The organism is Ruegeria sp. D7 (genome assembly GCF_056534355.1).
In genome coordinates, this window is the sequence record NZ_JBQFPG010000010.1 from 1 (window position 1) to 113,048 (window position 113,048).

Here is a 113,048-nt window from a genome sequence, read left to right on the forward strand (position 1 = left end):
CAATCTCTCCGACCTCGGCGTCACCAAAGCCGCCATCCCCGAACTGGTCCAAGGCGCAATCATCGACCCCTCATGCGGAGGGAATCCGATCCAACTCAACCAACAAAACATCACTGAGCTGTTTAATACGGCGATCTGACAGTGAGCGCTGAAATCGTTCTCATAATCCTTGCGGCCGCGTTACTGCATGCGATCTGGAACACGGTTGTAAAAACGGCCGCTGACCGAACGGTCACGCTGGGTCTGGTTGCACTGGGGCATGTTATCCCGGGGGCGCTGATGGTGGCGGTTCTGCCGCTCCCGAATGTCGAGAGCCTGCCATATCTGGCAGGTTCGACCGTTGTTCATTTCGGATATTTCTACATGCTGAATCAGGCCTACCGGCATGGTGATCTCAGTGTGGTGTACCCGATCGCGCGCGGTGTGGTTCCTGCGCTGGTCGCTCTTTGGGCCGTGATATTTGCGGGCGAACATCTGCCGACGCAGGCCTGGATTGGGATCGCGGTGATTGCCACCGGCATTCAACTGTCCAGCTGGTCGGTTTTGAGGCAAGGGGTCGGTAGGGCATCGCTTGTTTTCGCATTGGGAACGGGCTGCTTTATTTCCATCTACTCGCTTGTGGATGGCCTGGGCGTGCGGGTGTCAGGCAACATCCTGAGTTATTGGGCCTGGCATTCGGTTCTGCATATCTTTGTTGTGGGCTTTGTCGCGCTACGACGAGGCGCGCGTGTGCTTGATTTGCCTCTGCGCATCTGGGCGATTGGGATTGCAGGCGGAATGGTGTCGATGACGGCTTACGGCCTAGTGCTTTATGCCAAGAATTTCGCTCCGCTTGGCGTCGTGTCAGCCTTACGCGAAACTTCAGTGATCTTCGCGGCCCTGATCGGATTTCTGTTCCTGGGTGAAGGCAATCCCATGCGACGCCTTCTGGCAGCCGTGATGATGGCTGCAGGCGTGACGCTGATCGCATTGTCGTCATGAACACATGCTGGGATGAGTTGAATGATTCTTGCAAGAGATCTGAAATCCACCTGTCACGCCGCATGAAACTGCAGGTTTGCTGTGCCATGTTGACCGGAAAAGGCAAAAAAACCAAAATTGTCGCAAAAGATTTACATTTATTGTGGATTTTTGCGCGAAAATGTGACCGAGTCTGAAAATGGATGATGATAGCGTAACCATCCCACATCGTGGCCGAGAGCTGCTGGATGTCCTTGCGCGGCTGGGGGGGTCAGCGCGCAACACTCAGATCGCCCAGATCATGGACGTCTCTGAGGAAACTGTGCGTCGTTTGGTCAAGGCACTGGCGCGCGCGAACAAGGTTGAGCGTGTGCATGGCGGCACATTTCTGTCTCGGGCGCAGGATACACCGATGTTTTCGGGCGCGTTGGAGTATAATGCCGACGAGAAAACCAACATCGCCAAGCGGGTCTGCGGGTTGCTTGAGGACGAGATGGTGTTGTTCATCACCGTTGGCTCGACCATGACTCATGTGGCCGAGCAACTACGTGAGCTGCGGGGTTTGACCGTCGTTAGCAACTCTTTGTCAGTTGTCGCATCCCTGGCCGATCACAATGGCACGCGCGCCGTTCTGGCAGGGGGCGAAGTAATCCGGTCCGAGCGAGGCAGTTTTGGCCGTGCGGCTGAAGAACTGGCGTGTCAGTACAGCTATGACGCGGTGATCTGCGGCGCGGATGCACTGTCGCTGGTTGGAGGCGTATTGGCCTCGAACCCGCTGGAGGCGGATCTGACCCGTGCGCTGCAAGGGAACACGCATCGCATGATCGTTGCAGCGGACCACACTAAATTCGGTGCAAAGGCGGCCAACGTGTCTTGCCCGTTCGACAAGGTGACGGATCTGGTGACCGATATCGCGCCACCCGATGCGTTTGCACCCGTTCTCAAGCAAGCTGGGGTCCAAGTGCACATTGCATCGCAATACGATGTCAAATCCGGGCCAGATGAAATAGAGCCCCGGAAGCAAAAAAAGAACAAAGAAACCTCCGAAAGCAAAGCGGGCAAATCGGGCTCTCGGAAACGCAAAACGAAATAAACAAAACCTAGGGAGAAAACATGAAAAAGCTTCTTATGTCAGGTGTGGCCTTTGCCACAATCGGGGGCGCGGCCTGGGCCAATTGTCCTGCTGCAACCGTCGCGGATATGCAGGGCGTCGCAGCAGGTGCTTATCCTCAGCAGTTTGATCTGTCCGAGTTTCAATCAGCTGCAAACTGTACGCTCAGCTTTGCCGAAAACCCGGCTATTGGGGATCTGAACGGCATGATCCGTGGCAATGGCGATCTTGCGGCCGTGGCAGATCGTCTGCCGGCCGACCCGTTGGTCATCGTACCCTATGACTCGATAGGTCAGTATGGCGGTGTTCTGGACGCGCTCTCCAACGCCACAGAAAGCGGCACCTCGGACTTCCTTTCGGTGCGTCACGTCAACCTGTTCCGCTATTCCGACGACCTGCAGACCTTGGTGCCCAACGTGGCGAAATCCTGGGAATGGAACGATGACTTCACCGTGCTTACCGTGACCTTGCGCGAAGGTCACAAATGGTCGGACGGTGCACCGTTCACCTCAGCAGATGTTGTGTTCTGGTACGACAATCTGATGATGGACACCAATGTCATCGCCGAAGCGAAGGATTATGCGCTGGCGGGCGGTGAGCCCATGAAGGTCGAAGCGCTGGACGACACCACTGTCCGCTTTACCCTTGCCGCGCCCAAGCCTGGCCTGACTGAGACATTCTCGTTCACCTATGTGCAGCCCTACCAGCCCAAGCATTTCTTTGAAAAGTTCCACCCGGCGCTGGATGACAACGCCGACGCCAACGCGCAGGCGCTTGGTTATGAAAACGGGTACGAGCTGATCAAGGCCTATTATGGCAACTCGGACTGGATGGATACGCCATCTCCGATGCTGACAGCCGGTGACAAACTGGCGGGTCTTCCCACCGACACCATGCCGACACTGGAGAGCCATATCCTTGTGAAGGAGAGCACCGAGGGTCGTCACTACGTGGCCAACCCCTATTTCTTCCAGGTCGATACGCAGGGTAACCAGCTTCCCTACATTTCGGAAATGGATGAAACTTACGTTCCGGACGAAGAAGTTCGCACCCTTAAGTTGCTGAATGGTGAGGTCGATTACAAATCGCAAGGTGTTAACCTGACATCCGCTCCGGTGCTGCTCGAAGGTCAGGAGAACGGTAACTACACGGTCGAGGTGAAGCCTTCGATCGGCTATCCGGTTCTGACCTTCAACGTGACCGCAGAAGACGAGGCCAAGCGCGCGATCTTTAACGATATCCGGTTCAGAACTGCGATGTCTGTTGCTATGGATCGCAACCAGCTGAACGAGGTTGTGGCTTTTGGTCTGGGAACACCGACACAGTACATCGGCTTCTCGCCACGTCCCGATTTCATCGACGAAAAATGGTCGAACCATGAGATCGAATTCGACGCAGAGCGCGCCAATGCGCTGCTGGAAGAAGTAGGTCTTGTCGACAAGGACGGTGATGGCTTCCGCGACTTGCCGAATGGTGATCCGTTTGTTCTGGATTGGCAGTTCTCGACCCAGCCAGCTTCGGCGCAACTGGTGGAACTGATTGCTCAGAACTGGAAAGACGTTGGCGTCAACACCGCGATCAAAGAGGTGACATCCGACGAATTCCGCGCCGCACAAACGGCCAACTCGCTGGATATGGGCCTATGGCTGAAGAGCCAGCCAGCCGGGTCGATCCTCGGGGACAGCGAGATCTGGGTGCCTCCGTTTGATGGCTATTTCGACGTACGTACAGGTATGCTCTGGGCTGAATACATCAGCTCAAACGGTGAAAACGGTGTTGAACCGCCGGCTTGGGTCGCGGATCTGAAGGCTGCATTGGACACCTATCAGTCCAGTGCACCCGGCTCTGATGCGTCAGTATCCGCCGCGCAGAAGATGGTCGAGATCATGACCGGCGAGCTGCTGTTCCTGGGTACCGTGAATGCTCCTGCCCCGATCTATCACTCGAACAACCTGCAGAACTTTACCGAGTTCAAAACGCAGTCTTACGAGTTCTATCGGACCTATCCTTACCGCCCCGCCCAGTGGTGGCTGAGCGAATAAGGTTGATAAGATAAGAAGGTGGGCGCCCGCGCCCGCCTTCGCGCATCCCGCGGGGACAGATATGTTGCAATTCTGCAGATTTGCCGCCACCCGGGCGGTTATGGCGTTGGTCACTTTGGTCATCGTATCGCTGATTGTTTTTTCACTGATGGAACTGGTGCCCGGTGACTGTGCCGAGCGCTATTTGGCGTATAAAAACACCCAAGGGTCCGCGATCACCGTTGCTGACGTTGCAGCAGAACGCGCCCGACTGGGGTTGGATCAACCGTTCCTGACCCGATGGGCCACCTGGTTGTCAGGGGCGTTTCGTGGCGATTTCGGCGAAAGCTGCATCCTGCGGGTGAATATTGCACAGCTGCTGGGCGACAAGTTCTGGCTGTCGCTGTGGATCTGCCTTGGCGCTTTGACGCTGGCTTATGCCATTGCAATCCCTGTGGGCATCATTTCTGCCGCCTCGCGCAGTGCGGTACTGAACAACTCGCTGCGGATAGTCAGCTATCTGGGTTTGGCGATGCCGAACTTCCTGCTGGCCCTGATGGTGATGCTGGTTTCGACCGTCTATTTCGGCGAGACGCTAACGGGCTTGTTCTCGCCCGAGTACAAAGAAGCGCCATGGTCATGGGGCAAGTTTCTGGACTTGCTGAAACACGCTTGGCTGCCAATCTTCATTCTTGGCTGGTCGGCCACCGCCTTTGCGCTGCAAACCGTTCGCGCGTTGATGTCGGATGAGATCGGCAAGCTATACGTTACAGCCGCTGCCGCGCGAGGCATTTATGGCCGTCGCCTGCTGTGGCGCTATCCGGCCCGTCATGCGTTGGGGCCGATCGTCAACAGCCTTGGCTTTGACCTGAACCGGATTTTCAACGAACTCCCCATTGTGGCGCTGATCCTGACATTGACCGAAGCCGGGGCGCTGTTGTTGGAAGCGCTGGCACGGTCCAATGACCAGCAACTTGCAGGGGCCATCATCTTTCTGCTGACCGCTTCCATCGTGACGTTGAATTTCTTCACAGACATTCTGCTTGCGGCCATCGACCCGCGCGTCCGCAAGAGTATTCTCAGGTGACCAGATGAGCGTGACATCCACCAACCAAAAGGCGAAAGAAGCCTATTTCACCGCCTCGCAACGTCAGTTGATCTGGGCAAGGTTCAAGAAACAGCGCGCGGCAATGATTGCAGCCACTGTTCTGGTTGTGCTGATCCTGTCGGGTATCTTCGCCCCGTTCCTTTCGCCATATGATCCGACCGCGGCAGGGCGTGACAAAGACTATCTGAACGGTGCCCCGCAGATTCCAAAATTCTGCGACAAGAATGGCTGCTCGATCCGCCCGTTCCTGCACGGGGTAACCCGCGAACGCTCGTTGGCGACCAATTTCCGCTGGGTCGAGAAAGTGAACGAGGATGAACGCCGATATATCCAGTTCTTTGTTCGGGGCGATAAATACAAGCTGTTTGGCTTCATCCCCGGTGATATCCACCTGTTTGGCGCCGATGAGGGCTATGTTCATCTGTTCGGAACCGACAGTGCCGGCAAGGATATCTTCAGCCGCACGCTGCATGCTGTTTGGACGTCGCTGCAGGTTGGAACGCTTGGGGTCATGATCTCATTCGTACTGGCGCTCGCGATCGGGGGGGTCGCCGGATACTATGGCGGAATGGTCGATAGTGTGATCCAGATGATCACCGACGCGATCCGAACGGTTCCGGCCATACCCCTTTTCATGGCGATTGCTGCCTTCATCCCGCCGGAGTGGTCGGCCGAGACACGGTTTTTCGTGATAACGGCCATATTGGGACTGGTCGGCTGGCCGACGCTGGCGCGGCGGGTGCGTACCCATCTGCTAACGGAACGCAATCAGGAATACGTGCTTGCGGCGAAACTGTGCGGCGCGTCGCCGGGCCACATCATCCGGCGTCACCTGCTGCCCAGCTTCACCAGCTACATCATCGTCGATCTGGTGATCTCGTTCCCCTATATGGTCCTCAGCGAAACCGCGCTCAGCTTTATCGGGCTGGGGCTGAAAGATCCGGTCAACTCACTTGGCGTGATGTTGCAGAATGTGACCAAGGCGGATGTTCTGCTGAATTACCAATGGTATTTCATCCCGGTCATCTTCTTTGTCGTTCTCGTGATGTCTTTCGTGTTCGTTGGCGATGGCCTGCGCGATGCGGCTGATCCTTATTCGGAGACCCGCAAATGAGCCTGATCGATGTCGAAAACCTGTCCGTTCAGTTCAAAACCGATGAAGGGTTGATCACGGCGGTTGAGGATGTTTCGTTTTCACTCGCCCCAGGCGAGGTGCTCGGGCTGGTCGGCGAAAGTGGATCGGGAAAATCAGTGACGGCAAAGTCACTGATGAAACTAAATCCACCCAACGCGATCTATGCGCCGGAAAGCCGGATCGATCTGCATCTCGACAGCGGCCCGGTTGATATCATGGCGCTGAAGCGGCCCAGGGACATGGAGATTGTGCGCGGCGGGGCGATCAGTATGATCTTCCAAGAGCCGATGGCCAGCTTTGCCCCCGCGATCACTATCGGCAAGCAGATGGTTGAACAGTTGCTGATCCACACGGACCTCAGCAAAAAGCAGGCCAAAGAACTATCGATCGAAATGCTGGACCGAGTGGGTATCCTTGAACCAGCGGCCCGGTTCAACCAGTACGCTTTCGAATTGTCGGGCGGGATGCGTCAGCGGGCGATGATCGCCATGGCGCTTTCGACCAAGCCCAAACTGCTGATCGCGGATGAGCCGACAACGGCGCTGGACGTGACCATTCAGGCTCAGGTTTTGGATCTGATGAAGGATCTGGTGGCCGAGTTCGGCATGGGTATCGTCTTCATCACCCATGACCTAAGCGTCGTCGCCCAAACCGCCGACCGGGTTGCGGTGATGTATCTGGGTCGGATCATGGAAAGCGGACCTGTGCGTGAGGTGATCCGCCATCCGGCACATGCCTATACGCGTGGCCTGCTGAACGCGTTACCCAAACTCGATGATCTGGACGCACCGCTAACCCCGATCCCCGGCGATATCCCCTCACCTCTGGAGCGGCCATCAGGCTGCGTGTTCCATCCACGCAACCCGGAACTCAAACCCGGATCGCGATATGAAACGGAACGCCCACCCTTGACCGAGGTCAGCCCCGGCCATTTCGCAGCCATTTTCCCCGAAGACGTGCCAGGCCAGCCATGACAAATGCACTGATCAAAACCGAAAACCTGTCGGTCGAATTTCCCCTTGGTGGCGGGTTGTTTAATAAGCGCACGCTGAAGGCGGTCGACAACGTCTCGATCGAAATCCCGCGAGGGGCTTTTGTTGGGGTGGTCGGCGAGTCCGGCTCGGGCAAGACAACACTTGGCCGCGCATTGCTGAATGCGGTTCCAATCACCAGCGGTAGCGCAAGCTATGATGATGGTGAAGAGCAGTTCGATCTGACCAAAATGTCAGCAACCGATCTCAAGTCCTATCGCCGTCGGGCTCAGTTGATTTTTCAGGACCCTTACGCGGCGCTTAGTCCTCGGATGACCGTGCGTGATATCATAGCCGAACCGCTGGATGTGATGGGCCTGACCGCATCGCGTGAGGAAACCGATGCGCGGGTTCGCGAGATTGCGGGCAAATGCCGGTTGAACCTTGAACATCTGCGACGCTACCCGCACGCGTTTTCGGGCGGTCAGCGTCAGCGGATTTCTATCGCGCGGGCTCTGGCCTGCAACCCGCGTTTTGTAGTTGCCGATGAATGCGTGGCGGCGCTGGACGTGTCGATTCAGGCGGATATCCTGAACCTGCTGAAATCCCTTCAGCGAGATATGGGCCTGACCTTCATGTTCATCAGCCACGATCTGTCGGTTGTGGCCCATACCTGCGATTTTGTGGTCGTGATGTATCACGGCAAGATCGTTGAAAGCGCCCCGACGCGCGAACTGTTTGCCGCACCCAAGCAAGACTATACCAAGCGGTTGCTGGATGCGATCCCATCGCTGGACCCCGATCATCGAATGCGTGCCTGATCAGGGCGCGCTGACCTGCGCCTGCCCGGTCTCGGTCAGCACAATCTCGGTCGCGCCATCTGCGCTGCGCTCGCTGGGTGGGACAAGGACATCGATGCCAGGCCGGTCGGGGCCAAAGGTGTTGCTGACCCGGCGGACCGAACTGAGAATGGCCAGCAGCGCCGGAGACGTTGCCGCCACGAAATGAGATGATCCCGCATCGCTGTTGAATGCAGTCGTGTCGATCACGCTGATCGGATATTCGGCCAACGCGTCGACCGAACTGATATTACCCAACCTCTGACTGTCCGCGGTGCCGCGCAGCCGAGCCGACAGGTTCAGAATCTTGTCCTTCTGGGACACCATCACCACAAACGGATCGGGCGGGCTCTTGATGCTGTTCATCTGGGATCGGAACAGATCCACATCCAGATCAGGTGAGATCAGGATGACCCCCTCAAGATTGCGGCTTGCCCACCCCGGCTCGCGTAGTTCGGCTTGCCGCATCATCTCCATCGATAGGGCGCTGCCCATCGAATGCGCTATCAGTACAACCCGCTTTACGCCCATTGATTTGAGCAGTCTAATGGTCTGTTCCAGCCCGTCTCGGGCAAACAGCATACTGTCCAGATCATAGGCGTAACCGGTGCCGCGCGCCTTACTGGGCCAGGAATAAATCAGAATGGTTCCGGGGATACCGATATCATGGCTCAGCTGAGCGGCCCGAAATGCGGTCTCAGTCTGCGTGGCGTTATACCCGTGAACAAAGATGACCACGTCATCCACGCCACGCAGACGGGACTTCAGATCCTGCGGACCCGAGAACTCGGTAACATCCGCCACGACAAACTGTTTGTTCGGATTCGGGTTCGCGTATGAGAAATTGAGTTCACCCGGCGTGTGCGACGGCGGAATCGAGACGGTCATCTCAAGGTAACGCAATGCCTCGGCACGGTTAGCGCCGTAGCTGCCATCCGGCTCGCGCGCACGGGTAGTGGCGGCAAAGACCGTGGCGGGGGTGCCGACCCTAAGGGCTTCGGGTGTGATCTCTGTGATAGACCGATCCGCACAGGCGGTCAGCACAGACAGCGTCACAATGATGATGAAATAGCGCAGCACGCTCTGCCCCTGTGAAGTTACAGGGCTACGCTACCGTATTCCCGCCCCGCGTCCAGCCTAAGGGCAGGACTCATTGGCAAAATCCGGCTGGCACCTGTTACAAAACGTAACGGCTGAGGTCTGTGGATTTTGTCAGTTCGCCAAGATTGTCGTTCACGAAACCTGCATCGACGGTGATCTCAGCCCCTGCCTGATCCGGTGCGGTGAACGAAAGCTCTTCGAACACGCGCTCCATCACCGTGTAAAGCCGCCGCGCACCGATATTCTCGATGCTTTGGTTCACATCCGCCGCAATCCGGGCCAAGGCTGCGATCCCATCTTCGGTGAAACTGACCGTGACCTCTTCAGTGCCCATCAGGGCAGTATACTGCAGGGTCAGAGCGTTGTCGGTCTCGGTCAGGATACGTACGAAATCCTCTTCTGTCAGGGCGCGCAGTTCCACGCGTATCGGCAAGCGGCCCTGAAGTTCTGGCAGCAGGTCCGAGGGCTTGGCGATGTGAAACGCACCGGATGCGATGAAAAGGATATGGTCGGTTTTCACAGGGCCATGTTTGGTGCTGACAGTGGTGCCCTCGATCAGAGGCAGCAGGTCGCGCTGAACCCCTTCCCGGCTGACATCGCCTCCGCGCGCATCGGATCGGGCGCAGACTTTGTCGATCTCATCCAGAAACACGATGCCGTTCTGTTCGACCGATTCCAAAGCCACACGGTTGACGGTTTCATCATCCAGCAACTTGTCGGCCTCTTCCCCAATTAACGCCTCATAGCTTTCAGCGACAGTCATGCGTTTCTTGACGGTCCGTCCACCGAAGGCTTTGCCGAAGATATCACCCAGATTCATCATCCCCATCTGACCACCCGGCTGGCCCGGAATATCGAACATTGGCATCGGGTTCGTGGTATCGGACAGTTCCAACTCGATTTCGGTATCGTCCAGCTCACCCGCTTTCAGCTTCTTACGGAACATCTCGCGTGTCGCTTCGCGGGCGTCGGTTCCAGCAATCGCCTCGATCACGCGATCCTCGGCGGCCTGATGGGCGCGGGCTTTGACATCCTCGCGCATATACTCGCGGGTTTGCAGGATTGCGGCGTCAGCCAGATCACGCACGATCTGTTCAACGTCCCGACCGACATAGCCGACCTCGGTGAATTTGGTGGCTTCAACCTTGATGAAGGGTGCGCGGGCCAGTTTGGCCAGACGGCGGCTGATCTCGGTCTTGCCAACGCCGGTGGGTCCGATCATCAAAATGTTTTTTGGATAGACCTCATCGCGGATGTCATCTGGCAACTGCTTGCGCCGCCAGCGGTTGCGTAGCGCCACGGCGACGGCGCGTTTCGCGTCTTTCTGCCCGATAATAAAGCGGTCCAGTTCCGAGACAATCTCGCGCGGGGTCAGGTCGGTCATATGTGTTCTATCCGTATGTTTCGCAGCGGAACCTAATCATACGGCGCGAAAACACAAGCCGATCACGAGAAGATCACGGCAACTCACGGGCAGCACACGGAATTTCGTGGTGATGTGAATCGCCAGATGCACAGCGTCTGCGGCATAACCTTTCGCGACGGACTCTGCGTCCGTATGACATTAGGGAGATACCTCATCATGATGACTCGTCGTTCGCTTTTTGTGAAAGCTGCAGCTACCGGCGCGGCCCTGTCTCTGGTCGGCACCACCGCTGCCCTGGCCGGTGGCGCAAAAAAGAAAGGCACATTTGAAGGCCGCTCGAACCACGTCACTACCGGTTCGGTAAAACTGGTCAAAGATGGCGAGCGTTACATCGTTGAACTGGGCGACGACTTTTCGCTGGACAACGGCCCCGACCCGCGTGTCGCATTTGGCAAGGACGGCACATACGCCCCAGACAGCAAACTGGGCGCGCTGCTGCACCTGACCGGCAAGCAATCCTATGCCGTGCCACCAACCATGGATGTCTCGGGCTACAACGAAGTTTACATTTGGTGCGAGGTTGCCGGCGTCCCGCTGGGAGTTGCTTCGTTGAAGTAATCACACCCTTCAGGGGTCGGGCTTTCCGGCCTCTGACACGCCGTTAGGTGACAGGGCAACTGTCTGTTACACTCGCCCCAAGATATTGGAACTGGGGGCGTTTTCATGACCAAGATTGCCAAGATCACCCTGCTGTTTGTGGTCTTTGTTGACCTGATCGGACAAGGGCTGGTGTTTCCCATCATCAACTCCCTGATCATGGAAACGAAGTCCGGCTTCTTGCCGGAAAGCACGGCCATGGGCACAAGGCACTTTTATTATGGTCTGGTGATTGGCTGCTTCTTCCTGTCTTGGTTTCTGGGGGTGGTCTATGTCTCGAAAGTTTCTGACTCTATCGGGCGCAAGAATGCTCTTCTGGTCTGTTTGACCGGGGCGTTGGTCGGTTACGCCCTGACGATCGCCGCGCTTTATCTTAACAGCCTGCTATTGCTGATCATCGGCCGGTCGATCACCGGATTTACCGCCGGCAATCAGCCCATTGCGCAGGCGGCAATGATCGATGGCAGCACCGACGCTGCCGACCGCGACCGCAACATGGGTTATATTGTGACCGGTGTCAGCTTTGGCTTGGTCGGAGGACCGATCATAGGCGCGGTTCTGTCCGATGCAGCCTTATTGGGCAGCGCGGCGACATTGAAAACGCCTTTCTACGGGGCGTTTGTACTGGTCCTGATTGCAATCTTTCTTGTGACCGCGTTCTTCAAGGATACCAGAACCGAGCGCGAACCCTTCGTCTTCCGCCCCCGCGACATAACCGACAGCCTCATAGCTGTGCGCGAACACCCGCTGGTTCTAAAAATCATGCCAGTTTATGCCCTGTTCATGGTCGCCAACGTTACTTTCTATGTATTCGTCGACAACTTCCTGACCAGCGCGTGGGGTTATGGCGTAATAGGGGGCAGCATGGCGATGGTGGTCATTGGCGTTGCGCTGGCCTTTTCCAGCACCTTCCTTGTGAAACCAGCGCAAGAGAGGTTCAGCAAGCACCAGATCATCTACACCTCATTGGTCACCATGGTGATCTGTGGCTTTGCCTTCGCATTCAGCCCCAGCGGGGTGCTGAGCTATATTCCGGTCTTTTTCTTCTACTTCTTCTTCGGCGTTTCTTACCCGACGCTGCTAGGCCTGTTCTCATCCAGCGTTGCCGAAACGGATCAGGGCTGGGTCATGGGCGTGACCACAGCCGTGTTCTGCCTAGCAGGCGGTATCATGTCCCTGATCGGAGGCGGATTGATGAGCATCGACATCCGCGTCCCCTACTACATTGTCATCGTCACTGCCCTGATGGGCCTGATCGGGATGCATCTGAGGTGGAAGGGTAAAGAGATCAAAGCGCTATTGGCGTAAAGAGCAGCCGATAGAGCGGAGGGGGTCACCTACTCCTGCTCTTCCTCAATTTCTTCTTCGTCAAGTTTGCGCTGGCTTTCCTGTAATGGCGCGCGCTCTATCAGTGCCCAAATTTCCTTTTTGGTCTTCTTTGAAACAGCGCCTCTGGCTTCCAGCTCGATCAATAGCGAGCGTGTATGATCTTCGGTACAGCCAATTGTTCTGCTGAGCCGTTCCAGAGTTTTGAACTTGTATTTGGTATCCCTCAACATGGACTCAAGCAGCTTCTTGCGAGGCTCTTTCCATGTCTTGGCGTGCTTCCGGTTCCGATATTCCTCAAGCACAATCGGCCCAACAATACCGCCAATCAGCCCACCAAATATCGCTGCCAGAACCGCACTCATGACCCGATCGTCTCAACCGTCAGATTGCCGTTGGTATACACGCAGATATCCGCAGCAATTGCCATAGCTTCACGCGCCACATCCTCGGCTGGTTTGTCGCTATCCATCATCGCACGGGCCGCCGCCAGGGCAAAGTTGCCGCCCGACCCGATTGCAGCGACGTTGTGTTCCGGCTCAAGCACGTCCCCTGCCCCAGTGATCACGAGCAGATCCTTGCCGTCGGTCACAATCAGCATCGCCTCGAGCTTCTGCAGATACTTGTCGGTGCGCCAGTCCTTGGCCAGCTCGACCGAAGCACGCGCCAGTTGGCCGGGCGTCGCCTCAAGCTTGGCTTCCAGACGTTCCAGCAGCGTGAACGCATCCGCCGTAGATCCGGCGAATCCGGCGACCACTTCGAACCCGCCCGGTGTCAGGCGACGCACCTTTCGCGCAGTGCCCTTGATCACGGTTTGGCCCAGGCTGACCTGCCCGTCCCCGGCGATGACAACCTGCCCGCCCTTCTTGACGCCAATAATAGTGGTGCCGTGCCATCCGGGAAAATCGCTGTCTGCCATGAATGCCTCCGTTATCCGTGCTGCCATATATGGGCCGGGCACGGGTTCTGCGCAACCGGTTCTAAAAATGCCCAAAAGATATGCAGTAAACGCAAACCGGGGCTGTTGAGTCAGCATTTGTGAGACTCAGCCGCCGGAGTTACATGAGGCTTACAACCGACAACGGGTCGGCTGTTTCTGTTAAAAGGACTAAGCACATGGCAAACGCAATCGCAAAAACCCATGCGCCGCGCGGAGCAGTCACCATCCTGCACGCAGTGGACGCATTCTCTCATGCATTCGAAAACGTTGTCGAATGGTACAAATCATATCAGACACGCAACGAACTGTCGCAACTGAGCGACGAGCAGCTGGAAGACGTCGGGCTGACCCGCGCTGATATCTCCAAGTTCTGATCCAGGATTTGAACACTTATAAGATGAGCCGCTCGATTGAGCGGCTTTTTCTTTTTCAGCTTTCGACGAATTTACCTGCGAGATCAGGCAGATAAGCCTCAACTGCAGCAGTGGCTACGACATGCCGGGTACCCGCCTCGGCATCCTCGACATCCAGTCCCCCTTTGACCGCCCGAACCGAGGCGCGGCCCCGCGGCAGATCCGAGGCGACAAGATCACAATCAACCTTCTCAGGCTGTTGAACGCCAATCGTGACCTCAACGCGCATCTCCTCATGACTGATGCCCAGTTTGGAAAACAGCGTGATGGACGAGTGGTGCAGCGCGTCTTGAACAGCGCGGCGCGCGGCCTTGGTATAGTCCTGACCATACAGGTCGTTGCCGGTCCCCATCTCCAGAATGATGCGTTTTTCCGTCATCGGGCGGGCTCCATATCAAATGAGACAACGATCGCGGCGTTGGCGATCACCGTGCGACCTTCAGAATGGGGTTTGTCGATATCCAAGCCACCATGTGTGACCGTGATGTTGGGCTGGCCGTAAGGGAAAATGGCCTTCAACGCCTGCGAATCCACCCGGTCCGGTTGCTGTACACCGATTTCCGCGTCGATGATCATGGCCTCTTTCGGGAATCCGAACAATTCCGCCATATTGACCGAGTTATGCCAGAGCGCATCCTTGAGCGCGCGCAGCGCTGCTTCGGTATAGTCTTCGCGCCGAAGCGACGTACCCATACCGAATTCCACCAATACCCGAGTTTTGGGCATGTCGCCTCCTTATTCCTGATGACCCGACAATCTGCACGAGTTCTTGCGAATTGAAAGAACCAGTACAGTGAACTGCATCCGGCCAAACCACGAAACCCGAATGTTTGGTGTGTACCGCAGCTATCGACTAGAATTCTGTCTGTTTAAGCACACGATCTATGAAAGGTTTGATTCCATGACGTATTTTCGGCTCATGTCATCATTATTGTTGTTTGGACTTCTGGCGCCAAGCGTATCCGCTGAAGTCATAGAAAACAAAGCGAAATTTATGAACCTGATCGTTGATAAGAAGCTGGTTCAGGGCGAAACCTGGGTGACTATTCACAAGGACGGCACGGTTGAGGGCAAAGGCCCGAAAGGTGGCAGTATCAGCGGCACGTGGGAGTGGAAAGACAGGTATTACTGTCGGAGAATCGTGATCGTCGGTGAAGTGATGCCCCACGACTGTCAGGTGGTTTCAATCGCAGACGACACCGTTACATTTACCCACAAGGACGGCGCGGGAGTATCGGTGAGGTGGACCATCAAGTGAGTCTAAACTCTTGTCACGCAGTGGCTTTCACAAAAAAAGGCGCCCAATGCGGGGCGCCTTTTTGCGTTCGAACAGTAGCGAAGGTCAGATCGACTCGTCGATCCAGCTTTGCAGGGCCGCTTTCGGGGCCGCGCCAGCGCGGTTCGAAACCACCTGACCGTCTTTGAAAATGAACAGCGCCGGAATGCCGCGCACGCCCATGGCCGCGGCTGAGTTTGGGTTGCTGTCGACATCGACCTTGGCAATCTTCACCTTGCCACCATATTCGCTGGCCAGCTCTTCCAAGGCGGGGCCGATCTGCTTACAGGGGCCGCACCACTCGGCCCAGAAATCCACCACGACGGGGATATCGGAATTCTTGACTTCGGCGTCAAAGGTGTCGTCGGTAACGGCTACGGTCGACATGTCTGTCTCCTGACTGGGAATGCTTGGGCTCAGAACCTAGGTGCGGCACCGGGCAAGGTCAAGATATAGGGTTCGGTGTCAGGGCGTCCGTCACCATATCGTGTGGCAACCACATCAGGTGTGCGGTTCGCGTCCACAAGATAGCGGTGCGGATACTGTGATTGGGATAGATTTGCGACAGGGCATGGGCGTAGGCCGCCATCTGGCGCAACAGCCCTTCGGGGCAGGATTCTGGCCCGGTCGGAACAGTCGCATTGGATTTGAAATCAATCACATGCACCTCTGTTTCCGTGATAATCAGCCGGTCGATGACCCCATGCATTCGTGTGCCGTTCAGATCGGCAGAGACCGAAACCTCGGTCAGCGCATCCGAGCCAAAGACCGGTTTCAGATATTCGGCCGTCAGCACCGAAGTGGCCTCAGTCAGCAGATCTTGCCGCTCAACATCTTGCATATCGGCCAGAAGCCGTGCGCAAAGCTGCGGCCATTGATCCTGTGCGGCAGCAGGAAGATGTTCGAGCAACAGGTGCAGCTGCGATCCGCGTCGTTTCGCCGCCTCTTCATCCTGCCCCGCATCTCCGGGCAAGGCCTTCGCACCCCCTAGATCAGAGGGGCTGAGCGTTTCGGCTGGCGCGGGTAGATTTGGCGCGGGGTGGTCAAAAAATACAGGCAAATGCTGTTCGTTGTGCGGGATGCTGCCCTGTTCAACGGCAGGCAAAGCCTCCCAATCTCCATGCGCCAGTCGAAGGGTCTGGGTGCCGGGCACCTGAGTAGCCCCTGCCCGCGCCATCGCGGCCTCAACCATCTGATACCAACTGTTGCCATTCTTGCCTACATCCCCGGCGGCCGCCACTATTAGCCACTTTTCTGCCCGTGTTAGAGCCACATAGAGTAGCCTCAGCCGCTCATTCTCTTCGCGCGTTCTGGCTTCTTGGCGCGCAGCTGCGATCAATGCAGGTGAGGCATCAGAAGGCACTTTCCACAACGGAGTATCGCCCGCCATCATGATCTCGGCATCTCGTGGTGGCTGTCGTTTACCAGTGTCCGGCAGGATTACGATCGGTGATTCCAATCCCTTCGAGCCATGAACGGTCATCACCCGGATCATATTGCCGACTCCGCTCATCTGGCGCTTGATCTCCAGATCGTCGGTTTGCATCCAGACCAGAAAACCGGTGAGGCTTGGGATATCTGTCCGTTCATAGGCCAGCGCCTGCGACAGTAACGCGTTGATACCATCCTCAGCCTCGGCCCCAAGCCGACCCAGCAGTTTGCGTCGCCCGTCATGGCGCGTCAGGATACGTTCGATCAGATCATAAGGACGCAGAAAGTCGGTTTGACCGCGTAGGTCGTTCAGAATCGCAAGCGTTACCGGGAACTCCTCGGCACGATTGCGCAACGCTGCCCATAGATAAGTTTCCTCCCTGCGATGAGCCAGATCGAACAACTGTTGTTCCGTCCAGCCAAACAGTGGGGATTTCAGGACTGTCGCCAGTGACAAGCTGTCTTCGGGTGTGGCCAGAAAGCTAAGCAAAGCAGCCAGATCCTTGACCGCCAATTCCGCGCCCACCTTCAGGCGATCTGCCCCCGCGATGGGCAGGCCCTCGCTTTTGCAGGCGCGAATGATCTCGGCAAACAGGTCCGAGCGGCGTTGGACAAGGATCAGAAAGTCGCGGGGCAGCACTTTGCGCCGGACAAATGTCCCCGACGCATCGCCATCATCGGGAATGGTGGCGCCATCCCTGATCATATCCTTGATCGACCGGGCAACCTGTTCTGCCAGAATGACGGTGTGATGCCGTGCGCCAGGTCGATCAACGGGATCGGTCCAATCGCTGTCATCCTCGTCTTCAACCTTCTCGATCACCGGCCATAGGTCGACGCGCCCAGGAAGATCGGCCTTGAATGCCCGGTGCAAGGCATCCTTGTGGAACCCGGCCTCTACATGGTTTTCGAACAGTATATCGACCAGCCCAAGGATCGCGCTGGACGAGCGGAACGAATATTCCAGCGTTGAATCCCACAGTTTAGAGCCTGATTCTCGGAGTTTTCGTCCAAATTCGGCCTGCATCTGGTCAAAGGCTTGCGGGTCGGCACCTTGGAAGGAATAGATTGACTGTTTCTTGTCGCCGACCACAAAGATCGTGCGCTCAACCCCGGATCGGGCCCCTTCCCCGCTGGTGAATTCTTGTGCCAGCTTTTCGATCACGTCCCACTGATCTGGGCTGGTGTCCTGCGCTTCGTCCACCAGAATGTGATCGATGCCACCGTCGAGCCGGTACAGCACCCATTCCGCCACCGCTGGGTCGTTCAGCACCTGACGTGCGCGCAGGATCAGGTCATCAAAATCCAGCCAACCCCTCACCTGCTTGCACCGCTCGTATTCCGTAAGGAAGGCCGCGGCAAAGCGATGTAATACATGGGTTTTCTGGGCCGCAACCAGCGCCAGTCGTTGTTCCCGCGCGGCTTCGACCCGCAGCATCAGGGCCTCGAGCTGGGGCATCCGATCTGCCAGCACCCCTTCACGCAGCGCCTTGGTTGGAAAGCTGTTGAGTTTTGCGGCAAAGGGCTCTTTCGCGCCCTTACCCGTCAATAGGACGTTTTCAAGTATCGTCAGGTTGCTCAACCTGGCGTCGGTAAAACTGGAAAGCTTGTCGGCGGCCTTGGCATTGTTCCCTCCGCTTTCCGAAAGCGCGGGAAAAATGGACTGGATCAGGTCGACCTCACCACCCAGAAACACGCTGCGCAGCAAGACCTGTTCATCAAAACCTTCAGGCAGATCAAACCGTTGCAGAATGTCCGGCCATTGCAGAACATGCTCAAACTGATTGCGCTTCTGTGCGATGGCGGCGGTCAGTTTGTCAAAGCCGGTATCAGTGACAAACCGGGCAACGTCTTCGATCAATGCGGCTTGGGGGCCTTCGGCAAAGCTCTCAATGATCTCATCACGCAACAACGCCGCAGCCCGGTCTTCCATTTCGGAGAATTGAGGGCTGACCCCCGCCTCAAGCGGGAACCGTCGCAGCAGCGAAGCACAGAAGGAGTGGATCGTTTGGATTTTCAGGCCACCGGGCGTCTCAATAGCGCGGGCAAACAGGGTCCGCGCTTGCGCCAACCGGTCAGGATCGATCATGCCCGACACGCCGAGTTCAACCAACTCATCCTGAAGGGCGCTGTCGCCAAGCATTGCCCATTTGCCAAGACGTTTGAAAAGCCGGTTCTGCATCTCGCTGGCCGCGGCCTTGGTATAGGTCAGGCACAGAATGTGCTGAGGCTGTACGCCATCCAGCAACAAGCGCGCCACCCGGTCGGTCAGCACCCGGGTCTTACCCGAGCCCGCATTGGCCGCCAGCCAGGTCGAAGCGTCCGGGCGCGCGGCCTGAACCTGCCGTTCGGTGGCATCATTGCGGGGGCTCATGTCAGGTCCTCCGGTTCGGTTTCCGCCGAACGATCCCACTCACCAAACCGGGCCAGGTGATCATAGACCCCGATATCTGTGTCCTTGTGCAGCATCCGGCGCGATGAGAATCCCTGATCAGGCTCTAAATAGGCAGAAACAAGCTCTTTCAGCTCTACTAGCACCTTGTTGGTCGGCTCTTTTTGCAGCGGTGCGGGCACTTCTTTATAGGTGCCGCCCATGCCAATGAAGATCGCCTGTGCAACGGGAAGCGGATCGAATCCTTCGATACCGCCCTGCTCGGCCATTGCAGCTTCGATCAGCAGTTGTTTGTCGAATTTGGCTTGCTGACTTTCCGTCGGCGGAGTGCCCGTCTTGTAGTCGATGATACGCAAAGCCCCCTGCCCGCTTCGATCGATTCGGTCGGCACGTCCGGCAATGGTGAAGTCCAGCGGCGTCAACGCCAGGCGCATCCCAACCTCAAAAGCCACAGGCCCGCCATCGGCGCGGCGCTGAATCTCGGCGGATAGAAAGCTATCGGTAATCCGCTCTAGCCGCGCCAGCCACAGCTTTCGGGCAGTTGGCCAGGCAACGTGGTCGTCCAGCAAAGCTTTGGCGCGTTTCAGGAAATTTTCTCGGGTCAATAAAGCCGGATCCAGAACGCTGTCACGCACGAATTGTTCCATCACCTCGTGGATGACGATACCGCGTAGCAGGGCATCTGGCGCCTGAACCAGCGGGTCCAGTTGTCTCAATCGCAGGATATGCCGGGCATATATGGCGTACGGATCGCGGATCAGGCGTTTGATTTCGGTCACCGATAGCCGCCGTGGCCGCGCCGCGACGGGTGGTCGTGGCGACGGGCGGTGCGCGGGTGCGATTCGGGGTGCATGTTCCAGCATCTCTGCCCAATCCAGCCACCGTTGGCCCCGCGCTTGCATTGCTTCTAACGCCCTAGTTCCACCCTGTTCAGGTAGGCCTTGTAACAGGTTGGTCATGCGGTTCAGCCAACGGGATGGTACAGTTTCCGCATCATCCGAGCGGGTAGCGCGGGTCAAAACCACCTCTGCAGCACCTGCCGCCTGCTGGAAGTCATGCGCGGACAGACCGATCCTGCGTTCGGGCAGTAAAAGACCGGCCTCATTGCGCATCTGACGGTTCAGCCAGGGGTCGGGCGCAGCAGCCTCGGGCCAGCTTCCTTCGTTCAAGCCACCCAGAATTAGCAGATCCGCACCCTGAACGCGCGCTTCCAGGGTGCCCCAGATCATCAGATGCGGGTGAGGTGCATCACGGTCGCGGACTTCTTCACCTGCCAACAACGCGCCCAGAAGGTCGGCAAAGTCATGGGCGGTCATCGCACCGCCATGCTGTGCTTCGGCTTCCAAAGTGGAGATCACCGCAAGCGCCTTCTGGCCCGCGTTCTTGTCCCACAATGTGCCAGATTCACCGGTTGCACCTGCCGAGATCATCTCGGCCAGCGTGCGAAGCCGGGCGACCCAGTCCGGCAGTGGCTGTTCGGTGGGGTCGTATTGATCGCAAAATGTCTGGGTAACCCAGCGGACCCAGTCCTCGGGCGCTTCTGTACGAATGGCGAAAGCGGTCAGGCTGGCGCTGTCGGGAAAGGGCGGGCCATAGCGACGCAGGTCAAGCTCAAGATCGCGGGTATGCAGCAGGTGGCTGCCCCGGTCGCCCCCGTCATGGCACAGTGGGTGTTTGAGCAGCGTCAGCAGAGCCTCGCCATCCAGGCGGCGCGCGAACAGCCCGGCGACATGGCGCAGGAACCGCCCGGGCGGAGACAGCTGCAGTGGCAGGCCCGCGCTGTCATCGGGCAGGATATTCCACCGGTCCAGTGCGGCGCTGACCTGCCGGGTTAGCATCCGGTCGGGGGTGATTAGCGCGGCGGTCTGGCCGGTCTCGGCCGCTTGCCGTAGGCGTAGCGCAATGGCCAAGGCCTCGGCCCGGGGCGAGGGCGCCTCGATCAGCGTCACATCCTTGGTCGCACCGTTCAGGTCGGGCAGGAGCGGGCCTTCAGTCATCCATGCGTCGGTGACCGGGGCAGGGCGCAATGCAAGCGAAATCAGCTTGTTACGGGCAGGTGAAGGGGCCTGATCCGTGGTCCATGGCAGGATTTGATCCGGGCCAAGCCCTAGACCAAGCATCAGCTTGCGGAACCGGTATTGAGGATGATCCTCAGATGTCAGCGGGTTATCCAGATTGTGCCAAACATGTTCAGGCTGGTCGAAATCATAGCCAGGCAGCACCAGCGCCCCCTGAGGCAGACGCGCGACCGCCTGCATCAGCATCAGGGTGGTCCCGCGAGACCCGGTAGAGCCTGCCAGAATGACAGGATGTTCGGGCGGCGACGCCTCCCAGCGCGCGATCAGGTTCTCGACCACGCGCCGCTGTCGGGCCTGCGCATCCAGCGCCTCCGAACCGGATTCCATGAACTGATCAGCGATGCCTATAAAGGCCTGTGCCCGCGCCCAATGGCCGGACATGTCGCTGACATCGAGTTGCCTGATCGCATCGGGAGAGACACCTTCCCCCTGCATCTCGTCGATAAGCCCGGCCAGGCTGTCAGATAGATCGAACAGCGAGGACCGGGCCGCCAGATCGGGTTGCTGGTCTAGCAGTTTTGCGATCAGCTGCGTCAGCTCCAGCCTGCGACGCAGAGGCGGGATTGCGGGTGGGATCTGCGCCAGATCGGCGCTTTCGCCAAGATCGGTGACCAAAGAGAGGCGTGGCAAAAGGCAAGCGGGACCCTGATCAAACAGATCGCGCACCCGGCGCGCCATCCGGCGGGTGTTGATCACCAGTTGCACCCGGGCCAGCGCGTCGGGCGGCTGCCCCACAAACCGCTCATGTAGCCCGTCAACCAACACCTTGGGAAAATCCGCTCCCGGAGGAATGGCGAAGACCCGGGGCAAGGCGCTGGGCTCAAACATCGGCAATCAGCCCCTCGGCCAGATCAATACCCTCGGGACGCCCCACATCGCACCAGCGACCGGGGTAAGACAGTGCGAACAGGCGCTTTTGCTGCAGCATTCGATCCCACAATACGTTCAATGAAAACACGTCCTCAGCGATGTCATGTAGCCCTTCGGTTTTCAGAATTTGTACCCCGCCGTAAACAAGACCTGCACCGCGGACGATCCGCCCTGTGCTGTCCTGAGTGAAGTCACCAGGGCCTGTGTGGCCAAGGGTTTGCCCAACTGGAACGCACATCAGCAGCGCATCCATTTTATCCGGATTCCACTGATCCTTCAGCAAGTTCAGCGGGTTGGGCCCAGCCCAGATCGCGTCGCTGTTCAAGGTGAATACGGGATCGGATCCAAGCAGAGGTAGCGCTGCGCGCAGCCCACCACCAGTATCCAGAATGCGCGGTTCTTCCCGCGAAATCATAACGTCGCGGCCCGCCAGATGATCAGCCAACTGATCAGCGTGGTAGTGAAGGTTGGCAACAACCCGAAGCGGCCTGAGCGCATCGACCAGATCCAGTGCGTGATCAATCAGGGGCCGCCCGGCCACCTCGATCAGCGGTTTGGGCCGGTCTTTGGTCAGGGCACCCATGCGAGTACCAAAGCCCGCGGCAAACAGCATTGCAGCTTGGGGGGGGCCGGTCATTGCGCCCTCAGCTTTTCCAGGTTTTCGGGGCTTGGGGCGGGCAGAGCGCTGCGCAACAGGTCTGCCACCGGCACCAACCCGGGATGTTCGAGATCGCGCATCAAATGTGCCCACGCAGCCGGGATCAGGTCGACGTAGTGTGGCTTTCCATAATCGGTCGCCAGCCGTGCAAAACCGCCCAGAATGCGCAGGTTACGCTGAGCGCCCAGAACAGCATATGCGGTGCGGAAATCATGCCCATCGACGCCGGTTGCGGTGATATAGCGGTCGATCATCCGCATCTCGATCCCGGCGGGCACAGTCCGACGCACATCCTGTAGCAGTGACATCAGGTCATAGGCGGGATGCCCCAGCATCGCGCTTTGGAAATCCAGCAGACCGACGCGCGCCAGACCTTCGCGCTCGGGCAGCCAGATCAGGTTTTCTGCGTGGTAATCGCGTTGCACAACAACCCGCGTTCCGCCGGTTTCCCGGTGCAAGATATCCGCAAAGCGCAGCTCGAACCGGGCACGGGCCTCGTCGTCGTGCGATCCAAGAATGCCTTGTGCATATTTCGTGAACGACAGCGCCGCCAATTCGGTCATCATAGCGGGGTCGTAACTGTCGAGCGAAAGCGTCGGCGCCGCGTGAAGATGGACAAGTACATCGGTTGCGGCGTCATACAGCGTGCGCTCAAGCGTCGGATCGTCCCGCAAGACGCGTGCGAACAGATCGTCGCCCAAATCTTCGAGCAACAGAAACCCGTATTCGCAGTCCTCGGCGTAGATTTCCGGCGCACTCAACCCAATGGAACGCAGGTATTTCGACATACGCACGAAGGGTTCAACAGCTTCGCCCTTGTCGGGCGGAGCATCCATCAAAACGGCGGTCCGGCCGGTGGCAGGGTTGGTCAGACGCTCGTACCGGCGGTTCGAGGCATCACCCGCCAAAGGCGTATGCCGTGCGCCGTTCCATGGTGTCTGCGCGATCAAGGCTTCTGCCAGAATGGCCCGGTTCGTCATTGGATCCCCTCCAGCTTGGCGTTCCATTTCGGGTCTGTCCACGACATCTTAAGTTGTCGCGTATCTTGTTCGTTGGCGTCTGTGGTGAACCGGATCAGTAAGGCCGGCTCTGGCGTCAGAGGACCCAGCTTTTCAGGCCACTCGATCAGGCAAATGCCGGCGTCGAAGGCGTCGACCAGCCCCAGCTCTTCGATCTCTTCCACGGCAGAAAGACGATAGAGGTCTGAATGCCAGACCTCTCCAAGCTGCGTCTCGTAAACCTGAACCAGAGTAAAGGTCGGCGAAGGCACATCTTCGGGAGCGGACAGAAGAGATTGGATCAATGCGCGTGCGAAATGGGTTTTGCCGCTGCCGATGGTACCTTCAAGCAGGATAGTATCGCCAGACTGCAATGCGCCACCCAGTTTGGTGGCAACTTCAGCAGTGTCGAATGGGGATTTCGAGGTCAGAGTCAGCGGTGCGTTCATGGCGTCACAATGAACCTGCGCCGGGTCGGCTGCAACCGGTTCAGGCGCTGATTTTTTGTATTTCCGTGATGTTCCTGACCGGGTTGTCCGAGGCGAAACGGACAATTGTTGCCCCGTTTTGCATGGGGCTGACCGTGCAGTTCAAAGAGCCGCCGGATTTTAGGATCAGTTCAGCCGACCATTCGGCCCGATTCTCGCGCGCGGTGACGAATTCGCGGATCTCGCCAAGGATCGGCGTGGCGGTGCAGTGCTCCTGCCATTGGCGTGTGATTTCCAGCACCGTTGCTGGTTCGAATCCTACTTCGCCGCTGTCGCCCCACAACACCTGATAGGCGTAATTTGTGATCGCCAGCGAACCGTCATCCGAAAACACCGCGATGGCATCAGCCAGCTTGTCCAGAATGGATTGCATAAGGTCCGTTTCAGCGCGGAACCGTCGGGTCAGTGTGATTTCGGCGGTGATATCTTCGAACAGGAAAGCCACGGCCCCATCGGGATGCGGGCGACCACTGACGGAATAGACCGATCCTGATGGCAGCGACCAGGTTTCCTGATAGTTCCCGTCCTGTGCCGCCTCCAGAAGGTCGTTCATCTGGCGCCGCCAACTGCGATAGTTCTTAGGCTCGGGCATCATATGCTGGTCGCGAAGCCGGTCAAAAAAGCTGGACAGGCTTGGGCGCAGGCTCAGGAAGTCGGGTGGCAGGGTGGTCAGATCAATCAGCGCTGGATTGAACAGGGCCAGTTGCCGGTTGCGGTCAAAGATCGCTAGGCCAATGGAGAGCTGTGCGAAGGTTTTGGTCATGGTCTGCACAAACTTGCGCTGTGCTGTCTCGGCTTCGACAATCGCGTTGATATCGACCGCGTAACACAACTGATCCTGTTCGTGTGCGACCTGGGTCAGGTCAAACCAGAGCTTGGCATCGCTGTCCCTGACCGGAATCGAGACACGGGTTTTTCGACTCAGCTGCGCCTCGTCCCTGTGAGAAGGAAACAGAGGGTCCGTCAGATCGGCATCCGGTCCCGCGATCTTGCGAACCAACCGTACATAGGCCGCATTGCACCAGCCCACCTTGTCACGGTGATCTATCAGCCAAACAGGGTAGGGCGCCTGCTCCATCGCCAAACGAATTGGATCGCGCTGGTCACGGCGTGGCGCAGGGATGGTCCCCGTCAGATCACGTAATTGAACCCGAATGATACCATCGATCCATTCGCACAGAACCTCGCGCTCGACTGTGCAGTCGATGGCTGAAACGGCGATGTTGCCCCCGGACCGGACAATCTCGGGCGTTTCGGGGAAAGCGGGAAAATCACGTTGCAGCAAACGCCGCAGATCAGCCCAGTTGCTGACGGATTCGTAACCTGCCAGCGCAATATCGGAGTGGCTGATCAACCGGTCGCCATCGAACAGGAAGACAACATCGAACAGCGCTCCGGGCGCTGACAGCCCGAAATCTCTTGTTTTGGCCTGATGGCGTGGCAAGAGCCACAATATCGCAAAGCTGGCCGAAACCACACTGATTGCGGCCAGAACGATCCATTCGGCCATTGCTCCAACCCCCGGGTAAAACGTTTGAATCTATATGAACAACAATGGTTAACGGGGTCTTAACTCAGATCTGGAACGGTTGGTTGGCGCCCGAGGGAACAGGAGTGTCCCCGGTTTGCGCGTCGATCAGCTTGCGCGGCCAAACGACATTGACGATCGCCCCCCTGCGGTCCGGTTGGTCAGTCAGGGTCTGATAAGGGTCCGCGCCATTGGCGAAGCTCAGTTCGGCACCGCTGCGTTCCAGCAGGGTTTTGGCGATGAACAGACCCAGACCCATGCCTTCGTATTCCGGCCGACTACTGCGATCGGCGCGGCGGCGGCGCATGAACGGGTCACCAATCCGACCTATGATGTGGGAGGGGTAGCCGCGACCATCATCCATGATCGAAACGCTGATCCGGTCAGAGGTCCATTCAGCTTCGACCCAGACCGTCGACTGGGCAAAATCCACTGCGTTCTGGATCAGGTTGCGCAGCCCGTGAATGATCTCGGGCTTGCGCAGGATCGAGGGCTGCTGCACATCGCCATCCGCAACTGGTCCCTCGTCGAAATGCACCACTTTACCACGATTGATATGTGGCTCTGCCGCTTCATGGATCACGGTGGACAGAGGCGCCTGACGCAGATGCAAGTCATCTTTCCCAGCTCGGCCCATATCGCGCAGGATGTCGCGGCAGCGGTCAGCCTGTTCGCGGATCAAGGCTGCGTCCTCCATCAGCTCAGGCCGGTCGTCCAGCTCTTCGATCAGTTCTGAACTGGCCAGCTTTATCGTTGCCAGCGGCGTACCCAACTCATGCGCGGCTGCGGCCACCACGCCACCAAGATCAGTCAGCTTTTGCTCGCGCGCCAGCGCCATATGGGTGGCCGAGAGCGCTTCAGACATCGATTGAACTTCGGAACTGATGCGGTGCGAATAGGCGCCGATGAAAACGATGGCGATGATAATCGCCGCCCAGTTTCCGAACAACAAAATATCGGGGATATCCAGCACCAACCCCAGATTGGTTCTCAGCGGGAGGTGGAATTGCGCCAGCAACGTGGTCAGGATCACCGCAACGCTGCCGATGATCAGGGTCGAGCGGGTGCTCATTACATTTGCAGAAATCGTCACCGGGCCCAGCAACAGCAGCGCAAACGGGTTGTTTAGCCCCCCCGTCAGATACAAAAGGATCGACAGCTGCAGCAGATCGAACAGCACCATCAGGAAGTTCTCGAATTCCGACAAGCGCTTGTTTTCGGGAAACAACAGAATGGCCGTGAGGTTACCCATCACCGAAATGCCGATGACGAAATAACACAATGCCAGCTCAAGCTGAACGTCGTAATATTTCTGTGCAACCGTGATGGCCGTGAACTGGCCGATAATGGCGACCCATCGCAGCAGGATCAGCGTGCGCAGCCTGATCCAGGTACTGCGCTCCTGCCCACGCCAAAGACTGGTGTTGGAATTCGTCATCTGTCGATTATGTCCTATTGCGTCGGTCCGACATGTTGATAGGTGTCCCGGCAGAATCGATCAACATCCCCTTTCGTATCAGGATACGCGCCATGGTTCGTCTTTATGCTATTCTCGCAACTGTTGTTCTTGCAATTGGTCTTGGCGCCATGTGGCTGCTGACGCGGGGTGGTGCGGACGACAAATACGCGCAGTGCCGCTCGTCTCAGATTGCGGGTGGGAGCGCCGCAATCGGCGGACCGTTCGAACTGCTTAACGCCAATGGTGAGACGGTAACCGACAAGGATGTGATCACCGAGCCCACGCTTGTCTACTTCGGTTATACCTTCTGCCCGGATGTTTGCCCCTTTGACATGTCGCGCAATGTCGACACGATCGATTTGCTGGCCGAGCGCGGTCAGTCGGTGACGCCGTTGTTCATCTCGATAGACCCGGATCGCGATACCCCCGAGGTCGTGGGCGATTTCGCGTTCAACCTGCATGAACGCGTGATTGGCCTGACCGGATCGCCCGAGCAGATCAAGGCGGCCAGCAAGGCGTACAAGACCTATTACAAGGCCCAAGACAAAAGCGATGAGTATTATTTGGTCGACCACTCGACCTTTACCTATCTGATGACGCCCGAGGACGGGTTTCTGGAATTTTTCAAACGCGATGAAACGGCCGAGCAGATGGCGGACAAGATTGGCTGCTTCCTTGATCAGGCCTGATCCTCAACAGTCGGTTTGACCTTTGGAATGGCGCTGCTATTACTCATGTTTAAGCCAAGAGGCATGAAATAGCGGAAAGACCCACATATGGCAGACAGTTCCCAGCTTGAAATCGGCCCCGACAAATCGCTGCTGCTGGTAGATGATGACGAGCCGTTTCTGAGACGTCTGGCCAAGGCCATGGAAAAACGCGGATTCGAGGTTGAAACCGCGGGTTCCGTCGCCGCAGGCCGCGCCATTTCCACAGCCCGCCCACCTGCCTATGCCGTGGTCGATCTGCGACTTGAAGATGGCAATGGGCTGGACGTGGTTGAAGTGCTGCGCGAAAAACGCCCCGACAGCCGGGTTGTGGTTCTGACCGGTTATGGCGCCATCGCCACCGCCGTTGCGGCGGTCAAAATTGGTGCAACCGACTATCTGTCCAAACCCGCCGACGCCACTGACATCACCAACGCTCTGTTGGCCAAGGGCGACGAACTGCCCCCGCCGCCGGAAAACCCCATGAGCGCCGACCGCGTCCGCTGGGAACATATCCAGCGCGTCTATGAGCTGTGCGACCGGAACGTCTCGGAAACCGCGCGCCGGTTGAACATGCACCGCCGGACGTTGCAGCGGATTCTGGCGAAGCGTAGCCCAAGGTAGACCCGTAAACTTAATAGTGTGTTTTCCCGGGCCGTTCCAAACGACTTTCAGGGCGCGGGTTGAGCCTGAGTTTGGAGCCTCAGCGCGTAATTCTTAAGGCAGGCAGAGTGCGCGCACCCAACTTTAGGCAATAACAGCAACTCATCAACCTTTGCCTGTAGCTTGCCACCCATCGCCAGCATTCGATCATCCACAACGCTGTTCTGGTTGTACTTGTTCCAATACCTTTCACGAAACCGGCTGGACCGGTTGGGTGCATCTGTCGCTTTCGTGCCTTGCCCGCGCTGCCGCTTGAGCGCGAAACTGTCTCGCGTTTTCACCGGGTAGTGAATGACAGCAGCCCAATCGTGTGTAGACAGATGCTCGGGCGCGGCGCCCAGCGCATGTCTTCGTCGCAATCCCGAACGATACATGCGTTCGTGCATCGGCAGGCCCGCAGCATTTACAAATTGCGATCCATCGTTTCGAAAGTCCGGTCGCAAGTAGGGCCGGTGCAGGCCAAACCCCCGTATTTTATCGGACTTTCGAAAAAGCGTTTTGAAGTAGTGATGCAAGTTATGATCTGTATCGGCACGCTTTAGGAACCGTTGCGTGACCAGCCCCGGTTCCCACTTGTCGTTGCCCCCATTTCCAAAGATCAACCAATTCACCGCGACGCCTTCGGCGAAACCGGAACAGCATTCAATGAGACCTGCGACCTGATTTTCATCGTTTGCACAGAAAAGAAACTCATCGCTATCAAGCCACATCAGCCAATCGGCATCGTTAAGCGAAGGATGCGCATAGGCCGTTTCCGCCGCTGTATGCTGTGGTACTTGCCCGGGTTTCAGATCTTGCAGAACATGGGAAATAACCCCGTTTTTATCCAGCGCATCAAGCAGCTCGGCGGTGCCGTCTGTCGAGTCATTGCTGTAAATCAGAATAGGATCAAACCCGACCAGCAGATGATACGCGACCCACTCAAGAATAAACGGCCCCTCATCCTTGGCGCAGGAGAATAGCCCGACCTTCATATCGGCTTGGCCTGAGTGGGTTTGATCATGATCGCGGTTCTTCCTTGCACGGCCTATCTTCTGAAGATGATATTACGTTGAGTTTGAAAGGCATTTTCATAGCCACGATCAGAAAGTGAGGCAAACAGGCGTTCGGCGCTATCACCAAGATTCACGGTTTCCAGCTGTAGATATTGGGGAAGCGCTGCATCTTCTGCGCTTTCAAGAAAAGGCATAAGAATGTTCGGCTCGTGCCCTTCAACATCAAGCTTGGCAAAATCGGCATCATGCAGATGTGTAAGCTCAAGCAGTGTTTGGGTCTGCACCTCAATCGTATCGTATTTTGACAGCTCCAGATACGCTGGGTCGTTTGCCAAACGCGCCTGACCAAGATTGGTGGCCGTGTCGCCCCGCTTTTCAATAATAAGCGTCGCCTCACCAGTTTCGCCTGCGATCGCGAAAGTGTTCAGCTCCACGTTGCCAAATCCGTTCAGAGAGCAATTATTGCTAAGGCGTTCGGCCAGTATCGGATTAGGCTCAAACGCATGAATCCGGGAGTCCGGGCTAAGAATTGACGACAAGAAAAGTGAATACAGACCAAAATTTGCCCCGATATCCAAAACCTTGAGAGTCTTCCCCGCAAAGCTTTCTTTCAGCCAATTCAGCTCAAGCTCTTCCGGAGACCGGCCCTTCTGCCAGAGAGAGAATTCGCTGAAATTGTCATACGGGTGCAGGTGGATTCGAATGCCCCGGTAGGCGATCAACTGTGGCAGCAGTGACTTTCGGATCAGATTGCGCACCCGCCCTCGGCCGGTCAGATTGTACGCTTCACGTAAACACGCGTTGGCATATTCCATCTGCGCGTTCGTGACCGGTATCTGGCTGTCTGCGTCGCTCATCTGAACCTGCGTCCGATTATGGTCTTGTTTTAGCGGAAAATTAGCATAGCCCGAGCTGCTGATCTATTGGCGACCTAAATGCTGCCCAACAATTCCTGATGCCGCGCGGTATAGGCCTGCCGCACCTCAATCGGGGGACGCAGTTTGATCTGCAACCCCTCTAATATTGCCTTGTCCGGACGACCAAAGAACTTTGATGCTTCGGTATCAGAAAAACCCGCGATCTGCGTCGCCTCCATCCAGGCGCTGATCTTGTCCGCCTTCTTGATCTGGCGTTTCACTGTTTTTGGTACCACGGCGGGCAACCCGAAACGTATATGAATCGCAGCAGCCAGCCGGTCGTCTAAATCACCATAATCCGGGCCAACGGCGGATTTCACCGGAGAGATCATGTCACCAATCACATATTCGGGGGCATCGTGTAACAGTGCCGCCAACCGCCATTTCGTCGGTGCATTTGGTGCGATGCGGCCAAAAAGCTCTTCCACCAGCAAGGAATGCTCGGCCACGGAATAGGCAAAATCCCCGTCGGTCTGACCGTTCCACCGCGCCACAAAGGCCAGCCCGTGCGCGATATCTTCGATCTCGATATCCACGGGTGTCGGGTCCAGCAAATCCAGCCGACGGCCCGACAGCATTCTTTGCCACGCTCTGGGTTGTGTTGCCATTTTACCATGCCTTGTGAACTGGGACACGTTCAATTCGCGTTCTTGTGGTATGATGTATCTGTCTGGATCACATGCTGCCAACAATTTCTTGAGCATTCGTGCTTTGAACCTGCGCGATACGATCCCGACATCAAGGACTGAGGGGGGTGCAGACTCCTCCCAGTTGCGCCCTCTCGAAACGAAACTCGTATCGAAAGGAGCTTGCTATGTTCAAGCGTTTGTTTGCAATAACCCTGACCTTCGGAATGGCCGCAACCGCGCCACCCGCCTTTGCCCAGAACTGCGCAGAGCGCGAGCACGTGATTACCAAACTGCAAGACAATTACTCCGAGGAATTAACCTTTGGCGGTCTTCAGAAATCACGTGGCGGGCAGACGGTCATGGAGGTTTGGACCTCGAAGGAAACGGGAAGTTATACCGTTTTGGTGACCCAGGCGAACGGCATGAGTTGTATTGTCGCCGTTGGCACTGATTTTTTTGAAGCGATCCCCAAAATCAAGGCAGAGGGTACGCCAAGCTGATATTTTGTCACCAGACTTCCTGTTTCCGGCCATCCACATTGCCTCCTGTCCCAAGGAATGCTAGGGGCAGCCCGGACCAAGATTTACCGGAGTGGAGAGCCTGATGGCCGGGGACTATATCGTTAAGGACATTTCGCTGGCCGGGTTTGGCCGCAAGGAACTGGATATCGCTGAAACGGAAATGCCGGGCCTGATGGCCCTGCGCGCCGAATACGGTGAAAGCAAGCCGCTGTCTGGCGCGCGGATCGTCGGCTCACTGCATATGACCATCCAGACCGCCGTTCTGATCGAAACACTGGTGGCGCTGGGCGCTGATGTGCGCTGGGCGTCGTGCAACATCTTCTCAACGCAGGACCACGCGGCGGCGGCGATTGCCGAGGCTGATATTCCCGTTTTTGCCATCAAGGGCCAGACGCTGGAAGAGCATTGGGATTATCTGGACAAATCCTTCCTGTTCGACGAAGGCCCCAACATGATCCTGGACGATGGCGGCGACGCGACGCTATACATCCTGCTGGGTGCACGTGCCGAGGCAGGAGAGGACATTATCCCTGTTCCGGGTTCGGAAGAGGAAGAGGTGATCAAGAAGCAGATCGCCAAGCGCATGGCCGCGTCTCCGGGCTGGTTCACCAAAATGCGCGACCAGATCCAAGGCGTCTCTGAAGAAACCACCACCGGTGTAAACCGCCTGTATCAGCTGGTGAAAGATGGCCACCTGCCGTTCCCGGCGATCAACGTGAACGACTCGGTCACCAAGTCGAAGTTCGACAACAAATACGGCTGCAAGGAATCGCTGGTAGACGGTATTCGCCGCGCCACCGACACCATGATGGCCGGTAAGGTTGCCGTGGTCTGCGGCTATGGTGACGTGGGCAAAGGATCGGCGGCTTCGCTGCGTGGCGCAGGCGCCCGCGTGAAAGTGACCGAGGTCGACCCGATTTGCGCGCTGCAAGCGGCCATGGACGGGTTCGAAGTCACCCTGCTGGAAGACGAAGTCGCAAACGCGGATATCTTCATCACCACCACCGGCAACAAGGACGTGATCCGCATCGAGCATATGCGCGAGATGAAGGACATGGCGATCGTCGGCAACATCGGCCATTTCGACAACGAAATTCAGGTGGCCAGCCTGAAGAACCACAAATGGACCAACATCAAGGAACAGGTGGACATGATCGAGATGCCCTCGGGCAACCGCATTATCCTGCTGTCCGAAGGTCGCTTGCTGAACCTTGGCAACGCCACCGGTCACCCCTCGTTCGTGATGTCGGCCTCTTTCACCAACCAAGTCCTGGCCCAGATCGAGCTGTTCACCAAAGGCGATGAATACAAGAACGAAGTCTACATCCTGCCCAAGCATCTGGACGAAAAAGTTGCCCGTCTTCATCTGGACCGGATCGGCGTGAAGCTGACCCAGATGGACAGCGATCAGGCGGCCTATATCGGCGTAAAACCCGAAGGCCCCTACAAGCCGGAACACTACCGCTACTAAGTGCGAAAGACGCATGACCAAAGCTTCTAGACGCCGCCGAATCCTGCTTTCGGCGGCGTCTTTTCTTTTTGGCCTCTTAACGCTGTTGACCGTGTTGGGCGGCGGCGTTTGGTGGCTGCTTGCCCATCCCAATACGCCTGTACCCCCGCACTGGAACCCGCTGCGTGATCTGACCGTGACGGCCCCGGTCACCCCGGTCACCCCTTACCAGTTGAACCGCGCACTGGCGGATGACGCTTTATGCCGTGCAGCCTTGGCCGAGGCTGGAGCTCAGTTTGATCCGCTGGACGATCTGGTGGTGGACCAGAATTGCGGAATCGAGGGACGCGGCCGGTTGTTCGGTCTGGTGAACGCCCGCGTCACTGCAGTCGAGACCCGGTGTGCCACAACTTTGCGGCTTGTCATGTGGGAACACCATGTTGTGCAACCCGCTGCGCAGCAACTACTGGGGACTTCCGTCAGCAGAATGCGCCAGATCGGCAGCTATAACTGCCGCCGGATGCGGACCGCGCAAGGACAAGACAATGGTTGGAGCAGTCACGCCACTGCGGACGCGATCGACATCGTCGGAATGGATCTCTCGGACGGGCGCAGCTTGAACCTGCTGGCAGACTGGGACGCTGACGGGCCCGAGGCCGATTTTCTGCGCCAGATATGGCGCGGAGCCTGTGACTGGTTCCGCGTGGTGCTTGGCCCTGACTACAACCGCTTACATGCCGATCACTTCCACCTGCAGGGGCCCGGCTGGGGCTACTGCCGATAGTACCTCAGCGTAGAGACGGGATAAAATTGCCGCGGCCCTGTGGCGTGAAATCCAGAACATTCCACAGTGGCCAAGCCGCATCCACGTGCCGGGGATGCCAATCGCTGGGTTCAAAGAACAGCTCGGAACTCCAGAAGTGATGAATGCCATCAGGGAGCTGTTGAAAGACATTCAGGATGGGAAGCTGATCACCCCCGTCGGTCTCGGCCAGATAGTCACGTTGGTAATTCGTCCCTAATGCTGAGTAGAGCGGCAGCGCATTCCAACCCATCTCATCCTTGAGCGCCGAGAGTTTTTCGGGCGTATTCTGCGCCACTACGGCAACCGAGGCGTTCTGTATGAGATGGTGGATCTGAGAGTTCAGCCCATCCAGAAACGCCGAACACATAGGGCAGGGGCGTTCCGCGTCGGGTCCGTACATCAGCGAATAGATAATCAGCGTATCCTTATCGCCAAACAGCGACGACATAGGCGCACCCTCGCCTGCCAGATCTCGGAACGCATAATCGTTAGGGGTTTTGCCTCCGGTTGGAAGAGAACGGCGCAAGGCCGCGACCTCTTCAACCTTTGCTCTCAGGTCCCGCTCGGCGGATAGAAGTGCATTACGAGCTGACCGATATTCGGTGGTTTCATTCGGTAACGTTACGGGCATGGGGACCTCCGGGAATCATAATTAACAAAAATGTTAAATAATAAATCTGAAAAAATCAAATCACCGAGTCCCGCGAAGTTCAGCCTAGGGGGAAACCTTGTGATTTTTCCCTTTTGGGAATTCCGCCGACAAGGCTAGTCTCTCGTGCATCGGTAAAAAGTTCCGTGACAATGGATTAAGGAGATTGGGACATGGGCAAACGCGACGAATTGATCGCTAAATACGCTGAAGATCTAAAAGGCAAATGCGGGATGGACCCCGATATGGACCTGCTGACCAAGGTCACCATCGGTTGCGGTCCGGCGATCTATGACGCGGATGCGTCGACAGTGGCGGCCAGCCAGGAAGGCGAGCTTGAGACGGTCAAGAACAACTTCCTCATCAAAAAGCTGGGCCTGTCGGATGGTCCCGAACTGATGGAAGGGATCAACAAGGCCATGGAGACCTATGGCATGTCCGAGCGTAACAAGTACCGCGCTGTCGTCTATTACATGCTGACCAAGCATTTCGGCAAAGAATCGGTCTATAGCTGATCCAGCCAAGAACCATTTCAGCACCCGTCGGTCTTACCGGCGGGTGTTTTGTATTTGATTGAAACTCTAAATACTTGGCGTTTGAAGCGCGGTTCTGAAATCGGCTAAGGTCAGGATATGACCAGGACGGTCAGAACCAACAGATTTCCGTATGCGTGTGGTGAGCTTGGGAGCACGCGGGGTAGGGAAGGTTCTGAAGTCGTCAGGGCCTTCCCTTTTCATTCAATCCGCCTCTGTCTCGCCCAAAGCGCAGATCAACTGCCATTCTGTATCGCTGATCGGCTGCACTGACAGGCGTGAATTCTTGACCAGAACCATTTCATCCAACCGCTCATCCGCCTTGATCTGATCTAGTTTGACCGGAACTGTGAAAGACCGGACGGCTTTGATATCCACGCATTCCCAACGCTCATCATCGGTTGTGCTGTCGGGATGGGCCTCGGCGCAGACCTCGACAATGCCGACAATCGCCTTGTCCTTTTGCGAGTGGTAGAAAAACCCACGATCGCCAATCTGCATCTGACGCATGAAATTGCGGGCCTGGTAGTTGCGCACCCCATCCCATTCCTCGCCCGCGTCCCCCTTGCCGACCTGCTGATCCCAGCTCCAGGTCGAGGGTTCGGATTTGAACAGCCAATACGCCATCAGCCGATGACCTTTTTCCACGGGATCAATTCAACCGAGTCGAACAGGCCGGCCAGCGCGTAGGGGTCATTTGCGGCCCAGGCCTCAGCGGCGGCCAGATTCTCGACATCCAGAATGACCAGCGATCCGATCATCGCATCGCCGTCCAGTAACGGCCCGGCCTGCGCCACAACGCCGGTTTCTTCAATGTAAGCCAGATGGGCGGTGCGGTTGTCCAGCCGGGTCTGTAGGGCACCAGCTTTATCCCGGGCGATCAGGGCGATGAGCATATTATTCCTCCTTGAGTGGGCGACCCAGCAGGGCCTGAATCGCGTCGGTGACACTGTAGGCACCGCTGCTGAGTTTCGCCACCGTTGCGCTGATGGGCATGTCTAACCCTTCGCTCGCTGCGATTTCGGACATGGCCTGCGCAGTGGCGACACCTTCGACGGTTGTCGTGGTGTCAAATGGCTTGTTTAGACCCAAACAAAGGCCAAAACGATAGTTTCGCGACAATTCGGATGAGCAGGTCAGCACCAGATCACCCAGCCCCGATAACCCCATCAGCGTATCGGGCCGTGCCCCGCGCTGGGCGGCAAAGCGCTGCATCTCAGAAAATCCGCGTGTGATCAACGCAGCGCGGGCGCTGTCGCCAAGCCCGGCACCAATGGCCGCGCCGCAACCGATAGCCATCACATTCTTCAGCGCGCCACCCAACTCGGCCCCGATGGTATCGGCGGTTCGATAAAGACGCAGGTTGGCGGTTGTCAGCTCTTGCTGAAGCGCCTCGCCCAATTCGGCTTCAGCACAAGCCAGCGTTAGCGCCGTGGGCAGACCGCGCGCGATGTCGTCGGCAAAGCTGGGCCCGGTTAGCAGGGCCGGTTGTGCGTCTGGCACGGTTTGACGGATCACGGCGACGGGGCCCAGACCCGTGGACAGTTCGATCCCCTTGCAGCAAGCCACCAGAACCTTCCCGCTCAGCCGTGCTGCGTGAAGATTCAGGGCATCACGCAGTTTTTGCATTGGCACGGCAAGCAGCAATACGTCGGACCGCACCGCCTGTTCAATCTCGGCAGTCACCGTGATGTTGGCAGGCAGCGTGACGCCCGGCAGGCGATCGACATTCTCGCGCGATTGCTGCATTTGCTTTGCCTGCTCGGGATTCCGCGACCAAAGCGTAACGGGGCCATCTCCCGCCAATGATATGGCCAAAGCGGTTCCAAAGGCACCTGATCCAAGGACGGTCACGCTCATGCCTTGGCCCCTTTTTTGCCGCTACCCAGCATTGCAGGGCTGGTTTGATCCAAGGGCCAGCGGGGCCGCGCCGTCAGGTCCAACCCATCTCGTGCACCGGTGCGGAATCGTTCCATACCCGCATAGGCGATCATTGCGGCATTATCAGTGCACAAAGCCAGCGGAGGGGCAGTAAATCGGGCGCCCATTTCCGCGGAAACAGTCTCTAATCCTGAGCGAATAGCGGAATTTGCTGCGACACCTCCGGCAACGGCAATAACCGGTTCTGACGGTGATGTCTCAAGATACTGGGCAATCGCGCGGCGGGTTTTCTCAGCCAAGGTATCAACAATAGCCTGCTGAAAACCGGCACACAGATCAGCGCGATCTTGTCGGGTCAGCCCCCCTTTTTCGGCTACGACCTTATCCCTCATCCGCATCAGCGCGGTCTTGAGTCCCGAAAAAGACAGGTCACATCCGGGGCGATCCAGAAGGGGCCGGGGAAAGCGGAAACGTTTGGGATCGCCCGCGCGCGCCTCAGCCTCGACTGAGGGGCCACCGGGTTGCGGCAGGCCCAACAGCCGGGCGGTCTTGTCGAAGGCTTCACCGGGGGCATCATCTATCGTACCGCCCAGTCGGGTAAATTGCTCCGGACCATGCGCAATCAGGTATTGGCAGTGACCACCCGACACCAGCAGCATCAGGTAGGGAAAGGCAATCCCGTCGGTCAGGCGTGGCGTCAGCGCGTGCCCGGCCAGATGGTTCACCCCGATCAGCGGCAGCCCGGTCGCCGCGCTCAGACCCTTTGCGCACATCACACCGGACATCACGCCGCCAATCAGACCTGGCCCGGCGGTGACGGCGATTGCATCCAGATCATCTAAGCCCATATCGGCCTGTGTTAGAGCCTGTTTGATGCAAATATCCAGCTTTTCGGCATGTGCGCGCGCCGCGATCTCGGGCACGACACCTCCATAGGCGCTGTGCAACTCAGTCTGGCCATGCACCACGGATGACAGGATCTCGGCCCCTACGCCTGTGCCCTGCCGCACAACGGCGGCTGCGGTATCGTCGCAGCTGCTTTCCAGTCCAAGGACGGTAAGTGTTTGCACCATAGGCCTGATCCGTTGCATCATGATTGCCAAGCGGGGTATCACCCCGCGCGGATGCAAACAATCCCAAGGCCGAAGGCGCCGACCGTTGTATTTGTTGATGACCCGCCCTCGCGCCGCCTCGGACAGGTTCGTTGCGCAACTGCCGGACCACATTCGGTCGCAAGTCGCGGTTATCCATTCGCCCTTGTTAAAAATCGAACCGCTGGGTGTCATGGTTGAGTCCGATGATTCTGCTGGACTGATCTTTTCCTCGGCAAATGGCGTGAATGCCGCCGCCGTATTGAATGTGGAACGCAGCCTGCCCGCCTATTGCGTTGGTCCGGTGACCACGCAGGCAGCGCAGGCAGCAGGGTGGGAAGCGCAGATGCTGGGTGCGACGGCCGAAGGGCTGGTGGCCAATCTGCTCAAACTCAAGCCAAACAGCCCGCTGCTACATCTGCGCGGAGAACACAGCCGTGGCAACGTCGCCGCGCGTTTGACTGAATCCGGGCTGACCACCCGCGAACAGCCGATTTATCGGCAACAGCTTTTGCCGCTGAGTGATGAGGCTTCCCACGCCGCCGAGGGTGATCAGCCCATCATCGCCCCGCTATTTTCGCCCCGCACAGCGCGACAATTTGCCGATGTCTGGGCCGGATCCGCGCCTCTGTGGCTGGCCGCGATCAGCGAAGCCACAGCGGAACCCCTTAAAACACTGAGTTTCGAGCGGCTGAAGATCGCGGATGAACCGACCCCGGACAAAATGCAGAAAGCCGTGAAAAAACTCGTGAAACACGTGATGCGGGTTGAGAGCGCGCCGGGTGCAGATTAACTTGGGTTAGTCTGTTGTTCATGTGTTTTGGGAATCGATAAGGGGATTAACGCGGTGGCTGATAAGAAGAAACCCGATCAGGAACCGGTCGAAGACCCCAGCGTCGAAGAGGTGGTAGAAGCCGCCGAGACCGAAAGTGATGCAGTCTCGGATGAGAAATCCGTTGACGCGGATAACGCTGCGGACGAATTGACTTCCGAAGCCGAAGCCGAAGCCGAAGCCGAAGCCGAAGCCGAAGCCGAAGCCGAAGCCGAAGCCGAAGCCGAAGCCGAAGCCGAAGCCGAAGCCCTGAACAGGGCCGAGCCGACCGAAGAAAAGGTGATCGAACGCACAGTCGAAAAACGCGGTGGGTTTGTTCCGGCTTTGTTGGGCGGGGTTATTGCTGCAGGCCTCGGATTTGCTGCAGGCAACAGCGGGTTATTGTCTCAAGGAGCAGATAGCTCGGACGCAATTTCCGCACTCGAGTCGAAGCTGGCGGAACAATCCGATCAGATTGCCCAACTGACAAAAACTCTTGCTGAAGGCCCCGATGTCTCGGGCTTGTCAAATCAGATCAAGGCGTTGTCGGATAAGCTTGCTCCGGTCGAAAGCGATCTTACTGCCGTGAAGAGCAGTGTTGATGGCCTGACCGGTAAGGTCGACCCGCTTGAGGAACGCCTGACCGCGCTTGAGAAGCAGCCGCTTGAAGCAAATGTCTCGCCCGAGGCCACAGCCGCGTTCGAGGCAGAATTGAAGAAACTACAGGATTCTCTGGCCGCTCAGCGTAGCGAAGTGGAAAAGATGGTCTCAGACGCGCAGGCTTTAGAGGCTAAAGCTTCGGCCGAGGCGCGCGCGGCGACCAACGCCGCCATCCTGTCGCGTTTGCATGGTCAATTGGATGCCGGTCAACCCTATGAAGATTTGGTCTCTGAACTGAAAGCCGGTGGTGTCGATGTACCCGATGCCTTGGCTGCATCTTCGAAGGACGGAGTTGAGACCCTTTCGGCGCTGCGCAGCTCATTTGCCCCCGCAGCCCGCGCCGCACTGGCGGATGCCCGTGATGCCGATAAAGGCACCGGCTTGGTTGCTTTCTTGCAGCGCCAGACAGGCGCGCGGTCGGTGACCCCGCAAGAGGGCGAAGATCCGGACGCGGTCTTGTCACGCGCTCAAGCGGCGTTGGCGGATGGTGATGTCACTAAGGCGTTGACCGAACTGAAATCCTTGCCCGAAGCGGCGCAGACTGCATTGGCGGATTGGGAGCAGGCGGCGCAGACACGGGCCTCTGCCGTCGAGGCCGCAAATACGCTTGCTTCAAGCCTGAACTCGAACTGAAGGACCTGCCATGCTGTGGTCATTGTTTAAGATCCTTGTTTTTGTTGCGATTATCGGCCTGCTGGCCATGGGTGCTGGGTTCTTGATGGAATCATCCGGCGGCGTGCAGATCACCGTCGCCGGCACCGAATACACACTGGGCCCGCTGCAATCAGTGATCGCGCTGGGCGTGCTGGTGTTTGCGGTCTGGTTGTTCTTCAAGCTGCTTACGCTGCTGATCGCCACGCTGAAATTCCTAAACGGTGATGAAACCGCCCTTTCACGTTATTTCGATCGCAGTCGGGAAAAGCGGGGATATCAGGCGCTGGCGGACGGGTTGATGGCGCTGGCCTCGGGTGAGGGGCGCGTGGCGATGACCAAGGCCAATAAGGCCGAGAAGCTGCTGAACAATCCGGAACTGACCAATTTGCTGGTGGCGCAGGCAGCCGAGATGACCGGTGATACCAAGAAAGCGTCCGAGACTTACAAGAAGCTGGTCACCAACAACGCCACGCGATTTGTCGGTGTGCGCGGGATCATGAAGCAAAAGCTGGCCGAGGGCGATGATGAAACCGCGCGCAAGCTGGCCGAGAAGGCTCTGGCCCTCAAACCCCGGCATGAAGAAACGCAGGATGTGCTGTTGAACCTGCAGACCAAAGCGCAGGATTGGGCCGGTGCGCGGTCCACGTTGACCTCGAAGCTGAAGGCCGGGTATTTGCCGCGCGACGTGTTCAAACGGCGCGACGCAGTCCTGGCTTTGTCCGAGGCCAAAGTGCTGCTGGACGACACGGCGACGGTCGAACAGCAGGAACATGCGATTGAGGCAAACCGCCTTTCACCCGATCTTGTCCCGGCAGCCGCCATGGCCGCGCGCGCCTATATCGAAAAGGGCAAACCGCGTGCAGCCACCAAGATTCTGAAAAAGGCATGGGAAGTACAACCTCACCCCGATCTGGCCCATGCCTTTGCCGAGATTGTGCCAGACGAAACACCTGAACAGCGGATCAAGCGGTTCACCGCTTTGACCCGCATTCATTCAGATAATATGGAAACACGCCTGATTTTGGCCGAGCTGAACATCGTAGCCGAAGACTTCCCCGAAGCGCGACGCGCGCTGGGTGATGTTGTCGAAAAGCAGGGGGATGCACGGGCCTACACGCTGATGGCTGCGATTGAACGGGGCGAGGGCGCCTCGGACGCGGTGGTTCAGGGTTGGCTGGCCAAGGCGTTGAACGCACCGCGCGGGCCGCAATGGGTCTGCACCAATTGCCACGACATTCAGCCTGAATGGGGACCGGTGTGCCAGAACTGCGGCAGCTTCGATACGCTCAGTTGGCAGACGCCTCAGACGCCCGAGATTGCTAGTGTGACGGGTGTGCACATGCTGCCTCTGATCGTTGGCGCGCTTGAGGATCAATCAGAGGCTGAAGAGGCAGAGGAACCTGAAGAAAGTGCTGAAGAGTCACTTGAAGAGCCGGTCGAAGAGGACATGATCGAGGGAAAGGTCGAGCCGGTCACGGAGGAAGTCGCGCGACAGACCTAACGCGCGGTCTCGGCGTTGAAAGCGTCGTTCCGTAGCTTAAACAGCCCGGCCCACCGATTTTGATCAAGGGCGACCAAAGCCATTATGTGCTATCGGCTGTCGTCGGCGACACCGGCACACAAGACGACTAAACCGATCCCGGCGGGTTTTGCACGTCCAGATAACGTTCGGCCGGAATCCTCACGAGACCTTTGATCCCCAAGGCAGTACGGTCCGCGTCATCCAACTGCGCAGTTGCCCGTTCAACCGCTGTAAAAATCGCTTGCTGATCGTTACCCTCCGCAGTGATCAATGGCAGGCTAGGGGTCGGGTCCGTCCACTCCAACACCCGCAGAGATGCGGCAAACTCTTCATACTCAGCCATCAATCGCCAAGAAACCGCATCAAGGGCGGCGATATCTGCGTGACCCTCCGCAACGGACTGCGCCGACTTCAGGTGACCTTCGGTTTGCACACGGTGCTTGAACCAGAAGCCATGCGGCTCAAGATGCCAATAAGGCGCGGCGTAGCCAGATTGCGAAAATGTCTGGTTGTAAGCGAACACCGCTTCCCGAAACGCCATCAGATTTGTGCGTGGATCATCGGCGCGCACGACCAGAGCACTGCGGTAATAGCCGGGCGGGCACCCGTCGAGACCATAGTCTGGCGTGCCAACCAACGCGACCTTATCGTGTAGCCATGTCCGGTACGGCATGCCGCAAGTCTGGCTCAGCACCAGTTCCGGGTGCTGCCAGACCGAGAATTCCTCGACGTCCTGCGACAGATGCTCAGGGCTCTCGATCCCGGCGCGGTTCAGATTGTCACGGATGAGGCTCCAGTATCGCAGATGTGCCTCATCAAGCTGAGGGCGGGCATACATCATCAGGCTTGCGATCATTGCATCTGCCCGAACAGTTCATACAGCTCTATCGTGGTTTTCACCCCGACCTTCTGCTGGATGCGCCCGCGATGAATTTCTACCGTGCGGGGGCTGATACCCAAGGCAGTTGCGATCTCTTTGCTCGACGTGCGCGCGGGGTGGGTCAGAATATGTTGCAAGACCTGCTCCTCGCGGTCGGTCAAAAGTCTGCGCTTGTCCGCAAGCATCTGACGTCGCGATTTCTCGGCGCGCAGACGGTCGCCTATTTCAAACGCGGCCTGTATCCGTTCGATCAGCACCTGCAGGTCAAAGGGTTTTTCCAGAAAATCAATTGCACCTGCCTTGGTGGCCCGCACGGATTCCGGAATGCCGCCATGACCCGAGATGAAAATGACCGGTATGGTCGACTCGCGCCGGTTCAGATGTTCCTGCAATTCCAGCCCGTCCATGCCGGGCATGCCATAGTCCAGGATCAGGCAACCTTTTGCGTCCTCATGCACCTGATTCAGAAATGTCTGCGCATCGGCAAAATGCTCGACCCGTAGTCCGCGTTTGCTGAGCGACCGAGATAAGGCGATGCGCACATCTTCATCGTCATCGACGATATAGACGACCAGCTGTTCAAAGGTCATGCGTGATCCTCCTTGGGCTGATCGCGGCGCTGCAGGGTGAAACAGAAGCGCGCCCCGGACGTCTCAGTAGGCTCGTACCAAATGGCTCCGTCATTGGCTTTGACGATGGTCCGACAAATGGACAGGCCCAGCCCCATCCCGTCGGTCTTCTGGGTGTCAAACGAGTTGAACAAGGTGACACCATCGCTAATCCCGGGCCCGTTATCCTCAACCCGCACCTCGACCAGTTCATCGCTGGTCTTTGTAGTGATGGTGATTTTACCCTTGCCATCCGGATCCAGGGCCAGGGCATCGATCGCGTTGCGCAACAGGTTAACCAGAACCTGAGCGATCTGCGTCCGGTTTCCGATGACAAGAGGAAGGTCGGTTTCTTCATAAAGCAGCTTGATCTCGTGTAACTTCGCCTCGGCGTCCATCAGGCTGACGGTTTGCCGGATCAACCCGTTCAGTTCAAACGGAGTCTGACGTCCGCGATCCTTACGCACCACATCACGCAGGGCGCGGATGATGTCGCCCGCACGGCGCGACTGGCGGTCGATATCCGAAAGGATTTCTATCACCTCAGGATCGGGATCGCCGATTTCATCCAGCGTGATCTTCGCGGCGTCGACATTATAGGAAATCGCGCTTAGCGGTTGGTTCAGCTCATGCGCCAGCCCCGAGGCCATCTCGCCCATCAGGTTGACCCGTGCCACATGGGACAGATCGCGGCTGAGGCGGCTTACTTCATCCTCGGCCTGCTTTCGATCGCTGACGTTGTCGATAATGGCAACCGCATGATCAGGGGTCCCGCTTTCATCGCGGATGAGGATGGCATTGACCCGCAACCAGATGGGGGATCCGTCTTTTCGGATAAACTGGTTCTCGGCGATGAACTCGGAATCCTGCAGCAGGGTTTCGCGGAACTTGACCGCGATCTGCTGTTCGTCTTCCGGCAGGATGTCGGCCAGCGTCATCCTCTCCAATTCATCCGGCTGATATCCCATGATATCGCACAGCTGTTCGTTGGTCCGCAGAAACCGCCCCGTTTCGGGCGAGATCTGCGCCATCCCGCGCGAGGCCAGATCGAAGGTGCGGCCATAGGCGGTTTCGAACCGTTGCCGTTGTCGAACTTCCTGTGTCAGAGCCGCGCCGGTATCTTCCAGCTCGCGATAGGGGCTGTGCAGGCCTTCTTCGGTGGTGATCTCTCCGCTGCGCAATTGCTGGCTCTGGCTGGCGAAGGTGCGCACAGGGGCATAGATCCGGTCGGCCATGGCCAAACCAATTGCGCCCGTCAGAATGGCAATGGCAAGCGCGATCCAGACGCCTTGCGTCCGGTTCTTCTTGATCTCGCCAATAAAGTTGTCCTCGGCCGCATAAAGCCCGATCAACCAACGCAGCCCCGGCTCGGACACCTCGATCAGCATCGCCACATAGTCCTGACCGTTCAGCTGGAAATCGGTATGAACCGGTCCTTCCGTGTCGCTCAGACCGGTTTGCACGACATCTCCGAACGCCTTTTGCGCGATGGGGTCTGCGATTTGGTCCACACGCGTCAGCTCGGGCGCTTCCATATGTGCTTCCTGCCGGATCAGCACCAGCGTTGGATGCGCCAGCACCGCGCCATTTTCGTTCAGAACCAGCGCGGCACCGCGTCGTTCCGACCAGATGTCCAGCAGGAATCCCGACAGGGCGTCGATCTGGATATCGACACCCAAAATGGCACGGATAGCTCCGGTATCGTCCAATATGGGGACACTATAAGTGATCCCCGGCTGGCGCGTGGTGAAGAAGATATAAGGCTCTGTCCAGATCGGTGCTTTGGCTTCGGTCACCATTCTGAACCAAGGCCGGGTGCGCGCCTCATAGGTGTCAGTCTGGGTAGTGGCCGTTTCCAGCAATGTGAACTGATCGTTGCGCCATTGGAAATCGGCGGGATGTTCCGCGGTGCCGGGCAGGAATGGCGGAACGAACTTGGTGCGATAGCGTCCGGGCTCTTCCGCGCGCATGACGTAGACAAACCTGCCCGTCGCATCGGCCAGATACATCCCTGCGAGTTGAGGCGCGACCTGTAGCTGCTGAAAAAAATGGCTTTCCAATACGCCAGGATCGCTGATATCCAGTACGTCATTTTCAGCAAGTCGCCGAGTTGCATCCAAGGCCTGCCGGGCGGGGTTCAGAAAACTTTTGACTTGGCCGATGACATTGACACTGACTTCGTTCAGCGATGTTCGGGATTGCCGCAACAGCGCGTTCTCCGAGCTGACAAAGGTCGACAGGATCACCGAAAGGATGGCGATGAACTGCAGCCCGCCCAAACACAGCGCAAGCGTGGCGCGCAGCGATCTTCGCCTGCGGGCTGGCTCAGTGTGGTCCTGGCGTATTTCTTGTTGCCCTGCGTAGTTCAATTCTTGTCCAAACGACCTTCTGCACGGGTCGGTATCACAGTCACAGAATGTGATCAGTTACCCTCTTTCCCCTATATCTGAATCCAAGCCTATACGTAATCTACCGTATAGACACCTGCTGTTTGGTTTCGCTTTCCTCTTTATCATCGGGGGGCCTGATTCCAGTGCGATTTTTTCTGTTGTGTTCTGAAAGGTTTCAGGCACCCCACAGATCAAAAAAGACTGACAACAGGAGTGTCAAAGTGTTCAAGAAAACCTCAATCACCGCATTTGCCGCGGCGGCCCTGATGGCACCAGCGGCATATGCTGAAGAATTTATCACGATCGGAACTGGCGGCGTTACGGGTGTCTATTACCCGACGGGTGGCGCGATCTGCCGTCTGGTCAACAAGGGCCGGAAAGAGCACGGGGTCCGGTGTTCGGTGGAGTCGACTGGGGGGTCGGTTTACAACATCAACACCATTCGCGAAGGCGAGCTTGAGTTTGGGGTGGCGCAGTCGGACTGGCAGTACCACGCATTCAACGGCAGCTCGAAATTCGAAGAAGCCGGCCCGTTTGAGAACCTGCGTGCCGTGTTCTCGGTACACCCAGAGCCGTTCACGGTTGTGGCGCGTGCCGACGCGGGTATCTCGAATTTCGAAGACCTGAAGGGCAAACGCGTCAATATCGGCAATCCCGGTTCCGGTCAGCGTGGCACCATGGAAGTGCTGCTGGGCGAAATGGGTTGGACCACCGACGATTTCGAACTGGCGACCGAGCTGAAGGCGGCTGAACAGTCCGCTGCCCTGTGCGACAACCAGATCGACGCGATGGTTTACACCGTTGGTCACCCCTCGGGTTCGATCCAGGAAGCCACCACCGCGTGCGACTCGGTTCTGGTGAATGTCAGTGGTGACGCGGTTGACAAGCTGGTGGGCGACAACTCGTTCTACCGTACCGCGACCATCCCCGGTGGCATGTACCGCGGTTCGGATGGTGACACCTCGACCTTTGGTGTGGGCGCGACCTTCGTGACTTCGGCAGATGTGTCGGAAGACGCGGTTTACGCGGTTGTCAGCTCGGTCTTCGAGAACTTCGATGACTTCAAAAAGCTGCACCCGGCATTTGCCAACCTGAAACCGGAAGAAATGATTGCGGATGGCCTGTCGGCACCGCTGCATCCGGGCGCTGAGAAGTACTACAAAGAAAAAGGCTGGATTCAGTAACCAGACCTGACACGGGGCGCCTTTCGGGGCGCCCCGATTCATATCCGGGCTAAACCGGAGACAAGACGGCCGTAAAAACCAAGGCCGAAGGACAGGGAGATACCAACATGAGTTCCGACACACAGGGCAATCGCCCTCTTTCCGAAGAAGAGCTTCAGGAACTGGTTGCCTCATCAGACGCAGGCGCGCGTGATCCGGCGGGTAATGTCGGGCTGTTTCTGGCGATCGTTGCGGTCTTGTGGTCGGTGTTCCAGGTCGTTCTGGCCTCTCCCCTATCGAATTATCTGCTGCCGGGCAGTGTAGTGAACAACTCACGCCAGATTCATCTGGCCTTTGCGATGTTCCTGGCCTTTTCGGCCTATCCGGCACTGAAATCCAGCCCGCGGAACTACATCCCGATTCAGGATTGGATCATGGGGATCGTGGGCGCATTTCTGGCCCTCTATGGCTATTTCTTCTACCAAAAGATCGTCGATGCGGGCGGTCTCGCAGACGACACAGACAAGTGGTTCGCCCTTGTTGGCCTGCTGTTGTTGTTCGAGGCCGCGCGTCGCGCGCTTGGCCCGGCAATGGCGATCATCGCCACGATCTTTCTGGCCTACGTCTTCTTTGGTTCCTCCGAGTGGGTGCCCGAGGTGATCCGATGGAAAGGCGCCAGCCTGCAAAAGGCGATGAGCCATATGTGGATCACGTCCGAAGGCGTCTTTGGCATCGCGCTGGGCGTTTCAACCAAGTTCGTCTTCCTCTTCGTGCTGTTCGGCGCGCTGCTCGATAAGGCGGGCGCGGGCAACTACTTTATCAAGATGGCCTTTGGCGCGCTGGGGCACCTGCGCGGTGGCCCGGCCAAAGCGGCTGTTGTTGGTTCTGCGGCGACCGGCCTGATCTCGGGCTCGTCCATTGCGAACGTTGTCACGACCGGCACCTTCACTATCCCACTGATGAAGCGTGTGGGCTTTTCCAGCGAACAAGCGGGCTCGGTTGAGGTCGCCTCATCCGTGAACGGCCAGATCATGCCACCGGTGATGGGCGCTGCTGCCTTCCTGATGGTGGAATATGTAGGCATCTCATACGTTGAGGTGATCACCCACGCCTTCCTGCCCGCCGCGATTTCTTACATCGCGCTCGTCTACATCGTACACCTTGAAGCGGTGAAGCGGAACATGCCGACGCTGGGCGACCGCGTCGTTTCGATGGGGCGCACAATCGGTGGAATGGCGCTGTTCTTCGTGGGCTTTGCCGGGCTGTGCTATGGCATCCAGTACCCGATCAAAGCGATTGTCGCGCTCATGCCCGATGCGTCGGGTCTGGTCCTGTCGGCGCTGATCGTTTTGGCCTATCTGATCCTGCTTTGGCTGGCTTCCGGAGTAGAGGACTTGGTGCCTGACGATCCTAATGCCAAAGAGGTTGAACTGCCGGTAATTGCCGAAATCTACAAGGCCGGTCTGCATTACCTGCTACCGATCATCGTGTTGGTCTATTTCCTGATGATCGAACAGAAATCACCGGGCCTATCAGCCTTCTGGGCGACTTCGCTGTTGTTCGTGATCCTGCTGACGCAGAAACCGCTCAAGTCGATCTTCCGGGGTGAAAGTGACACAGCGAATGCCTTCAAGGCCGGTGTCGTCGACCTGTGGAACGGGCTGATCGACGGCGCGCGCAACATGATTGGTATCGCGCTGGCCACCGCCACTGCGGGTGTGATCGTGGGCACCGTGACGCTGACCGGCGTGGGCCAAGTGATGGCCGATCTGGTCGAGTTCCTGTCAGGCGGTAACCTGATCGCCATGCTGGCGTTGGTGGGTCTGCTCAGCCTGATCCTCGGGATGGGATTGCCGACCACGGCGAACTATATCGTGGTCAGCTCGCTGATGGCGGGTGTGGTCGTGGAATTGGGCGCGCAGGATGGGCTGATCGTGCCGCTGATCGCGGTGCACCTGTTCGTGTTCTACTTCGGTATCATGGCTGATGTGACACCGCCGGTTGGTCTGGCGAGCTTTGCCGCCGCCGCCGTTTCGGGCGGGGACGCGATCAAGACGGGCTTTACCGCCTTCTTCTACAGCTTGCGCACCGTGGCACTGCCTTTCGTGTTCATCTTCAACACTGACCTGTTGCTGATCGATGTGGGCTGGGTACAGGGAATCTTGGTGGCCGTCTCTGCGACCATCGCGATCCTGATCTTCACTGCCGGCACCATGGGCTGGTTCCTGACCAAGAACCGCATCTATGAAAGCGTGGCGCTGATTCTGATCGCCTTTGCGCTGTTCCGTCCGGATTTCTTCATGAACCGCATCGCACCGCCCTTTGCGCAGATCGAACCGGCACAGCTGACGCAGGCCGTGGGTGAGGCCGCACCGGGCAGCACCATGCGGATCGAGGTTGCAGGTCCTGACTTTGACACCGGCAATATGACCGAAACCACCGTGGTTCTGGACATTCCGGAAGGGGCCGACGGCACAGCGCGTGTCGACGCCCTAGGGCTGATGACGCTGGAAGAGGATGGTCTGGTCAAGCTCGACGAGCCGATGTTCGGTACGCCGGTCGCGGATGAGCTGGACATGTTCGACTATTATGCTGACGATGCCGTTCGCATCACCAGCATTCAGGCCCCGCAAAGCCAGCCCGCGAAAGAGTTGATCTTTATCCCGGCGCTGATCCTGTTGGGTCTTGTCGCCTTCCTCCAGCGTGGCCGTGCCGCAAAACAGGGAGAACCCGCATGACCCAAGCAATTCTGTGCGCCGTGGATATCAGCAATGGCGATCTTGATGTTGCTGTCCTTGAACGCGCCGCAGCGCTGGCCGAAATGGATGGCGCGCGGCTGGATGTCGTGACCGTGACACCCGACTATGGCGAAGGTTTCGTCAGCAGTTTTTTTGAGCCCCACCACCACGAAAAGGTGATTGAAGAGGCTCATGAAAAGCTGGTCGCCCTCTGCGCCGCCACGCTGGGGGAAGAGCGCAACGCCAAGGTCCGTCATGTGGTGGCAACTGGCAGCGCCTATCAGGAGATCCTCAAAACCGCGGAAGGCGCGGGCTCGGATTTGATCGTGATCGGCGCGCATAAGCCTGACTTGAAAGACTATTTGCTTGGTCCGAATGCGGCGCGCGTCGTGAGGCATTCGCACACGTCAGTATATGTTGTGCGGTAAATCGATCGGATTTAAGCTGAGAATCTGCCATTTGAAGCTTGTTACTCAGTAGCCAATCTCGCAGATCCTTACCGGGAGATTTCTATGATGAAGACATTCACGAAAACCGGCGCCGTTCTGGCGTTGGGTGTTGTCGCTTGCGCGGCCAATGCGCAGGACCCTGCGCCGGAATATGGCTATGGTTGGGAGGACAAAAACTCGGTGACTGGCACCGAGTTCATGGTCTCGGCCGCCAATCCCATTGCTGCCAAAGCCGGATATGATGTGCTGGCCGCAGGTGGCACAGCCGCAGATGCGATGATTGCCGTGCAGCTGATGCTCAATCTGGTTGAACCGCAATCATCGGGCATCGGCGGTGGTGCGTTCATGCTGTATTGGGACGCGTCGGCCAAGACACTGACCACCTTTGATGCGCGCGAAAAGGCCCCCGCGAAAGCCACGCCTGAACGGTTCCTGTTGCCGGACGGGGAAAAGATGCCGTGGCCCGAAGCTGTTGTAGGCGGACAATCTGTTGGCGTTCCGGGCATTCTGCGCCTGATGGAAGTGACCCATAACCTCTATGGCAAGAAAGACTGGGCCTCGCTGTTCCAGTCTACCATCGATCAGGCCGAGCAGGGGTTTGAGGTTTCGCCCCGCATGGCAAACTCGATCCAAAGCACGATTGAACGTGAGCGCTCAGTCGGTGTGTTCCCGGCGGGCAAAGCGTATTTCTTCAACGAAGATGACACGCCGCTGCAGGCTGGAACCTTACTACGGAACCCCGAGTTTGCCGAAACCCTGCGCATTCTGGCCGATCAGGGCGCAGGCGCCTTCTATAGCGGCCCCATCGCCGAAGATATCGTGGCGGCAGTGGATGCCACATCCAAGGTGGAAAACAATATCACGCTTGAGGATCTGGCCGACTACCGCGTCAAAATCCGCCCCGCCGTCTGCGCCGATTATCGCGGCTACGATGTCTGCGGAATGGGTCCGCCAACCTCCGGCGGCCTGACCGTAGGGCAGATTCTGGGGATACTCAGCAACTTCGACCTCGAAGGCACTGGGTGGAACGCTGAGATGGCGCATCTCTATGCCGAGGCCGCCAAGCTGGCCTATGCCGACCGCGCGCTTTACATGGCCGACGGCGATTTTATCGATGTACCGGTCAAGGGTCTTCTGGACGCGGACTATCTAAAGCTGCGCTCGGAGATGATCGACCCTGCTGCAGCCAGCGAGAAGCGTCAGGCAGGTGAGCCGCCACGTGATCACACCGCCCTGTTTGCGCCCTCGCAAAACCCGGGTCGTCCCGGCACCAGCCATATCGTGATCCGAGATCAGTACGGCAACGCGCTGTCGATGACGACCACTATTGAGACCGCCTTTGGCAGCCGGGTTTTTGTGCGGGGTTTCCTGCTGAACAACGAACTCACCGATTTCGACCGCGCACCAAAGGATGGCGACCGTCTGGTGGCCAACCGCGTTGAGGGTGGCAAACGCCCGCGCAGCTCGATGTCACCAACCATCGTGATGAAGGATGGTGAGCCCTATCTGCTGATCGGCTCACCCGGTGGTAGCCGCATCATCAACTATGTGGCCAAAACGATCATTGCGATCCTGGATTGGGAAATGGACCCGCAGGATGCCATCGAAGCCGGGCATTTCGTGCATCGCAACGGGTCTGCGATGGATCTGGAGCAGGGGACATCCGCTGCTGAATTCGCTGATGCTCTGACAGCCAAGGGGCATGAGGTCAAACAGGTCGATCTCAACAGTGGGCTTCACGCCATCCTGATCAAGGATGGCCAGCTGATCGGAGCGGCTGATCCGCGCCGCGAAGGCGTGGCACTAGGCCAATAAAGGCGAACTGCAAAAGGGCTGTTGGACAATTGTACCACGCAGCCCTTTTCTCTTGCTTTAACAGCATACTCGTCCGATAGGGCGGTATGTTCAAAAGCCGCGCAATAACCTTCATTCTGATCACACTGATGATCGATGCCATCGGTATTGGCATCGTGTTCCCGATCATGCCCGACCTGATGGATCGCGTCGGTGCGGGCAATACCGGACAAGGAGCTTTTTGGGGTGGGCTGCTGATGGCCGCCTATGCCGGGGCGCTGTTCCTGTGCGGACCTATTGTCGGCAGCATTTCAGATGCGGTCGGGCGCAGGCCGATCCTGATCGCGGCACTGACCATGTTGGCGCTGGATTATGTGATCATGGCGCTGGCCGAAACGTTTTGGCTGCTTCTTCTGGGACGGACGCTCGCGGGGCTTGCGGGGGCGACCTATATCACCGCAACGGCTTACATTGCTGACATATCATCACCGACCGAGAAGGCGGCGAATTTCGGTCTGATCGGGGCGGCCTTCGGGATTGGGTTTGTGCTTGGCCCGGCCATCGGCGGCATCGCTGCCGGGATCAGCATTACTGCGCCGTTCTGGATCGCTGCGGTCTTGTCCGCCGCCAACGCCCTGTTCGGAGTCTTCGTCCTGCCCGAGAGCCTGAAACCAGAAAAACGCCGCCCCTTTGGCAAGCGCGACCTGAACCCGTTCAAATCGATCTTTGACGCCTTCCGCTTTCCGGGGCTGGCAGTGCCGCTGCTGTGCATTTTCATCTTTGAATTTGCCAACATGGTCTACCCCACCCTCTGGGCCTTCTGGATACGAGAGGTGTTTGGCTGGTCCACGCTGTATATCGGCCTGTCGCTGGCCGCATACGGCGTGCTGTTGGCCTTCGTCCAAGCCGGACTGATGCCGGTCTTCATTCGCTGGATCGGCGATTACCGAACCCTGCTGCTGGGGATGGTATCGGCATTGGTCGGAATGATCGGCTTTGGGTTTACCGTAACGGTTACGGCCCTTGTCATCTTTATTCTGCTTGCCGCGCTGTCCGACCTCGTGCCTGCCTTGATCACGGCTATGGCCTCGAACCAGGCGGACGAAGACCGGCAGGGCGTGGTGCAGGGAGTCATCGCGTCACTGTCTTCTGTCGCTGCGGTTCTGTCGCCTTTGGTGATGACCGGCATCTTTCAGGCGTCGGTCGATGGCGAAGGCACTTATCTGCCCGGCGCACCGTTCTTTTTCTCGGCGGCTCTGGTCTTGGTGATGATGCCGTTGGTGTTCCGTCTGCGCGGGCACGCATCGGTCTGAAACGAAAAACGCACCCGCAGCGGACTGCGAGTGCGTTGAATTTTCAAGGCACGAGGCGCTTACTGAATTTCACCCATGCAGAGATATTTCATCTCAAGGAAATCCTCGATCCCGTATTTCGAACCCTCACGGCCTAGACCGGATTGTTTGACACCGCCGAACGGGGCGACTTCGGTCGAGATCAGGCCAGTGTTAATGCCCACCATGCCCGATTCCAGCGCCTCGGCCACACGCCAGACGCGCGCCAGATCGCGGCTGTAGAAATACGAGGCCAGGCCGAACTCGCTGTCATTGGCCATGCTGACGACGTCGTCTTCTTCCTCGAATTTGAACAGCGGAGCGACGGGGCCGAAGGTTTCGTCCTTTGCCACAACCATGTCGCGGGTTACGCCAGTCAGAACGGTGGGTTCAAAGAATGTCCCACCCAGATCCGAGCGTTTGCCGCCCAGCGTTACAGTCGCCCCTTTGGAAACCGCGTCCGAGATATGTTCTTCAACTTTGTCGACCGCCGCCTGATTGATCAGGGGACCTGTGGTGATGCCGTCGCCAAAGCCGTCGCCGACATTCAAAGATTTTGTCTTCTCGGCCAGCTTGGCAGCAAACTCGTCATAGACGCCCGCCTGCACATAGATGCGGTTGGCACAGACGCAGGTCTGGCCATTGTTGCGGAACTTCGCGATCATCGCGCCATCCACGGCGGCATCCACGTCGGCATCGTCAAAGACGATGAATGGTGCGTTACCGCCCAGTTCCAGCGACATCTTCTTGATGGTGCCCGCCGCCTGACGCATCAGGATCTGTCCTACACGGGTCGAGCCGGTGAAGGTGATCTTGGCGACCTTGTCGTTGGTGCAAAGCTCATTACCGACGCCTGAGCTGTCGGTGCCCGGGATCACGTTGAACACGCCCGCCGGTATACCTGCACGTTCACCCAAAACCGCCATCGCCGTCGCCGACAGCGGCGTCAGCGTCGCTGGGCGCGCCACAAAGGTACAGCCCACGGCCAGCGCCGGGCCAACTTTTCGCGCGATCATCGCGTTTGGGAAATTCCAAGGCGTGATTGATCCCACTACGCCCACGGGCTGCTTCAGCACCACGATACGCTTGTCGCGCTGGTGGCCGGGGATGACGTCGCCGTATACACGCTTGGCCTCTTCCGAGAACCACTCGATAAAGGACGCGCCATATAGGATTTCACCGCGCGCTTCGGGCCAGGGTTTTCCCATCTCGGCGGTCAGGATGGTCGCCAGATCGTCTGCGTTTTCGACCATCAGGTCGAACCATTTGCGCAGAATGGCGGCGCGTTCCTTGCCAGTCTGAGCAGCCCATTCCTTCTTCGCAGCGTAAGCTGCATCGATGGTCTGTGTTGTGCCTTCGATGCTGACATCTGTCACATTGGCGATCAGATCACCGGTTGCAGGGTTGTAGACAGGGAACGTTGCCTCTCCTTCGACCCATTCACCGTTGATATAGGCGCGGGGTTCCAGAAGGCTGGGATCTTTCAGCTCCAGCTTGGTCACTTTGGTATCCAGCATGTTCAGGCTCCTTTGGCAGCGTCGATCGAGGCTTCGAGGATATCCATGGCCTCGGCGAAGATTTCGTCCTGCACCGTCAACGGCGCGAGGAAACGAATTACGTTCCCATATACGCCACATGTCAGCAGGATCAATCCACGCTTCAATGCCTCGACCCGTATGGCGTTTGCCATATCGGGATTCGGGGCGCTGCCGTCGGTCGTGTTGAACTCGGCCGCAACCATAAGGCCCGGACCACGAATATCTACGATCTCGGGCGTGCGGGAACGGATCGATTCCAGACGCTGTTTCAAGCGCGAGCCCAGCTCATTGGCGCGCGTGCACAGGTCTTCTTCCTCGATCACATCCATCACAGCATGGGCGGCGGCGATCCCCAGCGGGTTGCCGCCATAGGTTCCGCCCAAACCACCCGGGTGCGCGGCGTCCATCAGCTCAGCACGACCGGTGACGGCGGCCAGCGGCAGACCACCGGCCAGACCTTTGGCCATAGTGGTGATATCAGCAGAGACGTCATAAGCGTCCATCGCGAACAGGTTGCCAGTGCGGGCAAAGCCGGTCTGTACCTCATCGGCAATCAGAACGATGCCATGTTCGTCGCAAAGCGCGCGCAGACCACGCATCAACTCAGCCGGAGCGGGGTAGAAGCCACCTTCGCCCTGAACCGGTTCGATGATGATCGCGGCCACCCGGCCCGGATCAAGATCGGCCTTGAACAGTTTAGTCAAAGCACCCAGCGAATCTTCGGTCGAGGTGCCATGCAGATCGATCGGGAACGGGACGTGATAGGTATCGGGCATCATCGCGCCGAAGCCCGCTTTATAGGGCTGAACCTTGCCGGTCAGTGACATGCCCATGAAGGTGCGGCCGTGAAAAGCGCCGCCAAAGGCCACTACAGCCGGGCGGCCAGTGGCAGCACGCGCGATCTTGACGGCATTCTCGACCGCCTCGGCACCTGTTGTGACAAAGACGGTTTTCTTAGTGAAGTCGCCGGGCACCTTCTCGTTCAGGCGCTCGGCCAGACGGATGTAATTCTCATAAGGCAGAACTTGATGGCAGGTATGGGTGAAGTTTGCGGCCTGTTTCTGAACAGCCTCCATCACCTTGGGGTGGCAATGCCCGGTGTTCACAACGGCGATGCCTGCGGCGAAATCGATATAGCGTTTGCCTTCGACATCCCAGACCTCGGAATTCACGGCACGGTCCACATAGACTTGCGTTTGCATCCCCACGCCCTGCGCGATCGAGGTATTCCGGCGTTCAGCAATCTGAGCGTTCAGCATCTTGCGTCCTTTCCCGTTTCCGGGCGCAGTGCCCGTATGTTTGACTGCGCGACTGTAGTATCTGCGCCTGCAAGCGAAAGCCTGTTTCTTGTGATTCATAAGCCATTGATTTACCGTCCCGGCAGGATCAAGTGTTGCGGATACTGAACATGAAGAACACCAGCCAAGAGGATTTGACCCTCGGATTGCGCCTGCGAACCTTGCGAGAGCGTGCAGGCTTATCTCAGCGGGCGCTGGCCAAGAAGTCGGATGTGCCGAACTCAACCATCTCGCTGATCGAGTCGGGCAAGATGAATCCATCGGTTGGTGCGTTACGGCGTATTCTGCAAGGCATACCGATTGGCATGTCCGATTTCTTTTCCTTCGAAATCGAATCTGAGCAGACCGTGTTTTACGCCTCAGAAGAACTTACTGAGATCGGAAAGGGTGGGCTGTCTCTGCGGCAGGTAGGATCAAACCTGCATGGTCGCGCGATGATGATCTTGCAGGAAACTTACGAGTTAGGGGCTGACACCGGTCGCGTGATGTACGGGCATGAGGCGGAAGAGGGCGGTATTGTCATCTCGGGTCGGGTGGAGGTGACCGTGGGCGATAAGCGCAAGGTACTGGGACCAGGCGATGCTTATTATTTCGACAGTCGCACCCCGCACCGGTTCAGGCAGGTCGGCCCCGAAGTTTGCCGGGTCATCAGCGCCTGTACTCCGCCTACATTCTAAGCATCACGGCAGAAATTTCAGCACTATGCATCATAGTGTTGCAGTATCTCCTGGTTTGATCCACAGTATGATGCATAGTGCGGGAAATTCCTGCAGATAATCCAGGGTGTCCGCCGCCCAATTCAGAGAGTACCGGAATGAAAAAGAAACCTGCCACTCTGCCACGTGGCTATCGCACCTGCACCGCATCGCTTGCCGTCGCCGACGTCGATGCCGCGCTAACTTTCTACGAAAGTGCCTTTGATGCGAAGATACAGGCCTATGACGCGGATGAGGCCCCCGGCTTTGCCTCGATCAAGATCGGCAACTCGATGCTGTTTGTCACCGCCGGATGGGGTGCGCACGGCCCCGCCATTCCGGGCACAGTCACTCCGATTGGGCATCATATGTATGTCGAAGATGTGGACACTGCCCTTGCAGCCGCGTTGGAAAGCGGTGCCAGCCTGATCGCTGAGGCGGCGGACACCTATTGGGGCGAACGCTGCGCCACGATTGCCGATCCGTTCGGTCATGTCTGGACGTTGGCGACCCGCGTCGAAAACCTGAAGCCAGCGGATATCAGTGAACGGCGCAAAGCGCTGCTGGACGCGGCGCAGATCGAGGCTGCATGAACGACGCCCCCCTTCCCACATTCACGATCCGTCAAAACGATCTGGCCATTCTCGCGGCTGAGGGTCGCATCGGCGACTATCCGGTCGCCGTTCGCACGGCGCGTGAGGTGATCAGCGGCGGCTTTGCCAACCACTCGGCGCATCCCAATACCTGGACTGTATACTTTCTGGTCGATGGCCAATGGGCGCTGGTCGAATCCACGCGCGGGCTGCGGCGGGAGTGGTCCAGCCTTGATCGGCTTGAGAAATGGCTGCGCAGTTGCGGATTCCGGTTCTTCTGGGTTCGCAACGACATCGATTTTGTGGAACCGCAGGCAGAAGATACCGCCGAGGAAGCCGCAGTATGAAGGCAGTCGCCTCGGAAAACCATAGCCTGAGGACAGCAGGCTTGCGTGACCACACGGTTTTATGTTCCGATGAAGAACGCCGGATCAAATCGGCGGTCGCAATCGGCAAGAAAATGAGAAGAAACGAAAAATGACCCCTTTTGCGATAACCGGAATCCAGATGCATGTCGGTGCGTTGCAGTCGAATGTCGACGCGATGCTGCACCGGATCGACATTATGATGGCACGGTTCCCCTGGACCCAGATGGCCCTGTTCAGCGAACTGGCGCCTCATGGTCCGCTCGACCGGTTTGCCCAGCCCTTTCCCAATGACGACCTGTCGCGCTTTCAGGATGCCGCTCGGCGTTATGGGATCTGGCTGATCCCCGGATCGATGTTCGAAAAGCACGAAGATGGACGGATTTTCAACACCTCGGTGGTGATCAACCCCGAAGGTGAGATCGTCTCAAAATACTCCAAGATGTTCCCGTTCAAACCTTATGAACAGAACATCGCCTCGGGTACCGAATTCTGCATCTTTGATGTGCCGGATGTGGGCCGGTTTGGCCTGTCGATCTGCTACGATATCTGGTTCCCCGAAACCACCCGCCACCTGACTAGCCAAGGGGTCGAGGTTCTGCTGCACCCGGTTCTGACCGGCACAACCGACCGCGAGGCCGAGCTGTCGATCGCCAAAGCGACCGCTGCGCAGTTCCAATGCTATGTGTTTGACGTGAACGGGCTGGCCGCCGGGGGCGTGGGCCGCTCACTGGTCGTTGATCCCTCGGCCACCGTGCTGCACCAGTCTGCGGGACAGGAGGATATCTTCCCTATCGAGATCGATCTTGATCAGGTCCGCCGCCAACGCGAGGTCGGACTGAAAGGTCTGGGGCAGGTTCTCAAAAGCTTCCGCGACCGCGAGGCGGAGTTCCCGGTCTATGACCGTACCAGCGGGGCGGATGCCTATCTGCACACGCTAGGCCCGCTGCGCATTCCGCAGAAAGGCGACGTTGCGGGCGTCGCTGCATCCGACCCCAGAACGGCGCTGGGATATACTGAAGACGCCGCGACCAAGCCCGACAATCTGTATCTCTACAAAGGGCGCTCTGGCACAGACTGATACCGGCCCAGCTTTTCGGTATCGGCAGAAAGGAAAAATTTCATGCACGGCATTTCCGATAGCGAAAAGCTCCACACCATCTCGGACTACTACAGCGCCTCGCAACTGAGGGCAGACCGATGGAGCGCGCTGCGGGAAACGGCCGAGTCTCTGGATCAGGGCGGTAACGAAAAAGATCGGGACCGGGCACGGCAGTTGCTGCAGGCGCTGGCCCCGATCGAGGTGTATTTCGCTTTTCCGGGCGGATCGGCGTTCGACTATCTGCGTCGTTTGCTGGACCATGGAAACTTTGGCGATTTCTCAACCGCCGTGCGCCGGGTGTCGCGGGCGCTGACCTCAGGGGCCTATCGTCGCCGCTCGATCCCGCTGATCGCGGATGAGACCGAGGTTGATGAGTTCGAGGACGAGTCCACCCAAAGCCATGAAGCCCGCGCGCTGGGCCGACCTTATTTCGAAGTGATGATCGTTGACAAGGTCAACGAACATCAGGAACGGTTCCTGCAAACCAGCCTGCAACGGATGCGCCGCAGCGAAGATCCGTTTATTTATGAAACCGTTGTCGTTCCCAGTGTCGAGGATGCGCTGATCGGGGTTCTGTTCAACCAGAATGTACAGGCGGTCATTGTTCGCCCGGGCCTTAGCCTGAAGTCCAAGAACGAAACCAATGTTTTGGGCCGCTATATCAGCCTCTATGGCGAGGGCGCCGATCTTGATGCGCTGTCCCCCTCGGAATACGGCCCTGAAACCTGCCGCAGGATCGGCATGCTGCGCCCCGAGCTGGACGCTTATCTAATCACCGACCGTTCGGCGGAAGATATTGCCGGTCTCGATCTGGGCCTGTGCCGGCGGGTCTTCTACAATCAGGAAGACTTTCTGGAATTGCACCTGAACATCCTGCGCGGGGTGCAGCGGCGCTATAAGACACCGTTCTTCACGGCGCTCAAGGAATACTCAAAACAGCCCACGGGCGTGTTCCACGCGATGCCGATCAGCCGGGGTAAATCGATTAGTCGCAGCCACTGGATTCAGGACATGGGGGCGTTCTACGGATCAAATATCTTCATGGCGGAAACTTCGGCCACGTCTGGCGGGCTGGATTCGCTGCTGGAGCCGAAGGGCCCGATAAAAGAGGCGCAAGAGGCTGCCGCACGCGCATTCGGCTCTAAACAGACGTTTTTTGCGACTAACGGCACCTCGACCTGCAACAAAATCGTTGTGCAAGCACTGGTACGGCCCGGAGATATCGTGCTGATCGACCGCGATTGCCACAAATCGCACCACTACGGCATGGTGCTGGCTGGGGCGAGCGTCGTCTATATGGACAGCTATCCGCTGCACGATTACTCGATGTATGGCGCGGTGCCAATCCGAGAGATCAAGCACAAACTGTTGGCCCTACGCGCTGCTGGGAAGCTTGATCGTGTGCGGATGGTGCTGCTGACCAACTGTACATTCGATGGCATCGTCTACAATGTGCAGCGGGTGATGCAGGAATGTCTCGCGATCAAGAAAGACCTGGTTTTCCTGTGGGATGAGGCGTGGTTCGCCTATGCAAGGTTTGCGCCCAATTCTCGTGTGCGCACGGCAATGCGGTCGGCCAATATCCTGCGCGAACAGTTCCGTTCGACGGAACATGCCGAGGCCTACGAGGCCCAACAGGCGGCTCTCGAAGGTGCAGATGACGAAACATTGCTAAACGCCCGCCTGATCGCGCCGCCTGACGCGCGGGTCCGGGTCTATGCGACGCAATCAACCCACAAGACGCTGACCTCATTGCGGCAGGGTTCGATGATCCATGTCAACGACCAGCAGTTCAAAGGCGCGGTGGAAGAGGCCTTTCACGAGGCCTATATGACCCACACCTCGACCTCGCCCAACTATCAGATCATCGCCTCGCTGGATGTGGGCCGCAGGCAGGTCGAGATCGAAGGGTACGAGTTCGTCCAGCGGCAGGTCGAAAGCGCGATGGCGATCCGCCGGGCCGTGACGACCCATCCGCTGCTCAGGAAGTATTTCAAGCTGGTCACAGCGGGTGACATGATCCCCGAGCAATATCGCGAAAGCGGCATGACCAGCTATTTCGATCCCGATCAGGGCTGGGCCGATGTCTGGGATTGCTGGGCGCGGGACGAATTTGTTCTGGATGCCACACGTATCACGCTGCATGTGGGCGCGACCGGTTGGGATGGCGATACCTTCAAGACCAAGATCCTGATGGATAAATACGGCATCCAGATCAACAAAACCTCGCGTAATACCGTGTTGTTCATGACCAATATCGGCACCACGCGCAGTTCGGTCGCCTATCTGATCGAGGTGCTGGTCGAGATCGCCAAGGAACTCGACGATCTGATGGACGATGCGTCCAAGATGGAGAAGCTGGCCTTCGAAAAGCGCGTCAGCAACCTGAGCGAACACGTCCCACCTCTGCCCGATTTTAGTCGGTTCCACGATGCGTTCCGCTGTGAGGCAGGTACCGAAGCCGGTGACATCCGTACGGCGTTTTTCCTGTCCTATGACGAAGACAATTGCGATTATGTCGAACCCGACAAGGAGATGTTGGAACGGCTCGAAGCCGGGGAAGAGATGGTCTCGGCCACCTTCGTGATTCCCTATCCGCCGGGCTTTCCCATTTTGGTACCGGGGCAGGTGATCAGCCCCGAAATCCTCAAATTCATGCAGGAACTGGACGTCTCGGAAATCCATGGATTCCGTGCCGATCTGGGCCTGCGCATTTTTACCGAAGACGCTTTGAAGTCAGTAAAGAACCCCTAAGGGGTCAGGGAGGACAACAATCATGCCAAAGAAGGTGCTGAAAAACATCTCGGAAATCCGCCGGTATTTCCATACCAACAAGGACCCGATCTATTTTGTATCGGCAACCAATTTCAACCTGTTGGGGCTGGATGAATGGGTGATGAACTTCACCTATATCTGCTACATGGATTGCTTTGACGGGCGACATCCGAACGTGTTTGTGCCTTCGGAAATGCCGCATGATGAGTTTCAGTCCATCGAAGACATCAACAATTATCTGCTGCAGCACAAAGAGGTCATCGACCTGGTCAAGCGGCGCGGCGGCAAGCCCAAGTTTGTCTTCCTGATGTTCGACGAGACGACCGAGAAGCTGGTCAAGGAGCTGGGCGGTCAGCTGTGGTTCCCCAAAGCCAAGCTGCGCACCAAATGTGACAACAAGATCGAAACTGTCCGTATCGGCAATAAGGCGGGTGTGCCTTCGGTGCCCAACACGCTGAGCGTTGTCAAAAGCTATGATCACCTGAAAAAGATCTGCGAAAAGGCCGGATTGGGGAATGATCTGGTGCTACAATCCGCCTTCGGCGACAGTGGCCATACGACGTTTTTCATCAAGTCCGAGGCCGATTTCAACAAGCACAAAGACGAGATCATCGGCGAAGGCGAGATCAAGATAATGAAGCGGATCGACTGTCGCGGGGCGGCGATCGAGGCTTGTGCGACCTCGGAGGGTACCATCGTTGGCCCGCTGATGACTGAGCTTGTGGGCTTCAAGGAACTTACCCCCTATCGCGGCGGCTGGTGCGGGAATGAGATTTTCTCAACCGCCTTTCCACCGAAAGCACGTGAACAGGCGCGGCAATTGACCTTCCAATTCGGGGAAGAGCTGCGCAAATCAGGCTATCGCGGCTATTTCGAACTCGACTTCCTGATCGATAAGAAAACCGACGAACTGTGGTTGGGCGAATTGAACCCCCGTATCACTGGCGCCAGCTCGATGACCAACCACGCGGCCTTTGCGCACGCAGATGCGCCACTGTTTCTGTTCCATCTACTTGAGTTTTCAAAGAAGCCCTTCGAGCTGGATGTCGAGGAACTGAATGCCCGCTGGGCGGATCCGGACATGATCGACAGCTGGTCGCAAATGGTAATCAAACACACCGATGACAGTGTCGACCGGATCACGCAGGCCCCACAATCGGGCATCTACAAGATGCTGGAAGATGGCCGCGTCGTGTTCGACCGGTTCGACTATCACCGCCGCGCGGTGGGCGAGAACGAAGCGTTCTTCCTGCGTATCTCGAATGTCGGTGATTACCGCTATGAGGGCGCTGATTTGGGTATCCTCGTGACTCGCGGGCGGTCAATGACCAAGGGCTTTAAACTGACGGACAAATCGAAGAAGTGGATTCATGGGATCACTTCGGCTTATACGGCTGAACCGCTGCCCGCGGCACAGCCGATGGAAGACCCCGCGTTCAAAATTATGTAGAAAGCCCTATGGCGCTTGTTTTTCGCTCAATTGACGAGGAACAGCCCGGTCCCAAGCTGGCCGGGCTGTTTGCCGAATACTGGCCCGCCTACCACAAATGGTGGGCGCAAGAGGGGTATTCGGCCCGCCCCACCTATCGCGAATGCCTCCGCGCGTTGCAAAAACACATGCCCGAGATTCTGCCGCTGTACGAAGAGATCGTCGAACTGGTCGGCGGCAGCGATAGCCAGGCACGGTTTCTCAGCTTTTACTGCCCGCCGAAATATCTTTCGGGCTGCAGCCAGGCGATTTGGCGTGGCAAGACACCGTTTCTGGTGCGCAATTACGACTACCATCCAAAAACCTTTGACGCTGCTCTGCTGAAAACCCAATGGGGCGGGCGCGGGATCATCGGGATGAGCGACGGCGTTCTGGGTCTGCTTGATGGCATCAACGATGCCGGTCTGACGGTCTCGCTCACCTTTGGCGGGCGGCGCGAGGTCGGCGACGGCTTTGGCGTGCCGCTGATCCTGCGCTATGTCCTTCAAACCTGCGAGACCACTGCGCAAGCGGTTGACTGCCTGTGCCGCATCCCTTGTCATATGAGCTATAACGTCACCGTTCTGGATGCGAAACACAATCACAGCACGGTGTACCTTGCCCCGGACCGGCACCCGCAAATCTCGGACCAACCAGTGGCGACAAACCATCAGGGCCATGTCGAATGGTCCACCCATGCGCGCTTTACGGCCACCGTGGAACGCGAAAGGTTCTTGCTCAACCGTCTCAACCAGCACCCGGAAAGCGAGAAGCGGTTTATCGATGCGTTCCTGCGTCCGCCGCTTTATTCAACGGCTTTCAGATCAGGTTTCGGCACGCTCTATACTGCGGTCTATCGGCCTGCGAAGAAGCAGTTGCAACTGCTTTGGCCCGGTGCCAGCTGGGACTTGTCCTTCGATGGCTTCAAAGAGGGTGAGCTGAGCCTGATGTTGCCCGACGAGGCCGAGCCTGCAGTCTGACAAGCGCGGTCGCCCTTCTAAACTTCTTGCTCTTGGACGGGCGACGCAATAATGGGAGCGCGACGCGCGGCAGTTTCAAACAAGGCCCGGCGGGATCAACACCACATATTTCTATGACGCGATAGGACCACGGAAAGCATGACCGGTACCTCCCCAAATTGGCTAAGATTGCTTCCTTACTTCGCCACCGCATTGGTGATGGTCCTGGTCTGGTCCTGGTATCTGACTGATCTGGGTGTTGGGAACATCTATCACTACGATGAATTCTACACTTATGACCGCAGTACAGGCTTTGCGCGCAATGGGGACTGGCTGGCGGTTTATTCCAACAACGAACCTAGCCTGAAAAAACCGCCCATGCAGTATTGGATGTCTGCACTGCTGATGGAGTTTGGCGTATCTGATATTCTGGCCTTGCGCCTGCCGTCGATGATCTTTGCGCTGGGCGCGCTGATGGCAACGGCCGTACTGGCGCGGGTGATGATCCCGGACAGCCCCTGGGCTATGCTGCCTTCGGTCCTGCTGGTGGCCACGTCGCTTCAGTTCTGGCAACACGCCACATCCGCGATGCTTGATACCGGTGCGGTTTTCTTTTCGACCCTTGGAATTGCAGCCCTGTTGGCAGCGTTGGAAAAGCCGAAATACTGGCCCTATTTCGGCGCAACTCTGGTGTTGGCCGCCTTGCAGAAAAGCCCAACCCCGCTGGCCTTTCTAGCGCTGGCACTACTGACGCTGAAGTTGACCAACAGATGGCAGACGGAACCGTTCAGCGAGATCTGGCAGAACAGAACGTTTCGCCGGACGCTCAAAATTGCGATCCCGCTGGCCTTCGCCTGGCCGATCCTGCAAGAGCTTCGGTTCCTCTTTGGCGACTCGCTTGATGGCAACATCAAAGGCGAGATGCTGGATCGTTTTCGCCCATCGCTCAGCGATCGCGGCTTCGGGAAGCTCTATGATCTGATCATCGCGGGCGAGCCGTGGTTGCGGCTGCTGGGTTTTGTCGGCATCTGCGCTCTGCCATTTCTGCAAAAGCGGCCCAGACTTCTTGCTGCAACAGGTATAGCCGCGTTCTTCATTATCATGATGTGGGCCGCAGCCGGCAAGGTTTATGCACGCTACACCCTGCTGATCCTGCCGATGCTGATGGTCGCCGCAACCGGTTTGTTGTTTTCGGTCGAGCGCCTGCGCTGGGCCGGGATGGTGGCCGCGCTGGGTCTGGTCTTTGTTGCAGGCGGCCTGTTCTATGACCGCGATGCCACCGATCTGGGCAAGGGTCGCGTGCGTTTGGGCGTGCCCGAGGCCGAGATTCTGACCCCTTTGGGTGCAATGCTGCAGCCGGATGAAACCCTGCTGCTCTGCGCCTATGACCGCAAGTTGCGCGTACCACCCGGGGCCGCATCGGTCTTTGCTTCCAACGGTAGGCGCTTTGTCTATCTGAGACGGCTGGAGCTGCACAAATACCTCGACAGGTTCGGCTATACCACCGGCCCGCTGCGAGGGCTCTGTTCGGAGGGTGAGTTGTCTGAGCTGGCACCTGACCTGATCGGGCTCGAGACGCAGCCAACTGCGGTTGAGGGTTTGGTCTATTGGTCGGCAACCGGTGTCACGCCCGCCCCTGAATAGGAGACACGGTGCAATCCGCCCCATCGCTGAACAATGCCCCAACAAGTTGCGCAGATGTTGGCCTGCGATGCGGTGGCCACTTGAATTTTCGCCGTTGATCCCGCAAAAGCCCTGAGACTGAAACAAGTAAAGCTACCCACCATGCATGCTGATCATGATGCCAACGCTGACAATCGACCCACTGTGTCGATCGTGATTCCCATGCATAACGAACAGGGGGCTGTTCCTGGTCTTATCCAGGGCATCTGCACTGCTGCGACCGAATTGCCCGCGTTCGAGATTGTCGCGGTTGATGACGGATCGACCGATGGCACTTTTGCGGCGCTGCAACAGATGCAGAAAGACTGTCCGCAACTGCGCATCCTGCAGCACAAAACGGCCGGTGGCCAAAGTGCTGCCGTGCATTCCGGCGTCAAGGAGGCACGCGCGGATATCTGCTGTACGCTGGATGGCGACGGACAGAACCCGCCGGAAGAGTTGCCAAAGATCTGGGCGCCGCTGGTGTCGGGTGGCGATGCCTCGATTGGCCTGGTGGCGGGGCAACGGGTTGGCCGGCAAGACACTGCGTCAAAGAAGCTTGCCTCGCGCTTTGCCAATGCACTGCGGGGCTGGATGCTGAAAGACGGCACCCGTGACACCGGCTGCGGTTTCAAGGCGTTCCGACGGCAGGCTTTCCTCGATCTGCCCTTTTTTAATCATATGCACCGTTATCTGCCCGCCCTGTTTAAGGCCTATGGCTGGAATATCGCGCTGGTGGATGTCGCGCATCAGCAGCGTTTGTCGGGCGAATCCAAATACACCAATTTCGGTCGGGCCATGGTCGGCATCTGGGATCTGTTCGGCGTCGTCTGGCTGACCCGCCGCGCCAAATCCGTTTCCGCAACCGAGGCGTCCCGGTCATGAAAGAAACCATTCTGGAAATCCTGCACGTCGACAGCCCGACCGAGGCGCTCTGGGTCTTTATCGGTCTGGCCGGTCAGCTGATGTTCAGCGCCCGGTTTATCGTGCAATGGATCACGTCCGAGCGCGCCAAGAAATCCGTTATCCCGATGGCGTTCTGGTACCTTTCGATCGGCGGCGGGCTTATCCTGCTGAGCTATGCGATCTATCGCCGTGACCCGGTCTTTATTCTGGGTCAGTCGATGGGCCTGTCCATCTACCTGCGCAACATCTTCCTTATTCGCGCTGAAAACCGCTGATTGATCGTAACGCTTCTTTACGACCTGCCACCCATTACAAGTTTGTCGGCTGCACCCGTTCAGCGGGTAGCGGCCTACAGCTGCGTTGTGTGAACAACCTCTTATTGTTTCTGAAATTTTCGTGCTAGTATCCCGCGAATAGATTTTCAGAATTGTACTCGGAGGATATTTTCTCTTGCCCGATAGCTCACCCCGGTTGTTCAGATTGCGCCCTCTGGAAAAGGCGGATCTGGGAACAGTTGCGCGCTGGTTTCAGGATATCCATGACCTGGCACTGTTCGACCGTACGTCGCGCATTCCTCAGAACCTGGTACAGACCGAACAATATTGGGAAGACGCGATAAACGCCTCAAAGGACTGCTGCAAATGCTGGTTCGCAATCGAATCTGACAGTGGTGATCTGGTGGGAATGACCGGGCTTGAAGCAATTTCCAGCGTCAACAGGGATGCGGTGGTTCCGGTTTTTGTCGACAAATCCATCCGTCGACATGGCGTGGCGGTGCGTTCGGTTGCGCTGATGCTGGATTTCGCATTCCGGCAATTGGGGCTGAACCGTATCACCTCGTATTACCGGGCCGACAATCACAGCAGCCGCGATCTGATCCAGCGAATCGGCTGCGAGATCGAGGGCACGATGCGTCAAGCCTGGTTCGCGGATGGGCAGTTCCATGACATGGTTGTCGTCGGCATGTTGCAGCAGGACTGGATCGCGCGTCGAGAGGTGCTCGCGCAGGAGTTAGGCGCCCAAACAGTGGTCAGTTTTGATGCCTCTGGGTGGTCTTGGCCCCCCGATTCCGGTGCAGATACCTAAAATGTTACGTATTCTGAGTCATTTTTTGCTAAAACAGTCCTGTCGGATTCGACATGACAACACAATTGAGTATTGCCAGTGAACACGACCGGTTCGGACGCATCAATAAAACAGAAACTAGGCGCGGTGCTTTTTGCCGACGTTGTCGGCTATTCCCGCCTGATGAGCGAGAACGAGATGGATACGTATAACGCGTTGAAGTCTTTGCTTTCGCAGCTTGAATCGGCTTGCTCAAAGTATCAGGGCAAAATCATCGAAGTGCGCGGTGACGGCATCCTTGCTTTATTCGACACGGCGACCAGTGCAGTAGAGTTCAGCATCGAACTGCATCGGATCGCTGCGGAACATAATCAAGCGCGCGATGATGAGCACAACATCAAATTCCGCGCTGGCGTTCACATGGGCGAAGTTCTGATGGACGAACGCGGCATCCATGGTGACAACGTCAATATCGCTGCCCGCCTGCAGGAGATTGCCGAGCCAGAACGGGTTTATGTCAGCGCAGCCGTCTATGAACAGATCCGTAACCGCCTGCGCTATGGCTATGAATTCCTCGGTCCCAAGCAGCTCAAGAACATTATGTCTCCGGTCGCGACCTACTGTGTCCGAACCGAGGTCGAGGGTGCAACAATGGCCGCAACCCTACGTCCTGAAATGCAGCTGGAAGTGCTTGAAAGGCCCGATAACCCGTCGGTTGCGGTGCTGCCCTTTACTAGCCAAGGCGGGGATGAAGATGACAGCTGGGTCGCCGAAGGGCTGACCGACGACATCATCATGAACCTGTCCAAGTTCCGGAACCTGTTCATCATTGCCCGGAATTCCTCGTTCTTCTTCAAGACCCAGTCGATGTCGCCGCAAGAGGCCGCTCGGCGTCTGAACGTGCGCTATATCGCGCGCGGCAGTGTGCGCCGCTCGTCCAGTCGTATCCGGATCACGGCCGAGCTAATCGACGCCAACACCGAACGCACCATCTGGGGTGAACGGTTCGACCGTAAGCTCGATGATATCTTCGACATCCTGGATGAGGTGACCGAGTGCATCGTTGCCGCCACCGCAGTCATGATCGAGTCGCATGAAAAGCTGCGCATGGTGCAGGCAATCCCGTCAGACCTGCGGGCTTATGGTTCGGTTCTGCAGGGGCAGCACCATATTTTCAAATACACCCGCAACGACAACCGCAAGGCGCAGCATTGCTACGAATCCGCGCTTGAGCGCGACGGCGGCTATGCTCGGGCTGCAGCAGCCCTGTCACGCACGCTCAACATCGATTGGCGCTATTCCTGGACCGAAGACCCAAACAGCGCGCTGGACAAGGCGCTGTCGCTGGCTCAGCGTGCGGTGGAGCTTGACCCCACAGACGCGCGCGGGTTTGGAGAGCTGGGCTATGTGCAGCTTTATCGTAAAGAGCATGACTCGGCGATCGAATCCTACAAACGCGCCCTGCAGCTTAACCCCAACGATGCGGACATGCATTCGGACTACGCCGATGCGCTGGCCCATTGGGGCGACAACGAAACCGCCATCAAACATCTGCAGCAGGCGATGCGCCTGAACCCCTATTTCCCCGATCAGTACCTGTGGCATCTGGGCGGGGCCTATTACAATCTCAAACGCTATGACGACGTGATCTCATGCGTGAACAAGATGAACAACCCGACCGAGGGGCAGCGCGTGCTGGCTGCCAGCTATGCCCATAAGGGCGAGCTGGAAATGGCCCGCCAGATCGCCGACAAACACCGCGCAGCGCATCCCAATTTCTCATTGTCGCGCTGGGCCAAGGTTCAGCCAGACCGCCTGTCCGACGACACGCAGCATTTTGTCGAGGGGCTCAAAAAGGCCGGGTTCTGAGCTGCTGCCCGATCTCGCCTATAAAAATCAACTCGCCTGTTCGCGGTCGAACTGCATGCGTAGTCGCCTGACTTCATCCATCTGCTCATGCGACCAGAAGACAAGCGGTTTCAGCATTTCAAGCAGGCTTCGGCCCAAAGGTGTCAATTCATAAGACACTGCCACTGGCGGTCCGGGATCGACGGTGCGGGTCAAATAGCCATCACGTTGCAATCCGCGCAGGTTTTCGGTCAACACACTTTGTGTGATGTCTCCGATACAGCGCTTGAGATCGCCAAAGCGTTTCGGCTCATCCTCCAGCGCAAGGATGATGATCATCCGCCATTTGCCCGTCACATTGGACAGTACGGAACGGATTGAGCAGTTGGAAGCTTCTGCCTTGTTGGCAACACCAATTGGTAGCATATCAATCTCTGGTATTGTTTCAAAACTTAATCGCACAATAGCGTCACGTTGGCCTCGGTACAACTCCCTGAAAATTCGGGCAGTAGCCTCAAGCATACCAGGTCATTTTAAAGTACGTAATTGAAATGTAGTATGGGTTTGCTACCACGTATCCAGTAGATACGAATCACAGGAAATCAACATGTCCCCCAAAGAACTTGTAATCGCACTTTTTACGGCTGCCTTTGCTGAACATGACCCGCAAGCAGCGCTACAGCTCGTTACCCCGGACTATATTCAGCACAACCCGCAAGTCCCGACCGGAGCCGAAGGCCTGGCCGGCCTGATCCCTTTGGTCGAACAATCCGGGATGACTGCAACTACCCTCCGGGTCATCGCCGAGGGCGATATGGTTGTATTGCACAGCACGTTCGACAACGCGGACGCTTTTGGTGCACCGACCCTCGCCGCCTTTGACATATTCCGCGTCGAGAATGGCAAAGTTGCTGAACATTGGGACAATTTGCAGCCCGTTCCCGAAACAACAGTGTCGGGCCGTGGCATGACAGATGGGCCGACCGAGATCACCGATCTTGAGAAAACAGAAGAAAACAAGGCGCTGGTTCTGGGGTTTGTGCGTGACGTTCTGGGCGGTGCCGCGCCTGAGAAAGCTCCGATGTATTCCGAGGTCTATATGCAGCACAATCCAATGCTTGCCGATGGGATCGATGGCCTGATCGAGGGCACCAAAGCCTGGGCAGAGCAGGGGAATGTGATCACCAAATTCGAGCCGCAGATTGTGGTGGCCGAAGGCAACTTTGTCTTTGTCGCCTCAGATGCCACCGTCAGCGGGAACCCTTGGGCCTTCTTCGACCTATGGCGCGTCGAAGATGGAAAGATCGTTGAACATTGGGACGTCGTTTCGCCTACGCCAGCCGAAATGGCGCACGAAAACGGCAAGTTCTGATCTTCGAAAGGGATGGCGGGTCAGGCATAAATGGCCCGCCAACCCAAAGCAGACGTTGGAATAAAACCAAACGTCAATCGGTCAGGATCATTTCAGCCTTCCTATTCACCACGTGCCTTTGCGCCGCTGACTTTGGCACCTGACACCTTAGCACCGGACACCTTGGCCCCGCTGACCTTCGCGCCCGAGACCTTGGCCCCGCTCACCTTGGCGCCCGAGACCTTGGCTCCGGACATCATCGGTGCGTCATACTCAAAGTAGACGTCCAGCAGCACGTCTTCGATCTGACCGGCTGCGATATCCATGCGGATGGTGTAATCGGCCTGATCGTAGTTCCAGACGCGGATGTCATTGGCCATCTGGTAATCCGCTGCCGCGACGCCCGAAACCGAGGGGTTCATCGGCGCGCGTGCGGCCTGTTGTGTGGTGTCCGGCGCGTTAGCGTCATTGCTGGTCTGCAGCTTGAAGCCATGGGGCAGGTTGCCACCCGTCGCGCTCTCGCCTTCGCCATGCACCAGAAAGATCGTGGGTTCTGGCATCTCGTAATAGGTGCCGTCATAGGCGAAGCCGTAAATCCGGGCCAGTCGTGCATCGCCTCCGAACTGGTCCCCGATGAAATTATTGACGCCGCGACCCCTCCGGCGGCCATCCTGTTCGATGAACAGCTGCTCCGAGTGACGGTTCGCGATCTGCTGCCAGTGGGTATGTTTGAACTGACGTCCGCGGCGTATATAGACAAACGAGTCGTGCGGAACCTTCTTCCGCTTGTCGAACTTGAACTTGTCGCCGTCCTTGATGACCTTGTAGATGCCGGACTTTTCGTTTGCCGCATCCCCGACCTGGACCAGAACACGATCGTCTTCCCGGACATGTACGCCGTCGATTTTGGTGAATTTCTTACTGAAGTCGTAGTCTTCCTCAACCTCTTCGGCCAACCGGACCGAGCGTTGTTTCAGTTTTAAATCACTTAACTCTCGCCCAAACAGTAATACCTCGGAAAAACTGAGTAAGGACTCAGACATATCACTTTCTCCCTATCGGGGGTCGACGCTGCCGATTGCCTCGCCTGTCCCGGTTTGCGCATTCAGTGCGCGTTGAATGTCACTATTATCACCCCGTGCGCGTAACCTGCCACAATAGCGGGGGAAAAACAAAGACTTTAAGGTTCATTCACCTCGGGTGACAGCGTACGAACCGACGCGGCATGGCTCGTCCCGTCGGGCTTGGTCAAACGGGGGCCGGGCGCTGTCAATCCGATGTGGCGCATGCGGAAATTGCCTTCGATAATCTGCCGGAATGCGCCGCCGGTGACCTCGTGATCGACCATGACCAAGGCGCGTTCAACGCCGAAGTAGCTCAGCATATCGGGGTCCAATTTCTCCCACGCATCTGCAAGATAGGACCCCAGCAAATCACGCGCTTCGATCAGGGCAACCCGAAAGCCTTCGGGGTCGGCTGCGTAATGTTCGTCGAACAGGTCCTGCATGATCGCATTGTATTCGTCGGTCCCTTCCAACTCGTCCGAGAGCTCCTCCATCTCCGGGTCGATCACGTCATGTGCTACCAGTCGTTCGTGGTAGATATCGACCAGAATATCGAACATCGCCCCGGTCAATGGTTCCGACAGGGCGTGTTCGCTGGACCATCCATGCGAGAATTCAGAAAGCGTCCGGTCATTGGCGGCGATCCGAATTTGCGAGTTCTGCGACAGCTCGGCAAAGCGGCTCAGCCGGTTATAGGTATAAAGGTTGCCGCGCGTGTTTTTCAGCAATTCATCCACGACCGAGCCGAAATGCAGCGACGCCAACAGCGCCACCATATCGGCCGCCGATTCATGGAACCCATAATATTCGCCGGTCGCATCCTCTTCGGATGGCATGCCGACCACGCTGTAGATGATGGCATGGCCGATCTCATGCGCGACCACATCGAAGTTCAGGCTATAGGGGCGGTATTCGTCACCGATATCGCGAGTGCCACCGGTTTCCAGAAATCCCCAACCGATATGCGCGTTATCTAGACTTGGCAGCAACGATAGCTCAAGCCGCTCGAAATCACGCGCGAAATGCCAGGGGATCGGGCGATTAAAATAGCCCTCCCACACATCCATGGTGAAATGGGCCGCTCCGAACAGATGGGCGGCTTCAAAGGCCGGGTCCTCGGGATCGATATGGATGAAATTGCCAAACTCATCGGGCTCGGGCGGCGGCAGGATATAGCCGTCCCATGCGGGCAGATACATCTCGGGGCCGTCTTCACCCTCGATCATCGCGCCATAGGGGGTCGTTTTGTCGACCGGGTACATCGCATACATGCGGGGGCCCGATGGGCCTGGGCCTATGGTCCCTTGCGGGGCCGATATTTCGACCAGTTCGGGCTTAGAATTCGGCTCTAAAAAGGGCGATTGCGGATATAGTAAGAACCGCGTGCCGGGGGGGTCATTCTCTGAATAGTCGGGCCAGATTGCCATTTTTCCCTCCCGTTATCCGCCTGCGCGCAGACCTGTTGCCAAGCCTGGCTCTTGATCAACCTGATCGCCGCTGGTGTGGCAAAACAGGAACTCGGCTTCAATCAGATCGACCAAGGCATCGCGCCCCTCAAGGCCATGCCCGATCGCGTAGGAGTCAAGATCATCCGGCACCCTCTGGTCAAGACGTGTTTCAAAATACCAGACCAAGGCACGCGTTCGAATTGCGGCGTTGCTCGGGTCCAGCGGCAGCGCCGCTTTGCGCTGGGCCCGGTCGCGCAACGCGCTGTAGTCGCCCGAGCGTCGAAGCTCGGCTAGCAAAGCGGCATCCATTGTCTCGGCCAGCGTTTGGATTGCGATATCGACACGGGATTTGTCGGCCAGCATCGCCTCGTACTGCACAAGGGTCAGGTCATTTTCTTCCAGCCATTCGAGCAAATCCGCATGGCGGGGTAGCCGGGCCTCCAGCCGATGTTCGGTCATCTGCTTGACCACGGCGTCTTTATCCGGGTCCAACCCCTGTCGGCGGGTCTCGTCCTTAGACAGCAAGCCTAACGCTGCGCGATCACGCAGATGCGCGTAGAGAACCGGATCAAGCCGCAGCTCATCCACTAGCGCCCGCGCCTCGCTATCCTGTTGTGCGGCTTCCCGATCCACACGAGCGCAGAGGTCACGCCAGACCAGCGTCCGTTCGGTGCGATGTGAGTCTGACACATTCGTTCCAGCATTCAGAAAGCGGGCCATCTCAGCCAGCATCGCGCGGGCGTCATCCCCTTTCGCATCCACCTGTCCCTCGGGCAACCATCGTTGAAAGGGTTGCGGGTCCGAAACGCCCTCAAGGATGCGATCCCAAACCCGGTCACGGTAGTGCAGGTCTTTCGCCTTTTGCTGCAACGCGTCGCCCGTCTCAGACGACAACACACCCGCTGTCTTGGCTTGCGCAATGGTGGCGCGGATCGAGACCATAGGCTCGCTCAGCGGTGGAAAGCCAAGCTCGGCAGGGCCGTGCAGCACCGCTACCTCGTCATCATCTTCGATGGCACCATTCAGGTAACCCTCAAAAATCTGGCCGATCCCGATCATCCCGAAATCCGCCAGCTCTGCCGCGCGCAGCGCACCCATGCTGGCACTACCAAAGACCGGTATACCTTGCTCCAAGGCCCACAGGATTTCCTTGTGCCAGACCGAGGGCACCCCGTCGAAATACCCGTCTATAATCCCGATCGCACGCGGCTTTTCCCGCACTGCCCGATACACATCGCCCTGCTGAACCGGGGGTAGAATAGTGGCGTTCAGATGTTCGCGTACGGCTTCGGCCCGTAGCGTCGGCCCGACAAAAACAACCACACTCATGACATCACCGCTCGCGCACGGGGGCCTGCGACAAAGTCGGGATCGTCATGGGGCGCTTCCAAGCCCGGTATCACCGCGCGCACCACTGCGATGTCAATTTCGGGTCGCGACAGATCAACAGTGACCACCTGATCTATGCCTGCCTCGGACAGGCGCGCCAGCAACAAAGACAGGTCATCCGTGAAAGATCCGGTCACGTAGGTTGGGCATTCGGTGAAATCACCGATGGGCGCCGAGCCATCGATCAGTTCGCGGATGTATCCGCTGCGCCAGTTCCGGGCAGTGTCTGAGAACTCTTCCGGGTCCAGATCATCGCGCGCCCCTGAGATATAGGTCAGCCGTGTTTGCGCCGCTTCGGTCAGCGCCCGCAGTAGGGCAATGGCGCGATCCGGGTGGCAGCCGTCGCCGATGCCGATATGGCCCGTCGTGCCTCCGCCCTCACAGATCGCGCAGCGAAAGCTGGCGATGCCGATGTCCGAGGTCGTGTCCCAGATTCCCAAATCAAGCCCCGCCGCAGAAATCTGTTCCATCGCCTGAAGGCAACGCGGGTCGTCCACTGTACGGGGATTAACACGCGGGGTTGCGCCCTGATGGTGCCACAGCGTTGTGGCGTCACGCTCGATCAACTCGCAGATCGCGTGGCAACTGGCTTCGGTCACGTTGTTACCGGACGCCAGCCCGTTTGTCGTTCGCGGAAACGCCCGCTGCCCAGCCACGGGCGAGGTGGTATAATCGGTGTCCACCATCTCATACGGCACCCAGCAGGGCTGGCCCGAGGGCAGATCGCGCCCCAGCACCCACAGTATCGCCTGATGAGGGTCGAACTGCCCGCCGGTGACGCTGGGCAGACGGTCGGCATCGACCACATACTCCACCGCCAGATCAGCAAAGCTGGACAGCCGTAGCGGCAGTTCGATCCGCTCTGCGTGCCAGGATTCAATCGCTTCCATCACGCCCGAAGCCCGGGCTGCGCTCAGCGACAGCCCCTTGCCCAGCGACACCGCGACCGAGCGCGAGTTTGGCCGCGTCACCATCACTGTCGGCAATCCAACCCGGTCCAGTCCCGTCAGGTTGGCGATCCGGGTTATGCCCATCTGCTTGAGGAATGGTTTGACGATGGCCAGGGTCTCTTCCGGGTCGCGCAGCCGGTGGGTGTCTAGCACATAAGACTTCTGCGAATTCCCGGACATCCAAATGACCTTGCCAAATATCTGATAAACCATCGTAACCCGCCGGGCGGATCATGTTGGCGTCAGGATGCGGGATGAATGCGTAGTGGTCAACCGCGCACCGGCCCGGCAATCCACGCTTGCATGACCCGCGCGCTGCCGTTAAACGAGCTTCCGCATCGCCTCAATAGCTCAGCTGGTAGAGCAGGTCCTTCGTAAGGACAAGGTCGGGGGTTCGAGTCCCTCTTGAGGCACCATCCTCTTGCGAAAAGTCTTACCCGCGCTCAGATACTCAGCTCGATACGCGCGCCCAGAAACCGCGATACCATCGCGTTTGTTTTGGCACGTGGGGTCAGGCATAGGGCGGTTGAGAGCCCGTCTGCCAATGCTGCCTGCGGGGCTGAGATTGATACAGCCTGATAGGTCGCACCCAACCCTTTCGGGTTCAGGATATGCCCCTGATCGCCCTGCAGCATGGTGCCTTCGGGGGCCGAGGTTGCGACGGCGCGGTCCTGCAGTGTGATCCGTTTGGCGACAGCACCGTCGGGCTTGGCCAGCCCGACGCGCCACGGCTCGCCATTGCTCCGCTGGCCAAGGGCGGCGACCTCGCCCATATCCACCAGCACATCGCGCAGATCGAAGGATCGCATCAAAGCGGCAATCCGGTCAGTGATCGCACCTTGAGCAATCCCGTTCAGGGTAATCGCCGAGCGTCCGGGTTGCGGCAGGCGGATCTCACCGGCGCTTACGTGAACCTTGTCCCAACCAATCGTCTGGCGCGCGTGTTCCACTTGCGACCCCGCCGCGCCACTGGCGAGCGCTAGCCACAGAGGCTGGATCGTCGGATCAAACACCCCGCCCGAAGCGTCGTGAAGCGTGGAACACAGGCTCAGCACCTCCAGCAGCTCAGGCGCCGGGGTGACCAGGTGGCCGATCCGGTTAAGCTGACTGATCTGCGAGTGCGTCCGGTAGAGGCTGAATATATCCTCCAGCCGATTCAGCTCTGCCTCGACCGCAGCAAAGATCGGCGCGGCCTGTGCGCCCGTCGAGCCTTCCAGCCTCAGGCTGGCGGGTGCGCCCAGCGCGATACCGCGCCATTGGGCGACGTTGCCAGCAGCAGCGGGTACGGCGGCGCAGGCGGCTGAGATGGCCAGGAAACGGCGGCGGGTCAGAATGGTCATGCGGGCGTCTCCAGCGCGAGGTTCAAATCGACGGGGCCCAGCACTTCGGCATCGGGAATATCAGACAGTGGCAGGGCGACGCCGCCATATTCGGCAATGAACGCCTCTGCCGCGGCGGGGTCGCCAAAGGGCACGATTTCGCGCGCACCCATGCCGCCGGCCACATCGGCGCCGACGACAAAGGTCGCACCATCGGCGGCGATCCAGTTGGAAATCCCCGGTTGCCGCCAGCTGGGCGCGACGCTCATGTCACTGACATAAACAGCGGTAATCTTCGCATCGCGTTCGGGGCTTTTCAGATAGGCCAGCATGTCGCGCACCTGCGCAAAAAACAAAGGCGCGGGATAGCCTTCCAGATGGATCTGCCCTTTGGGCCCGCCATGTTCCGCGATGTTCATCTGGCAGAAATAACTCAGCGCATCCGGGGTGAGATCAACCGGGTCGGGGGCCTCGGCCACCTCTTCTTTGCAGGCCGTCAACGCGACCAGAGCGATCAGGGCAAGGTATCTCATGGCTCAACTCTCCGAAATGCGAGACGCGCGAGGGCAAAGCCCAGCACCGGCCAGATCAGCAGCGAGGCAGGCGCGGCCCAGACCGGCAGGGCCTGCGCCGCCCCGGTCATGCCCGAGGCTATCGCGACGCCCTCGGTTGCGGCGATGTTCCACAAACGGAATGCGTCGGCCGGGTTGGCCACCATCACCCACGGAAAGACGGATTGGGTGAAGGTGCCGCCCTTGTCCATGACGACGGCCCCCAACAGGCCCAGATCATAGAGGACGACAAAAACCAGCCAGAGCCCGGCCGACAAACCTGCCGCCGCCGTGGCCCCCTTTGCCAGGGCGGACAGCAAGTATCCAAGCGCCAGAAAGACAGCGCCCAGCAGGATAGATGTGAGGATCAGGCGGACCAGAGCCATCAGGCTTTCCGGACCCGCGCCACCAAAGAAGGCGGCCACTGCGCCAGCGGTGCCGAAACCGATGGTCATGGCAAAGGCCAGCGCGGCCAGATGGGCGGTGAACTTGCCCAACAGGATTTCTCCGCGCCCGGCCGGGTAAGACAGCAGCAGTGACAGGCTGCCGCGATCCACGTCGCCCGCGATGGCGTCAAAGGCGATCATCAGCGCCAAGAGCGGTGCAAGATAGACCGAAAGCGTGGTCATCGAGGCCACCGAGACGGTCAGCATGTCGACTCCCAACGTGCCGGTTGGTGCGCTGCCCGCAAAGGTCAGCGCCAAGGCGAACAGAACCATGATCAGCGTGGCGACCAGCAGCCAGCGGTTGCGGCGCAGGATCAGCATTTCAGTGCGGGTGATGGCGAGGAAGCGGGTCATTGCAAATCCTCCTGTGCGTAGTGGCGATAGAGGTCTTCCAGCTTGGGCGGGGTCATTTCCACATCCGCCACCGCGTCGCCCAACCCGGCGATCCGGCGCAGCGCCTCCATCTTGTCTTCGGGTGCGCAGAGCAATTCAACGGATGCACCATTGATCCGGTTGCCACCCAGTTCGGCGGCCAGCACATCAGGATTGGCACTGGCGCGCACCTTCAGGCGGATCGGCAGACCGGCCAGAGCCGACAAATTGTTCAGGGTGTCATCAGCGACCATCCGGCCCTTGCGCATGATGGCGATGCGATCAGTACGGGCCTCGACCTCGGTCAGCGCATGGCTGGCGATTAGAACGGCGGTGCCTTGGGCAGCCAGCTCGTCGATGATGGCATAAAGGTCCTGCCGCGAGATCGGGTCCAGCCCGCTTGTCGGCTCATCCAGCAAAGCCACTTTCGGTTGACCCAACAGCACCTGCGCCAGACCCAGACGTTGCCGCATGCCTTTGGAATAGGTACCGATCCGGCGGTCCAATGCGTCGCTGAGACCAACGCGCTCCAACAGGCCAAGCACGTCGGCCTTTGCACCTGAAAGCTGCGCAAACAGGGTCAACTGCTCGCGCCCTGTCAAAGCGGGATGAAACGACACCGCTTCGGGCAGATAGGCCGTCTCGCGACGCGCCTGCGCGCTGCCGGGGGTGGCATCTCCGATCCGAATGGCTCCGCCATGGATCGGCGTCAGGCCGAGGATAGATTTGATCAGCGTCGACTTGCCCGCACCGTTATGGCCCAACAGCGCAACGCGCTGACCGGGGGCAAGAGACAGGGTGATATCGTCAAGAACGCGGTTTTTTCCACGGTCCTTGAGAACATGGTCGATTGACAGGGCCTTATCCGTCATGAGGCACCTTTTTCATAGCTGGGGGTTCAGGGGCTTGCATCAATGGGTTGCTGTCCATCACACCCCCCGGCAACAGCGCCGGGAAGGCCGATTGAGACCAGCGCACCAGCTGCACGGCAGGGGAGCCGAGCAACAATTTGGCTGAGGGTTGGGTCCACAGCACATGGTCCATACTGTCATTGGGGCGATAGGGGGCATCGGCAATGCCGTTGCCATCCACATCATAAGCGGCGAAATCGGACCAGTAGTTGCCGCGCCCGTCCTCGGACCACTCGACCCATTTGGTCGAGACATATTTCACCTGCGTCCGGTTCCCGATGAATGAATTGCCAACGATGCGGTTGCGCTCGCTGCCAGCGGTAAAGTGGATGCCGATGCCGCACCCCTCAAACCAGTTATCAGTGAACTCGTTCTTGTTCGAGTTATAGAGGAAGGTGCATTTTTCCTTGGCACCTTTCACTACGTTTCCGGTGATGGTGCTTTTGTTGGCATAGTTCAGCATGACGCCATGTTCGCGGTCGCCGATCGAGACGTTATCGGCCACGGTCACATTGGTCGTGAACATCACCGCGTAGCCCAGATCATTGCCGATCGAGACGTTGTCGCTGACCACCGAATTGTCGGCATACATGTAATGCACGGCAAAACGCAGATCGCGAAACAGGTTGCCGGTGAAGGTGTTCTTCTTCGACGAGTTTACAAAGATTCCGTCGCGGCCATAGCGGATATCGTTGTCCTCAACCACCGCACCCGGCGCGTTCCAGACATAGACGCCATTGCCACGCTCGTTCATGCGCTGGTCTTGCCGCCCTTCAATCCGGTTTCGCCGGACGATACTGTCCTTGGCCCCATGGATGTCGATGCCATAGAGATTGCCCAGCAGCACATTGTCTTCGACCACCGGCGCATGGGCCGTCTTGGTCAACTGGATGCCGCTGTCGATCCCGTCATGGTCCGAGCCCGATCCGATCACCGTCAGCCCGCGCACCGTCACACCCGGCCCGGTCACGGTGATGACGCTGCCTTCGCCTTGTCCGTCGATGGTGGCCTGTCCCAGCCCGTCAATCGTGACGGGCCGGTCCAGAACCAGCGTTTCTGTGTAAACGCCGGGGCTCAGGCGGAGGGTGTCCCCATCCGCCGCCTGCGCCAGTATCTCGTTGATGGCCCCTGCCCGGTTGGGCACATCCCAATCCGCCGCCCAAAGGGGCGAGCCGAGCAGGAGCGGTATGAGCAGGGACCAACGCATGGTTATGCGCTCCGCGGCTCAACGAACATCCGGCCGCGCATCTCCATATGCAGCGCGTGGCAGAACCACTGGCAATAGAACCAATGCACGCCCGGACGGTCGGCAATGAAGGTGACCGACGCGGTGGCTTGCGGCGCAACCTCCATCGCGATGCCGAAGTTCGACAGACACAACCCGTGGGTCACGTCATCCACGTCATCCAGGTTGGTGACATACAACGTTACCTCGTCACCCTGTTTGACGGTGAACTTCTCAAGGCTGAACACCGGCGCGGTCGAGGTCATGTAGACCCGCACCTTGTTGCCATCGCGGATCGGCTCCTCGGCACCCTCTTCCAGATCTACACCATCAGCCTCGGCCTGTTTGCGGGCATCTTCCCACATCGGGTCGTTGCGATCCCAGACATTGACCGGGTTCACTTTGGACCGGTGCACGAGGATCGAGTCATGCGGTTCCGCAAAGGTCGGCCCGTCATGGACCACCTTCATCTTATCACCCGAGATATCGATCAACTGCTCGTTTTCCGGCTTCAGCGGCCCGACGTTCAGGAAGCGGTCTTTCGAGAACTTGTTCATCGAAATCAGCCACTTGCCATCAGCCTCAGCCGTTTCGCCCATCGAGGTCGAATTGTGGCCCGGCTGATAATGCACATCCACTTTGTCGAGGATCGGATCAACATCCGCACCACCGTAGGCTTCGATGGCCTTGGCGATGTCCCACTTCACCACCTGGCTGTCCAGGAACAGGGTGGTGTAGGCGTTGCCTTTGCCATCAAACGCGGTGTGAAGCGGGCCAAGACCCAGCTGCGGTTCCGCCACGATGGCCGAGCGTGGATCGGCATTGTCGGCAAACAGCGCATCGACCTTTTCCACATCGATCACGGATACGGTCGGGGACAGCTTGCCGTTGATCATGATGTGTTTCTTGTCGGGTGCTGCGTTCACTCCGTGCGGCGAGTTCGGGATCGGGATGTAACGGGTCAGGTTACCGCCCGCCTCTTTGCGCCCGTCCACGACCTTGACGCCGTTCAGCTCCTGATAGTTGCCAGCAGCAATCGCGTCTTCGATGCCTTTCAGGTTGAACACGACCACGTGGTCCAGCTCATTCTCGGTCATCTCGGCCAGGTTCATACCCATTTCCGAGTTATACGAGGTCGAGAATGCGTATTTGCCCTGATAGTCGCAGTCAGTGTTGTCGAGGTTGCCCGACACCATCACCTGCCATGCGATCTCCATAGTATCACCGTCGATGGCGGTGAAGATGTTCACGTATTGCGACGGATCGTCGAGGATTTCGCCATCATTGACCAGCGGTGCCTCGTGTTCGCCATTGGCGAAGATATAGCCGGTGCGCGGGTATTTCTGCGGACGCAGACCGTGGATGTCATGCGCGTTCGGGATTTCGATGATCTTGTCGCATTTCATCACGTCGCAACGGATGCGCGCGACGCGTGTGTTGGCCTTGTCATTCATGAACAGATAGCGGCCATCATAGGTGCCATCGGTGAAGGACATGTGCGGGTGGTGCAGGTCGCCATTGTCATAGGTGACTTTGCCATTGGCGGCCAGGTACTGCTTGGTCTCGGGCAGCAGCCCTTCGGTCAGGATCTTCAGCGACTCGTTGGTCTGGCCCCAGCCGGTGGCCGAGCAGCGGTTGAATACCGGAATGCGCATCAACTCGCGCATCGACGGCACGCCGAGGATACGCACCTCGCCGGTCTGACCCGAGGACCAGAAGCCGTAATATTCGTCCAACTCGCCGGGCTCCAGCGCGGCATTGGCGGCGGCGCTGGCCTCTTTCGCGGTCATCAGGGTGCTGCCCAGACCGGTTCCGGCCAACACGGCGCCGGTTGCAGATGCACCCAGCAGTCCGCGGCGTGTGACGTTCAGTTTCTTATCGTGTTCCGACATGATCGTTCCTCCTTTTTAGGAAACGGTTTGCGGTTTGGCGTTCGGATGGTTCGCCGGTGGTTGTCCGAGGGGGGTTTTCGGTTGAACCGACCCTGTCTTGGCCCGCCGTTTCAACTGGCGGATAACGACGGGACATTTGTCCTCGGACTGGTAGAGCACCTGACAATGCAGGCAGGTGACGCACTCGTTCGGATTGATCTCACCGGTGGGGTGGATCGCCTGAACGGGGCATTCGTTGGCGCAGGTCTGACAGGGGGTGCCGCAATCCTTGTAGCGGCGCAGCCAGTCGAACATGCGGATACGGGCAGGGATCGCCAGCGCACCACCCAAGGGGCAGAGATAGCGGCAATAGAACCGTTCGATGAACAGCCCGATCCCCAGCAGGGTCAGCGCAAAGACTACGAAGGGCCAGTCGCGCATGAATTTCAGAATGATCGCGGTCTTGAACGGCTCGACCTCGGCATAGGTCTCAGCCAGCGGGATCGAGACAAAACTGATCCCGAACAACACGAGGAAGATCATGTATTTCGCAGGCCAGAGCCGCTCATTCAGGCCCCAGGGCAGTGTCCACTGCGGCACCTTGAAGGCCCGCGCGATCTTGTTGGTCAGTTCCTGCAGCGCGCCGAACGGGCACAGCCAGCCGCAATAAGCACCCCGACCCCAGAACAGCAGCGCGGCAGCGACAGCGAACCATTGGATGAAGACCAACGGGTCCAGCAAGAAGGCATCCCAGGAGAATCCCGTGCGCAAGCTGCCTGCCAGCGCCATCAGGTTCACCACGCTCAGCTGCGCATTGGCGTACCAGCCGATGAAGAACAGCGTCATGGTCAGGTATCCGATGCGGAACCAATAGAAGACGCGGGCGTTCATGGTGGCGTGGAACTGGAAGAAGAATGTCGCCGTCAGCACCAAAAGCATGACGCCCAGCACCCCGATCTCAACCGTGCGATCCTTCCAGATGCGTTTCCAAAGCGCGGCCTTGGCTGCTGCCTCGCCGGTGGCGTCATCGACGACTACAGGGGCCGTAACGGGCAGCAGATACTGCTCGGGCAGTTTGTAGCCCAGATCGAAGGTCAGAAAGGTCTTCTCAACCGCGCCCACAGCCCGCTGCGCCAACAGTTGCAGGCGGAAGGGCTCGGCCGGATCAAACTCGGCCTCAGCGGGGATCTTGAAGATGTCCAACTCGGTAAAGGTGGGCGCATCCGCTGCCGCAACCTTGCCCAACCGGCGCTGTTGCTTGTCAAAGAACCGGACCGAATTGTCGCCCTGGATCAGCTGTATCCGGTCAAAGATACCGCCCCGGACATAGCCCGAGCCCTTGAAGCTGTAGGCCCCACGCCCCAGCACCAGAATGGCCTGCTCGCCTTCGTCCAGCCAGTCGACCATGTTTTGATATTCGGCCTCACCCAGCAGCGACTTGCCGATCGACGGCACGGATACCAACGCCATATGCATATCAATATAGGTGTCATCGGGTTCGCCGGGTTCAGGGCGTTTGATGGCGCGCTGATCTCCGGTGGCTTCGAACGCAGCGTTGACCTGCCCGATATCCAGCGTTAGTCGCCGGACCGAGCCGTCGCCGGACAGGGTGGTCCAGTCGTATACCGCATCCTGCGCCAGATCGACTTCGCGTTTCGGCCCATCGGCCTGCAGCGGAGACAAACCGCCCAACCCCAGCGCCCGCGCCACCTTGATGCCACCGCGCACAAGACTGTCATCAATCACCATGATCGTGACGGTGGCCCCCGAGATGATATCGAGGTCATGCCCCTCACCGCCGGTTTCAGCCTCAACCTTCAAGTCCAGACCGGCATAGCCTTCGGTCAGCTCAACCATGCGCGCGTTGGGGATGCCAATCAGAACGATGGGCTCCGAGTGTTTGACCAGTTGCACACCGGTTAGCACCGCTTGATCATCGATGGCGGCGACCACATGGATCGGTTTGCCGGAATAGCCGGTGGTGCCAACGAAGTCAGAGGTTAGGAAGGCCCAGGCAACGGTCTCGCCGGCCTTCAGAACGGGTGCAACCGGAACGTCATCGCGGACCGGCCCAATGGCATCAGCACCGGGGGCCAGATCGGCGGGTTCAATCTCGGGCAGGAAGCTGGCGAGGCTGTCGGCATTGGCACTGATCGCCATCAGGCAGGACAGGGCAAGGGCCAGCATTATGTGGATTGCGCGACTTACGACCACGGCGCACCTCCGATACTTAGGGTGGACACCATGGTCGCGCGCAGGGCGCGTTCAGCAGTTTCTTGGGTCGGGCGCGGAGGTCCCCGGGTTTCGGGCCACAGCATATGCGACTTGTACAACATGGAAGATTTGCTGTTCTGAAGCTGTACAACACGGAAGTTTCCGATTTGCGGTACCTGCACCAGCTCGGGTGCAGGCGCTGCACTGGTGACAGCGCACAGCGCGCAATCGGCGCATTTTGGGCAGTACGCGGTCGGGTCTTCGGTATCCTCCTCAAGATCAACTTCAACCCAGACCGCGCCGCCTTCCGAGCAGATCTCCATCCAGACACTTTCACCGGGACTCGCCAGCGCCGGTCCAAAGGTCTGCAACAACAGAAGGAATATGCCTGCCAACCCACATGCCGCGCGAGTTGCGCGTACAGGGAGATTGTGCAGAGGGATCAGGGCAGGCATGGAGTCTCCGACTCGGAAAGCTATGCCTTTGGGGTATTGGATTCTACCGAGTCGCGACTTGACTTAGGTTAGGTGAAGCAAATTTCTGATTTTCTTTTTAAATCAATCGTCTGCCTCATCCATCAGGCCACGCACCCAGCGCCCTGCCAGCCATGAGGCGGGCACGCCCAAGGGGATGGACCATAAGATCGCAGGTACTGGTTCAATGGCACCAAACCCCGCGCTGTGCAGGATCAGTCCAGCCAGAAACAGGTTGATGGCCACGGTCAGAGCCGTGGCTGGGTAAAGCAGGATGGCCAGCTTCCAGACCGGCCATTCGCCTTCAGTGGCTGGTGCCTTCCGAGAAGGTGATTTTGTTCCAGACATTGTACTTCCCAGACGGTTTGCGCATCGGCAGGCGGCGGACCTCTTCCAGCGTTTGCGCGTCATAGACGATCACCGCGCCGTCATCTTCCCAGATCGAAACCAGCGCGTGACTGCCATCCTTGGTGAATTCTACATGCGCCACGGTTTTGCCCGGCGCGGGGCGCAAAGTTTTCACGATTTCAAGGCTTTGCTTGTCGATCACGTGCATGGCATCCTTGTTCGGGCCAAAGAACACATCGGCCCAGACGTAAGGCGAGTTCTCATGGCTGCGCATGAAAAATCCTGGCCCTTCGGTTTTGATCCGCTTGACGGTTTCCCATGTTCCCATGTCGATCACCGAGACCGTGCCATCGGTCAGATGCGGCGTAGCCATCACGGTGGTGTCGCCTTGCTGCCAGGTGATCCCCGAACCTAAGTGAGGCATACCCGGCAGGTCCAGATCTGCGATCTTATGACCGATCACCAGATCAATCACCTGCCCGCCCTTGCCATCACGCGAGGCGCCCATAACGTATTCATAACTTTGATCGAAAAAGAAATCGTCCAGATAATCAGGCGTGGTGATCTTGCGCACGGGGAACGGGTCGGGGTTCTTGAACTGCCCCTCGATGCGGAAATCGTGGCCTATACCGGATTGCGGCGGGTTGGCCCCGTAGAACACCTCCCAAATCTCGGGGACATCCTTCAGCGCCAGAACAAAGCTTTCGCGCGGCGGTGCCTGATAAACGGCGGAAACACGGCTGGGAACGCCCTTTTTGCTTTTGACTTCAATGACTTTCGCGACCGACAAGTCCTCTGTCGACAGCAGGGTCAGCGAGTTCGGTAAATAGTTCGCTACCGCCACCCATTTGCCGTCACCCGACATGGCGATGTTGCGGCTGTTTAACCCCGCGCGCACGCGGCCCACCTGTTTCAGCGCCCAGATATCATATTTCTGCACCCAGCCATCGCGCGACATGATGAAGACATAGCGCCCATCGGGGCTGAACTTCGGCCCACCATGCACGGCGAACGGGGTTTCGAACCGATCCAGAACCTCGAACGTATCGCCGTCCAGCACGCTGACATGATGATCGCCTGTTTCCACCACCAGCGTGATGTTCATCGGGTCGCTGTCCCAGACAGGCGCGTCAACCGATACGTACTCATCATCCAGAGTCCGGCTGGCCATGATATCGGCCTCGCCCCATTCGGGATCGGTCTCCAGCGGAGATTTCAACCATCCCGCCAGTTCCTCGATCTGCAACGCGTCCAACTCGTGCGAAAACGCAGGCATCTGGGTGGCCGTACGCCCTTCGGCAATCACCGCCGCCACGCGTGGCCCACGCATCCGTTTCAACGTCTCGGGGATCAGCGCCGGACCGACCCCACCCAGACGGTTTTCGCCATGACATGAGGCACAGAATTCAGCATAATCCGAAGGTGCATCAGCCCAAGCTGCGCCGGTCAGCAGCAGCGAGCAGAATGTGCCGATTTTCAAGGTGTCAAAAGAATTGATGCGCCGGATCATGGCTTTTCCCTCGGAACGGCGTGACCTGCAGACGCTCGCCTGCGCCCTGCACGCCGATTTCTTCGTTTGATAGATAGCAGGCCGGGTCCTCGGCCCACGGGTCGCCGGTCAGTTGCAGAGCACGGATGCGGGTGTTGCCGCCGCAGACATCCTTTAACTGACAGGCCCCGCAACGCCCCTTCAAAGGACGCGGACGGGTACGCAGCATCGCCAGCATCGGGTCATCGCTGGTCCACAGCTCGGAAAACGGTTTGGTCTTCACATTGCCGACCGTGTAATCGGACCAATAGGTGTCGGGATGCACGCGGCCCAGATTGTCGATATTGGCCACGCCCAGCCCGCTGGAGTTTCCACCCCACGCCGCCAGATGCTCTCGCACATGCGCTGCCTTATCGTCGTCGAAATGCGCCCGGACCCAGTTCAGGAAATACCCGGCATCGGCATCGTTATTGCCAGTCACGATATCCAGCGAACGACCGCCCGAGACGGCTTCCCACGCACGTTCCAACAACAAATCCAAACCCTTACGGGTGCGCAAATGCTCGGCATCCTCGCCTCGGTTCTTGTCACCGCGCCCGGCATAGACGAGGTGAGACAGGTAGAACTTGTCGACACCCTCGTCGTCGCACAGTTGCAGCAGGTCAGGCAGGTGGTGCTGTGTGCCCTCGGTCAGGCAGAAACGCAGACCCACTTTGATGCCGCGCTTCTTACATTCGCGAACACCGCGCAGGGCGTCGGCAAAGGCCCCTTCGACGCCCCGGAACCAGTCGTTTGTGGCCCCGATCCCGTCCAGCGAAATGCCGACATAGTTGAAGCCCACGTCGGCGATCATGTCGGCGGTTTCGTCGTAAATCCGCGTACCGTTGGTCGACAGTGCCAGCATCGGCACCAGATCGCGGGCGCGTTTGGCGATGTCGAAGAAATCGAACCGGTCCAGCGGTTCCCCACCCGAGAGGATCAGGGCCGGGATGCGGAATTGGCCCAGATCCTCAAGGGTTACCATGGCTTGCTCGTGACTGAGCTCACCGGGGAACGCGACATCTGCTGAAACGGTGTAACAGTGGCGGCATTTCAGATTGCAGCGCCGCGTCAGGTTCCAGATTACTACCGGCTTCACCGGGCCGGGACGGCGTCTGCGCACCGGTGTCGGTTTGACGAGCTGCTGCATGTATTCGGTCAGGCGGAACATGTCTCAGCCTTTCTTTTTCAACCGCAGCCCTGTCTTCTTCAGGATGCGCGTGGAATAGAGGATGTCCTTGGCCCGGCAGGCACCACCCAAAATTGCGGTGATCTCGGCGCGTTTTTCCTCGACCTCGTCCCGGTCAGAACCGTGGACCATGGCGAACAGGTTATATGGCCAATCGGGCAGGGCGCGGGGACGTTCGTAGCAGTGGGTGACAAAGGGCAGCCCCCCGATCTGAGTGCCCAATTCCGCAATCTGGCTGTCGTCTACATCCCAAACAGTCATCCCGTTTGCCGTCATCCCCAGCTTGTAGTGGTTCGGAGCGGCGGCGATGCGGCGGATAACACCATGGGATTTCAGCTCTGCCAGACGATACAAAAGGGCATCCTCGTCCAACCCAAGCGTTTCGGCAACGGCTGCGTAAGGCGCAGGCACAAGCGGCAGACCGCTTTGCAGCGCTTCGATAATCTCTCTATCCTGAACGTCGATCATGCTGCCACCCGGAAGCCGATGAAAAATTCCTGTAGTTTGGGGAAACGGAGAACTTCGATCTCCGTTTCCCGTTCGATCGCATCAGCGGCGGCTTCGATCCCCTCAGGCGTTTCGGTGGCCAGCACGAACCACATGTTCAGCCGGTGCGTACGCTCATAATTATGGGCAACCTCGGCGTGCGCATTGACTTTGGTCAGGACGGTATCGAATTCATCCTCTGGCACTGCCATGGCGCACAGGCAGAACGCTCCACCCATTGCAGCGGCGTCGATAAACGGGCCGAAACGTGTGATGATCCGCTGCTCTTTCATTCGTGCGAGACGGGTTAGGAGTTCGTCTTCGGCAATCCCAAGTTCCTTGGCTACACTGGCAAAGGGATGCGCGGTCAGCGGCAGGTCATCCTGCATCCGGTTCAGGATTGCGCGGTCGGTTGCGTCCATAATCATGCTGCGGCCTCTTTCGGTTGGATCAACGCGCCGGTCTGTTTGAAACAACGGGTCGAGAACAGCACTTTGTTCCGTGCGCCTGCCAGTTCGGGCAGAGCGGCGGCTGCGGCCAGAACCTCCATCGCTTCGGGGCGCGAGCGTGCATGGATCATGGAATAGAGGCGATAGGGCCAGACATCCTTGACCGGGTTGCGCTCATAGCACAGCGTCACGCCGGGATAGGCCGCCAGCGCCGGTCCAGCCGTGTCCACCTGTTCGGGCGGCATGTCCCAAACAACCATCGCATTGGCTGACCAGCCGAGCGCCCGGTGGCGCACGATAACCCCGAGACGAGAGATTATACCTGCTGTTTGCAGCGCTTCGATACGCCCCATTACGTCGGAATCATCTCTGCCCAGCGTTTGTGCCAATGCGGCATAAGGAATCTCAGTCAGGGTCAGGCCCGAGCTGAGCGCCTGCAGCAACTCGCGATCTCCGGTCTGCATGGCTGAGCGATCCACCTTACGAAGGCCAGGAACATTGCGTGTTTTTCCCGACATACGAAAGCCCAAATCGACGTTGAATGGACGTACGAGGCGCAGGTCCAGAACCCGCAGTCCGGAACGCTGCGATATCCGTGCAAGGGTGTCATCGACATGGGTGCGATCCGGGCCGGTTGCGACGAACCAGAGGTTCCAGTCATCCTCCCGCTGGTAGTTGTGGTTCACGCCCGGTTCGGCGTCGATCAGGGCTGCAATCTCTTCCAACCGATGTTCGGGGGCCGCAACAGCGGCCAAGGTGCTGGCCGAAACCGCGCCCGGAGCGATGGTGGCACCCACGCGTGTAATCCGCCCGGTGGCCTGCATGCGAGTAAGGCGATCAATCACCTCGGCTTCGTCCAGCCCTAGCAAAGACGCCAACACCTGAAACGGACGCTCTGTTATCGGAAAGTCGCGCTGAAACTCGTCCAGCAAACGGCGGTCGATGGGATCGGTGATGTGTTGCATGTCAAAGCCCCATTCTGTGCGCCCGAGCGGTGAAGAAAATGCCGGATGGGCTGTCGGCGTCGATCTCGCGCAGTTTTTCAAACGTTTGCGTGTCGTAGACCATTACTTTGTTGGCGTCGCGCACGCTGATCCAGACCTCATGCCCTCGCGGAGTGAACTCCATATGCAGTACGGCAGGGCCGGGTTTGAATTCGTGAATGATCTCCTTGGTCACAGAATCAATAACCTGAATGGTGTCGTTCAGAGGGTGGGCAAAGTTCACCCAAACCTGCCGCCCGTCAGGACGGGCCATGGCAAAGACCGGCTGACCATGGGTCTGCGTACGTCCGGTTTCGGTCAGAGTGTCGGCGTCGATCCACAGCACCTCGTGATGGCCGACGGCGGGCAGCACAAATTCGCGCCCGGTCAGCGCCCAGCCTTCGAGGTGAGGCATCTTGTAGACCGGCATCTCCTCTTGCCCGCGCCCATAGTTGGGCAGCACGCGGATGGGTTCGGGCGTCTCGGCCCAAAGGTCCAGCGCGGTCAGGCCATCCTCGCCAAACAAGCCGGTGATATAGGTGCGGCCATTTGCGGTGATCAGCGCGTCGTAAGGATTCTTGCCCATGTCGGGGATCTTGGTGATCGCGGGTGCGCCGTTGGAGAAATCAGCAATCCAGGTCTCGCCCGTGTCCCACATGGTAAAAACAAACCGGCGGCCGGGTGCATCGACCAATCCGATGGTTTTGCTGTCGGTAGGAATGTCCGCGACCATCTCTAGCGTGTCCGCATCGAAGACGCGCACACCGCCAGGTTCATAATTCGATACAGCGACCAGCTCGCCGTCATCCGAAATGGCACCGCCAATGGCGTTGCCCGCCTGCACGACCCGGTTCACGATCTGGCGGGTGACGATATCCACCTTAGTCAGGCCGCCGTCTCGTCCAAATACATAGGCAAAGCGTTCATCGGGTGAATAGACCAGCGAGGCATGGGACAGATCGCCCAGACCTTCGATCCGCGCCAGCGCTGCGCGGTCGGATTGGTCCACCAGAAGAACCGAGCCCTTGGCGCGTTCGATCACAAGTCCTAGGTCGCCGGTCGCCGTGGGTTCAGCCTGGGCGGTGGTCATCATAAGGGTGGCGGCGAGGGTAAGGATGAGCTGTTTCATTGTGCCTCCTGTGCCAGCAGGTAACGGGCGATCCATTCGGCCTCTTCTTCGCTGATCAAGGGCCGCCATGGGGGCATCGCGGTGTCGGGGATGCCGTCGAGGATCACGCCGGTCAGTACCTCGGCATCGTAGTGTTCCAGTGTTTTGGACCGCAGATCGGGGCCGAGGCCGCCTTTCAGCGATAACCCATGGCATGAGCCGCAATCCTGATGGACAAGGCGTTTCAGTGCGTTGGGGTCAAGCGTGTCAGCAGCGAAGGCCGTGGTGGCAACAAGCACTGCGGAAGTGAGAACAGCACGTGCTGCCCATCCTTTGCGTCCTCTCACAGCCGGTTGCTGTGCCGGCCTTCCGGAACCGAACTTAGCCATGCGCCTGCTCCAAAAGGTCGGCCACAGGCCGTTCTGCATAAAGTGAAACTACCTTGCCGATGATGAACAGCGTGGGCGCCTTTAGCCCGGCCTTGCGCACATCAGCGGCCAGCCGATCCAGCCGGGATACCATCCGGCGCTCATCAGGTGTGGTCGCTTTGCCAACCGCCAAAACCGGAGTTGAGCCGGGCAGGTTCTCGGTCATCAGTCCCATGGCGATCTGGCCGATATTGGCGACGCCCATATAGACGACTAAGGTCGAGTCCGGGTCGGCCAGACGTTTCCAATCCAGATCCAGCACCTTGTCGGCCTGTCGGTGCCCGGTGACATATTGCACCGATGTCGCCAACCCGCGATGGGTCAGCGGCACACCTGTCGAACAGGATGCCCCCTGCGCTGCGGTAATGCCCGGCGCGTATTCGACTGGGATGCCGTTTGCCATCAGGTGCGCGGCCTCTTCCGAGCCGCGTCCGAAGATCATCGGATCGCCGCCCTTAAGGCGAGCAACGGTGTGACCGGCGCTGGCTTCCTCGACGAGGATTTCGTTGATGCGATCCTGCGGCACGGTATGACACTTGGGGGCCTTCCCAACCGGGATCAGCCGTGCGCCATCAGCGTGCAGATTGAGGATATCGGCCGAGACCAGACGGTCATAGACCACCACGTCCGCCTCTTGCAGCATCCGCAGCGCGCGCAGGGTCATCAGTTCGGGGTCACCGGGGCCTGCGCCAATCAGAAAAACCTTACCGCTCATGTGCAAACTCGCTTGGTCTGAATGTCTTCGGAGCCCGGAATTCCTGCGCGATCAGGGGACGTTGCTGGGTGAGCCGGGCGTGTCATGCGGCCAGACTGGCGTAATCGGAAAGGAACCTCCTTGACTAAAGTTAAGGAGCGCGGGAATTGCCCCGCGCTCCTTTCGGCTTGCCTGTATGATTGCCTCGGCTCAGGGTTCGACGGTGATCATGCCGATCATGTTCTGTGTCTCCCAATGTGGGCCACACAGATAGTCCTGCGGACCCGGGGTGAGGAAGGTCAGGTCAACCGTCTCCTCAGGAAACAAACGATCGCTTTCGGGCTCGCTGCCGTCTTTCAGTAGGACCGAGTGACTGGTGCGCTTATCGACATTCACCCAGCGCACGGTTGTGCCCGGTTTCACGGTTAGCTCGGCTGGGCAGAACGTGTATTTGTACATCAGCACCACATCGGCATCCTCAACGGCGGAGGAGGGCTGACCGAACAGCTCGACATAGCGCTCTTCGGCTTCGGCACACAGCGCGGCGGTGTCCTCTGCCCATGCGGGCGCGGCCAGAAGCAGCAGCGCAGGGAGAAGGTGTTGGGGTTTCATTGTCCAAGTCTCCTCTTTTAAGCGGAAGGGGCCGGATTGCCCGGCCCCTCTTCCTTATTGTTTGACGACGTTGATGAAGGCATTGTCGTCGTCCAATGCCAGGCTGGTATCCAGCGTCACGTGGTGGAACCGTGCGGCGGCAAAGTCATCGTGGATGGCAAAGCCCACCGTATAGGTCTGACCGGCCTCCAGCGGCACGTCACCAGCTGCGCCCGAGTTCAATGGGCGCGTGAAGACCACGGTCCACATACCTGCATCAAGGCTGGCCGAGGCGGCGATCTCACCGTCATTGACCACGCGCTGTTCCAGCAGATAGCCGTTGGTGGCGCTGCCGTCCGCGTAGACGCGCATCAGATCCAGATAGGTGCCATCGGCCAGATACTGCTCGATCTGATCGGCGGCCTGCAGCTTGTCCCAGCCACCCAGCGCCTTACCGCGGCGGCCTTTGATCTCGACCTCGGTGCGGCTTTCGCTGATGTATTTGGTCACAGTGTCCTGCGTGCTCAGCCAACCCGAGACATCGCCGTTTGCGGCAATCGCATCGGCACCCGGATCAAAGGGCATATAGGAGTTGTCCGCGTGGCACGAGGCCCAGCAGCCGACCTGATCGCCCAGCTCAATCCCAGTGCCGGTGATCATCATGGCCACCTTGATCTGGTTGTCCGGGTCCATCTTGCCGCCATCGACAAAGGGGGCGGGGTTGTGGCCCGCATCCGGCCATTGCAGACGGATATACAGGGTCTCATCATCATGCGCGGCTTGAACGGTGGCGTCTATCACGCCGCGTTTGCCCGGGATCGGGGTTGGTTCCAGATCCCCACCGGCCACGATCTTGTTGCCGATCGCGTCCAGTTCGGCAGCGTGACAGGTGGTGCACTTGTCTCCGCCCTTGGTCAAAGGACGTGCTCCGCCGTGGGATCTGCCGTTCTGAACCCATTCAAACGAGGCCTGACCGGGATAGAACAGTTTCATATCTGCACCGGGGACTGCGGCCCAATCGATATTTGTGCCAACATCGCTGCCGCCACCTGCCGGGGCTGCGGCATCTTCGCCAGAAGCTTTGGCACGCTCTTCCGCGACGGCTGCGTCAACCGCTGCTGCGATCTGGGCCTGTACGGCCTCTTGCTGGGCTACACGCGCGGCTTTCTCAGCCTCGGCATCGGCAGCTTCCTTGGCTTCGATGCGTTCGAGACTTGCCAGGTATTCGGCCGGGATTTCGCGAATGAAATCTGGGTTCGGCGCTTCAAGCTTTTCCAGATACTCTTCGTCGGCCCGGTCGCGGGCGTCCGAGTGCGCAATCCCCTTGTGGCAGTCAATACAGGTCTGACCGACGGTCATCGCGTTTAGGTGCTGCTGACGGGCGCGGGGTTTCTGGAACTCGGGCATCATCGACTCGAAGTCATGGCAGTTGCGGCACTCGCGCGAGTCCGTGGATTTCATCCGCTCCCATTCGTTCATAGCCAGATGTACGCGCTTGGCTTCAAACTTTTCGCGCGTGTTTATGGTGCCGACCACCTTGCCATACAGTTCTTTGGACGCCTTGATCTTGCGGATGATCTTGTGAGTCCAATCCTTGGGCACGTGACAGTCGGAACAGACCGCGCCTACGCCCGAACGGTTCACGTCGTGGATTGTGCCGGTGTATTCTTCGTAAACGAAATCTCGCATCTCGTGGCACGAAACGCAGAATTCCTTGGTGTTGGTAGCTTCCATAGCGGTGTTGAACCCGCCCCAGAAGATGATGCCGGCGGCAAAGGCCGCAGCGATCCCGGCCACGGGCATTCCCCACAGGAAATACCGGCGCCAGATTGGTTTTTTCTTTTCCGGTTCGGAGGTCATATCCGGTCTCCGTTTTGGCTTCTTTTTCTGGCCCTGGATGTCAGGCCTGTGGATTTGGCTGATGAGTCAAACGAGGAAAGGGCGGGCGAGGGGCCCGCCCTTTCCGGTGCTGAGTACAAAACCCGTCAGGTGACGTGGTTCGAACGGTTGTAGACGTTGAACTTGCCGGTGGGTGCAAACAGTCCTTTCACGCGGCCGATCTCTTCCAGCGTCTTGGCGTCGAAGATCACGATCTCACCATTTGGCTCTTTCGAGGTCGAGCGGTTCCACTTGGACACCCAGACCTCGGATCCGTCTTGGTTGAACTCGAAGTGGACGGCGACGTTGCCTTCCTCTTCTGTGATCTGGATCGTTTTCACGATCTCACCGGTTGCCTTGTCGATGACCTGCACCGATTGCTGGATCTCAGGCTCGGGGTGCTTGGTCTGGTCGGCCCAGATGTAGTCCGAGTTCGGATGGGTCCGGATGAACAGACCGGGTCCGTCGGTTTCCACCTCGTAGCAGACCTTCCAGGCATCGTCCGGGCGGCCTTCGGGGTCGTTGCCCCAAACGGTAACCGTGCCTTCGCCCAAGTGGGTCGTACCGGCAACAGGACCGCAATTCGGGTCATCCCAGTTGGCGCCCGGGCCGGGGTGCGGCAGCGGCGCGGTATCGATCATAGCTTCCAGCTTGTGAGTCTCGGTATCGACCACGACCATCTTGTTCGACGCGTTAGCGGCGATCTGGAAATAACGGCCGGTCGGATCAAAGAACCCGTCATGCAGGAACTTTGCGCTGTCGATCTTGTCGATCCGCAGGTTGTCCAGATCGGAGTAGTCCACCTGCCAAAGCTGACCGAGCTCCTTGACGGCCACGATCCATGTGGGCTCGTTCGGGGTGGTGTAGATGGCGGCCACGCGGGCCTCTTCCACATAATCCCCGTCCACGTTGTAACCCCGGGTCGAGACAACCTTTTTCGGCTCCATGGTTTCGGCGTCGACGATGGCGAAATGAGGGGGCCAGTAGGCGCCACCGATGACGTATTTACCGTCACCCGATACCGCCACGTCGCGCGCGTCATAACCAATGGTAACCTCGGCAACCAGCATGTTCTCGGGGTTCTGCCACAGGTCGATCTTGGTCATCTTCCCGTCGCGGCCCATGGTGTACCAGAAGCGGCCCGGATTTTCGGGTTCTTCCAGTTTATGGTGCTCGGACGCTTTCAGGACGTGCACGGCGTAACCGGTCGGGATATGCGCCAGCACCTCTTTGGTGTCGCCGTCGATCACGGCCACTTTGCCCACGTCACGTTCGATGACGACAAAGAAGTTTTCCCAGTTGCGGCCATGCAGCGGCTCGGTCGGGTAATCTTCGGGTTCGACATAGACCTTGCGGGTCGCCATCATCTGTTCAAGCGACATTTCCGGCGGTTGGGGCGGCTCCATCTGGATGTAGGTCGCCATATCGCGGATTTCTTCTTCGGACATCACGTCCGAGAAGTTGTTCATCCCGCCTTCGGTGCCCCATGCGATGATTTTTTCCAGTCGCTCCTGCCCCAGTTTCAGGGTGCCAGACTCGGTTACGGTACCATCGTCATTCTTCGTTTCAACCAGAGGCTCAAGGCTTTTGCCGGTTGCCCCTTTGCGCAACACACCGTGACAACCGGCGCAGCGCTCAAAGTAAAGTTGTTTTGATGATTCAAAGGCTTCCTTGCTCAGGGTTGGCTCTTCGGCAAAGACTGGCGCAGCGACGCTGCCCAGCAACATTGCCAAACCGACCCCTAAGGCGCGGCCAGTTCTGTTGTAGCTGATTCCAAGTGACATGATCACTCTCCATTTGCTGGTGAGGCAGGTCCTAGGGTGAAACATCACGCGTTTGTCATCCTTGACGAAAGTCAACGGAACGCGCGCAAATTGGAAATTGACGGGCTATAATGAGCCATAAAACAAAGGGAAAACCTGAGTTTCAGGGACATGTTTTTCGGATGCTTGATTTCGGTTAAGTCCATCACTGGTCGGCCTTGCTAAACCTGTTCCAACAGCCATTGAGGCCGAGGAGAACAGGCATGTCGGCAGTGATCGCGCGCGTATTGGGCGAGGGGTTTCGCATCTTTTTCCTGTCCGCCGGACTTTTTGGTCTGTTCGCGGGAGGCGCGTGGGGTTTTTGGTTGATGACGCAGACCGGGTTGGTCGGATACGAAGACCCAACCTATTCCATGAGTCCCCCAATGTGGCACGCGCATGAGATGATCTTTGGCTATGCCACAGCAGCTCTGGGCGGGTTCTTTCTGACGGCTGTTCCCAACTGGACCGGGACCCCAGAGGCGCGCGCCCGGTTCATCATGCTGGCTGCAGGTCTCTGGTTGGCCGGGCGGGTAGCGATGTGGTTCTCCGGTGCGCTGCCGCCTGTTCTGGTCGCTGTGTTCGATCTGGTCTTTGTTCCAATTCTGGCGGCAAAGATTGCTACTCAGCTGATCCGACGCCCCAAACCGCAGAACATGGTATTCCTTTTGCTGCTCAGTGCGATCTGGATTGCCAACTTGTTAACCCATTTAGAGTGGATCGGTGTGACCAGCGATACGCTGGACATCGGATTGCGGACGGGGTTGCTGACGCTCTGTAGCCTAATCGCGATACTTGGTGGGCGCATTACGCCAGCTTTCACCCGAAATGCGATGAAACGCGCGGGAGAGCCCGAATCCAACTGGCCTATTTCGGTAGGAGCGTTTGATAAAGCCGCCATGGGGCTTGCACTGTCACTGCCGCTGAGCGTGCTCGTCTTTGGAATCGGACCTGTATCAGGCGCTATCGCGCTGATGCTTGGCGTTGCTCAGATCCTGCGCATGGCACGTTGGCGCGCACGCTGGGCACTGCGGCAGCCGATCCTGATCGCGTTGCATCTGGGGCTGGGCATGCTGGCGCTGGGCCTGATCCTGTGGGGGCTGGCAGTGCTGGGGTTCGGCAGCGAGATCGGGGCGCTGCATATTTTGGGCATTGGTTGCGTCGGCGGCATGACCCTTGCCGTGATGAGTCGGGCCGCCCTCGGCCATAGTGGCCGTGCCCTCGTGGCCTCGCCACCCATGGCGATCGCTTACGGTTTGATGGCGGCAGCCGCAGTTTTGCGCTGGGTCGGGTCGGCGTTTGACCAGGGATATCTGGTTGCGATGCTGGCCTCAGATGGGCTGTGGATCTGCGCCATCGTCTTGTATCTGGTTGCGATGTGGCCCGCGTTGACCGGGCCACGTCTAGCGGCCTGAGCAACGGTTCTTAGATTAAGAAGGTCGGAGCAACGCCCTGTCATTTTTAATATGCCGTTGCAGCAAAGTATGGATTTGTCTTCCGCGTTTTGGAATCTGGCGGGCTGCGATTGGTTGATGGTCTGGCAAAGCTAACTCTGGGAAGAGCGCAACAATTTCGGCCAGCGCCTCGGGCTGTATTCCTTTCAAGGCTTGCTTGCCTGTGAATAGGCTTTCTGACGGCGCGCCTTCCGCAAGCACGATCTCATGCCGGTCGAACAGAATATGGAAATACACCACGCCCTGAGCTGTCTCGTCGACGGTTATGCCATGTATGCCGACCAGCTTATGGGCTGGGACCAGAACCTCCTCGCTGTCGAACATGCGAACGGCGATACTCGAACGGATCAACATGCGATGCTGCGGCGAGACCAACAGATCACGTCGCGGCAGGTTGCTTCCCAGGCTGCCCGCTGTGATTCGGATCGGGCGCAGCTTGGGATTGAGCGCAAATTCAGACCTATCCAGAGCGCGCGCGCCGATCCAGCGAATTGGTTGTGGTCCATGATCCAAGGTGACAACCTTGTCACCAGCGGAAAGCGTTTCTATCGCGACATCACCATCAGGTGTCGCGATAAGCGTTCCGGCGGAGAAACAAGGAACATCAACGATGGAACCGGGGTCAGTCGTGTCCGGTGCGTTGCTCGGTGTAACGTTGACGACGCTCATCGAATACGTCACCCCGGGATCTAGGGGCTCAGAGGTTATGTAGCCAGCGTTGGTTCCTTCAACCTCGACAAGGTACACAGTGATTGTCCCACCGCCGGGATTCGTCAGAATGTAGGATTCTTCCAGATAGATGTCGCCGCTCAGAAACGTTGTCGAACCATCAAGGTTTGTTACCGTTCCGATCTGTGTATCGTCGTCGCCATTTTCGTTGTTGAATCTGTCGCCGTTGAAAACATCCCCGGTATCGGGAACTGGCGGGCCAAACCCATTTCGAATGAAACCACCGGCCTCGTCCTCAACATTGAATACCCTTCGGTCCGTCGCGGGGTCATAGCTTGCGTCCAGGGTGATCGTATCAGGCCCAATTGTATTCACCGTAATGACGCCGGGTGCGTATCCGATGTATGAGTAGTTCGCCATTCTTTAACCACCACGCTTCAGGTGCCATCTACGCACCTCTATTCACCAATATATCGAGAACGCTCGCTTCAACTGTTCGAACGTCCGGAAACATGCTGTTCTAAGTACTATTTTTCAAGGCAATCTGAGGGCATTTTAGTGATACTGACGCAATTATGACCACAGGTGTCCAATTCCGCGCTTACTTTGGCATGCTTGACTTTCGTTAAGGCAGCCCTGCGACCCACCCGCCATTGTCATCAGACTAGCTAATCTGCGCAAAGGAGAGCGCAATGCGAGAAGTCATGACAAAGAGCATGGCTCGCAACATATTCTATGGCGGGTCACTGTTCTTCATCCTCATCTTCCTGGCCCTGTCGGCCCACTCGCACTGGTACATCGTCAACTCCGAGAATTCGGCGAAGCTTGATGACAGTGTGGTTCGGGGCAAACATGTCTGGGAAAAACATGCCTGCATCAACTGTCACACGATCCTGGGCGAGGGCGCCTACTACGCGCCGGAAGTCGGGAATGTGATGACCCGCTGGGGTGTGCTGGACGACCCGGAATCGGCCTTTGAAGCGCTCAAGGGCTGGATGGAGGCGCAGCCGACCGGCATTCCCGGTCGTCGGCAGATGCCCAATTTCAACCTCAGCGACGAAGAGATCCGCGATCTGACCAACTTCTTGATCTGGACGGACAACATCGATGCGCAGGGCTGGCCGCCCAACGAGGCAGGCTGAGAAAGGGAACGGAGCAATGAAATACGAATCCCAAAAAATCGCCTACGCCTACTTCGCAGTAGCGATGGCCCTGTTCGCGGTACAGGTAATCGGCGGCCTGCTGGCCGGTTTCATCTATGTATTCCCGAACTTCCTGAGTGAGCTTCTGCCGTTCAATATCGTACGGATGCTGCACACCAACTCTCTGATCGTCTGGCTGCTGCTGGGCTTCTTCGGTGCGGCCTACTTCCTGATCCCCGAAGAGACCGAGCGCGAGATCCATTCGACCAAGCTGGCCTATCTGCAGTTGATTATTCTTGTGGTTGGTACGCTGGGCGTGGTCGTGACCTATGTCTTCAACCTGTTCGAAGGCAACTGGCTGCTGGGCAAAGAGGGGCGCGAGTTCCTTGAACAACCCAAATGGGTCAAGGCGGGCATCGTCGTGGCCGCGCTGATGTTCCTTTACAACGTGTCACTGACCGTTCTGAAGGGCAAGAAGACGGCGATTTCGAGCATCCTTGTTCTGGGCCTCTGGGGTCTGGCGCTTCTGTTCCTGTTTGCTTTCTACAACCCGGGCAACCTGTCGCTCGACAAGCAATACTGGTGGTATGTCGTCCACCTATGGGTCGAAGGCGTATGGGAGCTGATCATGGCCTCGATCCTGGCCTACCTGATGCTGAAGCTTACGGGCGTTGACCGTGAGGTGGTCGAGAAATGGCTCTATGTCATCGTCGCCGCCGCGCTGTTCTCGGGCATCCTTGGGACAGGTCACCACTACTATTGGATCGGTACACCCGGCTATTGGCAGTGGATCGGTTCGATCTTCTCAAGCCTCGAGGTGATCCCGTTCTTCGCGATGATGGCCTTTGCCTTCGTCATGGTCTGGAAGGGCCGTCGTGACCACCCTAACAAGGCTGCTCTGCTGTGGTCACTGGGCTGTGCAACGCTTGCCTTCTTCGGTGCCGGTGTCTGGGGCTTCCTGCACACGCTGCACGGGGTGAACTACTATACCCATGGCACGCAGATTACCGCAGCCCACGGTCACCTGGCTTTCTACGGTGCTTATGTCTGCCTCAACCTGGCGATCTTCAGCTATGCGATGCCGATCCTGAAGAACCGTGATCCCTACAATCAGGTTCTGAACATGGGCTCGTTCTGGCTTATGACCAGCGGCATGGTCTTCATGACCTTCGTCCTGACCTTCGGTGGTACCGTGCAGACTCACATGCAACGTGTGGTCGGTGACTACTTCATGGACGTGCAGGACCAGATCGCGATCTTCTACTGGATGCGTCTTGGCTCTGGTGTGGTCGTGGTCCTTGGTGCGCTGCTGTTCATCTACTCGATCTGGGTGCCCCGGAAAGAGGTGATTGAACCCGGTGCCTCTGAAACCCCGGCGGAGTAATGGATATGGATGGCTCCATGAAACTGAATGAGGGGGCGGCGAACGCCCCCTTCTACCTCGCCCAAAGCGATGAATGCGATGTGTTCACCGCCGCCTACAACAACGACCTGCCGGTTTTGCTGAAAGGTCCAACAGGTTGCGGTAAGACCCGCTTTGTGGCCCATATGGCCGCCAAGCTTGGCCGCCCGCTTTACACCGTGGCCTGCCACGATGACCTCGCCGCCGCCGACCTGATCGGTCGCTACCTTTTGAAGGGCGGCGAAACCGTCTGGGTTGATGGCCCTCTGACTCGTGCGGTGCGAGAAGGCGCGATCTGCTACCTTGATGAGGTGGTCGAAGCCCGCAAGGACGTCACCGTTGTGCTGCACCCGCTGACCGATGACCGGCGCATCCTGCCGATCGACCGCACCGGTGAAGAGCTTGAGGCCGCGCCCGGCTTCATGCTGGTGGCCTCGTACAACCCCGGATACCAGAATATCCTGAAAACCCTGAAACCCTCGACCAGGCAGCGGTTCATCTCGCTGGAATTCGACTTTCCTTCGCCCGAGATGGAGGCCGAAGTCGTCGCGCAAGAAAGCGGTCTGCCGCTTGAACGCTGTAAACCGCTGGTACGCCTTGCAGGTAAGTTGCGCGGGCTTAAGGGTCAGGACCTTGAGGAAGGCGTGTCCACCCGGCTGGTCGTTTATGCCGCGACGCTGATCGCACAGGGCATGTCCACCGACCGCGCCATCCTCGCCGCAATGATCGAACCTCTGACTGATGATGAGGATATCAAACGCGGGCTCCTCGATCTTGTCACGGCTGTCTTTGGGTGAGGCCGGCCGATGGTCAGGATCGATTTTGAGCCATGGGAACCCGAAGAAACGATCGGGAAACTGTGGCACACCCTTGCCAGTCGCCTTGATGCACCTGAAGTGCATGATGGAGCCGCGGTCGACCTCTCAGAGGTCGCAGGGCGGCTGGCAGTCCTCTTTCGAGGACTTGGGGGTAGTCCGGGCGTAGAATTGCGCCCGGTCTCGCCCGAGATTTCGCGCCACCGTCTGGGGTGGCGTCGTCGTCTGGCAACCGAGGCCGAGATGATGCCGCGTGCGTCGTTCGATGGCGAAGTTCTGCGTTTGCCGGATCGGCTGGCGGTGTTTCCCGCGCGTGAAGCCAACGGTGCGCTTTATGTCTGGCTGGCCGCCGCCGCTGCACATGCCGGAACTCGTATCGACGAAGACGACCCGTTGCGCGCCGACCTGCATGCGCTTGTTGCCGCCCGACAGATGGTCGAGGCGGCGTTGCACAACGCCCCCGGCCTGCGCCCGCTATATGCGGAACTGTGTAAGGGCGTGCTGTATCAACGCGACATTTCCGGGCTGCCACCCGTCGAGGCAGCGGTTGAAGAATTGGTCCGCCACATGCTGGGTGACCCCGCGCCTTTGTCGCCAAAGGCTGAACATCTTCTAGCGTTGGATGACGACCTCACTGCCCCGCGCGGCTATCAGCATTTCCGGCCTGTCCCGCTGTGGCCCGAGTTGCGCCCGGTCGGGTTCTCCGAACATAACGAAGTGGAGAACCCCGAAACCGAAGGACCACCTGAGGAATCCGGCGAAAAAACTCACCGTGCCCGCCGCCGCAAATCGGATCAGGCCAACCGCAGCGACAGTTTCATCCTGCACAAGTTCGAAGCGATCCTCAGTTGGGCCGAGTTCCTGAACATCAACCGGCGCATCGACGATGACGATCCTGATAACGCCAAGAAAGCCGCCGATGATCAGGAAGAGATTGGCTTGGGTCAGATCTCGAAGGCGCCGCCGACCAAACTGAAACTTCATCTGGACCTCGCTCCGGAGGACGTGAACCGCGAACGCCTGTCGGGACGGGTTTTGTATCCCGAATGGGACGTGCGCATCGGCCAATACTTGCCCGATCATGTCAACGTTCTGACCTCGGATGCCGAGATTCGCGAAGATGCCGCCGAGTTCGGCAAAGACCCCGCCACTGCCCGCCGCATCCGCGCCGTGAAACGCCAGTTCGAGGCGCTGCGCCCGGGCCGCGTGATGACACGCGGTCATCTGGATGGTGACCAATTGGATATCGAGGCAGCCGTTCGGGCGCAGGTAGACCGTTGTGCCAATGGCGAAGGCACCGAACGCATTTGGATGCAATCGCGCCCCGAGGCGCGCGATCTGGCGGTGTCTATCCTGCTGGATGTCAGCCGCTCGACCGAAAGCGCCGTCACAGGCCGCGCCGTGATCGACATTGAACGCGAGGCTCTTGCGGCACTCGCCTGGGGTTTGAACGCCTGCGGCGACGATTTCGCCATCCACGCCTTCAGCTCGCTGAAACGCCAGCGGGTTTACGTGCAGCGCTGTAAACGCTTCGATGAGCCGATGGGTGGTTTGGTGGAACAGCGCATAGCCTCGCTGCGCCCCGGCCACTATACCCGCCTCGGCGCCGCAATCCGCCATTGTTCCGCCGATCTGGCCTGCCAATCGCGCAAACGCCGGTTGCTGTTGATCATCACTGACGGCAAACCCAACGACCTGGACCATTACGAGGGTCGCCACGGTATCGAAGACACCTGCATGGCCGTGCGCGAGGCGCGTCGGGCAGGGCAATCGGTCTTTGGCGTTACCATCGACAAAACCGGCAAAAGCTGGTTCCCGCGCATGTTCGGTCAAGGCGGCTTCGCCGTCATCCCCGACCCGCACCGGCTGTTCATGGCCCTGCCTCAGATCTACCGCCAACTGGTTGGAGCATGAGTGACGCCTCATTGATCGATGAGCTTCCGGGCGAGCTGCTGATGTGGGTTCTGATCATCTCGGAATTGCTGGTTTTCGGTGCGGGCCTGATTGCCTTTATGGGCGTGCGCCTGACCGACCCGACAGGATTTGCCGAGGCTCAATCGCACCTTTACCGGACAGGGGCGGCGCTCAACACGGTGGTGCTGGTCACCTCGGGCTATCTGGCGGCGCAGGCGCTGCAGTGGCGAAAAATCGCGCGCCGGGGCGTGGCTCGAATGGCCTTGATCACTGCCGCCGTGCTGGGTGTCGTGTTCCTGATCATCAAAGGTGCGGAATACGCGGGCAAAGCCGCACAGGGGATCACCTATGAGACCCACCCATTTTTCCTGTTCTATTATCTGCTGACCGGGTTTCACGCCGCACATGTGTTGGCAGGGGTCGGTATCCTGCTGCTGGTCGCCTGGCGTGACGATCCACGCAACATTGAGGCAGGTGCGCAGTTCTGGCACATGGTCGATCTGGTCTGGATCATGCTTTTCCCCGTGATCTACCTGCTGGGATAATTCCGATGCCTGCAGCACCATCTTTTCCCAAATACTGGCGAAGGGCGCTCCATAATTCGCTCACACGTGCATGGCTGACCCTTTTGGTGCTCAGCGTCGCATCAGCACTGCTGACTGTGCTGCCCATCCCGCCATCCGTTCTGGCGGGGTGTATTCTGGTTCTCGCACTGGCGAAATGTCGCGTTATCCTGGCTTGTTATCTTGATCTCGTAAACAGCCCGGCCTGGCTGCGAGGTTTCACCATGGTGCTGACGGGCTTTGCCATCATTGTCTTCGCCCTCTACCTGATCTGACTCAAAAAACGCCGCCTCCGGGGAGACGGCGAAGTATTACGCTAGGGGGCGCTTCTTGGTTACTGGGCTGCCATCGGCATGCGCGCAATCTGACAGCGTTGCCAGAGGGTGGACAGCGCGCCAACCAGATGCTCGATATCCTCATCCGTATGTACCGGAGACGGCGTGATCCGCAGACGCTCGGTCCCTTTAGGTACGGTGGGATAATTGATCGGCTGAATGTAGATGCCGAACTCTTCCAGCAGCGTGTCCGAGATAAACTTGCACTTCACCGGATCGCCAACCATCACCGGGATGATGTGGCTGGGGTTAGGAATATGAGGAATACCTTCCGCATCCAAACGGGCCCGAACCTGCGCTACACGGGCTTTCTGCAGGTCGCGTTCAGCATTCGATTGTTTCAGATGCCGGATCGAGGCCGCGGCCCCGGCCGCGATCGATGGTGGCAGGGCGGTGGTAAAAATAAACCCGCTGGCGAAGCTGCGCACGAAATCGCACAGCGCAGCCGATGCAGCGATATACCCGCCTACCACACCGAACGCTTTACCAAGCGTCCCTTCGATCACCGTCAGGCGATCCATGAGGCCTTCTCGTTCAGCGATACCACCGCCGCGTGGCCCATAGAGGCCAACGGCATGAACCTCATCCAGATAGGTCATCGCGCCGTATTTGTCGGCGAGATCGCAAATCTCTTTGATGGGGGCGATGTCACCATCCATCGAATAGACCGACTCGAACGCGATCATCTTCGGCGCATCGGAATCAGCTGCGGCCAGTTTCGCTTCAAGGTCATCCAGATCGTTGTGTTTCCAGATCACCTTCTGCGCCCGCGAGTGGCGGATGCCTTCGATCATCGAGGCATGGTTCAGTGCATCAGAGAATACGATCAGGCCGGGGATTTTCGCGGCGAGAGTGCCAAGGGCTGCCCAATTCGAAACATACCCGGAAGTAAACAGAAGCGCGGCTTCCTTTCCATGCAGATCGGCCAGTTCGGCCTCAAGCAGCACGTGGTCGTGAGTGGTGCCTGATATGTTTCGCGTGCCCCCGGCCCCCGCGCCACAGCGATCCAATGCGTCATGCATTGCATCGATAACAGATGGGTGCTGACCCATGCCAAGATAGTCATTCGAACACCAGATCCGCACATTTCGCTGGACAGATCCATCCGTCTGACGTGCGTTCGGGAAAGAACCACAGCGACGTTGCAAGTCTATGAAAACACGATAGTTCCCTTCATCCCGAAGGTCACTGAGGCTTTGATTGAAATAACGCTCGTAGTCCATGTTACGTGCTCCCCGGAATACTGGCTTTGAGCCGAGAATAGGGCAGCGAACCAAGCCGCAACATGACAATAGTCAAGTTTAGACAACATAAAACTATGGTGCACAACTGCCGGCTCTGGCATAGCGTGGAACAGGGATGGACAGACCGCGCCCATGCGCCGGCAGGAAATAACAGGGGTATTCTCTTGTCTCACGAAGCACAAAAAGCGATCGCACGTCAGTCGCTGCTGCTGCGCAGTTTACCGGAACAGCATGTGGAAACACTGCTGAGCCACGCGATCTGGCGTCAGTATGACCGTGGTGAGACAATATTCCTGCAGGAGGAAAAAGCGCAGGCCATCCACGTCGTGCTTGAGGGTTGGGTCAAGCTGTTCCGCATGACCCCCACCGGGGCCGAAGCCGTCGTGAGCGTCTTCAAACGTGGTGACAGCTTTGGTGAGGCCGTAGCTCTGCGTAACGTTCCCTATCCTGTTTCCGCCGAGGCCGTATCGGCCTGTGATGTCATGCATATCCCCAGTCCGATCCTGATCTCATTGATGAGAGAGGACCCTGAGATCGGTATTTCTATTCTGGCCGCGACCTTTACCCATCTTCACTCGTTGGTGGCGCAGCTAGAGCAACTCAAGGCTCAGACCGGAGCGCAACGCGTGGCCGAGTTTTTGTTGAATCTCTGCGACAGCGACAAAGGCGGATGCGAGGTTTTGCTGCCCTACGACAAGATGCTCATCGCAGGCCGTCTGGGGATGAAGCCGGAAAGCCTGAGCCGGGCGTTTTCGCGGCTCAAGGCGGTGGGTGTGAAGATCAACCGCAACCACGCCGAAATCTCGGATATCGCGCTTTTGCGGGACTATGCGGAAAGCGATCCGGCGGAAAACTGGGGGCGGTGACCCCGGAATTGCCGCCGGGCCCGACCAACCACTTCAGACGGTTGCGCCCTTGCGGCGAATGGCGGTGCCCAGACTTCCGGCGCAGAGACCAACGATAATTGCGATCAGCAGCGCTATCGTTCCAACGTGGGAAATCTGCCAACCGGCAAAGAGCAGAGGCGCGATCAGGCCAACCAATCCACCCATCAGTGCGCCCAACCAGTATTGGCGCGTCATCATTCCCAGTGCCAGACCCAGAATGCCGGGCAGACCCAGTACGTTACCGCCGATGGTTCCAAGTATCTCTAACATCTCAGTCCCCACCTTGTTCCGAGCTTTTGTTCAGGAACGCGCGGATGTCGTCCCCTGATGCTGCAGCGTGTTCCTGCAGAACCTCACCATCTACCTCTTTCGCAATCTTCTCATACGTTTCCAAATAATTGGGTGGGAGACTGTGTGCGATGCCCTGGTGGCAATCGATGCAGGTCATGCCGGTGTCGATTGCGCGCTGGTGTTCGCTGGCTGCGCGGGTTTCCTGAAGGGTGAAGTCCATATAGTCAAAGTTGTGGCAGTTGCGGCATTCGCGGCTGTCGGATTCCTTCATCTTCTTCCATACGACCGACGCCATGGAAAGACGATGGTCCTCATACTTCTCTTTCGTGCTGATGGTGCCTGCCAGTTCGTGGTAGACGTCCTTCACGGCCATGATCTTGGCCTTGATCTTGTGGTTCCACTCGTCCGGGACGTGGCAATCGGAACAGATGGCCCGCACGCCGGAATCGTTATTGTAATGGACCGTTTCCCGATATTCGCCCAGATTGGTTTCCATCGTGTGGCAGGATACGCAGAACTCTTCCGTGTTGGTCAATTCCAGTGCCCAGTGGAACCCACCCCAGAACAGGATGCCTGCCAGAAACCCGGCCAGTAGTGTAAAGCCGACACTGAGGACGGCGATCGGGCTCCAGAACCAGGTCCAGAGGCGCCGGATGAGTCCTTGTTTTTCTTGGGAGTCGGACATGTCGCGCTCTCCTTTTCGACCTGTGTTCAGTTTCCGGAGGAAGGTTCAAAAGTGTTATCGACCAGAGGCAGCGCATCGGCCTGTGGTACGTGGCACTGATTGCAGAAATACCGTGTGCCGGCGATCTGATCCAACTCTCGCCCTTCGCGGTCCAGATAGTGAGTCATCGACAACGTCGGAGCGTTGCGTTCACCAGCCTTGGTCCAGTCATGGCAGGAGAGGCACTGATTGGTACGCAGGTCGATCTGGTACTGTTCGATCGAATGTGGGATCAGCGGCGGCTGCTGGCGATAATTGCGCTGCATACGGCCTTCGACTGTCCGATGCACCTGATCCAGGACGGCGGGTTCATCGACTTCGGCACCGCGTAGGCTGTTAACTCCGGCAGACTGCGCGAGGGCCAGGCCACCGAGGAGCAGCGGCGGGATCAGGGCAAGGCCCACTAGGATCGGCTTTTTCATCTTCTCACTCCTTCAAAAAGGTCTTGAGGCGCGCGGCTGGGGCGCGGCGGTTGATTCCGGCGGCGCGACGGTCAGGGCGTCGAACCGATGGGTGAATTTGAAAACGTCTTCAGCGCAGACATCGATGCAGCGACCGCAATTGGTGCAGTCGGGCGACAGGATCAGCGGGTTGTCTTTGCCTTTCAGCGCCGGAGAGATCACATGGTTTTCTGGGCAAACCGCGTAGCAGTCCATGCAATCGTCACAGGCGTTGCGATTGGCGGCGCTGACCCGCAGCATCGCCTTGCTGCCCACCAGTCCGTAGAATGCGCCTACGGGGCAGACATGGCCGCACCATCCATGGCGCGAGACAAGCAAGTCAAACAGGAAGATCGCGGCGACCATCGCCCAGACGAAGCCCATGCCAAAGATCAACCCGCGATGCAGCATGGTGATCGGGTTGACCAGTTCCCAAGCAATTGCGCCAGTCAGGCCAGAGACGATCAGCACAGTGGCCATGATCCACAGCCGCGTTCCGCGTTTGGGCTGCCAGCCTTTTTGCAGACCCAGCTTGCGGTGCAGCCAGTGCGCGCCGTCGGTTACAGGGTTGATCGGGCAGACCCACGAGCAATAGACGCGGCCTCCGACCAACGCGTAGGTCGCCAGAACGATGACGGCACCAATGGCGGCGGTCAGCTCGGGCCAGTGCCCTGCGATCAGACTTTGCAGCAAGACGAACGGATCGGTCAGGGGCAGTACGCCTAGGGTCAGCGACCCGGCCAGAGTGCCCTGCACGATCCAGATGCCGAACCACGGGCCCAACAGGAACAGTACCAGGAAGAACACTTGGCTGGCGCGGCGCAGCAGCAGGTATTTATGGGCACTCAGCCAACCTTTGGCGGCGATAGCTTCATGCCCCAGCGGCATGTTTGTGCGGACGGTCATTGAGTGACCTCCGGCAATTTGAATCTGGGCTCAAACCCGCCCGGTGCGACAAGGTTATCGGTGCCCGGTCCCGGCAGGCGATCAGGCAAATCGATGATACCTTCGACGACGGGCGCGCCTTTGGCTTCTTTCTCTTCCCAGCCCTTGCGGTAGTGATCGGCGCTGCTGCCCCGAGCCAATCGGGCGGGCAGCACCTTGATCGCCGCTTCGGGCAGAACGCAGCTTTTCTCGCAAACGCCGCAGCCGGTGCAATGATCGGCGTGAACGGTTGGAATGAAGATTGCATGACTGCCCGAGCGGGCGTTGTGTTCGGTCTCCAGCGTAATGGCCTCGTCGATGACGGGGCAGACGCGGTAACAGACATCGCAGCGCAGGCCGAAGAAGTTCAGGCAGTTTTCCTGATCGACCAGAACGGCGACACCCATCTTGGCGTCGTCGATATTGTCCAGGCCGGGGTCCAGCGCCCCGGTCGGGCAGGCAGCGACACAGGGGATGTCGTCGCACATTTCGCAGGGAACATCACGGGCGGTGAAATACGGCGTGCCGGTGGCCACCGCATCGACACCCAGCTCGGCCAGTTTCAGCGTGTCATAGGGACATTCCCGCACGCACAAACCGCAGCGAATGCAGGCTGATAGAAAGTCTTTTTCCGGCAAGGCACCGGGAGGTCGCAATGCTTCGGCCGGCAACGCCCGTGCGTCCCGCGCCAGCCAGGCCAGCAAGGACCCTGCTGCGACGCAGCCACCCGCTGCGCGCGCCGAGTCCTGCAGGAACCGGCGCCGCTGCGGCGAAAGGGGTGTGCCAACACGAGACATGGGGACGACCTTTGCCTTGCCAGCCTTTTACGCGCGCTCGACCTTACAGGCGCATTTCTTGAAGTCGGTCTCTTTCGACAGCGGGCAGGTTGCGTCTAGCGTCAGCTTGTTGGTTAGCTGGCCTTCGTCGAACCACGGCATGAACACCAGACCACGCGGTACTTTGTTCCGGCCTCGGGTTTCGACACGGCTGTTGACCTCGCCGCGGCGGGTAGACAGAACGATCTCCTGTCCGCGCCGCAGACCACGCTCGCGCGCATCATCCGGGTGCATGTAGACAACGGCGGCGGGATAGGAGCGGTGCAATTCGGGCACGCGGCGGGTCATCGAACCTGAATGCCAATGTTCCAGCACACGCCCGGTGCAGAGCCACAGGTTGAATTCCTCATCCGGTACCTCGGGGGCGGGTTCGTATGGCGCGAAGATGATCTTGGCCTTGCCGTCCTTATGGCCATAGAATTTCACGTCTTCGCCTTCAGGCACATACGGATCATAGCCTTCTCGGAAGCGGTACAGTGTTTCCTTGCCATCCACGACTGGCCAGCGCAGGCCACGCGCCTGGTGGTAGGTTTCGAATGGGGCCAGATCGTGCGCGTGGCCGCGCCCAAACTCGGCATATTCCTCGAACAGGCCCTTTTGCACGTAGTAGCCAAAGTGCTCGGACTCGTCGTTGTCGAATCCTTCTGCGGTCTCTGACAGCGGGAACTTGTCGATCGTGCCATTGGCGAACAGCACGTCATACATGGTCTTACCACGATGTTCTGGCATGGTGGCCAGCAGTTCCTCACCCCAAACCTCTTCAACGGTGAAGCGTTTGGAGAACTCCATCAACTGCCACAGATCGGATTTCGCTTCGCCCGGAGCTTTGACCTGTTGCCGCCAGAATTGGGTGCGACGCTCGGCGTTGCCATAGGCGCCTTCCTTCTCGACCCACATGGCGGTAGGCAGGATCAGGTCAGCCGACAGGGCTGTTACAGTAGGATAGGGATCGGAGACGGCAATGAAGTTCTCCGGGTTGCGATAGCCGGGATAGCCTTCTTCGTTGATATTGGGCGCGGCCTGCATGTTGTTGGTGCACTGCACCCAATAGGCATTCAGATCGCCGTCCTTCAGCTTGCGGTGCTGCAAAACGGCGTGGAATCCGGGTTTGGGTGGGATGGTGCCCGCAGGAATTTTCCACGCGGTCTCGCAAATCTCGCGGTGTTTGTCGTTTGCCACAACCATATCAGCCGGCAGACGGTGAGCGAAGGTTCCGACCTCACGTGCCGTACCACAGGCCGAAGGTTGACCGGTCAGCGAGAAGGGCGAGTTTCCGGGTTCGGAAATCTTACCCACCAGCAGGTGCACATTGTACATCAGCGAGTTCACCCACGATCCGCGAGTGTGCTGGTTGAAGCCCATGGTCCACAGACTCATCACTTTGCGGTTGGGGTCGGCATATTGCTGGGCCAGACGCTCAAGCTGAGCGGCAGGAACACCGGAGAGTTCCGATGTGTATTCCAGCGTGTATTCCGATACCGCTTCTGCATATTCTTCGAAGCTGATCGGCTCCATCTTGCCAGAGTTTGGATTCTCTGCCTCTTCCTGCAGCGGGTTGTTATCGCGCAGTCCATAGCCAATATCGGTGGCGGTCTTGGTGATGTTGACGTGTTTGTTGACGAACTCTTCGTTCACCGCGCCGTTCTGGATAATGTAGTTGGCGATATAGTTCAGGATCGCCAGATCGGTCTGCGGCGCAAAGACCATTCCATTGTCTGCCAACTCGAACGAGCGGTGTTCATAGGTCGACAGTACATGCACTTCGGATCCCGGTTTGGTCAGACGTGTGTCGGTCAGGCGTGACCACAGAATCGGGTGCATCTCGGCCATGTTCGAGCCCCAGAGCACGAATGTGTCTGCGTGCTCGAAATCGTCATAGCAGCCCATTGGTTCATCAATGCCGAAGGTGCGCATGAAGCCGACAACCGCCGAGGCCATACAGTGGCGCGCGTTGGGGTCGATGTTGTTGGATCGGAAACCGGCTTTCATCATCTTGGCAGCAGCGTAGCCCTCCCAAACGGTCCACTGGCCCGAACCGAACATGCCGACACTGGTCGGGCCTTTCTTGGCAAGGGCCTCTTTCCACTTGGCAGCCATGACGTCGAAGGCTTCGTCCCAGCTGACGGGTTCGAACTCACCGTTCTTGTCATATTCGCCGTTGGTTTTGCGCAGCATCGGCGTGGTCAGGCGGTCTTTGCCGTACATGATCTTGGACAGGAAATAGCCCTTGATACAGTTCAGACCGCGGTTCACCGGCGCATCCGGGTCGCCTTGCGTGGCGACCACGCGCCCGTCTTTGGTGCCAACCAGAACCGAGCATCCGGTGCCGCAGAACCGGCAGGCGGCTTTGTCCCAACGGATATCAGGGTTGCCGACCTGAGCGCTGGCTTGTCCGGTCGCAAGGGGAAGTCCTGCGGCTGATGCTGTCGCAGCGGCGGCGGTTGATTTCAAAAAGGTCCGGCGGGATTCAGAGATGGTCATGACATGGGTCTCCGGCTTTAGATCTGGCGAGAAGCGTTAAGGTGCGGACGGGTCTCCGCGAGGTCTTCGAAATGGTGGTAGGTCAGGGTCAGAGAGATCACACCCGGGATCTGGTGCAGATCCATGATCGTCTCGGACGCCATTTTTTCCGGCGTATCCTCGACCACAACAACAATGCGGCCATCCTCGGATGCTGCGTGAACTTCTGCCCCGTTTGTACCTGCAATCGCGGCCCGTGCACTCTGCGTGGTTTCGGGGGTTACATGGACGAGGCATCCACAGATATTCATAAGGCTACCTCCTGAGTGGGCGGGGTGTGGCGTTCAAAGCTGACAGAACCGGCAGGACAGGCGCTGGCACAAGCGCCACAGCCGGTACAAATATCGGTGTCGAGTTGAGGTTCAGCACGACCACCGGTTTGCAGCCGAAAGCGGATCGCGTTGTGGTCGCAGACATCCTGACAAACCCGACAGCTGACACCATTCATCGACAGGCAAGAGGCCGACACCGCAGCGCGCCAAGGCCAATCAGCCACGTGTTCAGGATTCAGCGCCCCGGTCGGGCAAGCATTGGCGCAATCACCGCAAAATGTGCATGGGCCTGCGTCCAATTGCACAA

109 protein-coding genes, 1 tRNA gene and 1 pseudogene (1 of these 111 running past the window's edge) are annotated in these 113,048 nt (G+C 58.3%); 49 read left to right on the plus strand and 62 right to left on the minus strand.

What is annotated here, in order from left to right; translation table 11 throughout:
* The 8 genes and pseudogenes from ACRZ9U_RS14255 to ACRZ9U_RS14290 all read left to right on the plus strand — a co-directional run.
* Nucleotides 1-139, plus strand: a pseudogene (locus ACRZ9U_RS14255) (iron-containing alcohol dehydrogenase); the annotation flags it as partial.
* Nucleotides 140-141: 2 nt separating this feature from the next.
* Nucleotides 142-981, plus strand: a complete 840-nt coding sequence (locus tag ACRZ9U_RS14260) for an EamA family transporter (protein ID WP_170407899.1) — start codon at nt 142-144, stop codon at nt 979-981.
* 178 nt (nt 982-1,159) lie between these two features.
* Nucleotides 1,160-2,053 (plus strand): DeoR/GlpR family DNA-binding transcription regulator, encoded by an 894-nt coding sequence (locus ACRZ9U_RS14265; protein ID WP_170407901.1) that lies wholly within the window; start codon nt 1,160-1,162, stop codon nt 2,051-2,053.
* 20 nt (nt 2,054-2,073) lie between these two features.
* Nucleotides 2,074-4,113, plus strand: coding sequence for an ABC transporter substrate-binding protein (locus ACRZ9U_RS14270; RefSeq protein ID WP_170407903.1), 2,040 nt, complete (start codon nt 2,074-2,076; stop codon nt 4,111-4,113).
* 61 nt (nt 4,114-4,174) lie between these two features.
* Nucleotides 4,175-5,179, plus strand: coding sequence for an ABC transporter permease (locus tag ACRZ9U_RS14275; protein WP_170407905.1), 1,005 nt, complete (start codon nt 4,175-4,177; stop codon nt 5,177-5,179).
* A 4-nt stretch (nt 5,180-5,183) separates the two neighbouring features.
* The gene (locus ACRZ9U_RS14280) at nt 5,184-6,314 is read left to right on the plus strand and encodes an ABC transporter permease (RefSeq protein WP_170407907.1); all 1,131 of its coding nucleotides are present in this window, start codon (nt 5,184-5,186) and stop codon (nt 6,312-6,314) included.
* Nucleotides 6,311-7,309 (plus strand): ABC transporter ATP-binding protein, encoded by a 999-nt coding sequence (locus ACRZ9U_RS14285; protein ID WP_170407909.1) that lies wholly within the window; start codon nt 6,311-6,313, stop codon nt 7,307-7,309. The genes ACRZ9U_RS14280 and ACRZ9U_RS14285 overlap by 4 nt, the downstream gene beginning before the upstream one ends.
* Nucleotides 7,306-8,127 (plus strand): ATP-binding cassette domain-containing protein, encoded by an 822-nt coding sequence (locus ACRZ9U_RS14290; protein WP_170407911.1) that lies wholly within the window; start codon nt 7,306-7,308, stop codon nt 8,125-8,127. Before ACRZ9U_RS14285 ends, ACRZ9U_RS14290 begins: the two co-directional genes overlap by 4 nt.
* Here ACRZ9U_RS14290 and ACRZ9U_RS14295 read toward each other — a convergent pair whose 3' ends face one another.
* Both ACRZ9U_RS14295 and hslU read right to left on the minus strand, forming a co-directional pair.
* Nucleotides 8,128-9,225, minus strand: a complete 1,098-nt coding sequence (locus ACRZ9U_RS14295) for an alpha/beta fold hydrolase (protein WP_170407913.1) — start codon at nt 9,223-9,225, stop codon at nt 8,128-8,130.
* A 97-nt stretch (nt 9,226-9,322) separates the two neighbouring features.
* Nucleotides 9,323-10,630: an ATP-dependent protease ATPase subunit HslU gene (gene hslU, locus ACRZ9U_RS14300; RefSeq protein WP_170407914.1), complete on the minus strand. Its 1,308-nt coding sequence runs from the start codon at nt 10,628-10,630 to the stop codon at nt 9,323-9,325.
* Between the two features lie 198 nt (nt 10,631-10,828).
* Between hslU and ACRZ9U_RS14305 the strand changes: the two genes are divergently transcribed.
* Nucleotides 10,829-11,230, plus strand: a complete 402-nt coding sequence (locus ACRZ9U_RS14305) for a DM13 domain-containing protein (protein WP_170397803.1) — start codon at nt 10,829-10,831, stop codon at nt 11,228-11,230.
* 105 nt (nt 11,231-11,335) lie between these two features.
* Nucleotides 11,336-12,577: an MFS transporter gene (locus tag ACRZ9U_RS14310; RefSeq protein ID WP_170397806.1), complete on the plus strand. Its 1,242-nt coding sequence runs from the start codon at nt 11,336-11,338 to the stop codon at nt 12,575-12,577.
* Between the two features lie 29 nt (nt 12,578-12,606).
* Here ACRZ9U_RS14310 and ACRZ9U_RS14315 read toward each other — a convergent pair whose 3' ends face one another.
* The gene (locus ACRZ9U_RS14315) at nt 12,607-12,960 is read right to left on the minus strand and encodes a hypothetical protein (RefSeq protein WP_170407915.1); all 354 of its coding nucleotides are present in this window, start codon (nt 12,958-12,960) and stop codon (nt 12,607-12,609) included.
* On the minus strand, nt 12,957-13,514 hold the full coding sequence (gene hslV, locus ACRZ9U_RS14320; protein WP_170397812.1) for an ATP-dependent protease subunit HslV: 558 nt from the start codon (nt 13,512-13,514) through the stop codon (nt 12,957-12,959). Before hslV ends, ACRZ9U_RS14315 begins: the two co-directional genes overlap by 4 nt.
* Nucleotides 13,515-13,711: 197 nt before the next feature.
* On the opposite strand from hslV, the gene ACRZ9U_RS14325 reads away from it, so the two are divergent.
* Nucleotides 13,712-13,909 carry a DUF1127 domain-containing protein gene (locus ACRZ9U_RS14325; protein WP_170397815.1) on the plus strand — a complete coding sequence of 66 codons (198 nt, stop codon included), beginning with the start codon at nt 13,712-13,714 and terminating at the stop codon, nt 13,907-13,909.
* 55 nt (nt 13,910-13,964) lie between these two features.
* Here the strand turns inward: ACRZ9U_RS14325 and ACRZ9U_RS14330 are convergent, their stop codons facing one another.
* Both ACRZ9U_RS14330 and ACRZ9U_RS14335 read right to left on the minus strand, forming a co-directional pair.
* Complete coding sequence (locus ACRZ9U_RS14330; protein WP_170407917.1) at nt 13,965-14,327, minus strand: Lin0512 family protein; 363 nt, start codon at nt 14,325-14,327, stop codon at nt 13,965-13,967.
* On the minus strand, nt 14,324-14,674 hold the full coding sequence (locus tag ACRZ9U_RS14335; RefSeq protein ID WP_170397821.1) for a Lin0512 family protein: 351 nt from the start codon (nt 14,672-14,674) through the stop codon (nt 14,324-14,326). The genes ACRZ9U_RS14330 and ACRZ9U_RS14335 overlap by 4 nt, the downstream gene beginning before the upstream one ends.
* Before the next feature lie 268 nt (nt 14,675-14,942).
* On the opposite strand from ACRZ9U_RS14335, the gene ACRZ9U_RS14340 reads away from it, so the two are divergent.
* Complete coding sequence (locus ACRZ9U_RS14340; RefSeq protein WP_170397824.1) at nt 14,943-15,206, plus strand: hypothetical protein; 264 nt, start codon at nt 14,943-14,945, stop codon at nt 15,204-15,206.
* Between the two features lie 84 nt (nt 15,207-15,290).
* Here the strand turns inward: ACRZ9U_RS14340 and trxA are convergent, their stop codons facing one another.
* From trxA to regB, 8 genes are all read right to left on the minus strand, one after another.
* Entirely contained in the window at nt 15,291-15,611 is a 321-nt protein-coding gene (trxA, locus tag ACRZ9U_RS14345; RefSeq protein ID WP_170397826.1) for a thioredoxin, read from the minus strand.
* A gap of 58 nt (nt 15,612-15,669) precedes the next feature.
* The gene (gene addA / locus ACRZ9U_RS14350) at nt 15,670-19,029 is read right to left on the minus strand and encodes a double-strand break repair helicase AddA (RefSeq protein WP_170407919.1); all 3,360 of its coding nucleotides are present in this window, start codon (nt 19,027-19,029) and stop codon (nt 15,670-15,672) included.
* On the minus strand, nt 19,026-21,953 hold the full coding sequence (gene addB, locus ACRZ9U_RS14355) for a double-strand break repair protein AddB (RefSeq protein WP_170407921.1): 2,928 nt from the start codon (nt 21,951-21,953) through the stop codon (nt 19,026-19,028). Before addB ends, addA begins: the two co-directional genes overlap by 4 nt.
* On the minus strand, nt 21,946-22,632 hold the full coding sequence (locus tag ACRZ9U_RS14360) for a nucleotidyltransferase family protein (protein ID WP_170407923.1): 687 nt from the start codon (nt 22,630-22,632) through the stop codon (nt 21,946-21,948). Before ACRZ9U_RS14360 ends, addB begins: the two co-directional genes overlap by 8 nt.
* Nucleotides 22,629-23,633, minus strand: coding sequence for a phosphotransferase (locus ACRZ9U_RS14365; protein ID WP_170407925.1), 1,005 nt, complete (start codon nt 23,631-23,633; stop codon nt 22,629-22,631). The genes ACRZ9U_RS14360 and ACRZ9U_RS14365 overlap by 4 nt, the downstream gene beginning before the upstream one ends.
* The gene (gene tsaE / locus ACRZ9U_RS14370; protein WP_170407927.1) at nt 23,630-24,100 is read right to left on the minus strand and encodes a tRNA (adenosine(37)-N6)-threonylcarbamoyltransferase complex ATPase subunit type 1 TsaE; all 471 of its coding nucleotides are present in this window, start codon (nt 24,098-24,100) and stop codon (nt 23,630-23,632) included. Before tsaE ends, ACRZ9U_RS14365 begins: the two co-directional genes overlap by 4 nt.
* Before the next feature lie 40 nt (nt 24,101-24,140).
* Nucleotides 24,141-25,649 carry a PAS-domain containing protein gene (locus ACRZ9U_RS14375; RefSeq protein WP_170407929.1) on the minus strand — a complete coding sequence of 503 codons (1,509 nt, stop codon included), beginning with the start codon at nt 25,647-25,649 and terminating at the stop codon, nt 24,141-24,143.
* Between the two features lie 64 nt (nt 25,650-25,713).
* Entirely contained in the window at nt 25,714-27,105 is a 1,392-nt protein-coding gene (gene regB / locus ACRZ9U_RS14380) for a sensor histidine kinase RegB (protein ID WP_170397866.1), read from the minus strand.
* Between the two features lie 92 nt (nt 27,106-27,197).
* Here regB and ACRZ9U_RS14385 point away from each other — a divergent pair, with 92 nt between their 5' ends.
* Nucleotides 27,198-27,815: an SCO family protein gene (locus ACRZ9U_RS14385; protein ID WP_170407931.1), complete on the plus strand. Its 618-nt coding sequence runs from the start codon at nt 27,198-27,200 to the stop codon at nt 27,813-27,815.
* Between the two features lie 87 nt (nt 27,816-27,902).
* Nucleotides 27,903-28,457 (plus strand): ActR/PrrA/RegA family redox response regulator transcription factor, encoded by a 555-nt coding sequence (locus tag ACRZ9U_RS14390; protein ID WP_039542641.1) that lies wholly within the window; start codon nt 27,903-27,905, stop codon nt 28,455-28,457.
* A 47-nt stretch (nt 28,458-28,504) separates the two neighbouring features.
* Here ACRZ9U_RS14390 and ACRZ9U_RS14395 read toward each other — a convergent pair whose 3' ends face one another.
* From ACRZ9U_RS14395 to ACRZ9U_RS14405, 3 genes are all read right to left on the minus strand, one after another.
* Entirely contained in the window at nt 28,505-29,470 is a 966-nt protein-coding gene (locus tag ACRZ9U_RS14395) for a glycosyltransferase family 2 protein (protein WP_170407933.1), read from the minus strand.
* Nucleotides 29,471-29,523: 53 nt separating this feature from the next.
* Complete coding sequence (locus ACRZ9U_RS14400; RefSeq protein WP_170407935.1) at nt 29,524-30,348, minus strand: FkbM family methyltransferase; 825 nt, start codon at nt 30,346-30,348, stop codon at nt 29,524-29,526.
* A 74-nt stretch (nt 30,349-30,422) separates the two neighbouring features.
* Nucleotides 30,423-31,016 (minus strand): HD domain-containing protein, encoded by a 594-nt coding sequence (locus ACRZ9U_RS14405; RefSeq protein ID WP_170407937.1) that lies wholly within the window; start codon nt 31,014-31,016, stop codon nt 30,423-30,425.
* A gap of 206 nt (nt 31,017-31,222) precedes the next feature.
* On the opposite strand from ACRZ9U_RS14405, the gene ACRZ9U_RS14410 reads away from it, so the two are divergent.
* From ACRZ9U_RS14410 to ACRZ9U_RS14420, 3 genes are all read left to right on the plus strand, one after another.
* Nucleotides 31,223-31,537, plus strand: a complete 315-nt coding sequence (locus ACRZ9U_RS14410; protein WP_170397881.1) for a hypothetical protein — start codon at nt 31,223-31,225, stop codon at nt 31,535-31,537.
* A gap of 103 nt (nt 31,538-31,640) precedes the next feature.
* Nucleotides 31,641-33,029, plus strand: coding sequence for an adenosylhomocysteinase (gene ahcY / locus ACRZ9U_RS14415; protein WP_170407939.1), 1,389 nt, complete (start codon nt 31,641-31,643; stop codon nt 33,027-33,029).
* A 13-nt stretch (nt 33,030-33,042) separates the two neighbouring features.
* Nucleotides 33,043-33,792, plus strand: a complete 750-nt coding sequence (locus ACRZ9U_RS14420; RefSeq protein WP_170407941.1) for an extensin family protein — start codon at nt 33,043-33,045, stop codon at nt 33,790-33,792.
* 4 nt (nt 33,793-33,796) lie between these two features.
* On the opposite strand, the gene ACRZ9U_RS14425 is transcribed toward ACRZ9U_RS14420, so the two are convergent.
* On the minus strand, nt 33,797-34,444 hold the full coding sequence (locus ACRZ9U_RS14425) for a DUF899 family protein (RefSeq protein WP_170407943.1): 648 nt from the start codon (nt 34,442-34,444) through the stop codon (nt 33,797-33,799).
* Between the two features lie 191 nt (nt 34,445-34,635).
* On the opposite strand from ACRZ9U_RS14425, the gene ACRZ9U_RS14430 reads away from it, so the two are divergent.
* Nucleotides 34,636-34,977, plus strand: coding sequence for a DUF2853 family protein (locus ACRZ9U_RS14430; protein WP_170397892.1), 342 nt, complete (start codon nt 34,636-34,638; stop codon nt 34,975-34,977).
* A gap of 222 nt (nt 34,978-35,199) precedes the next feature.
* Here ACRZ9U_RS14430 and ACRZ9U_RS14435 read toward each other — a convergent pair whose 3' ends face one another.
* Genes ACRZ9U_RS14435 through tsaD form a run of 4 tightly spaced genes read right to left on the minus strand, consistent with a single transcriptional unit; the run spans nt 35,200 to nt 37,949 of the window.
* Complete coding sequence (locus tag ACRZ9U_RS14435) at nt 35,200-35,622, minus strand: EVE domain-containing protein (protein WP_170407945.1); 423 nt, start codon at nt 35,620-35,622, stop codon at nt 35,200-35,202.
* Nucleotides 35,622-35,891 (minus strand): YciI family protein, encoded by a 270-nt coding sequence (locus tag ACRZ9U_RS14440; RefSeq protein WP_170407946.1) that lies wholly within the window; start codon nt 35,889-35,891, stop codon nt 35,622-35,624. The genes ACRZ9U_RS14435 and ACRZ9U_RS14440 overlap by 1 nt, the downstream gene beginning before the upstream one ends.
* 1 nt (nt 35,892) lies before the next feature.
* Nucleotides 35,893-36,855 (minus strand): NAD(P)H-dependent glycerol-3-phosphate dehydrogenase, encoded by a 963-nt coding sequence (locus tag ACRZ9U_RS14445; RefSeq protein WP_170407948.1) that lies wholly within the window; start codon nt 36,853-36,855, stop codon nt 35,893-35,895.
* Complete coding sequence (tsaD, locus tag ACRZ9U_RS14450; RefSeq protein WP_170407950.1) at nt 36,852-37,949, minus strand: tRNA (adenosine(37)-N6)-threonylcarbamoyltransferase complex transferase subunit TsaD; 1,098 nt, start codon at nt 37,947-37,949, stop codon at nt 36,852-36,854. The genes ACRZ9U_RS14445 and tsaD overlap by 4 nt, the downstream gene beginning before the upstream one ends.
* Nucleotides 37,950-38,046: 97 nt before the next feature.
* On the opposite strand from tsaD, the gene ACRZ9U_RS14455 reads away from it, so the two are divergent.
* From ACRZ9U_RS14455 to ACRZ9U_RS14465, 3 genes are read left to right on the plus strand one after another with little or no spacing between them, the layout of a single operon-like run.
* A complete protein-coding gene (locus tag ACRZ9U_RS14455) occupies nt 38,047-38,760 on the plus strand; it encodes a uroporphyrinogen-III synthase (protein ID WP_170407952.1) in 714 nt (237 codons plus the stop codon).
* Nucleotides 38,761-38,814: 54 nt separating this feature from the next.
* A complete protein-coding gene (locus ACRZ9U_RS14460; RefSeq protein WP_480879073.1) occupies nt 38,815-40,071 on the plus strand; it encodes a COG4223 family protein in 1,257 nt (418 codons plus the stop codon).
* 10 nt (nt 40,072-40,081) lie between these two features.
* Nucleotides 40,082-41,593 (plus strand): heme biosynthesis HemY N-terminal domain-containing protein, encoded by a 1,512-nt coding sequence (locus ACRZ9U_RS14465; RefSeq protein ID WP_170407956.1) that lies wholly within the window; start codon nt 40,082-40,084, stop codon nt 41,591-41,593.
* A gap of 127 nt (nt 41,594-41,720) precedes the next feature.
* Here the strand turns inward: ACRZ9U_RS14465 and ACRZ9U_RS14470 are convergent, their stop codons facing one another.
* From ACRZ9U_RS14470 to ACRZ9U_RS14480, 3 genes are read right to left on the minus strand one after another with little or no spacing between them, the layout of a single operon-like run.
* Nucleotides 41,721-42,470 carry a PhnD/SsuA/transferrin family substrate-binding protein gene (locus ACRZ9U_RS14470; protein ID WP_170407958.1) on the minus strand — a complete coding sequence of 250 codons (750 nt, stop codon included), beginning with the start codon at nt 42,468-42,470 and terminating at the stop codon, nt 41,721-41,723.
* Nucleotides 42,467-43,084, minus strand: coding sequence for a response regulator (locus ACRZ9U_RS14475; protein ID WP_170407960.1), 618 nt, complete (start codon nt 43,082-43,084; stop codon nt 42,467-42,469). The genes ACRZ9U_RS14470 and ACRZ9U_RS14475 overlap by 4 nt, the downstream gene beginning before the upstream one ends.
* Nucleotides 43,081-45,471: an ATP-binding protein gene (locus ACRZ9U_RS14480; protein ID WP_170397935.1), complete on the minus strand. Its 2,391-nt coding sequence runs from the start codon at nt 45,469-45,471 to the stop codon at nt 43,081-43,083. Before ACRZ9U_RS14480 ends, ACRZ9U_RS14475 begins: the two co-directional genes overlap by 4 nt.
* Nucleotides 45,472-45,713: 242 nt before the next feature.
* On the opposite strand from ACRZ9U_RS14480, the gene ACRZ9U_RS14485 reads away from it, so the two are divergent.
* The 5 genes from ACRZ9U_RS14485 to ACRZ9U_RS14505 all read left to right on the plus strand — a co-directional run bounded on the left by ACRZ9U_RS14485 (nt 45,714) and on the right by ACRZ9U_RS14505 (nt 52,949).
* Entirely contained in the window at nt 45,714-46,676 is a 963-nt protein-coding gene (locus ACRZ9U_RS14485; RefSeq protein WP_170397937.1) for a TAXI family TRAP transporter solute-binding subunit, read from the plus strand.
* 107 nt (nt 46,677-46,783) lie between these two features.
* Nucleotides 46,784-49,393 (plus strand): TRAP transporter permease, encoded by a 2,610-nt coding sequence (locus tag ACRZ9U_RS14490; protein ID WP_170397940.1) that lies wholly within the window; start codon nt 46,784-46,786, stop codon nt 49,391-49,393.
* Nucleotides 49,390-49,821, plus strand: a complete 432-nt coding sequence (locus ACRZ9U_RS14495; protein ID WP_170397943.1) for a universal stress protein — start codon at nt 49,390-49,392, stop codon at nt 49,819-49,821. The genes ACRZ9U_RS14490 and ACRZ9U_RS14495 overlap by 4 nt, the downstream gene beginning before the upstream one ends.
* Before the next feature lie 87 nt (nt 49,822-49,908).
* Complete coding sequence (ggt, locus tag ACRZ9U_RS14500; protein WP_480902148.1) at nt 49,909-51,657, plus strand: gamma-glutamyltransferase; 1,749 nt, start codon at nt 49,909-49,911, stop codon at nt 51,655-51,657.
* A gap of 86 nt (nt 51,658-51,743) precedes the next feature.
* Nucleotides 51,744-52,949 (plus strand): MFS transporter, encoded by a 1,206-nt coding sequence (locus ACRZ9U_RS14505; protein WP_170407966.1) that lies wholly within the window; start codon nt 51,744-51,746, stop codon nt 52,947-52,949.
* 59 nt (nt 52,950-53,008) lie between these two features.
* Here ACRZ9U_RS14505 and ACRZ9U_RS14510 read toward each other — a convergent pair whose 3' ends face one another.
* Nucleotides 53,009-54,484, minus strand: a complete 1,476-nt coding sequence (locus ACRZ9U_RS14510) for an NAD-dependent succinate-semialdehyde dehydrogenase (RefSeq protein ID WP_170609187.1) — start codon at nt 54,482-54,484, stop codon at nt 53,009-53,011.
* A gap of 2 nt (nt 54,485-54,486) precedes the next feature.
* Nucleotides 54,487-55,764, minus strand: a complete 1,278-nt coding sequence (locus ACRZ9U_RS14515; RefSeq protein ID WP_170397954.1) for a 4-aminobutyrate--2-oxoglutarate transaminase — start codon at nt 55,762-55,764, stop codon at nt 54,487-54,489.
* Nucleotides 55,765-55,913: 149 nt separating this feature from the next.
* Between ACRZ9U_RS14515 and ACRZ9U_RS14520 the strand changes: the two genes are divergently transcribed.
* The 13 genes from ACRZ9U_RS14520 to ACRZ9U_RS14580 all read left to right on the plus strand — a co-directional run bounded on the left by ACRZ9U_RS14520 (nt 55,914) and on the right by ACRZ9U_RS14580 (nt 69,262).
* The gene (locus ACRZ9U_RS14520) at nt 55,914-56,480 is read left to right on the plus strand and encodes a cupin domain-containing protein (RefSeq protein ID WP_170407968.1); all 567 of its coding nucleotides are present in this window, start codon (nt 55,914-55,916) and stop codon (nt 56,478-56,480) included.
* Nucleotides 56,481-56,617: 137 nt separating this feature from the next.
* On the plus strand, nt 56,618-57,091 hold the full coding sequence (locus tag ACRZ9U_RS14525; protein ID WP_170407970.1) for a VOC family protein: 474 nt from the start codon (nt 56,618-56,620) through the stop codon (nt 57,089-57,091).
* Nucleotides 57,088-57,438: a hypothetical protein gene (locus tag ACRZ9U_RS14530; RefSeq protein WP_170397963.1), complete on the plus strand. Its 351-nt coding sequence runs from the start codon at nt 57,088-57,090 to the stop codon at nt 57,436-57,438. Before ACRZ9U_RS14525 ends, ACRZ9U_RS14530 begins: the two co-directional genes overlap by 4 nt.
* Nucleotides 57,435-57,572, plus strand: coding sequence for a hypothetical protein (locus tag ACRZ9U_RS14535; RefSeq protein ID WP_170684571.1), 138 nt, complete (start codon nt 57,435-57,437; stop codon nt 57,570-57,572). Before ACRZ9U_RS14530 ends, ACRZ9U_RS14535 begins: the two co-directional genes overlap by 4 nt.
* A complete protein-coding gene (locus ACRZ9U_RS14540; RefSeq protein ID WP_170407972.1) occupies nt 57,569-58,537 on the plus strand; it encodes a carbon-nitrogen hydrolase family protein in 969 nt (322 codons plus the stop codon). Before ACRZ9U_RS14535 ends, ACRZ9U_RS14540 begins: the two co-directional genes overlap by 4 nt.
* A gap of 42 nt (nt 58,538-58,579) precedes the next feature.
* The gene (locus ACRZ9U_RS14545) at nt 58,580-61,312 is read left to right on the plus strand and encodes an aminotransferase class I/II-fold pyridoxal phosphate-dependent enzyme (RefSeq protein ID WP_170407975.1); all 2,733 of its coding nucleotides are present in this window, start codon (nt 58,580-58,582) and stop codon (nt 61,310-61,312) included.
* 22 nt (nt 61,313-61,334) lie between these two features.
* Entirely contained in the window at nt 61,335-62,783 is a 1,449-nt protein-coding gene (locus tag ACRZ9U_RS14550) for a biotin carboxylase (RefSeq protein ID WP_170407976.1), read from the plus strand.
* Nucleotides 62,784-62,791: 8 nt separating this feature from the next.
* Nucleotides 62,792-63,781, plus strand: coding sequence for a C45 family autoproteolytic acyltransferase/hydolase (locus ACRZ9U_RS14555; protein ID WP_480902154.1), 990 nt, complete (start codon nt 62,792-62,794; stop codon nt 63,779-63,781).
* Nucleotides 63,782-63,919: 138 nt separating this feature from the next.
* The gene (locus ACRZ9U_RS14560; protein ID WP_170407980.1) at nt 63,920-65,404 is read left to right on the plus strand and encodes a glycosyltransferase family 39 protein; all 1,485 of its coding nucleotides are present in this window, start codon (nt 63,920-63,922) and stop codon (nt 65,402-65,404) included.
* 141 nt (nt 65,405-65,545) lie between these two features.
* Complete coding sequence (locus ACRZ9U_RS14565) at nt 65,546-66,307, plus strand: glycosyltransferase family 2 protein (RefSeq protein WP_170407982.1); 762 nt, start codon at nt 65,546-65,548, stop codon at nt 66,305-66,307.
* Entirely contained in the window at nt 66,304-66,603 is a 300-nt protein-coding gene (locus ACRZ9U_RS14570) for a lipid-A-disaccharide synthase N-terminal domain-containing protein (protein ID WP_039542759.1), read from the plus strand. The genes ACRZ9U_RS14565 and ACRZ9U_RS14570 overlap by 4 nt, the downstream gene beginning before the upstream one ends.
* 175 nt (nt 66,604-66,778) lie before the next feature.
* Nucleotides 66,779-67,414, plus strand: a complete 636-nt coding sequence (locus ACRZ9U_RS14575; protein WP_170407984.1) for a GNAT family N-acetyltransferase — start codon at nt 66,779-66,781, stop codon at nt 67,412-67,414.
* Nucleotides 67,415-67,540: 126 nt separating this feature from the next.
* Entirely contained in the window at nt 67,541-69,262 is a 1,722-nt protein-coding gene (locus ACRZ9U_RS14580) for an adenylate/guanylate cyclase domain-containing protein (protein ID WP_480454420.1), read from the plus strand.
* Nucleotides 69,263-69,289: 27 nt separating this feature from the next.
* On the opposite strand, the gene ACRZ9U_RS14585 is transcribed toward ACRZ9U_RS14580, so the two are convergent.
* Nucleotides 69,290-69,667 (minus strand): winged helix-turn-helix transcriptional regulator, encoded by a 378-nt coding sequence (locus ACRZ9U_RS14585; protein ID WP_170397987.1) that lies wholly within the window; start codon nt 69,665-69,667, stop codon nt 69,290-69,292.
* A gap of 181 nt (nt 69,668-69,848) precedes the next feature.
* Here ACRZ9U_RS14585 and ACRZ9U_RS14590 point away from each other — a divergent pair, with 181 nt between their 5' ends.
* The gene (locus ACRZ9U_RS14590) at nt 69,849-70,613 is read left to right on the plus strand and encodes a nuclear transport factor 2 family protein (protein WP_170407988.1); all 765 of its coding nucleotides are present in this window, start codon (nt 69,849-69,851) and stop codon (nt 70,611-70,613) included.
* Nucleotides 70,614-70,714: 101 nt separating this feature from the next.
* Here ACRZ9U_RS14590 and ACRZ9U_RS14595 read toward each other — a convergent pair whose 3' ends face one another.
* From ACRZ9U_RS14595 to ACRZ9U_RS14610, 4 genes are all read right to left on the minus strand, one after another.
* Complete coding sequence (locus ACRZ9U_RS14595) at nt 70,715-71,635, minus strand: pentapeptide repeat-containing protein (protein WP_170397991.1); 921 nt, start codon at nt 71,633-71,635, stop codon at nt 70,715-70,717.
* Between the two features lie 137 nt (nt 71,636-71,772).
* Nucleotides 71,773-73,083 carry a gluzincin family metallopeptidase gene (locus ACRZ9U_RS14600; protein WP_170397993.1) on the minus strand — a complete coding sequence of 437 codons (1,311 nt, stop codon included), beginning with the start codon at nt 73,081-73,083 and terminating at the stop codon, nt 71,773-71,775.
* A gap of 12 nt (nt 73,084-73,095) precedes the next feature.
* Nucleotides 73,096-74,433 (minus strand): TfuA-like protein, encoded by a 1,338-nt coding sequence (locus tag ACRZ9U_RS14605; RefSeq protein WP_170407991.1) that lies wholly within the window; start codon nt 74,431-74,433, stop codon nt 73,096-73,098.
* Nucleotides 74,430-75,656, minus strand: a complete 1,227-nt coding sequence (locus ACRZ9U_RS14610; RefSeq protein ID WP_480887323.1) for a YcaO-like family protein — start codon at nt 75,654-75,656, stop codon at nt 74,430-74,432. Before ACRZ9U_RS14610 ends, ACRZ9U_RS14605 begins: the two co-directional genes overlap by 4 nt.
* A gap of 127 nt (nt 75,657-75,783) precedes the next feature.
* Between ACRZ9U_RS14610 and ACRZ9U_RS14615 the strand changes: the two genes are divergently transcribed.
* Nucleotides 75,784-75,859, plus strand: a tRNA-Thr gene (locus ACRZ9U_RS14615).
* A 27-nt stretch (nt 75,860-75,886) separates the two neighbouring features.
* Here ACRZ9U_RS14615 and ACRZ9U_RS14620 read toward each other — a convergent pair.
* The 20 genes from ACRZ9U_RS14620 to ACRZ9U_RS14715 form a co-directional block, all read right to left on the minus strand.
* Nucleotides 75,887-76,783, minus strand: a complete 897-nt coding sequence (locus tag ACRZ9U_RS14620; RefSeq protein ID WP_170408062.1) for an FAD:protein FMN transferase — start codon at nt 76,781-76,783, stop codon at nt 75,887-75,889.
* Nucleotides 76,780-77,295 (minus strand): nitrous oxide reductase accessory protein NosL, encoded by a 516-nt coding sequence (locus ACRZ9U_RS14625; protein WP_170408064.1) that lies wholly within the window; start codon nt 77,293-77,295, stop codon nt 76,780-76,782. Before ACRZ9U_RS14625 ends, ACRZ9U_RS14620 begins: the two co-directional genes overlap by 4 nt.
* Entirely contained in the window at nt 77,292-78,113 is an 822-nt protein-coding gene (locus tag ACRZ9U_RS14630; RefSeq protein ID WP_170408066.1) for an ABC transporter permease, read from the minus strand. The genes ACRZ9U_RS14625 and ACRZ9U_RS14630 overlap by 4 nt, the downstream gene beginning before the upstream one ends.
* Nucleotides 78,110-79,003, minus strand: coding sequence for an ABC transporter ATP-binding protein (locus tag ACRZ9U_RS14635; protein ID WP_170408068.1), 894 nt, complete (start codon nt 79,001-79,003; stop codon nt 78,110-78,112). The genes ACRZ9U_RS14630 and ACRZ9U_RS14635 overlap by 4 nt, the downstream gene beginning before the upstream one ends.
* Nucleotides 78,993-80,249 (minus strand): nitrous oxide reductase family maturation protein NosD, encoded by a 1,257-nt coding sequence (locus ACRZ9U_RS14640; protein ID WP_170408070.1) that lies wholly within the window; start codon nt 80,247-80,249, stop codon nt 78,993-78,995. The genes ACRZ9U_RS14635 and ACRZ9U_RS14640 overlap by 11 nt, the downstream gene beginning before the upstream one ends.
* Nucleotides 80,250-80,251: 2 nt before the next feature.
* Nucleotides 80,252-82,159, minus strand: a complete 1,908-nt coding sequence (gene nosZ, locus ACRZ9U_RS14645; RefSeq protein WP_170398107.1) for a TAT-dependent nitrous-oxide reductase — start codon at nt 82,157-82,159, stop codon at nt 80,252-80,254.
* A 15-nt stretch (nt 82,160-82,174) separates the two neighbouring features.
* Nucleotides 82,175-84,325: a 4Fe-4S binding protein gene (locus ACRZ9U_RS14650; protein WP_480902268.1), complete on the minus strand. Its 2,151-nt coding sequence runs from the start codon at nt 84,323-84,325 to the stop codon at nt 82,175-82,177.
* A 17-nt stretch (nt 84,326-84,342) separates the two neighbouring features.
* Nucleotides 84,343-84,807 (minus strand): DUF2946 family protein, encoded by a 465-nt coding sequence (locus tag ACRZ9U_RS14655; RefSeq protein ID WP_480902165.1) that lies wholly within the window; start codon nt 84,805-84,807, stop codon nt 84,343-84,345.
* A gap of 102 nt (nt 84,808-84,909) precedes the next feature.
* Nucleotides 84,910-85,173, minus strand: coding sequence for a hypothetical protein (locus ACRZ9U_RS14660; RefSeq protein WP_170408076.1), 264 nt, complete (start codon nt 85,171-85,173; stop codon nt 84,910-84,912).
* A complete protein-coding gene (locus tag ACRZ9U_RS14665) occupies nt 85,130-86,683 on the minus strand; it encodes a nitrite reductase (RefSeq protein WP_170408077.1) in 1,554 nt (517 codons plus the stop codon). The genes ACRZ9U_RS14660 and ACRZ9U_RS14665 overlap by 44 nt, the downstream gene beginning before the upstream one ends.
* Nucleotides 86,658-87,872, minus strand: coding sequence for a heme d1 biosynthesis radical SAM protein NirJ (gene nirJ / locus ACRZ9U_RS14670; RefSeq protein ID WP_480887281.1), 1,215 nt, complete (start codon nt 87,870-87,872; stop codon nt 86,658-86,660). Before nirJ ends, ACRZ9U_RS14665 begins: the two co-directional genes overlap by 26 nt.
* A gap of 3 nt (nt 87,873-87,875) precedes the next feature.
* Nucleotides 87,876-88,358: a siroheme decarboxylase subunit beta gene (ahbB, locus tag ACRZ9U_RS14675; RefSeq protein WP_170408083.1), complete on the minus strand. Its 483-nt coding sequence runs from the start codon at nt 88,356-88,358 to the stop codon at nt 87,876-87,878.
* Nucleotides 88,355-88,804, minus strand: a complete 450-nt coding sequence (locus ACRZ9U_RS14680) for an AsnC family transcriptional regulator (protein ID WP_170408085.1) — start codon at nt 88,802-88,804, stop codon at nt 88,355-88,357. The genes ahbB (ACRZ9U_RS14675) and ACRZ9U_RS14680 overlap by 4 nt, the downstream gene beginning before the upstream one ends.
* The gene (gene ahbB, locus ACRZ9U_RS14685) at nt 88,801-89,790 is read right to left on the minus strand and encodes a siroheme decarboxylase subunit beta (protein ID WP_170408088.1); all 990 of its coding nucleotides are present in this window, start codon (nt 89,788-89,790) and stop codon (nt 88,801-88,803) included. Before ahbB (ACRZ9U_RS14685) ends, ACRZ9U_RS14680 begins: the two co-directional genes overlap by 4 nt.
* 1 nt (nt 89,791) lies before the next feature.
* Nucleotides 89,792-90,937, minus strand: a complete 1,146-nt coding sequence (locus tag ACRZ9U_RS14690) for a cytochrome D1 domain-containing protein (protein WP_170408090.1) — start codon at nt 90,935-90,937, stop codon at nt 89,792-89,794.
* Nucleotides 90,934-91,305, minus strand: coding sequence for a c-type cytochrome (locus ACRZ9U_RS14695; protein ID WP_480454391.1), 372 nt, complete (start codon nt 91,303-91,305; stop codon nt 90,934-90,936). Before ACRZ9U_RS14695 ends, ACRZ9U_RS14690 begins: the two co-directional genes overlap by 4 nt.
* Nucleotides 91,298-92,059: a uroporphyrinogen-III C-methyltransferase gene (cobA, locus tag ACRZ9U_RS14700; RefSeq protein WP_170408092.1), complete on the minus strand. Its 762-nt coding sequence runs from the start codon at nt 92,057-92,059 to the stop codon at nt 91,298-91,300. The genes ACRZ9U_RS14695 and cobA overlap by 8 nt, the downstream gene beginning before the upstream one ends.
* A gap of 189 nt (nt 92,060-92,248) precedes the next feature.
* Entirely contained in the window at nt 92,249-92,650 is a 402-nt protein-coding gene (locus tag ACRZ9U_RS14705; RefSeq protein ID WP_170408094.1) for a plastocyanin/azurin family copper-binding protein, read from the minus strand.
* 54 nt (nt 92,651-92,704) lie between these two features.
* Nucleotides 92,705-94,489, minus strand: coding sequence for a NapC/NirT family cytochrome c (locus tag ACRZ9U_RS14710; RefSeq protein WP_170408096.1), 1,785 nt, complete (start codon nt 94,487-94,489; stop codon nt 92,705-92,707).
* Nucleotides 94,490-94,614: 125 nt separating this feature from the next.
* Nucleotides 94,615-96,291 carry a cytochrome D1 domain-containing protein gene (locus ACRZ9U_RS14715; RefSeq protein ID WP_170398146.1) on the minus strand — a complete coding sequence of 559 codons (1,677 nt, stop codon included), beginning with the start codon at nt 96,289-96,291 and terminating at the stop codon, nt 94,615-94,617.
* 242 nt (nt 96,292-96,533) lie between these two features.
* Between ACRZ9U_RS14715 and ACRZ9U_RS14720 the strand changes: the two genes are divergently transcribed.
* The gene (locus ACRZ9U_RS14720) at nt 96,534-97,724 is read left to right on the plus strand and encodes an NnrS family protein (protein WP_170408098.1); all 1,191 of its coding nucleotides are present in this window, start codon (nt 96,534-96,536) and stop codon (nt 97,722-97,724) included.
* 15 nt (nt 97,725-97,739) lie between these two features.
* On the opposite strand, the gene ACRZ9U_RS14725 is transcribed toward ACRZ9U_RS14720, so the two are convergent.
* The gene (locus tag ACRZ9U_RS14725; RefSeq protein WP_480571899.1) at nt 97,740-98,852 is read right to left on the minus strand and encodes a Hint domain-containing protein; all 1,113 of its coding nucleotides are present in this window, start codon (nt 98,850-98,852) and stop codon (nt 97,740-97,742) included.
* Between the two features lie 272 nt (nt 98,853-99,124).
* On the opposite strand from ACRZ9U_RS14725, the gene ACRZ9U_RS14730 reads away from it, so the two are divergent.
* Genes ACRZ9U_RS14730 through ACRZ9U_RS14755 form a run of 6 tightly spaced genes read left to right on the plus strand, consistent with a single transcriptional unit; the run spans nt 99,125 to nt 104,543 of the window.
* A complete protein-coding gene (locus tag ACRZ9U_RS14730; RefSeq protein ID WP_170398152.1) occupies nt 99,125-99,574 on the plus strand; it encodes a c-type cytochrome in 450 nt (149 codons plus the stop codon).
* A 16-nt stretch (nt 99,575-99,590) separates the two neighbouring features.
* Nucleotides 99,591-100,958 carry a cbb3-type cytochrome c oxidase subunit I gene (locus ACRZ9U_RS14735; RefSeq protein ID WP_170398155.1) on the plus strand — a complete coding sequence of 456 codons (1,368 nt, stop codon included), beginning with the start codon at nt 99,591-99,593 and terminating at the stop codon, nt 100,956-100,958.
* Between the two features lie 5 nt (nt 100,959-100,963).
* Nucleotides 100,964-101,773 (plus strand): CbbQ/NirQ/NorQ/GpvN family protein, encoded by an 810-nt coding sequence (locus ACRZ9U_RS14740; RefSeq protein ID WP_170398158.1) that lies wholly within the window; start codon nt 100,964-100,966, stop codon nt 101,771-101,773.
* A 9-nt stretch (nt 101,774-101,782) separates the two neighbouring features.
* Nucleotides 101,783-103,705, plus strand: a complete 1,923-nt coding sequence (locus tag ACRZ9U_RS14745; RefSeq protein ID WP_170408100.1) for a nitric oxide reductase D protein — start codon at nt 101,783-101,785, stop codon at nt 103,703-103,705.
* Entirely contained in the window at nt 103,702-104,250 is a 549-nt protein-coding gene (locus tag ACRZ9U_RS14750) for a cytochrome c oxidase subunit 3 (RefSeq protein ID WP_170408108.1), read from the plus strand. The genes ACRZ9U_RS14745 and ACRZ9U_RS14750 overlap by 4 nt, the downstream gene beginning before the upstream one ends.
* Nucleotides 104,251-104,255: 5 nt before the next feature.
* Complete coding sequence (locus tag ACRZ9U_RS14755; RefSeq protein ID WP_170408110.1) at nt 104,256-104,543, plus strand: cytochrome C oxidase subunit IV family protein; 288 nt, start codon at nt 104,256-104,258, stop codon at nt 104,541-104,543.
* 59 nt (nt 104,544-104,602) lie between these two features.
* Here ACRZ9U_RS14755 and hemA read toward each other — a convergent pair whose 3' ends face one another.
* A complete protein-coding gene (gene hemA, locus ACRZ9U_RS14760; RefSeq protein ID WP_170408112.1) occupies nt 104,603-105,826 on the minus strand; it encodes a 5-aminolevulinate synthase in 1,224 nt (407 codons plus the stop codon).
* A gap of 185 nt (nt 105,827-106,011) precedes the next feature.
* On the opposite strand from hemA, the gene ACRZ9U_RS14765 reads away from it, so the two are divergent.
* Entirely contained in the window at nt 106,012-106,713 is a 702-nt protein-coding gene (locus ACRZ9U_RS14765; RefSeq protein WP_170398170.1) for a Crp/Fnr family transcriptional regulator, read from the plus strand.
* Between the two features lie 33 nt (nt 106,714-106,746).
* On the opposite strand, the gene ACRZ9U_RS14770 is transcribed toward ACRZ9U_RS14765, so the two are convergent.
* The 8 genes in view from ACRZ9U_RS14770 to napF are tightly spaced (at most 27 nt apart) and all read right to left on the minus strand, a layout consistent with a single transcriptional unit that may run on beyond the window.
* The gene (locus tag ACRZ9U_RS14770) at nt 106,747-107,004 is read right to left on the minus strand and encodes a hypothetical protein (RefSeq protein ID WP_170408114.1); all 258 of its coding nucleotides are present in this window, start codon (nt 107,002-107,004) and stop codon (nt 106,747-106,749) included.
* Between the two features lies 1 nt (nt 107,005).
* Nucleotides 107,006-107,710 carry a NapC/NirT family cytochrome c gene (locus ACRZ9U_RS14775; RefSeq protein ID WP_480902178.1) on the minus strand — a complete coding sequence of 235 codons (705 nt, stop codon included), beginning with the start codon at nt 107,708-107,710 and terminating at the stop codon, nt 107,006-107,008.
* Nucleotides 107,711-107,736: 26 nt separating this feature from the next.
* A complete protein-coding gene (locus ACRZ9U_RS14780; RefSeq protein ID WP_170398181.1) occupies nt 107,737-108,171 on the minus strand; it encodes a nitrate reductase cytochrome c-type subunit in 435 nt (144 codons plus the stop codon).
* A 12-nt stretch (nt 108,172-108,183) separates the two neighbouring features.
* The gene (napH, locus tag ACRZ9U_RS14785; protein ID WP_170408116.1) at nt 108,184-109,095 is read right to left on the minus strand and encodes a quinol dehydrogenase ferredoxin subunit NapH; all 912 of its coding nucleotides are present in this window, start codon (nt 109,093-109,095) and stop codon (nt 108,184-108,186) included.
* Nucleotides 109,092-109,910: a ferredoxin-type protein NapG gene (gene napG / locus ACRZ9U_RS14790; RefSeq protein WP_170408118.1), complete on the minus strand. Its 819-nt coding sequence runs from the start codon at nt 109,908-109,910 to the stop codon at nt 109,092-109,094. The genes napH and napG overlap by 4 nt, the downstream gene beginning before the upstream one ends.
* A 27-nt stretch (nt 109,911-109,937) precedes the next feature.
* A complete protein-coding gene (napA, locus tag ACRZ9U_RS14795) occupies nt 109,938-112,430 on the minus strand; it encodes a nitrate reductase catalytic subunit NapA (protein WP_170408120.1) in 2,493 nt (830 codons plus the stop codon).
* Nucleotides 112,431-112,447: 17 nt separating this feature from the next.
* Nucleotides 112,448-112,720, minus strand: a complete 273-nt coding sequence (locus ACRZ9U_RS14800; RefSeq protein ID WP_170408122.1) for a chaperone NapD — start codon at nt 112,718-112,720, stop codon at nt 112,448-112,450.
* On the minus strand, nt 112,717-113,048 hold the 3' portion of the coding sequence (napF, locus tag ACRZ9U_RS14805; protein ID WP_170408124.1) for a ferredoxin-type protein NapF. 178 nt of this gene lie beyond the right edge of the window; only the last 332 of its 510 coding nucleotides appear in the window; the start codon falls outside the window, past its right edge — the gene reads right to left on this strand; it ends in the stop codon at nt 112,717-112,719. The genes ACRZ9U_RS14800 and napF overlap by 4 nt, the downstream gene beginning before the upstream one ends.

Excerpts from the sequence above, each read along its gene's own strand:
- ACRZ9U_RS14375 (WP_170407929.1), bottom strand. The coding sequence starts at position 25,649 with ATGGCCGAATGGATCGTTCTGGCCGCAATCAGTGTGGTTTCGGCCAGC.
- addB (WP_170407921.1), bottom strand. The coding sequence starts at position 21,953 with ATGTTTGAGCCCAGCGCCTTGCCCCGGGTCTTCGCCATTCCTCCGGGA.
- ACRZ9U_RS14565 (WP_170407982.1), top strand. The coding sequence starts at position 65,546 with ATGCATGCTGATCATGATGCCAACGCTGACAATCGACCCACTGTGTCG.
- ACRZ9U_RS14640 (WP_170408070.1), bottom strand. The coding sequence starts at position 80,249 with ATGCGTTGGTCCCTGCTCATACCGCTCCTGCTCGGCTCGCCCCTTTGG.
- ACRZ9U_RS14560 (WP_170407980.1), top strand. The coding sequence starts at position 63,920 with ATGACCGGTACCTCCCCAAATTGGCTAAGATTGCTTCCTTACTTCGCC.
- ACRZ9U_RS14340 (WP_170397824.1), top strand. The coding sequence starts at position 14,943 with ATGAACCTGATCGTTGATAAGAAGCTGGTTCAGGGCGAAACCTGGGTG.
- ACRZ9U_RS14570 (WP_039542759.1), top strand. The coding sequence starts at position 66,304 with ATGAAAGAAACCATTCTGGAAATCCTGCACGTCGACAGCCCGACCGAG.
- nirJ (WP_480887281.1), bottom strand. The coding sequence starts at position 87,872 with ATGTTCCGCCTGACCGAATACATGCAGCAGCTCGTCAAACCGACACCG.
- ACRZ9U_RS14280 (WP_170407907.1), top strand. The coding sequence starts at position 5,184 with ATGAGCGTGACATCCACCAACCAAAAGGCGAAAGAAGCCTATTTCACC.
- ACRZ9U_RS14770 (WP_170408114.1), bottom strand. The coding sequence starts at position 107,004 with ATGTTAGAGATACTTGGAACCATCGGCGGTAACGTACTGGGTCTGCCC.
- tsaE (WP_170407927.1), bottom strand. The coding sequence starts at position 24,100 with ATGAACGCACCGCTGACTCTGACCTCGAAATCCCCATTCGACACTGCT.
- ACRZ9U_RS14495 (WP_170397943.1), top strand. The coding sequence starts at position 49,390 with ATGACCCAAGCAATTCTGTGCGCCGTGGATATCAGCAATGGCGATCTT.
- ACRZ9U_RS14360 (WP_170407923.1), bottom strand. The coding sequence starts at position 22,632 with ATGACCGGCCCCCCCCAAGCTGCAATGCTGTTTGCCGCGGGCTTTGGT.
- ACRZ9U_RS14555 (WP_480902154.1), top strand. The coding sequence starts at position 62,792 with ATGGCGCTTGTTTTTCGCTCAATTGACGAGGAACAGCCCGGTCCCAAG.
- ACRZ9U_RS14620 (WP_170408062.1), bottom strand. The coding sequence starts at position 76,783 with ATGACCATTCTGACCCGCCGCCGTTTCCTGGCCATCTCAGCCGCCTGC.
- ACRZ9U_RS14520 (WP_170407968.1), top strand. The coding sequence starts at position 55,914 with ATGAAGAACACCAGCCAAGAGGATTTGACCCTCGGATTGCGCCTGCGA.
- ahbB (WP_170408083.1), bottom strand. The coding sequence starts at position 88,358 with ATGATCGACGTTCAGGATAGAGAGATTATCGAAGCGCTGCAAAGCGGT.
- ACRZ9U_RS14545 (WP_170407975.1), top strand. The coding sequence starts at position 58,580 with ATGCACGGCATTTCCGATAGCGAAAAGCTCCACACCATCTCGGACTAC.
- ahcY (WP_170407939.1), top strand. The coding sequence starts at position 31,641 with ATGGCCGGGGACTATATCGTTAAGGACATTTCGCTGGCCGGGTTTGGC.
- tsaD (WP_170407950.1), bottom strand. The coding sequence starts at position 37,949 with ATGGTGCAAACACTTACCGTCCTTGGACTGGAAAGCAGCTGCGACGAT.
- ACRZ9U_RS14445 (WP_170407948.1), bottom strand. The coding sequence starts at position 36,855 with ATGAGCGTGACCGTCCTTGGATCAGGTGCCTTTGGAACCGCTTTGGCC.
- ACRZ9U_RS14605 (WP_170407991.1), bottom strand. The coding sequence starts at position 74,433 with ATGAGTGTGGTTGTTTTTGTCGGGCCGACGCTACGGGCCGAAGCCGTA.
- ACRZ9U_RS14515 (WP_170397954.1), bottom strand. The coding sequence starts at position 55,764 with ATGCTGAACGCTCAGATTGCTGAACGCCGGAATACCTCGATCGCGCAG.
- ACRZ9U_RS14325 (WP_170397815.1), top strand. The coding sequence starts at position 13,712 with ATGGCAAACGCAATCGCAAAAACCCATGCGCCGCGCGGAGCAGTCACC.
- ACRZ9U_RS14470 (WP_170407958.1), bottom strand. The coding sequence starts at position 42,470 with ATGATCGCAAGCCTGATGATGTATGCCCGCCCTCAGCTTGATGAGGCA.
- ACRZ9U_RS14420 (WP_170407941.1), top strand. The coding sequence starts at position 33,043 with ATGACCAAAGCTTCTAGACGCCGCCGAATCCTGCTTTCGGCGGCGTCT.
- hslV (WP_170397812.1), bottom strand. The coding sequence starts at position 13,514 with ATGGCAGACAGCGATTTTCCCGGATGGCACGGCACCACTATTATTGGC.
- ACRZ9U_RS14400 (WP_170407935.1), bottom strand. The coding sequence starts at position 30,348 with ATGAGCGACGCAGACAGCCAGATACCGGTCACGAACGCGCAGATGGAA.
- ACRZ9U_RS14660 (WP_170408076.1), bottom strand. The coding sequence starts at position 85,173 with ATGTCTGGAACAAAATCACCTTCTCGGAAGGCACCAGCCACTGAAGGC.
- ACRZ9U_RS14655 (WP_480902165.1), bottom strand. The coding sequence starts at position 84,807 with ATGCCTGCCCTGATCCCTCTGCACAATCTCCCTGTACGCGCAACTCGC.
- ACRZ9U_RS14435 (WP_170407945.1), bottom strand. The coding sequence starts at position 35,622 with ATGGCGTATTGGCTGTTCAAATCCGAACCCTCGACCTGGAGCTGGGAT.
- ACRZ9U_RS14505 (WP_170407966.1), top strand. The coding sequence starts at position 51,744 with ATGTTCAAAAGCCGCGCAATAACCTTCATTCTGATCACACTGATGATC.
- ACRZ9U_RS14265 (WP_170407901.1), top strand. The coding sequence starts at position 1,160 with ATGGATGATGATAGCGTAACCATCCCACATCGTGGCCGAGAGCTGCTG.
- napH (WP_170408116.1), bottom strand. The coding sequence starts at position 109,095 with ATGACCGTCCGCACAAACATGCCGCTGGGGCATGAAGCTATCGCCGCC.
- ACRZ9U_RS14550 (WP_170407976.1), top strand. The coding sequence starts at position 61,335 with ATGCCAAAGAAGGTGCTGAAAAACATCTCGGAAATCCGCCGGTATTTC.
- ACRZ9U_RS14530 (WP_170397963.1), top strand. The coding sequence starts at position 57,088 with ATGAACGACGCCCCCCTTCCCACATTCACGATCCGTCAAAACGATCTG.
- ACRZ9U_RS14430 (WP_170397892.1), top strand. The coding sequence starts at position 34,636 with ATGGGCAAACGCGACGAATTGATCGCTAAATACGCTGAAGATCTAAAA.
- ACRZ9U_RS14385 (WP_170407931.1), top strand. The coding sequence starts at position 27,198 with ATGGTTCGTCTTTATGCTATTCTCGCAACTGTTGTTCTTGCAATTGGT.
- ACRZ9U_RS14305 (WP_170397803.1), top strand. The coding sequence starts at position 10,829 with ATGATGACTCGTCGTTCGCTTTTTGTGAAAGCTGCAGCTACCGGCGCG.
- ACRZ9U_RS14335 (WP_170397821.1), bottom strand. The coding sequence starts at position 14,674 with ATGCCCAAAACTCGGGTATTGGTGGAATTCGGTATGGGTACGTCGCTT.
- ACRZ9U_RS14285 (WP_170407909.1), top strand. The coding sequence starts at position 6,311 with ATGAGCCTGATCGATGTCGAAAACCTGTCCGTTCAGTTCAAAACCGAT.
- ACRZ9U_RS14425 (WP_170407943.1), bottom strand. The coding sequence starts at position 34,444 with ATGCCCGTAACGTTACCGAATGAAACCACCGAATATCGGTCAGCTCGT.
- ACRZ9U_RS14635 (WP_170408068.1), bottom strand. The coding sequence starts at position 79,003 with ATGACGGATAAGGCCCTGTCAATCGACCATGTTCTCAAGGACCGTGGA.
- ACRZ9U_RS14510 (WP_170609187.1), bottom strand. The coding sequence starts at position 54,484 with ATGCTGGATACCAAAGTGACCAAGCTGGAGCTGAAAGATCCCAGCCTT.
- ACRZ9U_RS14705 (WP_170408094.1), bottom strand. The coding sequence starts at position 92,650 with ATGAAACCCCAACACCTTCTCCCTGCGCTGCTGCTTCTGGCCGCGCCC.
- ACRZ9U_RS14330 (WP_170407917.1), bottom strand. The coding sequence starts at position 14,327 with ATGACGGAAAAACGCATCATTCTGGAGATGGGGACCGGCAACGACCTG.
- ggt (WP_480902148.1), top strand. The coding sequence starts at position 49,909 with ATGAAGACATTCACGAAAACCGGCGCCGTTCTGGCGTTGGGTGTTGTC.
- ACRZ9U_RS14745 (WP_170408100.1), top strand. The coding sequence starts at position 101,783 with ATGGTCAGGATCGATTTTGAGCCATGGGAACCCGAAGAAACGATCGGG.
- ACRZ9U_RS14455 (WP_170407952.1), top strand. The coding sequence starts at position 38,047 with ATGACCCGCCCTCGCGCCGCCTCGGACAGGTTCGTTGCGCAACTGCCG.
- ACRZ9U_RS14590 (WP_170407988.1), top strand. The coding sequence starts at position 69,849 with ATGTCCCCCAAAGAACTTGTAATCGCACTTTTTACGGCTGCCTTTGCT.
- ACRZ9U_RS14800 (WP_170408122.1), bottom strand. The coding sequence starts at position 112,720 with ATGAATATCTGTGGATGCCTCGTCCATGTAACCCCCGAAACCACGCAG.
- ACRZ9U_RS14690 (WP_170408090.1), bottom strand. The coding sequence starts at position 90,937 with ATGAAACAGCTCATCCTTACCCTCGCCGCCACCCTTATGATGACCACC.
- ACRZ9U_RS14290 (WP_170407911.1), top strand. The coding sequence starts at position 7,306 with ATGACAAATGCACTGATCAAAACCGAAAACCTGTCGGTCGAATTTCCC.
- addA (WP_170407919.1), bottom strand. The coding sequence starts at position 19,029 with ATGAGCCCCCGCAATGATGCCACCGAACGGCAGGTTCAGGCCGCGCGC.
- ACRZ9U_RS14600 (WP_170397993.1), bottom strand. The coding sequence starts at position 73,083 with ATGGCAATCTGGCCCGACTATTCAGAGAATGACCCCCCCGGCACGCGG.
- ACRZ9U_RS14465 (WP_170407956.1), top strand. The coding sequence starts at position 40,082 with ATGCTGTGGTCATTGTTTAAGATCCTTGTTTTTGTTGCGATTATCGGC.
- ahbB (WP_170408088.1), bottom strand. The coding sequence starts at position 89,790 with ATGCAACACATCACCGATCCCATCGACCGCCGTTTGCTGGACGAGTTT.
- napG (WP_170408118.1), bottom strand. The coding sequence starts at position 109,910 with ATGTCTCGTGTTGGCACACCCCTTTCGCCGCAGCGGCGCCGGTTCCTG.
- ACRZ9U_RS14390 (WP_039542641.1), top strand. The coding sequence starts at position 27,903 with ATGGCAGACAGTTCCCAGCTTGAAATCGGCCCCGACAAATCGCTGCTG.
- ACRZ9U_RS14525 (WP_170407970.1), top strand. The coding sequence starts at position 56,618 with ATGAAAAAGAAACCTGCCACTCTGCCACGTGGCTATCGCACCTGCACC.
- ACRZ9U_RS14625 (WP_170408064.1), bottom strand. The coding sequence starts at position 77,295 with ATGAGATACCTTGCCCTGATCGCTCTGGTCGCGTTGACGGCCTGCAAA.
- ACRZ9U_RS14710 (WP_170408096.1), bottom strand. The coding sequence starts at position 94,489 with ATGACCTCCGAACCGGAAAAGAAAAAACCAATCTGGCGCCGGTATTTC.
- hemA (WP_170408112.1), bottom strand. The coding sequence starts at position 105,826 with ATGGACTACGAGCGTTATTTCAATCAAAGCCTCAGTGACCTTCGGGAT.
- cobA (WP_170408092.1), bottom strand. The coding sequence starts at position 92,059 with ATGAGCGGTAAGGTTTTTCTGATTGGCGCAGGCCCCGGTGACCCCGAA.
- ACRZ9U_RS14650 (WP_480902268.1), bottom strand. The coding sequence starts at position 84,325 with ATGCTGGCCCTTGCCCTGTCCTGCCTGATGGCGATCAGTGCCAATGCC.
- ACRZ9U_RS14715 (WP_170398146.1), bottom strand. The coding sequence starts at position 96,291 with ATGTCACTTGGAATCAGCTACAACAGAACTGGCCGCGCCTTAGGGGTC.
- ACRZ9U_RS14310 (WP_170397806.1), top strand. The coding sequence starts at position 11,336 with ATGACCAAGATTGCCAAGATCACCCTGCTGTTTGTGGTCTTTGTTGAC.
- ACRZ9U_RS14270 (WP_170407903.1), top strand. The coding sequence starts at position 2,074 with ATGAAAAAGCTTCTTATGTCAGGTGTGGCCTTTGCCACAATCGGGGGC.
- ACRZ9U_RS14535 (WP_170684571.1), top strand. The coding sequence starts at position 57,435 with ATGAAGGCAGTCGCCTCGGAAAACCATAGCCTGAGGACAGCAGGCTTG.
- ACRZ9U_RS14490 (WP_170397940.1), top strand. The coding sequence starts at position 46,784 with ATGAGTTCCGACACACAGGGCAATCGCCCTCTTTCCGAAGAAGAGCTT.
- ACRZ9U_RS14630 (WP_170408066.1), bottom strand. The coding sequence starts at position 78,113 with ATGACCCGCTTCCTCGCCATCACCCGCACTGAAATGCTGATCCTGCGC.
- hslU (WP_170407914.1), bottom strand. The coding sequence starts at position 10,630 with ATGACCGACCTGACCCCGCGCGAGATTGTCTCGGAACTGGACCGCTTT.
- ACRZ9U_RS14740 (WP_170398158.1), top strand. The coding sequence starts at position 100,964 with ATGGATGGCTCCATGAAACTGAATGAGGGGGCGGCGAACGCCCCCTTC.
- ACRZ9U_RS14610 (WP_480887323.1), bottom strand. The coding sequence starts at position 75,656 with ATGGTTTATCAGATATTTGGCAAGGTCATTTGGATGTCCGGGAATTCG.
- ACRZ9U_RS14275 (WP_170407905.1), top strand. The coding sequence starts at position 4,175 with ATGTTGCAATTCTGCAGATTTGCCGCCACCCGGGCGGTTATGGCGTTG.
- ACRZ9U_RS14665 (WP_170408077.1), bottom strand. The coding sequence starts at position 86,683 with ATGATCCGGCGCATCAATTCTTTTGACACCTTGAAAATCGGCACATTC.
- ACRZ9U_RS14540 (WP_170407972.1), top strand. The coding sequence starts at position 57,569 with ATGACCCCTTTTGCGATAACCGGAATCCAGATGCATGTCGGTGCGTTG.
- regB (WP_170397866.1), bottom strand. The coding sequence starts at position 27,105 with ATGACGAATTCCAACACCAGTCTTTGGCGTGGGCAGGAGCGCAGTACC.
- ACRZ9U_RS14730 (WP_170398152.1), top strand. The coding sequence starts at position 99,125 with ATGCGAGAAGTCATGACAAAGAGCATGGCTCGCAACATATTCTATGGC.
- ACRZ9U_RS14695 (WP_480454391.1), bottom strand. The coding sequence starts at position 91,305 with ATGGCTAAGTTCGGTTCCGGAAGGCCGGCACAGCAACCGGCTGTGAGA.
- ACRZ9U_RS14775 (WP_480902178.1), bottom strand. The coding sequence starts at position 107,710 with ATGTCCGACTCCCAAGAAAAACAAGGACTCATCCGGCGCCTCTGGACC.
- ACRZ9U_RS14750 (WP_170408108.1), top strand. The coding sequence starts at position 103,702 with ATGAGTGACGCCTCATTGATCGATGAGCTTCCGGGCGAGCTGCTGATG.
- ACRZ9U_RS14410 (WP_170397881.1), top strand. The coding sequence starts at position 31,223 with ATGTTCAAGCGTTTGTTTGCAATAACCCTGACCTTCGGAATGGCCGCA.
- nosZ (WP_170398107.1), bottom strand. The coding sequence starts at position 82,159 with ATGTCGGAACACGATAAGAAACTGAACGTCACACGCCGCGGACTGCTG.
- ACRZ9U_RS14680 (WP_170408085.1), bottom strand. The coding sequence starts at position 88,804 with ATGATTATGGACGCAACCGACCGCGCAATCCTGAACCGGATGCAGGAT.
- ACRZ9U_RS14365 (WP_170407925.1), bottom strand. The coding sequence starts at position 23,633 with ATGACGAACCGGGCCATTCTGGCAGAAGCCTTGATCGCGCAGACACCA.
- ACRZ9U_RS14755 (WP_170408110.1), top strand. The coding sequence starts at position 104,256 with ATGCCTGCAGCACCATCTTTTCCCAAATACTGGCGAAGGGCGCTCCAT.
- ACRZ9U_RS14780 (WP_170398181.1), bottom strand. The coding sequence starts at position 108,171 with ATGAAAAAGCCGATCCTAGTGGGCCTTGCCCTGATCCCGCCGCTGCTC.
- ACRZ9U_RS14585 (WP_170397987.1), bottom strand. The coding sequence starts at position 69,667 with ATGCTACCAATTGGTGTTGCCAACAAGGCAGAAGCTTCCAACTGCTCA.
- ACRZ9U_RS14595 (WP_170397991.1), bottom strand. The coding sequence starts at position 71,635 with ATGTCTGAGTCCTTACTCAGTTTTTCCGAGGTATTACTGTTTGGGCGA.
- ACRZ9U_RS14405 (WP_170407937.1), bottom strand. The coding sequence starts at position 31,016 with ATGGCAACACAACCCAGAGCGTGGCAAAGAATGCTGTCGGGCCGTCGG.
- ACRZ9U_RS14725 (WP_480571899.1), bottom strand. The coding sequence starts at position 98,852 with ATGGCGAACTACTCATACATCGGATACGCACCCGGCGTCATTACGGTG.
- trxA (WP_170397826.1), bottom strand. The coding sequence starts at position 15,611 with ATGTCGACCGTAGCCGTTACCGACGACACCTTTGACGCCGAAGTCAAG.
- ACRZ9U_RS14475 (WP_170407960.1), bottom strand. The coding sequence starts at position 43,084 with ATGACCTTTGAACAGCTGGTCGTCTATATCGTCGATGACGATGAAGAT.
- ACRZ9U_RS14395 (WP_170407933.1), bottom strand. The coding sequence starts at position 29,470 with ATGAAGGTCGGGCTATTCTCCTGCGCCAAGGATGAGGGGCCGTTTATT.
- ACRZ9U_RS14315 (WP_170407915.1), bottom strand. The coding sequence starts at position 12,960 with ATGAGTGCGGTTCTGGCAGCGATATTTGGTGGGCTGATTGGCGGTATT.
- ACRZ9U_RS14720 (WP_170408098.1), top strand. The coding sequence starts at position 96,534 with ATGTCGGCAGTGATCGCGCGCGTATTGGGCGAGGGGTTTCGCATCTTT.
- ACRZ9U_RS14735 (WP_170398155.1), top strand. The coding sequence starts at position 99,591 with ATGAAATACGAATCCCAAAAAATCGCCTACGCCTACTTCGCAGTAGCG.
- ACRZ9U_RS14440 (WP_170407946.1), bottom strand. The coding sequence starts at position 35,891 with ATGCTCATCGCCCTGATCGCCCGGGATAAAGCTGGTGCCCTACAGACC.
- napA (WP_170408120.1), bottom strand. The coding sequence starts at position 112,430 with ATGACCATCTCTGAATCCCGCCGGACCTTTTTGAAATCAACCGCCGCC.